Here is a 109,669-nt window from a genome sequence, read left to right on the forward strand (position 1 = left end):
TTCCGTTGCGTGCGGGTGCCTACTTGCTGCGGGGCTTGCGCAGGTGCGCCACCGGATCGGCGTCGAGGGAGACCGCCCTCTTGGCCTTCTTCGCCGCGCGCTGCTCCTTGATGGTCTTCGACGGCTTCTTGTGGGTCTCGGGCTGGTGAGGCTGCTTGTCAGGCATGTCAGAGCTCCTTTGATCGTCCCCCGATTCACACGACGATACGCCGGTAGGATGCTGGGCACCATGCCTCCTTCCAACGCACCTGCATCGTCCCCCTCGGCCGTGAGGATCGACTCCTGGCTCTGGGCCGTGCGCGCCTTCAAGACCCGCTCGGCCGCCACCGCCGCGTGCCGAGCCGGACACGTCCGGCTCAACGGCAACCCGGTCAAGGCCTCGCAGACGGTGGTCCCGGGAGACACGATCCGGCTCCGCCAGCCCGGATTCGAGCGCATCCTCGAGGTGCACGTGCTGATCGTCAAGCGCGTGGGCGCCGAGGCCGCGTCGAGGTGCTACACGGACCACACGCCCGAGCGGCCGCCCGCGCCGTTCCTCGGCCTGCCGCAGCGCGACCGCGGGGCGGGGCGGCCCACCAAGAAGGACCGGCGTGAGATGGAACGGCTGCGCGGGCAGCAGATGGAGTAGTCCTCTGAAGGTCTCCCCGGAAAGATCTGACAGGATCGGAGGATGACCTCCACTCCTCGAACGATCGCCGGGACCGGTGTGGGGCCCGTGGGCTTCGGCTGGATGAACCTGAGCCAGTCCTATGGCCCCCTGCCGTCCCGCGAGGACGCCGCCAAGCTCCTCCTGCACGCGCTCGACGCCGGCGTGACCCACTTCGACACCGCCACCATCTACGGGGCGACCGCCAACGAGACCCTCCTCGGCGAGACGCTCGCGGCACGCCGCGACGAGTTCTTCCTCGCCTCCAAGGGAGGGATGTCCTCGCAGGACGGGCGCCGCGTCATCGACGGTCGGCCCGAGACGCTCCGCGCGCACGTCGAGGCCTCCCTCGCCCGCCTGCGCACCGAGAAGATCGACCTCTACTACCTCCACCGCTGGGACCGCTCCGTGCCGATCGAGGAGTCCGTCGGGGCCCTCGGCGAGCTCGAGCGCGAGGGCAAGATCGGCGCCGTCGGCCTCTCCGAGATCGGTGCGGACACGCTGCGCCGCGCCCACGCCGAGCACCCCGTCGCCGCGCTGCAGAACGAGTACTCCCCGTGGACGCGCAACCCCGAACTGGGCACGCTGGAGGCGTGCCGCGAGCTGGGCATCGCGTTCGTCGCCTTCAGTCCCGTGGGCCGCGGCGCCTTCGGCGGGGTGCTGCGCGACCCCGCCGGGTTGCCGGACTGGGACCTGCGCCGGTCGATGCCGCGCTTCGCCGCCGAGCACTGGGCCGCGAACCTCTCCCTCCTGGACCGCTTCGCCGGGATCGCGCACGGCGCCGGCTGCTTGCCCGCGCAGCTCGCGATCGCCTGGGTCCTCTCCCGCGGCGAGCACGTCATCGCGCTGCCCGGCACGCGCAGCGCGGCCCACCTCGACGAGGACTTCGCGGCGGGGTCCCTCGGTCTCCCCGCCCAGGTGCTCGCCGCCGTGGACGAGCTGGTCAACGAGCGCACCGTCTCCGGCGGCCGGTACGCCCAGGCCGCGCAGGCCGACGTCGACACCGAGGAGTTCCAGACCGCCTGACCGGCCTCGGATCCGCTGGGCACCGCTGGGCGCCTGCAGGGGACTTCTCCCCTGCTGACGGACGACGGCGTTGCGTACGCTGGCGTTGTCGGCCCACCGGGCCGCGCGGAGGGGGATTGTCGTGGGACGGTTCGTGGGGGGCGCCGTGCGGGCGCTCGTGGCCGGGGGCTCTGCCCTGCTGCTCGCCGTCGGCTGGCTCGCGGTCGCCTCGGGGGCGCTGCTCGTGTCCGCGCCGGCGGCGCTGGCGGTCCCGCCCATCCAGGTGGTGGTCGAGGACACCGCGGGAGCCCTGTACCGCCCGCAGCTCGATCCGGCCCTCGCGAAGATCTCGTTCTATGAGCCCACCAAGGTCGTGGTCTTCACGCGCGCCGGCACGGCGGCGGACAACCTCAACGAGGAGGTCCTGCGCTACGCGAGGGCCAACCACCCCGAGTGGATCAGCGCCGACGGGCAGAAGTGGGCGGACGGGCTGTTCATCTTCGCCGTCGACACGACCGGGCGGCATGTCGGGACCTACTTCGGCGAGGACCGCAAGGTGAGCCTCGACGAGCAGAAGGCCATCCAGGACGACACCAAGGACCTCTTCCGTGCGGCCCAGTGGACGGACGGGACGATCGCCGGCGTGAAGTCGGCGGCGTCCCGGATCGGGCGCCCCTGGTACCTCTCCCCCGCGTTCCTGATCGGCGGCGGGATCGCCGGCGTCGTGGTGCTCGGCGGCGCGGGGACGTGGGCCGGCGTGCGGGCTCGGCGGCGGCGGAAGTTCGCGGAGGCGCTCGCCTCCGGGGACCGGTCCTACTCCTCGGTCACCCTCGCGCTCGAGGAGACCGAGCTCAACGCCTCGACCATCCCCGCCTCGTCATCCTACGGGGGCCTGGTCCTCGAGCGGTGGGAGGGCTTCCGGGCCAAGCACCGCGAGACCACCCGGCTCCGGGACCGCCTCACCCCCATGACGGCGCGGGAGCGCTCGAGGTCGGCCAGCCTGAAGGAGGCCCGCAGATACGAGGAGCTCGCCCAGACCCTCGACGGGCTCGACGATGCGATCGCGGACACCAACTCGATCCTGAACCGGGGCGCGAGCTGGCGCTCCGCGTGGCAGCGCCAGACCGGGGACCTCACCGGCCAGCTCGACGGGGTGGACGCCATGCTCGCGGCCACGACGACCGCTGGCACCCCCGAGAGCGCCAAGGCGCTCGAGTCCGGCGTCGCCCTCGCCCGGGACGAGCTCGAGCGGCTCGGCGGCGGTCTCGAGGACGGGTCCCTCACCCCGGAGGCGGCACTCGACGGCCTCAAGGCCCAGCGCGAGCGCATCGGCGAGCTCCTCGGGGCGCACGCGGAGGCCGTGGTCGACGCGCACGCCAAGAACCAGAAGGAGCGGGACCTCATGCACCGCAAGCTCGAGGCGTCCACGCGGTCCTGGCGCAGCACGCACCGGACCCAGGGCAGCATCCTCGACGTCGCCTACCCGCAGCTGCCCGTGGTCAGCATCATGAGCTTCAACACCGGCATCGCCGCGGGCTATTCGGCTGTGGACTCCGCCCGTTCGTCCTCCTCGAGCACCGGCTACGGCAGCAGCGGAGGGAGCTTCTCCGGTTCCGGCAGCTCGTCCGGCTTCTGACTCAGGCGCCCTGGAAGCGCAGGATCCGCTCGATGGCCGCCTCGACCGCCGGCTGGCCCGCCGCGAAGGAGAGGCGGACTGCGCGGGATCCGTGGACGGCATCGAAGTCGGTGCCCGGCACGAGTGCCACCCCCTCGGCCTCGAGCAGCGCCCGGGCGTACTCGCGGGAATCTCCGAACCGGGCGAGCTGGTCGCCGAGCTCGGCATAGAGGTAGAATGCGCCGTCGGCCGGTGCGGCCGGTCCCCACCCCAGGGCTGGCAGCGCGTCAAGCAGCGTCTGCCGGGTGCCGGCGTAGCCGGCGACCCACGCGTCGGCCTCGGCGTAGGACTCCAGGGAGAAGGCCTCGACCGCCGCGAGCTGGGACGGGGCCGGCGGGCACAGGGCAACGTTGCCGGCGAGGGCGTCCACCGCCCCGACCAGTTCCTGCGGCACGAGCATCCAGCCGAGCCGCCACCCCGTCATGCCCCAGTACTTCGAGAAGCTCGAGATCACGATCGCTTCCCGGTCCAGCTCCCACGCGCACACCCCGCGCGGGCTGTGCACATCGGAGGCCGTGCCCGCCCCGGGGTAGGTGATGCCGTGGTAGATCTCGTCGCTCACGAGCCGGACGCTGTTCGCCGAGCACCAGTCGCTCAGCGCGGTGAGCTCGTCTCGGTCCACCATGGTGCCCGTCGGGTTCGCGGGCGAGGCGAGCACGAGGCCGGCGAGGGGCCCGCGCTCGGAGGCGGCGGCGTCGAGCATTGCCGGGGTGGGCTGGAAGCGCGACTCGGGGCCGGCGTCGAGCTCGACCACCTCGCACCCGAGCGCGGCAAGGATGTTCCGGTACGCCGGGTAGCCGGGGCGGGCGAGCGCCACCCGGTCCCCGGCCTCGAAGGCAGCGAGGAACGAGAGCAGGAAGGCGCCCGAGGACCCCGTGGTGACGGCGACCTGGGCGGGGTCGACGGCGAGGCCGTACCACCGGCGGTAGTGGTCGGCGATTGCCGACCGGAGCTCCGCCGTGCCCAGTGCCGGGGTGTACGTCAGGGCCCGGCCCGATGCGTGGATCTGCGCGGCCTTGGCAGAGACCGCGGAGGGCGCGCCTCCGGAGGGCTCTCCCGCGCACAGGCTCACGACGTCGCGGCCCTGGGACCGCAGCGCGTCGACGCGGGCGAGGATGTCCATGACCGCGAACGGCGGCACCTGCGAGCGGGACGAGGCGGCGAAGCGGGAGCTCATGCGGTCCAGCTTGTCACACGTGCAGTGCCCGGGGGCCGGTGGCTCGGCGGAGGGGTCGGGGCCTCAGGCGAGGCTGAGGAACATCTTCTCGAGCTCGGCCACGTCGCCGCCGCGCTCAGGGTTGGCGAGGCACTGCTGCAGGTTCGTGGCGATGATGCTGAATCCGGCCTTGTCCACGGCGCTCGAGACGGCGGAGAGCTGCGTGACGATCGCCTTGCAGTCCTGGCCCTCCTCGAGCATGCGCACCACGGCGTTGAGCTGGCCCTGGGCCCGCTTGAGGCGGTTGATCGCAGCCCTCATGGACTCCGGCTCGACATTCATGGTGTTCCTCCTTCTGGTACGCCCTTCGCGACAGGCACCTTCAAGTGTACCCCTGTGGGTATCTGATTCATACCCCCTGCGGGTATCATTGGGCAGAGGGGGAATCGGGGCCGAGCCCGCGGAAGAGACGGCAGGCCGCGCCGCCCCGGCTGATGGTTTCCATAGTTACTGTTAGGTAAATTGGGGGTACCGCGAGGCGCCGAGCCATGGTGGGAGCCCCCCTTCCCACCATGGCCCGGGGCCCCCACGGTCCCTCCGCGCGGCGGGGCCCGGGGCCCCCACGGTCCCTCCGCGCGGCGCCCGTCAGCGCGCCACGACGATGCGCCCGCGGACCGAGCGGCCCTCCTGCAGCGCGTGCGCCTCGGCGGCGTCGTCGAGCCTCAGCGTGGCGGCGGTGCGGACTACCGGCCGCCCCCGGGCCAGGAGCCGGTTGACCGCACGCGCCGCGGCGGCGAGGTCGTCCACCGAGGCGTTGCTGATCGCGAAGCCGCGGACGCTGGCGTCGCGCGTGTAGAGCGCGCCCACCGGCAGCGGCGTCTGGGCCGCAAGCCCCGCCATGACCACGATGGTCCCCCCGGGCCGCAGGAGGGGCACCGCCGCGGGCAGGTCGTGGTGCCCGCTCGTGTCGAGCCAGACGTCGATCCCCTCCGGCGCGGCATCCCGGATCAGCGCGGGCAGCTCCGGATCCCGGTAGTCGAGGACCAGGGCCGCTCCGCACGAGGCCGCCCACCGGTGGTCCCTGGGTGCGGCGGTGGCGATGACGCGTGCCCCCGCGGCCGCCGCCAGCTGGACTGCTGCGCTGCCCACGGCTCCGCCCGCGCCGCCCACGAGCACCGTGTCCCCGGCGGTGAGCCGGGCCCGGCGGAACAGCCCGAGGTGCGCCGTGGCCGTCGGGTGGAGTGCCGCCGCGGCCTCTCCGGCATCGACGTCCGGGGGAAGGTGGTAGAGCCTCTCCGAGGCGACCACGGCGTACTCGGACCAGGCGCCCTGGCGGCCCGCGTGGCCGAGGCTGTTGGTCCACACCCGGTCGCCCAGGGCGAATCCTTGGGCGCCCGGGCCTGCTGCCGCGACGGTGCCCACGAGGTCCCGTCCGATCACGAACGGGAAGGCCAGCGGGGTCCGGTAGGCCCCCGACCGGACGAACGTGTCCACGTGGTTGACCGCGCTCGCCTGGAACTGCACGACGACGTCGGTGGGCCCGGGGCGGGGTGTGGGGAGCTCGCCGATCTCGATCCGGTCCGTGCCCCCCGTCTCGCGGATGAACGCGGCGCGCATCGTCGCGGGCAGATCCATGGCGTGTCCTTTCGACGCTGCCTCAGGGTAGCGTGGCGGCATGCAGGTTGCTCTCGTCACAGGCGCTTCGAGCGGGATCGGCGAAGCCACCGTGCGCGCCCTCCTCGGGGCGGGATACACGGTCTACGCCGCGGCCCGGCGCGTGGAGCGCATGGAGGACCTCGCGCACGACGGCGCGCGCCTCCTCGCGCTCGACGTCACCGAGGACGCCTCGCTCACCGACGCCGTCCGGAAGGTCCTCGGCGAGACGGGCCGCATCGATGTGCTCGTCAACAACGCCGGCTACGGCTCCTTCGGCGCCCTCGAGGAGGTCCCGCTCGAGGAGGCGCGGCGCCAGTTCGAGGTCAACGTGTTCGGCCTGGCCCGCCTGACCCAGCTCGTCCTGCCGGGCATGCGGGAACGTCGCTCGGGGACGATCGTGAACGTCTCCTCGATGGGCGGACAGTTCTACGAGCCGCTGGGCTCGTGGTACCACGCGACCAAGTTCGCCGTGGAGGGCCTCTCTGACTCGCTGCGGATCGAGCTGCGTCCCTTCGGTGTCCGCGTGGTGGTCATCCAGCCTGGCGCCATCCGGTCCGAGTGGAGCTCGATCGCGCGCAGCTCCCTCCTGGCGGTGTCGGGGAAAGGCCCCTACGCCAAGGGGGCACGGCGGGTGGCCGGGGTCATGAAGGCGGCGTACATGCCCGGAATGGCATCCCCTCCGGAGGTCGTGGCCGGTGCCATCCTCCAGGCCGTCGAGTCAGCGCGGCCCCACCCGCGCTACCGCGTCGGAGCCGGCGCCCGGCCGCTCCTGGCGCTCCGCAAGGTCCTGCCCGACCGGCTGTTCGACGGGTTGGTCCGCGCGATCTACCGGCACTGAGGCGCCCCCGGCGCACGGCGTCGCTTGTATTCGCTTTAACGCATGTTACGGAGCACGACATGGACGAGCTCGACGGACAGTACGCAGAGATCGAGGGACGCGGTCTGGTGACGTTCATCCGCTCCTACGAGGCCAGTGCCGGTCAGCTGTGGGCGGCCGTCGCCACCCCCGAGGGACTCGGCGCGTGGTTCCCCTCGCAGGTCGCAGTGGATGCCGGGGCCGGAACCGTGTCCTTCAGTGGCGACCCCCGAGCACAGCCGAGCACCGGGAGGATCCTCGACTGGGAGCCGCCGACCCGGTGGGCGTTCAGCTGGGGCGGGGACCTGCTGGAATTCGCCGTCGAGGGGACCGAGGCCACGGCTGAGCTCACCCTGCGGAACTGGCTCGCCGATTCGGCGGCTGCCGCGCGGAACGCCGCCGGCTGGCATCTCTGCCTCGGTGCACTGGAGAGGGCGCTCGGAGGGACTCCCGCCGCGGGACCGCCGGCCGGGTCCGGGACCCAGCTCGACTGGCAGACGCTCTACGACGGCTATGTCGCCGCAGGGCTCCCGAGCGGCGCGCCCATCCCGGGCCAGACCCCCTAGCTCCCCTCCCGTTTCGGGTACGCATCTCGTCACCCCTCAGCCGTTTCGGGTACGCATCTCGCGGCGGAATCGGCTCATCGGGTACGCCGGGGGGCGGCCCTTCCGCTACCCGCCGGAGCCCTGCGGCGGTGCCTGGTGGGGCCGCTTCTCCTTGCCCTTGGCCTTCCCCGGCTGCGGGGCGGGCACGGTCGCGGCGCCCGGGGACGTCAGGGCGGGGTCCGTGGCGGCGGGCCCCACGGACCCGCCGGGAGCAGGTGCAGCGGGTGAGGACGGAGCGGGCCGGACCGGCGCCGACGGCAGCATGGCCGCCCGGAGGGCCAACGGCACGACGACCAGGAGCACCGCGATGATCCCCACGACGACCGCGGCCCTCAACAGGGGCCGGCCCTGTGTACGCGTCCGCCCGCCAGGCCTCGCGGGTGCGGGCGTGGCCGGCCGGCTGAACGGCGCGACGCCTCGGGCCGTCGCGGGGGCATCCTGGCCAACGATCGGAGTCCGGGCGGTCGTGGGGCGCGTCTCCCCCGCGGGGAGGAGGCGTGTCGGCGACGAGGGGGCGGCGGGAAGGAGGACCTCGGTGGCCCCACCCTGCACCGGGCCGGGCCCGGCGGCAGGCAGCTCACCGCGGAGGATGCCCAGGACCTCGGCTGCGGTGGGGCGGTCTGGCGCTTCGCGGGCCGTCATGCGCGCCAGCAGGGTGGCCCACGGTTCGCCCAGCTCCTCGGGGATCTTGGGGGAGCGCAGAAGGCGGGCGACGGCGGCTTCCACGGCGCCGCCGGTGAATTCCATCGAGCCCTTGAGGCATTCGAGCAGCACCAGGCCGAGGGAGTAGATGTCCGAGGCCGGTCCGACCTTCTCGCCGCGCGCCTGCTCGGGACTGAGGTAGTTGGCAGTGCCGATCGTCGTGTTGGTGACCGTGAGCCGCGAGGCGTCCGTGAGCCGGGCGATGCCGAAGTCAGTCAGCTTCGCGGGCCGGCGCCGGCCCGGTCCCGGGTCGGGGACCAGGATGTTGGCAGGCTTGATGTCTCGGTGCACGATCCCCAGGGCGTGGACGCAGGCCAGCGCTCCGGCGAGGTCGAGACCGAGCTGCCGGACGTCGTCGTGCGTGAGCGGACCGGAGGCGAGCCGCTTCCGCAGGTCGGTGCCGTGCACGAACTCCATGACCAGATAGGCCACGTGGTGGGTGCCGTCGTCCTGGGCATCGGTGCCGGCGTCGTAGAGGCGGACGAGGCTGGGGTGGTTGAGGCGGGCGAGGACCTGCATCTCGCTCCGCCGGCGCTCCTCCCGGCGGGGATCGGAGGCGTGGGCGCGGAAGGTCTTCACGGCCACGTCGCGGCCCAGGACTTCGTCACGGGCCCGATGGACCGTGGCCATCGCACCGCTGCCGGCCAGCTCGAGGAGACGGTACCTGCCGCCGACGAGGACGGGGTCCGGCCCCGTGTCGCTCTCGGCCACGTTGTGCCCCTCCTCGCCCTGCCGCATCCGGTACATCAAGCCTAGTGGACTGGGCTGCTCGGGCGCTTCCTTCGCGGGGACGGCCGCGAGGGCGCCGACGTGGCATCGGCGCCCTCACCCCTCAGAAATATGAACATAAAGCCATGCTTCTACCGATACATGCCGCGACGGCAATGCCTAACCGTGAATCACCTGTGGCTGACCGAGGGCCTTCAGTCCTTCGGCACCGAATTCGAGGCCGTAGCCGGACTGCTTGGCCCCGCCGAAGGGTGCCATCGGGTGGACGGCGCCGTGGGCGTTGATCCAGACGCTGCCGGCCTCGAGCCGTTGGGCAACCTCGCGGGCGGCGTCGGGGTCGGCGGACCAGACGGAGGCGCCGAGGCCGACCTCGAGGGCGTTGGCCATCCGCACGGCCTCGTGGACCGTGGAGTACTTGATGATCGGCAGGGCGGGGCCGAACTGCTCCTGGGCCACGAGGGGGTTGTCGTTGTCGATGTCCGCGACGAGGGTGGTGGGGTAGAAGTGGCCGGGCCGGGTCTCGTCGGGGTCGCCGCCGAGGAGTATCCGCGCGCCGGAGTCCTTGGCGGCCTGGACCAGGTCCTTCACGATCGTGTACTGGGCCTGGTTCTGCAGGGGCCCGAGGACGTTCTGCTCGTCGAGACCGACGCCCATCGGCACGTTGCGGGCGTAGTCGGTGAGGGCGGTGCAGACCTGGTCGTAGATGTCCTCGTGGACGTAGAGGCGCTTGAGGGCGGCGCAGGTCTGGCCCGTGTTGATGAATGCGCCCCAGAAGAGGCCCTCGGCGATGGCCTGCGGGTCGGCGTCAGGCAGGACGATGCCGGCGTCGTTGCCGCCGAGTTCCAGGGTGAGCCGCTTCACGGTGTCAGCGCTGGAGCGGATGATGGCCTTGCCCGTGGCCGTGGAGCCGGTGAACATGACCTTGCCGATGGCGGGGTGCTCGGCCAGGGCGGAGCCGATCTCGCGGCCGCCGGCGACGACGGTGAGCAGGCCCTCGGGGACGGCTGCGTTGATCACCTTGACCAGGGCCAGGACGGACAGGGGGGTGTACTCGCTCGGCTTGACGATGACGGCGTTGCCCATGCGCAGTGCCGGGGCGACCTGCCAGACGGTGATCATCATGGGCCAGTTCCAGGGGCCGATGGCCCCGACGAGGCCGATCGGCCGGTACTGCAGCACGGCACGGGTGGTGCCGTCGTCGACGACGGTCTCGGGCTCGAGCGCCGTGGCGGCCGCCGCGCGGAGCCACGCCGCGCAGGCGCCGACTTCGAAGCGGGCGTTGGGGCCGTTGAGGGGCTTGCCCTGCTCGCGCGAGAGGATCCGGGCGAGCTCCTCGGCATGGGCCTCGACCGCCTCTGCCGCAGCGACCAGCGCGGCGGAGCGGGCCTGGTGCCCGGCCGCGGCCCAGGCCGGCTGCGCCGCCTTCGCGGCAGAGATGGCGGCCTCGAGGTCGGCCACGCCGTGCACGGGAGCGACGCCGACGAGCTCGCCCGTGGCCGGGTCGAACATCTCCGTCCCGGGCGCACCAGGTGCCGGAGCAATCGCTTCCAGCAGGGAATCCTTGGTCTGCAGGGTCTCCATCGAGTCCTCCTCATCGAGTGCTGTGTCCTTCCCAGAGTGCGTTCGGCTCCGGGGGCGCGGCTTGGCGTGGCGTGATCGCCGCTTGTCCATCGGTGCACGCTTGGGTGGACGGCTGCGCAGGGCCTCGTACCCGAAACGCCGAATGGGCGACAAGATACGTACCCGAACCGGGGAATCGGCGACGAGATGCGTACCCGAAACGGGGGAGGGGTAGCGTGGGCGCGTGTCCGAGTTCCGCCACCTGAGCGTCCCCATCGGCCTGTCCCCCCGCGCCGTGTCCGCGTTTGCGGGCGACCCCGCCAACCTCCCGCGCTGGGCGGCGGGACTGGCCGCGGGCATCCGCGAGGAGAACGGGCGCTGGCTCGCCGATTCGCCCCTGGGCGCGGTCGAGGTGCGGTTCGCCGGCGATACCTCGGCCGGCATCCTCGACCACGAGGTCCTGTTCCCGGACGGCACCACCGTGCTGAACCAGTTCCGGATCCTGGCCGACGGGCCGCACAGCCTCGCCGTCTTCCACCTCCGCCGCGAGGAGGGCGCGACCGACGAGGCGTTCGAGTCCGACGCCGCCGCAGTGCTGGCCGACCTCGACACCCTGCGCCGGCTGCTCGAGGACCGCGCGTGTGTTCCCCCCGGCCGCAGCGGGTAGCAGCGGGAGGACAGCACCCGACCACGGAAAGGGCCGACCGTGACCCAGCAGACCTCCCTCGTTGCCGTCGCGTGCGCCGACGCCGGCGCCGTCGACCTCCTCACCCTCGATGCGCAGACCGGGCAGCTCGAGCCGGCGCAGCGAATCGGTGGCCTCGACGGCGCCGCAGCCCTCGCCCTCGGGCCCGACGGCACGCTCTACGCCGGGTGCAACGGCGACCGGCCGCGCGCCGTCGTCCTCGACTCCGACGGCAGGACCGGCGAGGAGCGCCCCCTTCCCGCGTCGACCTGCTTCATCGCGGCAGCCCCGGACGGCCGCGGGCTGTTCAGCGCCTCGTACGGCGAGGGCCGCCTGGACCTCGTCCCCCTACCGGGAGCCGCGGACGACGCCGGCCGGGTCACCTACGCGACCGGGCGCAACACGCACTGCGCGGCCGTCAGCCCCGACGGGCGCTTCCTCTACGCGACATCCCTCGGCGACGACCGGGTGAGCTGGTTCCCGATGGACGCGGACGGCTCGGGCACGGGCACGCGCGAGCCCAGCGGGCATGTCGCGGCCGAGCCCGGGTCCGGTCCACGGTACCTGCGGCTCAACCGGGCCGGGGACCGGGCGTACGTGGTGCACGAGCTCTCCGGGGACGTCGCCGTGTACGCAAGGGAAGCCGGGAGCGGCCGGCTCGAGCTCCTCCAGCGGACCTCCGCCGTGGCCGGGCTGGGCCTGGGGCCGGGAGCCGTCCGCTCGGCGCAGACGCCGGACCCGGGGCCCGGCGTGGTCTGGGCCGCGGACCTGCGGATCACCCCGGACGAGCGCTTCCTCTACACGACCGAACGCTCAACCGGAACCCTGGCGTGCTTCGCGCTCCGGGACGGCCTGCTCGAGTTCGCGGGCCGCATCGAGACGGAGCAGCAGCCGGGCAGCGCCGCGATCGATCCGGGCGGCCGGTTCCTCCTCGTCGGGGGCGAGGCCTCGCACGCCGTGACGAGCTACCTGATCGCCGAGGACGGTTCGCTCTCGGCGGTCTCGAGGGCCCGCACGAGTGCCGGTCCTGTAGCCGTCGAATGCGGCCCGGCCGCCTGAGCCCTCGGGCCGCGCCGGCCGGCGGTCACCGTGGCGGCGAGGCCCTGGCCCATCCCCGAGGAGAAGGGCGAGGAGGGCAAACGCCGGCCCGCGTGGTGCGGTTCCTGGCGGCCTCAGCCCCCGAAGGCGAGCAGCGCAGCGAGGGCGAGCATGAGCGCCGCGACGCAGCCGTCCAGCACCCGCCAGGCCGCGGGCCGGGCGAAGAACCCGCTCAGCGCCCGGGCTCCGTACCCGATGAGCGGGAACCACAGCGCGCTCGCGGAGGCGGCCCCGGACCCGAACGCCCAGCGTCCCGCGCCCTGCGCATTGGCGAGCGAGCCGAGGAGCACGAGGGTGTCGAGGTAGACGTGCGGGTTGAGCCAGGTCAGCGCGAGGACCGTCGCGAGCGTGGCCCCGAGGCCCGCCGGGCCGGCCCCACGGGCGGCGTGGAGCGTGCCGGGATGGAGCGCGCGCCTGGCGGCGAAGAACCCGTACGCCGCGAGGAAGGCCGCCCCGATCCACCGGACCGCCTGCAGGAGGAGGGGCGCGCCCTGCACGGCAGCACCGATGCCGGCCACTCCGGCGAAAATCAGCACCGCATCGCTCAGGGCGCACAGCGCCACCACGGGGAGCACCCACTCGCGCTTGATCCCCTGCCGGAGCACGAACGCGTTCTGCGCGCCGATCACCACGATCAGGCCGAGGCTGGCGCCGAACCCGGCGAGGTAGGAGAGGAACACCCTTCGACGGTACGGGCGCATGATATGAAGATCAACTAACCATATCTACAGAGGCATTAGGATCTCTTCATGGACTTGGAGCAGCTGAGGGCCCTCGCCGCCGTGGTGGACCAGGAGACGTTCGAGGCCGCCGCCGACGAGCTGCGCATCACCCCCTCCGCCGTGAGCCAGCGGATCAAGGCCCTCGAGCGCTCGGTGGGCAGCGTGCTGGTACGCCGGCTCAAGCCCGTGGTGCCCACCCCGGCGGGGGAGCGGCTCCTGCGTTCGGCCCGCCAGCTGCTCCTGCTCGCCGACGAGGCGCTGCTCGCCCTCCGCTCGGAGCAGGCGCACGACGCCGCCCGGCCGGGTTCCGCCCGCGGAGTCACCGAGCTGCTGCGGGTCCCGATCGTGGCCAATGCCGACTCGATTGCCACCTGGCTGCCCCCGGCGATCCGCGAGGTGGCGCTGGGAGGCCGGATCGCCATCGAGCTGCTGCGCGACGACGAGCATGCGACGGCGGACCTCCTCCGCTCCGGCGACGCGGTCGGCGCCGTCACCGCGGATCCCCGGCCCGTCCAGGGCTGCAGCGTGCGCCCGCTCGGGACCATGGTGTACCGGGCGAAGGCCTCGGCGGACTTCGCCGCGCGGTGGTTCCCCCGCGGGGCCACGGCCCAGGCCCTCGCTGCGGCGCCCGTCATGCAGTACGACCGCAAGGACAGCCACCAGCTCGCGCTCCTGGCCAGGGTGGCGCCGGAGGCGACGCCGCCGCAGCACTTCATCCCCGACTCCGTGCAGTACGTCGAGGCCGTGCACGCCGGGCTCGGCTGGGGCATGGTGCCGGATCAGCAGGACCCGGGCGGCGACCTCGTGGAGCTGGCCCCGGACTGGCGGGAGGACCTCAGGCTCTACTGGCAGTCGTGGACGCTCGACTCGCCCGGCCTCGCAGAGGTCGGCGAGGCCGTGGTGCGCGCCGCCGCCGTGCTGCGGCGGTGAGGCGCGCCTCCGGCGGCTCAGTCGTTGAGCGGGATGCCGTGGGCGTCCACGCGGAAGTAGTCCGTGCGGGCGAGGATCAGGATGCCCTCGACGAAGCCCCAGATGCCGATCGCGAAGCTGAGGATGCCCAGCGAGAACAGCCCGAGGAAGAGGCAGCCGAGGAGCTGGATGAGGCCGATCGCCGTGTAGCCCAGGTAGAAGCGGTGGATGCCCAGGCCGCCGAGGAAGATGCCGAACAGGCCCGCCGCGACCCTCGACTTGGGCTGGCGCTGGACGACGACCTGGGGGTAGGGAGACGGGTAGGACTGGGGTGCGTAGCCCTGGCTGCCCTGCGGCGGTTGCGCCTGGGGGTACTGCTGGGGGTACTGCTGGGGTGCCGGCTGGCCCTGCAGGTGGGCATCGGGCCCCTGCGGTCCGTAGGGTGAGGGCCGATCGCCCTTGTTCTGGGCGTGGTCGGGGTGCTGCTCGCTCATGGCGGACCTCTCGTGCGTCAGGCTGTGGGACCGCGTCCGGCACCCCTCCCCCCAGAGAGCACGGACAGGCTTGCCATGGCGCGGCAGCACGATCGTGTCATTTGGACATGTCCAAAGCAAGCCGTCGCGGCACGCTAGAGCCGCCGTCCGAACCCCCGGACCGCGAGGGCGAGGAACACGACGGCGAACACCACGGTGATCGCCAGCTCGGTCCAGATCGAGAGCGTCCAGCCGAACAGCGCCACGTCGCTGGGGAAGCGGGCCAGCGCCGCGGCCGGCAGGTTCTGGGCCCCGAAGACGACCGAGCGCAGCGGCGCGACCGCGTACGTCAGCGGATTGAGCCGGGTGAGGATCTCCAGCCACAGCGGCAGCCCGGCGAGCGGGAACAGGGCGCCCGAGAGGAAGATCATGGGCAGCAGCACGAGCTGCATGACCATCTGGAAGCCCTCCATCCGGGTGATGCGGCTCGCCACGAAGACCCCGAACGCCGTGAGCGCGGCGGCCATGACGAACTCGATGGCGATCACCGCCGCGATGGTCAGGACCGTCAGGTCCACCCCGACGAGCGGCGCGAGCACGAGCATGATCGTGCCCTGCCCCGTGGCCACCGTCGCGCCGCCCGCCGTCTTGCCCAGCACGAGCGCCCAGCGCGGCACCGGCGCCACGAGCATCTCGCGCAGGAACCCGAACTCCCGGTCCCACACGATGGAGATCGCGCTGAAGATCGACGTCGACACGACGCTCATCGCCACGATCCCGGGGAACACGAACTTGCGGAAGTCCAGCCCTCCCGTGGTCCCGACGAGGCTGCCCATGCCGTACCCGAGGACAAAGAGGAACAGCAGCGGCTGGGCGAGGCCGGTGAAGATGCGCGACGGCGTGCGCACGTACCGCAGCAGCTCGCGCTGCCAGACCATGCCGATCGTGCCGAGGGAGACCGTGCTGGCGGAGACCCTGCCGCGGGCGCCCGCGCGGGTGGCGGACATGGCTACCTCCTGCTCCTCCACGCGGGCGGGAACGCCTGCTGCTGCTCGCCCTGGTCGCGGATCTGCCGGCCGGTGTAGTGCAGGAACATGTCGTCCAGGGAGGGCTCGTGGATCTGGGCCGAGAGGACGCCGCCGCCGAGCAGGGCGATCACCGCGGGCAGCTCCGTGGCGGCATGCGCCGCCTCGACCGCGAGCCGGCCGCCGTCCTGCGTGCAGCGGTAGCCGGACGCCTCGAGCGTGAGCCGCGCCGCGGCGTCGTCCGCCGTCTTCAGGAGGATGCTCTCCGCCCCCGCAGCCGCCTTGAGCTCCTCGGGGCTGCCGAGCGCGATGAGCCGGCCGTGGTCGATGATCCCGATCCGGTCGGCGACCTCCGCCTCGTCCATGTAGTGGGTCGTGAGGAACACTGTCACCCCCTCCTCGCGGCGCAGGGTGAGGATGTCCTCCCACATGACCGAACGGGTCTGCGGGTCGAGGCCGATCGTGGGCTCGTCGAGGAAGAGGACCGCGGGCGTGTGCAGCATGGCCCGCGCGATCTCGAGCCGCCGGGCCATGCCCCCGGAGAACGTCGCCACCAGATCCCTGCGGCGTGCCGAGAGGCCCACGAGCTCGAGGACATGGGCGATCCTCGCAGCCCGCTGTACCCGCGGGACTCCATAGAGGACAGCGTGGAAGCGGAGGTTCTCCTCGGCCGTGAGCTGCTTGTCCAGTGTCGTCTCCTGGAACACGAGGCCGATGTGGGCGCGGACCTCGTGCGGGTCCGCGACCACGTCGAATCCGGCCACGCTCGCCGTCCCCGAGGTGGGTGCGGCGAGGGTGCACAGGACGTTGATCGCGGTCGACTTCCCGGCGCCGTTCGGCCCGAGGAAGGCGAACACCTCGCCGGCCGCGACGTCGAAGCTCAGACGGTCGACGGCGGTGACCTCACCGAACGCCTTGATCAGGTCGCGGACGCGGATGGCTGGCGCTGCGTCCATACTGCGAGGCTACGCAGGCGCCCCCGGCGGCGTCAGGGCCGATGGGCCCGGGGCCGCTCTGCCGAGGCGGGCTGCGGCAGCCGCGCACCGGGCACCCCTGATGCCTCGGCGGCTGGGGTCCGCGCCCGGACGGCTGAACCGGCCAGGACGACCAGCGCCAGGACGACGATCATCCCGCAGTAGCCCATCGCGGTGGGGGTGAGCCCGATCCCCTGGGCGAGGGCGCCGGCGGCGACCGCCGGGACGCTGTTCGCCAGGTAGCTGACCACGTAGACCGCCGAGAGCAGGCCCGCGCGCTCGTGGGCGGCCGCCTGGGGCATCAGGATCCTCAGGACGGCGAGGAAGCCGGCACCGAAGCCGACGCCGGCGACCACGGTGGCGGCGAAGTACAGCCCGGTGGAGCCGAGCGCCAGGGCCGCCACCGTGCCGCCCATGCCCGCGATCAGGGCGGCCATGCCGAGACCGAGCACGGCGGACGGGCGGGCGGACCCCAGCAGCAGGGTGGCCACGCCGCCGGTGCCGGTCAGGGCGGCGACGACGAGCCCGGTGAGGAGCACGGCCTGGGGACCGGCCAGGGACCGGACGAGGCTCGGGCCCAGGGAGAGGATCAGTCCGCCCAGCGACCAGGTGGCCACGGCGGCGGGGAGCACCCACAGGGCGGTCCGGCGGGTGGCCCGGGGGAACCGCACCGTCGGCACGAGGGAGGCCAGCGCTCCCGGCTCCCGCGCGGTGGTCTCCGGGCCCAGCACGGTGGCCACGAGCTGCAGGGCCAGCACCGCGCCCAGGACCACGTAGACCAGCTGGACTGCGCCCGGGGCCGCTGCGACCAGCAGGCTCGAGCCGACCGCGCCGAGAGCCAGCCCCAGGCCCGGGCCGGCGCCGTTGAAAACCGTGCCCAGCCCCGGGCGCACCGCGTGCTCGAGATCGATCAGATAGGCACCCAAAGTGCCGACAGCCGCCCCGGTGGCCAGCCCCTGCAGCAGCCGCGCCAGGATCAGCGCCGCCGGGCCGTCCGCGCCGATGAACACCAGCATCGCCACGAGCTCCAGCGCCAGGGCGGCGAGGAGGACCGGGCGCCGGCCCAGGTGGTCCGAGAGCGAGCCCGCGACGAGGAGCGCGACGAGCAGGGCCAGCACGTAGGCGGCGAAGATGACCGTCAGCACCACGGGCGGGAAGGCCCACATCGCCTGGTAGAGGGGATAGAGGGGGCTGGGCGCACTGGAGGCGGCCATCAGGACCACGAGCACGGACGCCTGGACCCAGAACGCGGTGCGCTCGGAGAGGAGGGGACGGAGACGCCGACGCAGGGACGACATTCGGGCCTTTCGCAGAGACAGGAGAACGCGAAGATTTTGCGTTTGAGCGTAGCCCCCCTTCGCTAGAACGCAAAATATTCGCGTTATGCTGAGGGGTGCCCACCCCCGATCCCCGTCCAGGCGGCCGCGCCGCCCGTGTTCAGCAGGCCGTCCATGAGGCGGTGCGCGCCCTGCAGGCAGAGGAGGGCGGCGATGCCATCACCGTGCCCCGGATCGCAGCCAGGGCCGGCGTTGCGCCCTCGACGATCTACCGCCGGTGGGGAGACCTCGGCGGGCTGTTCGCCGACGTGGCCGTTGCCAGGCTCCGGCCCCAGGGCCCCCCGGACACGGGCTCGGTGCGCGGGGACCTCACGGCCTGGGCCGAGGAGTACATCGAGGAGGCCGCTTCCCCTACCGGACGGAAGTTCATGCGCGACATGGTCTCCGGCGGCACCGACGGTGCCAGCGCCCTCCGCGGGGGCGCCTACGCCCGGGAGCGGGTCGAGACCATGCTCGGGCGCGCGCGCCAGCGTGGCGAGACGGCCCCGGAACTCGAGGATGTCCTCGACGTGGTGCTCGCGCCGATCGTCTACCGCATCCTCTTCGAGCCGGGCGACCTGTCCCCGGAGCTCGCCCCCAGACTGGTCGGCCGCCTCTTCGGCTAGCCCACAAGCGGGCACTCCAGCATTCTTGGCCCCCGCAGGGCGGTCCGCGCCCCGGCGTGGTCCTATCCGGAGGCGACGGCGAAGAGCCCTACCACGCCCGCCAGGTAGAGGACCAGCACGATGAACGAGTCTGCCCCCATGCCAGCGATCCGCCGTTTCGGGCGGAAGATCAGGCTCATGACGTAGACGAGCGTGAGCAGGATGGCCAGGGCGGTGAGGTAGATGTCGGTGTTGTGGGCCTGGGGCAGCACCGGCTGGCCCGAGATGAGCACTGCGACGAGGAAGAGCACGGGCAGGAAGGCATTTCCGCCGAAGATGTCGCTGACGGCAAGTCTGTAGTCGCGCTGCTTGACGGACGCCAGGCCGGTGGAGATCTCGGGCAGGGAGGTGGCCACCGCCAGGATCGTGGCGCCGAACAGGACACCCGAGAGCCCGATGTGACCGGCGATCGCGTCGCCGCTCCGCTCGAGTGCGACGCCCGCGAGGAGCGTGGCCACGGCTGCCACGGTGAAGATGAGGGCGGCGCGGCCTGTGCTGACCTTGGCGCCCTTGCTGCCGTCCCCGGAGTCCTTGCTGTGCCCCTTCGGCTCGGCCTGGGACCCCGGGGCGTTGCCCTGCTCGTGCCACGGCAGGCCCTTCTGGCTGCGCTGGACGGCGAGGAGGCCGACGACCCAGACGGCCGTGATCAGGACGGCGGCGGGGGTCAGGCGGAAGGCCACCAGGCTCGAGGGCATCTGGCTGCCGGCGACGACGACTCCCAGGACCCCCACGACGGTGACGGCCTCGATGACGAGCGTCAGGGAGGACGCCCGGTACATAAGGGGTTCCCCTTTCCGCGTGCCGAAGGCATCCAGGACAACGAGGACCACGGTCTGGACCGCAATGCCACCGAGGATATTGCCGACGGCGACGCCCAGGTTGCCCGAGAGTGCCGCGCTGACCGTGATGGCGATCTCGGGCAGGTTGGTGGCGAGGGCGAGCAGGATCAGGCCGCCGAGTGCCGAGCCGAGGTGCAGCCGTGCGTCGAGGACGTCGGTCTGCTTCGAGAGCTGGATGCCCGCTACCCAGACCACCGCGGCTGCGGCGACGAAGAGCAGCAGGAGCGCCCAGACCGGCCATGATGACATCCGTGATCCTCCTCGCCTCTGAGGCCCTGGGGCAGGAGAGCCACCGGGCCGACGCCTGCCCTCCTTCCCGCTCATTGCGCGAGCCAAACAATTGCATAGACGCAATCGTTGCCCTAACATCACGGCTAAAGCGGACCGGCACCGCTGCGGCTGGACTCGCCTGGGAGACAGGCGGAGACGCCGCAGGCGCGTGAGGGCTCCTGCTTCCCCTGCCGCCACGATCTGATCGGCGTCATCCGACAAGGAGGTCCGGCATGAAGAGCACCCGTAATCCGCCCCGACAGGCCGCCGAGGGGTCCACTGACCTCGCGGCCGAGTACGTGGGGCTCGCCGATGCGCTGGCCAACCGGTTCAGGTGCCCGACCCATGACCAGGAGGATCTGCGCCAGGTGGCCCGGCTGGCTCTGGTGAAGGCTGCGAGGAGATACCGCGAGGACCTGGGCCACGGCTTCGTGCCCTACGCGGTGGTGAGCATCGAGGGGGAGATCAAGCACTACCTGCGGGACCAGAGCTGGATGGTCAGGCCGCCCCGTGCTGTCCTGGACCTGCGGCTCAGGATCCGCTCCGTCACGCCCCGGCTCCAGCAGCGGCTGGGCCGCGAGCCAACGACGCAGGAGGTGGCGGACGAGATGCACGTCTCCGTGGAGAGGATCATCGAGGCGAACGTCGCGGACTCCGCCAGGATGGCACCGTCAATCGAGGTACTCGATCGGGAGGAGGAGGGCGCCGAGGGGCCGCCCCTGAGGATCGCGGCCTGCGAGGACCCCGGATTCGCCCAGGTGGAAGCCGCCCAGACCGTGGCCGCCGCCCTCGCAGACGCCTCGCCCGAGGACCTCGAGCTCCTCCGCCTGCGCTTCGGCCTGGAGCTGACCCAGGCAGAGATCGCGCGCCGGCTGGGGACCAACCAGATGAATGTTTCGCGCTGCCTGAACCGGCTGTTCACGAGGCTGCGCCCGCGCGTGGGCGTCGACGCCTCGGAGTGGGGAGGCGCCTAGGCCGGCCGTCCGGGCCCGCCCGAGTGGCGGCCCACGAGCCGGACCCGCGGCTCAGCGGAGCGTCCGAGGCCGCCGAGGATGGCCAGCACGGTGGTGCAGGGCCAGCGCTCGAGGCAGTCCCCGCACCGCGATCCGACCTCTTCGCCCGCTGGGGCATGGATCTGAAGGAGCAGCTCGCAGGCCCCCAGCGAGTACGTGCCGTGGGACATCCCGCGCCTGCGGGCCTCGGGGATCATCTCGAGCATCGTCACGTGCAGCGACGAGGCCGTGTCGGGGAGGGGCATGCCTGTGAACATACCCGGCCGGCAGGACGGGGAAACCGAGAGCGCTCGAATCGGTTGCGGACAGGCGGCGGTGCCCGCCCCGCGCGTCGCGCAGGGCGGGCACGTCGGCCTGCCTGACCGGGACGGGTCAGTCCTCGGGATCGAGGACGAAGTCGTAGACCATCTCCTCGCCGTGGCCGTCCGCTGCCGGCCTGGGATCGAGGATGAGCTCGGGCTTGACCGCCGAGGCGATGTCGTCGTCGTTGTGCGCGTCGCCCGGGAAGTACAGCTGTGCCGTGATCTGCTGGTGCCCGGGCGCCGAGACCTTCACGTGGATGTGGGCGGGCCGCCACGCGTGCCAGCCGGCCGCGGCGATGAGCTTGCCGCATGCACCGTCGGTGGGGATCTGGTACGGCGCGGGACGCATGGTCTGGATCTCGAAGGTGCCGTCCTCGTCGGCCAGCACCGTTCCGCGCAGGTTCCACTCGGGCAGGCCCGGGGCGTACTGCGAGTAGAAGCCGGCACCGTCGGCGTGCCAGATCTCCACCTTGCCGGGCAGGCCCTTGCCGTCGAGGCCTCGGATCTGGCCCTTCCAGGTCAGCTCGGTGCCGGGCTCGTCGTCCCGGCGCGGCAGGCGGGCCGGCGTGGGCTCCTCGGGGGAGTTCGGGACGTAGTAGGGGCCCTCGATCGTGCCCTTGGAGCCCTTGCGGTCCTCGGTGGCGACCTCCTCGACCACGTGCTCGACCCACACGTCGAGGAAGAGCGGCCACTCGCCGTCCTCGCCCACGCCGATGAGCCACTCCTTGAGGGCGTTGTACTCGTCGTAGGTCACCTTGTGCTCGCGGATCGTGGCGTAGACGGCCTCGAGGACCTCGCGGGCCAGGAGCGAGACGCGCTCCTTCGGGACCTCCAGGCGGTTGCGCTTGCCGCTCTCCTTGAAGCGCTCGGTGGCCTTGCTGCCCGATTCGGCAGCCTTCGCGTCGAATTCGCTCAGGGTCTGGCTCATGGTCATCCTCCTCGATGATGTGCCTTGGAAAAGTGGTGATGTGCGGCACAGGGGCTCGCCTTGGCCTTCACGCTACGAGCCGCCATTGCGTCGACACAAATACCTAGTTCCATTGAATTGATATCCCCAACGTTTCAAAAGCACCCTTGGCCGACCCTAGGCAAAACCCCGGTGTGATCCACCCCACTCCTTGGAAGGATCGATCAAGCCCGCAACGAGGACGTCGTGGGCAGCCAGAAGGCAGAGGGAGGAAACCATGACGGAAGCTCTGGACCACGTCCGCGACCAGCTCTCCGACGCGCTCATCGAGGACGCATCGACCGGCACCTACCGCGCCAAGCGCAGCATCTTCACCGACGAGGAGCTGTTCGAGCTCGAGATGAAGTACATCTTCGAGGGCAACTGGGTCTACCTGGCCCACGAGAGCCAGATCCCCAACGTCGGGGACTACTTCACCACGTACATCGGCCGCCAGCCGGTCGTCATCTCGCGGGCCAAGGACGGCGAGCTGCATGCCCACATCAACGCGTGCAGCCACCGCGGGGCCATGCTGTGCCGCCGCAAGACGGACAACCGCACCACCTTCACGTGCCCCTTCCACGGGTGGACGTTCTCGAACAACGGCAAGCTGCTCAAGGTCAAGGACTCCAAGGGGGCCGGCTACCCGGAGCAGTTCAACACGGAGGGCTCGCACGACCTCACCAAGGTGGCCCGGTTCGAGAGCTACCGCGGATTCCTCTTCGGCAGCATCAACCCGGAGGTGAAGCCCCTCGCAGAGCATCTCGGCGAGGCCGCAAAGGTCATCGACCTCATCGTGGACCAGTCGCCGGAGGGCCTCGAAGTGCTGCGCGGCGCCTCGACCTACACCTATGACGGCAACTGGAAGGTCCAGGCCGAGAACGGCGCCGACGGCTACCACGTCTCCGCAACCCACTGGAACTACGCCGCGACCACCGCCCGCCGCGGCACCGGGGAATCGGCCAACGAGACCAAGGCCATGGATGCCGGCACGTGGGGCAAGCAGGGCGGCGGCTACTACTCGTTCGAGCACGGCCACCTCCTGCTGTGGATGTGGTGGGGCAACCCGCAGGACCGCCCGAACTTCGACAAGCGCGAGGAGTGGACCGAGCAGTTCGGGGCCGAGCGCGCGGAGTTCATGATCGGCGCCTCCCGGAACCTGTGCCTCTACCCCAACGTCTACCTCATGGACCAGTTCAGCTCGCAGATCCGGCACTTCCGCCCGATCTCCGTGGACAAGACCGAGGTGACCATCTACTGCATCGCCCCCAAGGGCGAGTCGGCCGAGGCCCGCGCGAACCGCATCCGCCAGTACGAGGACTTCTTCAACGCCACCGGCATGGCCACCCCGGACGACCTCGAGGAGTTCCGCTCCTGCCAGAAGACCTATCTCGCCACCGCCGCCCCGTGGAACGACATGAGCCGCGGCGCCGCCCACCAGATCACCGGGCCCGACGAGACGGCCAAGGGCCTGGGCCTGAACCCGATCTCGAGCGGCGTCAGGACCGAGGACGAGGGACTCTACCCGATCCAGCACGGCTACTGGCGCGAGCGCATGCGCGCCGCCGTCGACGCCGAGTCCAACTGACCCGCAGGCACCAGAAGGAGAACCCCATGACGCTGATGACCACGATTGTGCCCGGGACCATCGGGCTCGAGGACGTCCGCCAGTTCCTCTACCGCGAGGCCAGCTTCCTCGACGACCGCGAGTTCGACCGCTGGGTGGACTGCTACCACCCGGAGGCCGAATTCTGGATGCCCGCCTGGGCCGACGACGACACGCTCACCGAGGACCCGCAGCGCGAGATCTCGCTCATCTACTACCCCAACCGCGGCGGCCTCGAAGACCGCGTCTTCCGCATCAAGACCGAGCGCTCCGGCGCCACGAGCCTGCCCGACCCGCGCACCGGGCACAACATCACCAACGTCGAGATCCTGCGCCAGGAGGGCGACGTCGTCGACGTCCGCTTCAACTGGTTCACCCTCTACTACCGCTACAACACGGTGGACACCTACTTCGGAGTCTCGTTCTACACGATCGACTTCTCCGGCACCCAGCCGGTCATCACCAAGAAGAAGGTCGTCCTCAAGAACGACTACATCCACCACGTCGTGGACATCTACCACATCTGAGAAGGCCTTCAGGAGGACTCCATGACTGACACGAACCACTCCGTTGCCCTCGCCTTCGAGGACGGCGTCACCCGCTTCATCACGGTTGCATCCGGCCAGACGGTCGCCGATGCCTCCTACAGCGCCCGGATCAACATCCCCCTGGACTGCCGCGACGGCGCGTGCGGCACGTGCAAGGCCTTCTGCGAGAGCGGAAAGTACGACGGCGGCGACTACATCGAGGACGCGCTGAGCGACGACGAGGCCGAGGCAGGCTACTGCCTCCCGTGCCAGATGACCCCCGAGAGCGACCTCGTCCTGCGCATCTCCGGCACGGCCGAGATGGCCAAGAGCGGCATCGGCACGTTCCAGGCGACCATCGTCAAGCTCCACTGGTACGCCGACAACACCGCGGGCCTGACCCTCGCCGTCGAGGACCGCGAGAAGCTGGCCTACCTGCCCGGCCAGTACATGAATGTCCAGGTCCCGGGCACCGCCCAGGAGCGCAGCTACTCCTTCTCGAGCGGGCCCGACGCCGAGCAGCTCACCTTCCTGGTCCGCACCGCGCCGGACGGCGCGATGACCACCTACCTCAAGGAGCGGGCCGCCGAGGGCGACGCCCTGACGCTCGAGGGCCCCAAGGGCAGCTTCTTCCTCCGGGACGTCAAGCGCCCCGTGCTCATGCTCGCCGGCGGCACCGGGATCGCCCCCCAGCTGGCCATGCTCGAGAAGCTCTCCGTGGCGGCGTCCGCCTCGGCACCGAACAGCACCGTCCCCGCGTTCCCGATCCACCTCGCCTACGGCGCGACGTGGGACAAGGACCTCGTGGAGGTCGAGGCCCTCGAGCGCTACGCGGCGACGATCCCCGGCTTCACCTTCAGCACGATCGTGGCCGACGCCGAGTCGCAGCACCCGCGCAAGGGCTACGTCACCCAGCACCTGCTGCCCGAGCACCTCAACGACGGCGACGTGGACGTCTACCTGTGCGGGCCGCCGGCGATGGTCGACGCCGTGCGCCGCTACTTCGACGCCGAGGGCATCGAGCCGACGAACTTCTACTACGAGCGGTTCGCGGTCGGCGCGGCCGCCCCGGCCCTCGCGGGGGCGGGCGCGGCGTGAGCACTGCAGCGCGCGCAGCTACGGCAGCCGCCGCCGAGGCCCCCGCCCCGTCCATCCACGCCGGGCGGTTCGCCGGCAAGGCCGTGGTGGTCACTGGAGCGGCCCAGGGGATCGGCCGGGCCGTGGCCGAGAGGATCGCGGCCGAGGGTGGCGAGGTCACCCTCGTGGACCGCGCGGACCTCGTGCACGAGGTCGCGGAAGGCGTGCGCGGTGCCGTCAAGGGGGGCGGCACCGCGCACTCCGTCACCGCGGACCTCGAGACGTTCGACGGCGCGCTGGCGGCCGTCGAGGCCGCCGTCGCCGCGGCGGGGCGCATCGACGTCGTCATCAACAACGTGGGCGGGACGATCTGGGCCAAGCCCTACGAGCACTACACCCCCGAGGAGATCGAGAAGGAGGTGCGCCGCTCCCTGTTCCCCACGCTGTGGATGTGCCGGGCCGCCCTGCCGCACCTCATCGGCCAGGGCTCCGGGACCCTGGTCAACGTCTCCTCGGTGGCCACCCGCGGCGTCAACCGCGTCCCGTATGCCGCCGCCAAGGGCGGGGTCCGCGCCATCACCACCGCGCTCGCGCTCGAGGCGGCCCCGCACGGCGTGCGGGTCGTCGCGACCGCCCCGGGCGGGACCGAGGCGCCGCCCCGCGCCGTGCAGCGCGGACCGCTCCCCGCCTCCGAGCAGGAGAAGGAGTGGTACCAGCAGATCGTGGACCAGACGGTCGAGTCCTCGCTGATGAAGCGGTACGGCACGCTCGCCGAGCAGGCCGCAGCCATCTGCTTCCTCGCCTCGGACGAGGCCTCGTACATCACGGGCACCGTCCTGCCCGTGGCCGGGGGAGACCTGGGCTAGCCCGGCCGGACGCCGCCCCCGGCGCCCCCGCGGGGTCCGCGCTAGCCTCATAGGCATGCTGAATCCCCACGAGGACGTGGTTGCGCGCGACCGGGAGCTGACCGAGCTGGACAGCCTCCTGGCCGCCGGCCGCTGCGTGGTCATCGAGGGCCCGCCGGGCGTGGGCGCCACCGCGCTGGCCCGCGCGTCCGCCGCCCGCCGCACCGGGGCCACGCTCCTCCGGGCGTCCGCGACTCCCTGGGAGGAGTCGCTGGCGGGAGGCGTGCTCGCCCAGCTCGGCATCGCGCCCGGCCAGGACGGGCCGGGGCCGGCAGCCGAGCCGCCGCAGCACGCCGGCGGACAGCCCGAGTGGCTCCCCGCCGGCCGCGCGGCACTGGAACATCTCGGGGCCCTCGCGGCCCGGGGTCCCCTCCTCGTGCTGCTCGACGGCATCGAGCACGCCGACGCGCTCTCCCTCGAGGCCCTCGCCTTTGCGCTGCGGCGCGCCCCCGGTCCCCTCCCGGTCCTGGCCACGTGCACCGCCGCGGGCACCCGGCCGGACAGCGCGGCGGCGGTGTTCGCCGATGCGGTGGGCGCCCGCCGGCTGCGGCTGGGGCCCCTCACCCGCGAGGGCCTCCGCGAGCTCGCCGAGGCCCGGCTCGGCACAGGCCTCGCTCCCGCAGCACTCGAGGCCCTCTGGCGCGTGACCCGCGGGAACCCCGGCCTGGCTGTGACGTCCCTCGCGGAGGGAGTGGAGGAGCTCGGGGAGGCGGGATTCGCCGCGGAGGGGCCGCGCGGCGTCGTGCGGTCCCTCGCCACCCGGACCGCCGCCGCGCTCGCGGCCCTTCCACCCCCGGCCCGCGCCCTGGTCGAGGCGATGAGCGTCCTGGGCGGGGCGGTCGGCGCGGCCGAGGCCGCGAGGCTGAGCGGGCTGCCGGACGACGCCGCCCTCCTCGCCGCCGCCGACGCCGCCTGGGCCGCCGGACTCCTCACGGTCCGCCGGGAGGACGGTGCCCTGCGGCTCGAGGCGGCGGATCCGCTCGCCCTCGAGGCCGTCCACGACGCCCTCGGCCCGCAGCGGCGTGCCGGCCTCCACGCCCGCGCCGCGGAGGCCGCCGCCGGGACGGCCGAGCGGGTCCGCCACCTAGTGGCCGCCGCAGCCCTGCCCGACGCCGCCCTCGCGGCCACCGTGGACGGCCTCGCCGAGGCAGAGGCGGCCGACGGCGACTGGGGCGCCGCCGCGGATGCCCTCGTCGCGGCCGCGAGGCTCCACGTGGACCCCGCGCTGCGCGAGGACCGGCTCGTGCGGGCGGCGGAGGCGATGGTGGGCGCCGGCGACCTCGCCCGCGCCGCCCCCCTGGCCCGCCAGATCGAGTCGCTCCCGCAGAGTGCCGGACGCGACGCCGCGCTGGCCTACCATGCGATCCACACGGGCCAGGCGCGCCGGGCGGGCGTGCTGCTGGAGCGCGCCTGGGAGACCCGGCCGCCGACCGCCTCCGCCGACCTGTCCGCACGCATCGCCCAGTACCGGGTCCTCGACGCGCTCGGGAACTGGGACGGCCACGCCATGCTCGCGTGGACCGAAGCCGCGGTGCGGCTCGCCGGCCCGGACAGCTCAGCGGGCATCGAGGCCCGCGCCATGCTGGGGCTCGCCCTCGGGTCCCTGGGCCGCCGCGACGAGGCCCGCCGCGCCTACGATGAGCTCTCCGCCTCCCCGCACCTCGCCGCCCGCGACCAGCGCCTGCACCTGGGCAGGGGCTGGCTCGCCCTCGCCCTGGATGACCTCGACACCGCCCGGCTCGAGCTGCGCGCCGCGATCGCGCCCGCACCGCGGCCCGGATCCCTGCGCATCGGCCTCTGGGCCCATGCCTGGCTGGCCCGGGCCGAATTCGCCGTGGGCCGCTGGGACGATGCGCTCACGACGGCGCGCACCGGGCTCGCCCTCGATGGCCCCGTGGGGATGGACCTCGTCTCACCGCTCCTGCACCTTACCGTCGCCCAGATCAGCGCCCTGCGCGGGCAGCGCACAGTGGCGGCGCAGCAGAGCGCCCTCGCCCAGTGCGGCCCCGAGGCCTACCCCGTGATGCGGGCGGCCGCGGCCATGGCTGCCGCGGCCGTGGACGAGAGCGCCGGCGACTACGCCGGCGTGCTCCGCGCCTACGCGCCGATCGTCGCCGACCGCCCGCCGGGGCTCGACGAGCCCGGATTCTGGCCGTGGCAGGACGCGTATGCGAATGCCCTCGTCATGGTCGGCGACCTCGGGGCGGCGGATGCCTTCCTCACGCCGCTCGAGGAGGCCGCCCGGGCGGCGGGGCACCGGAGCACCACGGCGCGCCTCGCCTCCGTGCGCGGCCGCCTCCTCGGTGCCCGCGGCGAGGCCGACGACGCGGTCCGGGTCTTCGAGGCGGCGCTCGCGGCCCTCGAGGGCCTGACCTTCCCCTGGGGCGTCGCGCGGGTCCGCTTCGCCTACGGTCAGACGCTGCGGCGCGCCGGGCGGCGCCGGGACGCCACCGCCGTCCTCGCCGCCGCGAGGGACGCCTTCGCCGCGCTGGGCGCGAGCGTCTACGTGGCCCGGTGCGAGCGGGAGCTGCAGGCGGCCGGCACCGGAGCCTTCCGCACCCGCCCGGGGGCCGCCGGGACGTCCGAGGCCGCCGCGCCGGACCCGTACGCCCCCGCACCGGCGGCCTTCACGTCCCAGGAGGAAGCGGTGGCGCGCCTCGTGGCCGCCGGTCACAGCAACCGCGAGGCGGCGCGCGAGCTGTTCGTCTCGGTCAAGACCGTCCAGTACCACCTCACTCGGATCTACGCGAAGCTCGGGATCGGGTCCCGCTCGGAACTCGCGGCCCTGTACCGGCGGGAGCCGCACGCCGCTCCGGATCGATCAATATTCGGCCAGTCTCAATGAGCCGTGATTGGGTATTTCTCCTGACAGAACAGTCGTCCTAACCTGAGGGGGAGGGGCGGGCCGACGAGGCGCCCCGCGGCGCGACGAGGAGAGCAATGGAGACCAGGCACCTGCGGTACTTCGTCGCCGTCGCCGAGGAGCGCCACTTCGGGCGCGCGGCGCAGCGCCTGCACATGGCCCAGCCGCCCCTGTCCCAGCAGATCAGGCAGCTCGAGGAGCAGCTCGGCACCCAGCTGTTCGAACGGACCACGCGCAAGGTCGAGCTCACGGCCGCCGGCCAGCTCCTCCTCGACCGCGGCCGCCGCATCCTCCAGGACCTCGAGGAGCTCGAATCGGACGTCGCCGAGGTCGGCGCCGGCGCCGCCGGGGTCCTCAGGATCGGCCTCTCCGGCTCGGCGACCTACCGCCTCCTCCCGGCGCTCGTGGCGAAGGCCCGGACCCACCTGCCCCGCCTCAAGCTGACCGTGCGCGGCGAGATGCTCACCCCCCAGATGGCCCTGGACCTCGAGGAGGGAAGGCTCGACGTCGCGGTCCTCCGCCCGCCCGTCAGCTCGCCCGAGCTCGACCTCGCCCCCCTGGAGCAGGACCGGCTCGTCGCCGCGCTGCCCGCCGGCTCCCCGCTCGCCCAGCGCCCCGAGCTCGACTTGGCCGAGCTCGCCGAGGAGGCCTTCGTGGGCTACCCCTCCGACTCCGTGGTCACGAGGACCTTCCGGCAGGCCTGCCGGGACGAGGGCTTCACCCCGCGGGTCATGCAGGAGGCCGCCGAGACGTCCACCCTGCTCTCGCTCGTCGCCGCCGGCATGGGCATGGCCCTCGTGCCGATGGAATCGCCCGCCTTCGCGTTCGCCGGCATCGTGTTCCGCCCGGTGCGCAACGCCCCCAGCATCGACCTCGCGGTCGCATGGCGCGCGGGGGAGCAGTCGCCCCTCGTGCACCGGTTCCTCGAACTGTTCGACACCGTCCCGGCAGCCGGGCGGGGTCCGCGCGGACCCCGCCCACTCGCCGTCGTCCGCTCCCCACTGCAGAAGGAGGCCGCGCGTGAAGATTGAGCGCATCGAGGCCATCCCCTACTCGATCCCCTACACCCACCCGCTGCGGTTCGCGAGCGGGGAGGTGCACGCCGCCGAGCACGTCCTGATCCGCGTCCACACCGACGACGGACTCGTGGGCGTCGCCGACGCCCCGCCGCGCCCGTACACCTACGGCGAGACGCAGGCGTCCATCATCGCCGCGGTGCGGGACCTGTTCGCGCCGCAGCTCGTGGGCCTGGACCCCCTGGACCGGGAGAAGGCGCAGCGGATCCTGGCGCGGACCGTCAACAACGCCACCGCCAAGGGTGCCGTGGACATCGCCCTGTGGGACCTCGTGGGGAAGTCCCTCGGGGTCCCCGTGCACCGGCTCCTGGGCGGGTACGCGGACGGCATGCGCGTCTCCCACATGCTCGGCTTCCGGCCCGCCCCCGAGCTGCTCGAGGAGGCCCAGCGCTTCCGCGAGCACTACGGGGTCACCACCTTCAAGCTCAAGACCGGCCGCCGCCCCCTCGCCCTCGACGTCGACGCCGTGCGCGTGCTGCGGGAGGGACTCGGGGACGAGGTGGAGATCTACCTCGACGCCAACCGCGGGTGGACGGCGAACGAGGCGATGGAGGTGCTGCGCCGCACGGAGGGGATGGGCCTGAGCGCGCTCGAGGAGCCGTGCGACGCGGCCGAGGCGCTGGGCCGCCGGCGGCTCGTGCAGCATTCGGCCATCCCGATCGTGGGCGACGAGTCCGTCCCCACGCCCGGGGACGCCTCCCGGGAGCTGCTCTCCGGGGGCTGCACGGCGATCTGCATCAAGACCGCCCGCAGCGGGTTCACCCAGGCCACCGAGATCCTCGGCCTCTGCACGGGCCTCGGCGTCGACGTCACCATGGGCAACCAGATCGACACCCAGATCGGCTCGCTCGCCACCGTGGCCTTCGGTGCCGCCCACGAGGCGAGCCAGCGCCGCGCCGGTGAGCTCTCCAACTTCCTCGACATGGCCGACGACCTCCTCGCCGAGCCGCTCGAGATCCGCGACGGCTCCCTGCGGGCCCGCGAGGTGCCCGGCGTGGGCGCCGAGCTCGACGAGGCCAAGCTGGCCCGCTACCGCCAAGACGCCTAGGAGGCTCCTGGTGCTGTACCTGGTCCGCATGGACGTCCGCCTGCCCGCGGACATGCCGCCCGCCGAGGCGGAGGAGATCAAGGCCCGTGAGAAGGCCTACTCGCAGTCCCTCCAGCGCGAGGGGCGCTGGCCGCACCTCTGGCGCGTCGCGGGGGAGTACGCGAACTACTCCGTCTTCGACGTGGACAGCCACGATGAGCTGCACGGGCTCCTGACGAGCCTGCCGCTCTTCCCCTACATGGACATCGATGTGACGCCGCTGGCCCAGCACCCCTCCGCCATCGCCTGAAACCTGTGCCACCGCAAGCTTTGCGCACCCGCAAGGGCAGGGCCGATACTGGGACGATGGAGAAGATCGGGTTCCGCACTCGCCGCGATCAGGTGGACGCCGTGATGAGGGCCGCCGACGTCCTCCTTCGTGTCGCTGCGACCTCCGTGGTCGAGGTCGAGGACCTCGTGACCACGCCGCAGCTGCGCGTCCTCGTGTTCCTGGGCTTCCGCGGCCCGCAGAACCTCGGTGCCGTGGCGCGCGAGCTCGGCGTGCACGCCTCGAACGCGACGCGCACATGCGATCGGCTGGTCGTCGCGGGGTTCGTGAGCCGCCGGGACGATCCCGCCGACCGGCGGTTCCTCCAGCTGGACCTCACCCCCAAGGGGCGCGAGCTCGTGGAGACCGTGATCGAGCACCGCCGGCGCGCCATCGCGGACGTGATCGGCAACGTGCCCGCCGGCTCCCGGGAGGCCGTGGCCACCGCGATGGCCGCCTTCGCGGACGCCGGCGGCGGCCTCGGCACCGAGGACGGCAGGTTCACCCTCGGCCTCGGCGGCTGAGCAGGCCGCCCGCCGTCAGCGCGGACTGCCCTTCAGCGCAGCTCCCCCGCCGCGAACACCAGCGCGATCGCCGCGTTGACGGCTGCGGCGCGGCGGCGCCTCGGATCCGCGCCCGCCAGCGCCGCCATCGTGACGGCGTGGATCACGTCGACCGCGCCGCCGAGGCGGTGGAGCGTGCGTCCCCCGCGGGCCGTCACGAGCGCCTGGACCAGGTGCCGGGCCCCGAGGACGCGGATCACCGTGCGCGCGCGGTCATCCGGCCGGTGGCCCAGGAGCAGGCGCTCCACCGCCCCCGGGGCCACCAGCTCGACCGTCCCGTAGGCCGCCCGGACCGTCTCGAGGGGCCTCACCGGGACCTCCGCACCAGTGCGCCGACCGCCGCGGCCGCCCCGGCCAGGACCACCCCGGCCGCGGCCGCCACCGCCCCATGGTGCTGCGACGCGACGAGCTGGAAGCTGCGCGGGGAGGACTCGGCGTCGAACACGCCGTGCGCGCCGAAGTCGCGCTCGGAGTCGGCGGGCTCCCAGAGGTTCACCGGCTGGTCCGGGTCCCGCGGGTCCGAGGTCTGCTGGGCCTTGAAGCCGGTCTTGGCCAGATAGCGGTCCAGGATCCCCGGCGCCACGGCATTGGCGATGAGCGTGGCAGCGGTGCTTCCGCCCACCCAGTACTCCCGCCGCTCCGGATGCGCGGCCGCGTGGAACACTCCGCGGGCCGCGACCTCCGGCTGGTAGATGGGCGGCACCGGCTGGGCGTGGTTCGGCAGGCGCGAGAGCACCCACGAGAACTGGGGCGTGTTCACCGCCGGCATCTGGACCATGGTGGTATGGATGCCGCTGTGCTCGTGGAGCAGCTCGGTGCGGAGGGACTCGTTGAAGCCCTGGATGGCGTGCTTGGCGCCGCAGTAGGCCGTCTGGAGCGGGATGCCGCGGTAGGCCAGCGCCGAGCCGACCTGCACGATCGTCCCCCGGTTGCGGGGCCGCATCCGCTTCAGGGCGGACATCGTGCCGTAGACGAAGCCGAGGTAGCTGACCTCGGTGACGCGCTTGTACTCCTCCGGCTCGATCTCGTGGAACGGCGAGAAGACCGAGGTGAACGCGACGTTGACCCACACGTCGATCGGACCGAGCTCCTTCTCGACCCGCTCGGCGGCTGCGTCGAGGGCCTCGTGGTCCGCGACATCCACGCGGATCGGCAGGGCCGTCCCGCCGGCGGCCTCGACGTCTGCGGCGGCCGCGGCGAGGCCCGCGTCGCCGCGCGCGAGGAGGGCGACGGCGTCGCCCGCCTTCCCGAAGGCGATCGCCGACGCGCGGCCGATCCCTCCGCTCGCCCCGGTGACGACGACGATGCGGCGTGCTGTTCCCATCTGGACCTCTCCTTCGGTTCTGGCGGTTCTGTCGGTGCTGGCGTCTGTCCGCGCTGGCGCGGGCGTCCCGTCAGCTCGTGTGCGGTTCGATCCCCCAAGTGGCGGTGTGGGATTCCCCGGGCTCCAGGGTGAGGAGCCCCTCGCCGGAATTGAAGGCGTCCGGGGCGCAGGTCATGGGTTCGACGCCCAGGCCGGTGCGGCGCCGATCCTCCTGGGGCAGGCTGTCCCCGGTGAAGATCTCGAAGTAGGGGTAGGCCTCGTCAGCCCACAGGGCGATCGCGGGCGAGCCGTCGGGGTGGGCGAGCCGGACGCGCGCCCGGCCGTCGTCGTCGCGCGCGAGATCGGTGTAGGTCACGTCGATCTGCCGGGTGCCGAGGGGCTGCGGGCTGCGCAGGTCGTACTGGGTGCCCTCCACCGGCTCGTGCCCGGTGGGGATGCCCTCGGCGTCGACCGGGAGGTACACGCTGCCGGGTACCTGGGCGTGCGCCCCGTCGATGACGCGCGTGCCGACGGTGAGATAGGGGTGGGCGCCCGTGCCGAAGGGGCACGGCGTGCTGCTGCGGTTCACCGCGGTGGTGCGGACGGAGAGGCCCGAGGCGTCGAGCCGGTACTCGAGGCGGCACGAGAGGACCCAGGGCCATCCCTGGCAGGCGTGCTGGGTGTGGACGAGGCTCAGGTAGCTCTCCGACTGCTGCTCGACCTCCCAGTTCGCCCAGCGGGTCAGCCCGTGGATCGCGCCGCCCTTCGCGGGCTCGCTGAGGTCCAGCTGTTCGGTGCGGCCGTGCCAGTCGTAGCGCCCGTGGCGGATGCGGTTGGGCCACGGGATGAGGGACTGGCCGCGGGCGCCGGTGCACATCTCGTCCTCGTCGTAGCCGTCCAGGACGTCGTGGCCGTCCACCGTGTAGCGGCGCAGGGCGCCGCCGACCTCGGTGACCAGGGCGGTCTGCCCTGCGAACGCCAGGGTGAACTGTCGCCCCGAGGGCGGCACAGCCTCCTGGGCGGCGGGGGTGCCTTCTCCTGCGTCCATGCTGCCGCTCCCTTCCGTTCGGGATGCTCCCGTGATGGAGCACCGCTCGGTCCGTTCGCAACGGTTGCGTACCCGCAATGGTCCACGGCGAAACACCGTCGCGCCTTCCGAGGGCGCCTCGGGGTGAAAATTATTGCGTCAACGCAACGATTGCCCTAGCCTGCTGCCATGGTTGGCAGCGTCGAGGAGTTCCCGCCCCATGTCCTGCGCGAGTACGCGATGCTGGCCGACGGGGAGCGTGCGGCGCTGCTCGGGCCGCGTGGCGACATCGTCTGGATGTGCGCGCCGCAGTGGCACGATGATGCCGTCTTCTCCTCCATGATCGGCGGTTCCGGCAGCTTCGCCGTGACCCCCACCGACCCCCGGTTCGTCTGGGGCGGCCGCTACGAGGACGGGACCCTGATCTGGGTCAGCCGCTGGATCACGCCCGGCGGGATCGTCGAGTGCCGCGAGGCCCTCGCCTACCCCGGCGACCCGCACCGGGCCATCATCCTGCGCCGGATCAGGGCCGTGGAGGGGCCCGCCGAACTGCGCGTGGTGGTCGCTCCGCGGGCGGGCTTCGGCCGGCACCGGATGTCCCGGCTGCGCGAGGACTCCGAGGGGGTGTGGAGCGCCCGCACGGGTCCGCTGCAGATCCGGCTGACGGGCGCGGCCGGGGCGAAGGCGGTGGACGGCGGGCTCGAGTTCACGGTGCGGCTGGAGGAGGGGGGCCGGCACGACCTCGTCCTGGAGGTCTCCGACGCCGAACTCCCTGCCGAGCCGGTGCGCCCGGACGAGACGTGGAGCGCCACCGAGTACGGCTGGCACAAGGAGATTCCCCAGTTCGAGAACACCATCGCGTCCGACGACGCACGGCAGTCCTACGCGGTGCTCCGCGGCCTCACCGGGGCGGGGGGCGCGATGGTCGCCGCGGCCACCATGGGCCTGCCCGAGCGCGCAGAGCAGCGGCGGAACTACGACTACCGCTACGCGTGGATCCGGGACCAGTGCTTCACCGGGATCGCGGTCGCCTCGTGCAAGGAGTTCCCCCTCCTGGACGACGCCGTGGCCTTCGTCGCCGCGAGGCTCCAGGAGGACGGGGCGCAGATGCGCCCGGCCTACACGGTCGACGGCGGCCGCGTGCCGGACGAGCACGACGTCGGCCTTCCGGGCTACCCGGGCGGCTCCGGCAAGGCCGGGAACTGGGTCAACGACCAGTTCCAGCTCGACGCGTTCGGGGAGGCCCTCCTGCTGTTCGCCACCGCGGCCGACCACGACCGTCTCGACCTGGACCAGTGGAAGGCCGCGGAGATCGCGGTGGAGGCGATCGCGCAGCGGCACGACGAGCCCGATGCCGGGATCTGGGAGCTGGAGCCCGCGCGCTGGGCGCACTCCCGCCTGATCTGCGCCGCGGGCCTGCGGGCCATTGGCCGGCATGCCCCCGCCCGGCAGGGCTCCCGCTGGACCTCCCAGGCCGACGAGCTCATCGCGGACGTCACGAAGGACTGCCTCCACCCCAGCGGCCGCTGGCAGCGCGCCCCCCACGACGAGAGGGTCGACGCCGCACTCCTCCGGCCGGTGCTGCGCGGCGCGCTCGCCCCCCAGGACCCCCGGTCCGTCGCGACGCTGGCCGCCGTGCGGGAGGACCTGGCGCGCCACGGCTACGTCTACCGGTTCCGGCAGGACGAGCGGCCCCTCGACCAGTCCGAAGGCGCCTTCCTCCTGTGCGGGTTCGACCTCGCGATGGCGCTGCACCAGAGCGGTGACCCCATCAATGCCGCGCGGTTCTTCGAGCGCAACCGGGCCGCGTGCGGCACGTCGGGGCTGTTCACCGAGGAGTACGACGTCGAGCAGCGCCAGCTCCGCGGGAACTTCCCGCAGGCGTTCGTGCACGCCGCGATGCTCGAGGCCTCGCGCCGGCTCGCGGACGAGCCGCCGCCGTGGGGCGGCCTCAACACCTGAGGGCCGTTACGGCGTCGTGGTGGCCTGCCGCTGGAGGCCGCCGACGAAGAACATGATGAGGATCAGGAGCACTGCCGCCACCGGGCCGTCCCCCCAGCCCAGGCCCCCCACCTCCGGGCCCTTGCCGGTCCAGTCTGCGAAGGAGGCGCCGAGCGGACGCGTGAGGATGTAGGCGCTCCAGAACGCGGCGGTCTCGGGCAGGCCCACCGAACGCCGGCTGAGCAGCGGAACGGCGAACAGGGCCGCGAAGACGATGCCGGCAGCGAGGAACCCGAGCCCAGCCGTGTAGGCGAGGAGGTCTCCCGCCGCCGTCCCGAGGGCGAAGGTGGCGCAGACCGCGGCCCAGTAGAACAGCTCGGACCGGCCGGCGGTCACGCTGTGGATGGACAGCGTCCCCTCGGTGCGGTGCCAGAGCCAGAAGATCCCCGCCAGCACCACGGCGAATCCGGCGGTCGAGGCCGCATAGGGCACGGCGAGGACCACGTGGAGCACGTCCGCTGCCATGGTCCCGAAGACGGCGACCATGGCCACGGCCGCCCAGTACACCCATGGGACGTACCGGCGCATGCGCAGCTGCAGGGCCAGCGCGGCCGCGAAGAGGAGGAAGGCGCCGCCGACCGCGAGGTACGGGTCCACGGTGGTCACGAGGGCGTCGGAGGCCGACTCGCCCAAGGCGGTGGTCAGGAGCTTCACCGCCCAGAACGCGGCGGTGACCTCGGGGACCTTCCGGAGTGCGGAGGCCTGCTGCAGGCGGGGACTGGCCGCGGTCGGGCCGGATCCGGGACGTGTCATGGGATGAGGCTAGGGGCTCCGGTCTAAGCGATCTCTAAGAACTCCCCGTCCCGGTCGTGTCCGGCGGCAGCCTTCCGTAGGCTAGGCGCGGAACGCCCGCGGCAGCACCGCGGGACGTCCAGCAGACCGCAGCCGAGCGAAGGGGACCCTATGTCCTACACAGCAGCCGATGACCGCTATGACCGCATGGAGTACCGCTTCACCGGCAGGAGCGGGCTCAAGCTCCCGGCGCTCTCGCTGGGCCTGTGGCAGAACTTCGGCAACGACCGGCCCGAGGACACCCAGCGCGCCATCCTGCGCCGGGCGTTTGACCGGGGCGTGACCCACTTCGACCTCGCGAACAACTACGGGCCGCCGTACGGCCGCGCCGAGGAGAACATGGGCCGGTACCTCAAGGACGACTTCGCGCCGTACCGCGACGAGCTCGTCATCTCCACCAAGGCCGGGTGGGACATGTGGCCCGGCCCCTACGGACAGGGCGGCGGCTCCCGCAAGTACGTGCTCGCGAGCCTGGACCAGTCGCTCAAGCGGCTCGGCCTCGACTACGTGGACATCTTCTACAGCCACCGGTTCGACCCGGACACGCCGATCGAGGAGACCATGATGGCGCTCGACGCCGCGGTCCGCTCGGGCCGAGCCCTCTACGTGGGCATCTCCTCCTACTCGGCGGCGAAGACCCTGGAGGCCGCGCAGATCGCCCGCGACCTCGGCACCCCGCTGCTCATCCACCAGCCCTCGTACTCGATGCTCAACCGCTGGATCGAGGAGGACCTCCTCGACGAGCTGGCCACCCAGGGCATGGGCTGCATCGTCTTCACCGCCCTCGCCCAGGGCGTGCTCACCGACCGCTACCTCAACGGCATCCCCTCGGACTCCCGGGCCGCCCGCAAGGGCTCGACCATCCAGGAGGGACACCTCGACGAGGCCACCCTCGCCCACGTCCGCCGGCTCAACGACATCGCCGCCGCCCGCGGGCAGAAGCTCGCCCAGCTCGCCCTGCAGTGGGCACTGCGCGATCCCCGGGTGACCTCCGCCGTGATCGGGGCGTCCTCGGTCGAGCAGCTCGACACGAACCTCGACGCCCTCTCCGGGCCGCCCCTGACCGCCGAGGAGCTCAACGCGATCGACCGCGACGCCGTCGACGCCGGCGTGAACCTCTGGGCCAAGCAGACCGCCGAGTAGGGCCGCCGGCGCTCGAGGCGGAGCCGGTCGAGAACCGACCGGCTTTGGCCTCCGGCTCGCGGCGTGCCGGCCATATCTGACGGCGTGTCTGGACAGCGGCCGCCTGAAGTCGGTCGGATTCGCCCTGCCCCCGCATCGCAGGGACATGCCCCCGCATCGCAGGGACATGACCCCTCAACGCGGGGGAGGCCCGCCGGTGCTCATCGCCGGGCGCGGGTCTCCTCAGCGTGTGGCAGGCTCCTTGGGCGCCGGGGAGGCCGGGGCCCCGGGGGAGGGCGTCCGGGCCAGGCGGGAGGGCCACCAGATCGCGCGCCCCACGTCGTAGGCCACGGCCGGCACGAGCAGCGACCGCACCACCACGGTGTCCAGCAGCACCCCGAACGCGACGATGAAGGCGATCTGCACGAGGAACAGGATGGGGATGACCCCGAGGGCAGCGAACGTCGCCGCGAGCACGATCCCCGCGGACGTGATCACTCCGCCGGTCAGGGAGAGCCCGCGCAGGATCCCCGGCCGGGTCCCGTGCGCGAGCGACTCCTCCCGCACCCGGGTCATGAGGAAGATGTTGTAGTCCACGCCCAGGGCCACGAGGAACACGAACCCGAACAGCGGCACGGCGGCGTCCGCCCCGGGGAATCCGAACACGTGGTTGAACACGAGCGCCGAGACTCCGAGCGCGGCCGCGTAGGAGAGCACCACGGAGCCGATGAGGATCAGCGGTGCCACGAGCGAGCGCAGCAGCAGGATCAGCACGAGCAGGATCACGCCGAGCACGAGGGGGATGATCCTGCGCAGGTCGGCCTGCGCGGTGAGGTTCGTGTCGAGCGCGATGGCGGTCACGCCGCCCACGAGCGCCTGCGGGTCGACGGCGTCGAGCGAGGACCGCAGGTCGGTCACCGTCCGCTCGGCCTCGGCGGAGTCGGGCTGGCTCGCGAGCACGGCGTTGACCAGCACCCGCCCGTCGCGCACGACGGCGGCACTCGCCCCCGCGCCCGGCGCACCGGGCGCCGTGGCCCCGGCATAGACGGAGGCCGAGCTGATGCCCGGGGTGTCCTGGACCTCCTTGAGCACCTCGGCCGCCCGGTCCTGGGCGGCCACGACCACCACGGGGCTGCCGGAGCCGGCGTCGAAGTGGCGGGCGAGGGCCTGCTGGCCGGCCACGGAGTCGGTCGCGGTGAGCACGAGCTGGGTCTCCTCGACCCCGTTCGCCTTGAGCTGGGGCAGCCCGGCGGCCCCGAGGCACAGGAGCACGAGGGCCACGATCCACGTGGTGCGGGGTCGCCGGGCGATGAGCCCCCCGACGCGCCGCCACAGGCCGCGCACGCCCTCGAGCCCCTCGGGCGAGCCGGACGGGTCGCCCGCCGTGTCTCGGCCCGCTGCGCCGCGGCCCGCCGTGCGGCCGCCCGCCGTGCCCCGGGCGGCCGAGGCCCCGGCCCCCGCGGCGGGTGCGGCGTGCCGCGGAGCCGCGTGCCCGGCGTCGTACGCGGGACGCAGCGGCCAGAAGGCCGAGCGGCCCAGCAGCACCAGCAGCGCGGGCAGGAACGTGAGCGAGGACAGGAGCGAGAAGGCGATGCCCAGCGCGGCGATCGGCCCGAGGCTGCGGTTCGAGTTCAGGTCGGAGAAGAGCAGGCACAGCAGGGCCAGGATCACGGTGGCGCCGGAGGCGAGGATGGGCTCGAACGCGGCGCGCCAGGCCCGGCGCATGGCGTCCCAGCGCGATTCGACCGTGTGGAGGGCCTCGCGGTAGCGGGCCACGAGGAGCAGGGCGTAGTCCGTCGCCGCGCCGATCACGAGGATCGAGAGGATGCCCTGGCTCTGGCCGTTGAGCGTGATCCAGCCGGCCTTCGCGAACCAGTAGATCGCGAGGATCGCCCCGCACAGCGCCGCGATTGCGGAGAACAGCACCACGAAGGGCAGCACCACGGAGCGGTAGACGAGGGCGAGGATCACGAAGACGGCTCCGACGGCGACGAGCAGCAGGATGCCGTCGATCCCGCCGAAGGCCGAGACGAGGTCCGCGGTGAGCCCGGCGGGGCCCGTGACGTAGGCGCGAAGGCCGCCGGGCACCGTGCCGGCCACGTCCCGCAGGCCGGAGACTACCGCGCGGACCTGGTCTGCGTCCGCGACGGGGACGATGAACTCGGCCGCCCGGCCGTCCTTGGACGGGATGGGGCCGGTCACGCTCGAGGGCGCGCCACCGGTGGGCTGGGCCACCCCCTCGACGGACGCGAGCTTGGCCGCGAGGGGGGCGAGGGCGGCCAGGTCGTCCCGGGAGAGCTGGCTGTCCTTCTCCACGACCACGAGCGCCGGGATCGCGGTGGACGCCGTGAACTTCTCCTGCCAGGCCCGCACCTCCGTGGACTCGGCGCTCGCCGGGAGGAAGGTCGCCTGGTCGTTGCTCGAGACGGAGGAGAGCTTGCCGAAGGTCGGGCCGCCGAGCCCGCTGAGGGCGAACCAGGCGAGGACGAGGAGGGTGGGGAAGAGCCAGCGCAGGCCCCGCCGGAACGTCGTCATGGATGGTCCTCTCGGGGGGCCGCGGCGGCGGCGGGTGCGGTGGGGGCAGGGGCTGGAGCGGGGCCGCCGGCGGAGCGGTCGGCCTCGGCCGCCGCGGCGATCCGCGAGGCCATGCCGCGGAAGATCACCCCATGGAAGGGGAGCACGGAGAACCAGTACAGCCGCCCGGCGAGCCCGTGGGGGACGAACACGGCCCGCTGGGAGTAGGTGCTGCCGGTCCCTCGGGGCTCCACCGTCATCTCGAGCCACGCACGGCCCGGCACGCGCATCTCGGCGCGCAGCCGCAGGAGCCGGCCGGGCTCGAGGGCCTCGACGCGCCACCAGTCCAGGGCCTCGCCGAGCTGGAGCCGGTGCGGGTTGCGGCGCCCGCGGCGCAGGCCCACGCCGCCCACGGCCTTGTCGATCCAGCCGCGCACGGCCCACGCGAGGGGGAACGAGTACCAGCCGTTCTCGCCGCCGATCCCCTCGACCACCTCCCAGAGGCGCTCGGGCGGCGCGGTGGAGGCCTCGGTGCGCACGTCGGTGAAGACGGTGCCGCCGGACCAGCCCGGATCGCTGGGCAGCGGGTCGCTCGGGGCGTCCAGCGGCGAGGAGCTGGCCCAGGTGGTCTCGACCTCGCCCTTGGCGATCTTCCCGAGTGCGAGCTCCACCGCACGCTGGTAGGACGTGAGGCCGCCCTCGGGGCGGCGGACGTAGGCGTCGATGGTGTGCTCCCGGACCACGCAGTCGTTCTGCAGCGACTCGACGAGCGGGATCGCGAGGGCTCGCGGGATCGGGGTCACGAGGTTGACCCACTGGGCCGCGAGCCACGGTGTGAGCACCGGCAGGGCGAGGATCACGGGCGGCCGCAGGCCCGCGGCCTTCGCGTACCCCCGCATCATGTCCGCATAGGTGAGCACGTCCGGGCCGCCGATGTCGAAGGGCTGGTTCACGTCGGAGGGGAGGTCCGCGGCGGCCTCGAGGTAGTGCAGGGCGTCCCGGACGGCGATCGGCTGGACCCGGTTGAGCACCCAGCGCGGGGCCGGCATGACGGGCAGCACGTCTGTGAGGTGGCGGACCATCTCGAAGCTCGCCGAGCCGGAGCCGATCACGAGCCCGGCCTGCAGCACTGCGGTGGGCACCCCGGATTCCAGGAGGATCCGGCCCACCTCGGTGCGGGAGGCGAGGTGGCGGCTGAGCCGGGTGCCGGGGTTGAGGCCGCTGAGGTAGACGATCCGCCGCACCCCGGCCTCCCGGGCGGCCGTGCCCAGCGTCTCGGCGCACGCGCGCTCGCGGGCAGGGAAGTCCGCGTCGGCGTGGCTGCCCATCGAGTGCACGAGGTAGTAGGCGACCTCGGCCCCGGCGCACAGCTCGGCGGCCGCCCGGGGGTCGTCGAGGCTCCCGGTGACCACCTCGACGTCGTGCCCCCAGGGCACGTCGCGGAGCTTGGAGGCGTCCCGTGTCAGCACGCGGACGCGGTTGCCGGCGGCGAGCAGGCGGGGGACGAGGCGGCCCCCGATGTATCCGGTGGCGCCGGTGACGGCGATGACGCGGCTCATGCGGGGGGCTCCTTGGAACGGCGGGTGGGAGTGCGGCCGGGGCGCCCGGCCCTGAGGCGTGCGGCGATCGCCACGGCGAGCACGACGGCGGCCGCGACCGCCGCGGTGCCGCCCACCTCGGGCATCGCGAGGGGGCCGGTGAGCCGCCCCACGGCGATCCAGGCGAGGCCCCACGCGAAGGAGAGCAGGGGCGAGATCCGGCCGCGCAGGGCCAGGGCCACGCCGACGGCGACGGCCACGGCGAGGACGACGATGGCCACCGCCGCCGCGCTGGTCCCGCCGGGCAGGGCGGGCCGGGCCTCGCCGGGGGCGATGCCGAGCAGGGCGGCCACGAGGGCCGCGGCGTTGGCGACCGTGGCCACGCAGATCCACCCGAGGTACAGGCCGAAGGTGCCGTCGGAGACCGTGGCCTCTAGGAAGGAGCCCGCCGGGGTGCTGAGGTGGAGCACGAGCATGCGGCACAGCACGGCGAGGAGGGCGAGCATGACCGCGAGCGTGGTCGGCAGCGCGACGGAGGGCGAGCCGAGCTGGGCCGCCCAGAGCCACGCCGCGTTGAGCAGCATGGACGCGGCCGCCCAGGGGCGCAGGGCCCGCTGCCGCCCGCTGGCGAGGGCGGGGGGCAGGAACTGCCACACGGCGTAGGCCAGCAGGCCCAGGTAGATGAGGCTCCAGATCGAGAAGGCGGCGGCTGCCGGCGCCACGGGCGTGGCTGTCGCGGAGAGGTAGCCGCCGGCGGCGTCCTGGACGGTCGTGCCGCCGAACGCGCCGGAGCCCCAGGCCGCCAGGACGATCGCCGCGACGGCGGACGCGGCCGTGAGGGCTGCGGCGGCCACCGGACTGGGCCGGGCCCCGTGGGCGGTGTGTTCCTGCTGGTGCATCGCTCCCCCTTTACATCCGAACGATCCTAGACAATCATATTTGTAGTTAATCGAGACATCAAGAAGTCGAGAGGACGGGCTGGGAACGGCCCCCAGAGGAGGACCCATGCGATCCGCGACCACGACCCCCGGTCTCACGCTTCCCACCCCCAGGGCCCGCGCCGCCGAGGCCGCCGAGCCCCAGGAGCCTGGCCGCCGGCTCACCTGGGACGAGGTGGGGCCGGCCACCGAGCGGGTCCTCGAGACCTGGGTGGGCGCCTCCCGCGGCACCGCCGGCACCCCCGGGCTCGCCCTCCTGTGGGAGCGGATCGAGGAGTGCCTGCAGGGCGGCAAGCGGCTGCGGCCCCAGCTCGTCTTCCACGCCTACTCGGCCTTCGGCGGCACCGATCCCGAGGCCTGCGCGACCCTCGGGGCCGCCGTCGAGCTCCTCCACGGCGCGCTCGTGGTGCACGACGACGTGATCGACCGCGACTTCGTGCGCCGCGGCCGCACCAACCTGGCCGGGCAGTACCGCGAGGACGCGGCCGCGCGGGGCCTGCCCGACGCCGAGGCCCGCCACCTCGGCGCCTCCATCGCCGTGATCGCCGGCGACCTCCTCCTCGCCGGGGCCTTCCGCCTCGCGGACCGGGCCTGCCGCGACGAGGAGCTGGCCCCGCGGATCGCGGATGTGCTGCACTCCGCCGTGACGGACGCGGCGGCGGGGGAGCTCGACGACGTGCTCATGGCGCACGATGCCGGGCGCACCGTCGAGGACGTCCTCGCCATGGAGCAGCTCAAGACGGCCGCCTACTCCTTCGCGGCCCCGCTGCGCCTCGGTGCCATCCTCGCCGGCGCACCGGCCGACCGCGCCGAGGACGTGGCCCGGGTCGGCATGCTCGTGGGCACCGCGTACCAGGTCATCGACGACGTCCTCGGCACCTTCGGCGACGCCGGCCAGACCGGCAAGTCGGTCACCTCGGACCTGCGCGAGGGCAAGCTGACCGTCCTCACCGCCTACGCGAGCAGCCACCCCGACGTGGCCCGCCACCTGGCCCCCGGCACCGCCTCGCCCGGCGAGGAGGCCGACGTCGACCGCGTCCGGGCGGCCCTCGAGGCCAGCGGTGCCGAGTCCTACGCGCTGACCCTCGCCCACTCGATGGTCACCGACGCGCTCGAGGAGGCCCGCCGCGGGGACCTGCCCCCGGCGCTGCGGTCCGAGCTGACCCGGATCTGCAACCACGTCCTCCACCGGGAGCGCTGAGATGGGGCCCCTCGAGGCGTACACCGCCGCCGCCGTGGCCGGCGCCGCCGTGGTGATCCGCCGCTACTCGACCTCGTTCGGGCTCGCCTGCCGGCTCCTCGGCGCCGGGCAGCGGGAGGACATCGAGAACGTCTACGCCCTCGTGCGGATCGCCGACGAGGCCGTGGACGGGGCCGCCGCCGAAGCCGGGCTCACCGGCCCCCAGGTCCTGGCCCAGCTCGACCGGCTCGAGGAGGAGGCGACCCTGGCCCTCGAGCTCGGCTACAGCACCAACCCAGTGGTCCATGCGTTCGCCCAGACCGCGCGGCGCGCAGGGATCGGGGGCGACCTCGTGGCCCCCTTCTTCGCCTCGATGCGCCGCGACTGCGACCCGCACGCCCACTCCGCGGACTCCCTCGGCGCCTACATCTACGGCTCGGCCGAGGTGGTGGGCCTCATGTGCCTGCGCGTGTTCCTCGCCGGGCTGGCCGTGCTCCCCGCCGACCGGGCCGCGATGGAGCACTCGGCCCGCTGCCTCGGGGCGGCATTCCAGAAGGTCAACTTCCTGCGCGACCTCGGGCAGGACGGCGAGGAGCTCGGCCGCGCCTACTTCCCCGGCGTGGACCCGCGGCGCCTGACCGAGCAGCAGAAGCACGCCCTCGTGGCGGACCTGCGCGGCGACCTCGACGCCGCCCTCCCGGGGCTGCGCATGCTCCCGCCCGGCCCGCGGCGCGCCGTGGCCCTCGCCCACTCGCTCTTCTCCGAGCTCGCCGACCGCATCGACGCGTGCCCGGCCCCGGTGCTGTTCACCACCCGGGTCCGCGTCCCCGGGCACGTCAAGCTGCGCCTCGCCGCCGCCGCGGTGGCGGGGACGGGCCCCGCGTTCGCGCACGACGCCGGCGGCTCCCCGGCGGCGGCCGAGGGGAGGGCGGCGTGAACCGCCCCCAGCGCCAGCGCCCCGCGAGGATTCCGGGCCGGCCCCGGCAGCCCAGCACCGTGGTGGTGATCGGCGGCGGGATCTCCGGCCTCGCGACCGCGGGCCTGCTCGCCAGGGACGGCCACGCGGTCCAGCTCCTCGAGCAGCAGCCCGCCCTGGGCGGCCGCGCCGGCCGCTGGGAGGCGGACGGCTTCCTCTTCGACACAGGCCCCTCGTGGTACCTCATGCCCGAGGTGATCGACCACTGGTTCCGCCTCATGGGCTCCAGCGCCCCCGCCGAGCTGCGCCTGCACCGCCTCGACCCCGGCTACCGCGTGTTCTTCGAGGGCGAGCAGCGCCCGGTGGACGTGCCGGCCGGGCGGGAAGCGGCCGCCGCCCTGTTCGAGTCCCTGGATCCCGGCTCCGGGGGAGCCCTGACCCGGTACCTCGAGGAGGCCGAGGACGCCTACGCCGTGGCGCTGGCGCACTTCCTCTACGACGACTTCGCCTCCCTCCGCGGGCTCGCCCACAGCGAGGTCCTCCGGCGCCTCCCGCGCCTGGCGGCCCTCCTCGGCCAGACCCTGCACGGGCGCGTGGCCCGGCGGTTCACGGACCCTAGGGAGCGCCAGATCCTCGGCTACCCGGCCGTGTTCCTCGGCACCACCCCCTATCGGGCCCCCGCCCTCTACGAGCTCATGAGCCACCTCGACCTCACTCAGGGGGTCCTGTACCCCGAGGGAGGATTCGCGGCCCTCGTGGACGCGATGGAGCGGTTGGCCCGCGCCGCCGGCGTGCAGATTCGCACGGGCGCGCGGGCCGAGAGCATCGTCACCGGCCCGGCCCCCGGCGGGGCCCGGGTCGAGGGCGTGATCTGGAGCGACGCCGACGGGCGCCAGCACCGCGCCGGCGCCTCCGTGGTGGTCGGCGCCGCGGACCTGCACCACCTCGAGACGGAGCTCCTTCCACCGGCGCTGCGCAGCCAGCCCGAGTCCGCCTGGGCCCGGCGCGATCCGGGCCCGGGGGCTGTGCTCGCGTGCCTGGGCGTCCGCGGGGCGCTGCCCGAGCTGGCCCACCACAGCCTGTTCTTCTCGCGCGACTGGCAGGACGGCTTCGCCCGGATCGGCGAGGGCCGCGCCCCCGCCGCCACGACCTCCCTGTACGTCTCCCGCACCAGCGCCACCGACCCCGGCGTGTCCCCGGCCGGCGACGAGAGCCTGTTCGTCCTCGTGCCCACCGCCGCCGCCCCCGCATGGGGCCGCGGCGGCGTGGACGGGGCGGGCTCGCCGCAGGTCGAGGCGATCGCGGACGGCGCGGTCCGGCAGATTGCCGGCTGGGCCGGGATCCCGGACCTGGCCGAGAGGATCGCGGTGCGCCGCACCCTCGGCCCCGCGGACTTCGCCCAGGACGTCAACGCGTGGCGCGGTGGCGCCCTCGGGCTCGCCCACACCCTCGGGCAGAGCGCTTTCTTCCGGCCGCCCAACGCGAGCCGGCGCGTGGCCGGGCTGCTCTATGCCGGCGCCTCGGTCCGCCCCGGCATCGGCGTCCCGATGTGCCTCATCAGCGCCGAGCTCGTGCTCAAGCGCGTGCGCGGCGAGCGGCGGCCCGGCCCCGTGGGCCCGGCGCTCGTCCCGGTGCGCGGTCCCGTCGAGGCCGCCGCGGGCCCTGCCCCGGGCACCCTGCGCGACCTGCGCACCCTGCGCGACCGGGAGGAGGCCCCGTGGCCTACCTGATCGCCCTCCTCGTCTCGGCCGCCGGCGTGGCGACCCTGGATGCCCGCTTCCGGCTCGCCTTCTGGCGCGCCCCCCGCGCCGCCGCCCTCACGGTCGCGGCGGGCACCCTCTTCTTCCTCGCCTGGGACGCGGCCGGGATCGCGGCCGGCATCTTCCTCCACCCGGGCTCGCCGCTCATGACCGGGATCATGCTCGCTCCGCAGCTGCCCCTCGAGGAGCCCCTCTTCCTCGCATTCTTCTGCTACACGGCCCTCGCCCTGTACACCGGAGCCGAGCACGCCCTCGCCGCCCGCGCGGCCCGCCGGCCGGGGGTGCGCCCGTGAGCTACCTCGTGGTCGACCTCGCCTTCCTCGCCCTGGCCGCGGCGCTCGCCGCGCTGCTGCTCCGCCGCGCACGCCGCCGGCTGGGCAGCTGGGCGGCGATCCTCGCCGGCGGCGCGGTGCTGCTCGTGCTCACCGCCGCGTTCGACAACGTGCTCATCCTCCTCGGCCTGTACGCGTACGCCCCCTCGGCGCTCACGGGCCTGTTCCTCGGCGCCGCGCCGATCGAGGACTTCGCCTACCCGGTCGCCGGCGCCGTCCTCGTGCCCCTCCTATGGCGCGCCTTCACGGCCGGGCAGGCGATCCGCAGCGCCGGTGCGGACGAACGCCGCAGTCCGGAAGACCGCCGTCGTGCGCCGGGGGCGCACACCCTGAGAACCGAGGAGCGCCCATGACCGCCGCCTCCGCCGCCCCGGCGAGCCGGGCCCGCCACTCCCTCCCCGCGGCCCTGCTCGTCTCCTCCCGCCCGCTCTCGTGGGTCAACACCGCCTACCCGTTCGCGGCCGCGTACCTGCTCGCCGGCGGCGGGGTGGACTGGCGGCTCGTGGTCGGCACGCTGTTCTTCCTCGTGCCGTACAACCTCGCGATGTACGGCACGAACGACGTCTTCGACTACGCCTCGGACGTCCTCAACCCGCGCAAGGGCGGGGCCGAGGGCGCCGTGCTCCCGCCGCCGATGCACCGGGCGGCGCTCGTGGCCGCGTGGGGGGCGTGCGTGCCGTTCGTCCTGGCCCTGGTGGCGGGAGGGCCGCCGGCGAGCTGGGCGGTCCTCGCGGTCTCGCTGTTCGCCGTCGCCGCCTACAGCGTCCCCCGCCTGCGCTTCAAGGAGCGCCCCGTCCTGGACTCCATCACCTCCAGCACCCACTTCGTCTCCCCTGCCGTGTACGGCCTGGCCCTCGCCGGCGGCGGCGCCTCCCCGACCGCGGTGGCCGTCCTCGCGGCGTTCTTCCTCTGGGGCATGGCGAGCCACGCGTTCGGCGCCGTGCAGGACATCGGTCCGGATCGCGAGGCCGGCATCGGCTCGATCGCCACCCTGTTCGGCGCCCGCGCCACGGTGCGGCTCGCCGTCCTCGCCTACCTCGCCGCGGGCGTGCTGCTGCTCGCCCTCACCGCCTGGACGGAGGGCCTCGTGCGGCTCGCCCCCGTGCTCGCCCTCCCGTACGCCGCCAGCTCCGGCGCGTTCTGGTCCGTCACCGACGCGACGGCCGGGGCCACGCGGGCCGGCTGGCGCCGCTTCCTCTGGCTCAACTACCTCACCGGCTTCGCCGTCACCCTCCTCATCATCTCCGTCTGGATGCACGCATGACCTCCACCGACACCGCCCCCACCGCTGCCCTGGTCTGGTTCCGCGACGACCTGCGCGTCCGCGACAACCCGGCCCTGCGCGCGGCACTCGCCCACGGCCCCACCGTGGCCCTGTACGTCCTCGACGAGGAGTCGCCCGGGATCCGTCCGCTCGGCGGGGCCGCGCGGTGGTGGCTCCACCACGCCCTCGAGGACCTGCGCGGCTCGCTCGGGCGCCTCGGGGTGCCGCTCGTGCTGCGCCGGGGCACGGCGGCCGCCGTTGTGCCCGACGTCGCCGCGCAGGCCCGGGCCGGCTATGTGGCCTGGAACCGCCGCTACGGTGGCCCCGAGCGCCGCGCCGACACCGCGGTGAAGTCGATCCTGCGGCGCGCGGGGCGGGAGGCGGAGAGCTTCCAGGCCTCCCTCCTGCACGAGCCGTGGGACGTCCTGACCCAGCAGGGCACCGGCTACAAGGTCTTCACCCCGTTCTGGAAGGAGCTCTCCGGCCGGGACCACCGCCACCCGCTGCCCATCCCGCTCCCCCAGCGCGGGGCGCCCGAGCACCTCCCCGCCGGCGACGGCCTGGACGCGTGGGCGCTCCTGCCCCGGGACCCGGACTGGTCCGGGCCGCTCGCCGAGGCCTGGACCCCGGGGGAGGAGGCCGGGCTGGCCCTCCTGAAGGACTTCGTGGGGCCGGACACTGCGGACACGGCCGTGGCGCTGTACCCCGACGAACGGGACCTGCCCGACCGCGCCGGCACGAGCCGCCTCTCGCCGTACCTGCGCTGGGGCCACGTGAGCCCGTTCCAGGTCTGGCACGCCGTGGCCGACCGCCGCCGCGCCGCCCCCGAGGGCAGCGCCGTGTTCGCCTCCGAGCTCGGCTGGCGCGAGTTCGCCTGGCACACCCTCTACCACCACGCCGACCTCGCCTCGGAGAACCTCCGCCGCGAGTTCGACGCGTACCCCTGGTGGCTCCCGCACGCGGGGAAGGGCGGCGCGCACGACGCCGGGCGCGGCCGCGCGCACGGGGTCCCGCCCGCCGTCGTGCTCGGCGACCGGGAGGCGAACCGGCTGCTCGACGCGTGGCGGCGCGGGCGCACCGGATTCCCGATGGTCGACGCGGGCCAGCGCGAGCTGTGGGCCACCGGCTGGATGCACAACCGCGTCCGGATGGTCTCCGCGAGCCTGCTGGTGAAGAACCTCGGCATCCACTGGCGCCTCGGCGAGCGGTGGTTCTGGGACACCCTCGTGGACGCGGACCCGGCCTCCAACCCCTTCAACTGGCAGTGGGTCGCGGGCTCGGGCGCGGACGCCGCCCCGTTCTTCCGCATCTTCAACCCGCGCACCCAGCAGAAGAAGTTCGATCCGCACGGCGCCTACGCGAGGGCCTGGATCCCGGAGCTCGGCACCGACGAGTACCCCGACGAGTGCGTGGACCTGGGCGAGAGCCGGGCCGAGGCGCTCGAGGCCTACCGCTCGCTCAGCGAGTTGCAGGGCCGCGGCCAGGGACGGCGGCGGGCCTAGAATGTCCGCCGTGCATGATTCAGACCCGAGCGCGGGCCGCAAGCAGATGCGCGGGGCCCCGGGCTTCGAGCTCATGTTCCTGCTGCAGAAGTTCACCAACGAGGCCGACCGCTACGCAGAGACGGTGCGGCGCAAGCACGGGCTCGCGCGCAACGACGTCCACGCGCTCAACGCCGTCATGGAGGCCGAGCGGCATGGGGAGCGGGCGACCCCCGGTGCGCTGCGCGAGCGGCTCGTGCTCAGCTCCGCCGCCATGACCTCGGTGATCGACCGGCTCGAGGCCTCGGGCCATCTCGAGCGGCGCCACTCGAGCACCGACCGCCGGCAGGTCGAGGTGACGCCCACCCCGAGCGCCCGGGAGACGGGCCGGGAGATGTTCGACCCCATGGTCCGGCACATGCTCCCGGTCCTCGCCGAGTACACCCCCGCGCAGCTCCAGCTCGTGGAGGGCATGGTCGCGCGCCTCATTCAGGCCATCACGGACGCCCGCAACGAGGTGAACGCCCCGGGCTGAGGCCACCGCAACGTGTGAGGTCAGCCTCCCTCAGACGGTCCTTTGCGGGGCGGGCGCGGGAGGCAGGCTGGTCCTCTCCGTCTGGGAGTTCCCGGGGAGTTTCCCCTGCCCTGCGCGACAACCCCCGGCTCCGGTCCTAGGGTGAAGGGGTCCGCCCCGGTCGTACCGCGCGCAAGGAGCTGCCCATGCACCTCACACCCCGCGAGCAGGAGAAGCTGCAGATCGTGGTGGCGGCGGACCTCGCGCGCCGGCGGCAGGCCCGCGGGCTCAAGCTCAACTTCCCCGAAGCCGTCGCGATCATCACCTACGAGCTCATCGAGGGCGCCCGCGACGGCAGGACCGTCGCCGAGCTCATGAGCCACGGGACCACGATCCTCACCCGCGAGGACGTCATGGACGGCGTGCCCGAGATGGTCCACGACGTGCAGGTCGAGGCCACCTTCCCCGACGGCACCAAGCTCGTCACCGTGCACCATCCCATCCGATAGGAGCAGCCCATGATCCCCGGCGAATACGTCCTGGCCGACGGCCCCGTGGTGTGCAACGAGGGGCGCGAGACGGTCGAGCTCGAGGTGACCAACACCGGCGACCGGCCCATCCAGGTCGGCTCCCACTTCCACTTCTCCGAGGCCAACCCGGCCCTGGACTTCGACCGCGCGGCCGCGCGCGGCTTCCACCTCGACATCCCGGCCGGCACCGCCGTCCGGTTCGAGCCGGGGGACCGGAAGACGGTCCGCCTGGTGGCCATGGCGGGGGCGAGGGCCGTGTACGGCTTCTCCAACGCCGTCAACGGACCCTTGGACTGAACCGGACCCGGCGGCAGGAGGCCATCCATGAGCTTCGAGATGAGCCGGCGCCAGTACGCCGACCTCTACGGCCCCACGCGGGGCGACTGCGTGCGCCTGGCCGACACCGACCTCTTCCTCGAGATCGAGGATGACCTCACCGGCCACGGCGACGAGGCGGTCTTCGGCGGGGGGAAGGTGATCCGCGACGGGATGGGCCAGGACGGCAACACCGTGCGCTACGGCGCATCCGGGGACCTCGCGGTCGCCGACACCGTGATCACGAGCGTGATCATCGTGGACTACACCGGGATCTACAAGGCTGACCTCGGACTGCGCGACGGGCGCATCCTGGCGATCGGCAAGGCCGGCAACCCGAACATCATGGACGGCGTGACGATCGTGATCGGGCCCAGTACCGAGGTCGTCTCCGGGGAGGGCCGGATCGTCACGGCCGGCGGGATCGACACCCACATCCACTTCATCAGCCCCGACCAGTTCGCCACCGCCCTCAACTCCGGGATCACCACCTTCATCGGCGGCGGGACCGGTCCGGCCGAGGGCACCAAGGCGACCACGGTCACGCCGGGGCCGTGGAACCTCGCGAACATGCTCAAGGCGGTCGAGGACGTGCCGCTCAACGTGGGCTTCCTCGGCAAGGGCCACGCGAGCTCCGTCGAGCCGCTGGCCGAGCAGATCACGGCGGGGGCGATCGGGCTCAAGGTCCACGAGGACTGGGGGGCCACCGCCGCGGCCATCGACAACTCGCTCAAGGTGGCCGACCACTACGACGTCCAGGTCGCCATCCACACGGACACGCTCAACGAGGGCGGCTTCGTCGAGGACACCATCGCAGCGATCGCCGGCCGGGTGATCCACACGTACCACACCGAGGGCGCCGGCGGCGGGCACGCCCCCGACATCATCAAGATCGCCGGGCTGCCCAACGTGCTGCCGGCCTCCACCAACCCCACGCTGCCCTACACGCGCAACACCGAGGAAGAGCACCTCGACATGCTCATGGTCTGCCACCACCTCAACCCCGACATCCCCGAGGACGTGGCGTTCGCGGACTCGAGGATCCGGCCCGAGACCATCGCCGCGGAGGACGTCCTGCAGGACCTCGGAGTCTTCTCGATCACGAGCTCCGACTCGCAGGCGATGGGCCGCGTGGGCGAGGTCGTCATCCGGACCTGGCAGGTCGCGGACAAGATGAAGGCCCAGCGCGGCAAGCTCGAGGGGGACAGCGCCCGCGGGGACAACTTCCGCATCAAGCGGTACATCTCCAAGTACACGATCAACCCCGCCATCGCCCACGGTGTGGCCGAGTACATCGGCAGCATCGAGGTGGGCAAGCTCGCCGACCTCGTCCTGTGGGACCCCGCGTTCTTCGGCGTCAAGCCCTACGCGATCCTCAAGGGCGGCCAGATCGTCAGCTCGCTCATGGGCGACTCCAACGGGTCGATCCCCACGCCGCAGCCGCAGACCATGCGCGCCGCGTTCGGGGCGATGGGCACGGCCGTGCACGACTCCTCGATCACCTTCATGTCCCAGGCGGCCGTGGACGCCGGGGTCCCCGAGGCCCTCGGCCTGAAGAAGCGCGTCCGCCCGGTCCGCGGCATCCGCAACCTGCGCAAGGCGGACCTGAAGTTCAACGGGGAGACGCCGCAGATCGAGGTGGACCCCGAGACCTACGAGGTTCGAGTCGATGGCGAGCAGGCCACCTGCGACCCGGTGGACGTCCTGCCGATGGCCCAGCGCTACTTCCTCTTCTGAGGCTGACGGAGGGATGGTCTTCTCGATGATTGTTGAAGCCGTTGCAGGCAACGTCTCCGAGCTCACCGACGACGAGCTCAAGGGGCTGCACGTGGAGAAGGTCGTGCTGCCCAGCGCCGCCCTCGTCCGGCGCATCCAGCGGGTCACCACGGACCACGGCCGCGAGATCGGGCTGCGGCTCGCCGCGGCCCCGGGCCCCGAGGGCGACCTGCGCGACGGCGACATCCTCGTGCGGGACGAGCACGGCCTCGTGGTGGTCTCCGTCGAGGCCACCGACGTGCTCGTGATCGCCCCGCGGTCGATCCACGAGATGGGGGTGACGGCGCACGCCCTCGGCAACCGACACCTGCAGGCGCAGTTCTTCGACGCCGCCTCCGAGTACGGGGCGGAGGTCATGGTGGTCCAGTACGACCACACCGTGCAGGACTACCTCGACCACCACCGGGTCCCCTACGCCCGGGGCGACCGGGTGATGCCCGTGCCGTTCCGCCATGCCGGGCACACGCACTGACGGGCGCGCGGACGTGACGGACTGGCTCCTGCCGCTGCTGCAGCTGTGCGACTCGGCCCTGCCGACGGGGGCCTTCGCCCACAGCTTCGGGCTCGAGACCTACCTCGACCGCGGCGCCGTCCACGACGAGGCCAGCTTCCGGGCGTGGCTCGAGCAGTTCCTCGACCACCAGCTCGTGCCGGCCGACGGGCTCGCGGTGCGCCTCGCCGCCGAGGCGAGCGCCGGCGTCGGACGCGGTGCCGCGGACGACCTCGAGGACCTCGACGCCCTCCTGCACGCCCAGGCCCTCCCGCTCCAGCTCCGCACCGCGGGGGTGACCATGGGCCGGCGGCTGATCGAGATCGGCCGGAACGCGCTGCCGGGGCCGAGGCTCGAGCGGTACGGGCAGCTCGTGGACGCCGGGCGCTGCCGTGGGCACCAGGCCATCGCCTTCGCGCTCATCGGGGCGGACCACGGCGTGCCCGCGGACGACCTCGTCCGCGCGTACCTGTTCTCCACCGTGACCACCCTGACGCAGAACGCGGTCCGCGGCGTGCCCCTGGGGCAGAACGCGGGCCAGCGGGTCCTCGGCGCCCTGCGGCCCCGCGTGGACGCAGCGGCGGACCGGGTCCGGGGGCTCGACCGCAGGGACCTCGGCGCCGTGCCGCCGGGGCTCGAGATCGCCCAGATGCAGCACGAGACCCAGAGGGCCCGGCTCTTCATGAGCTGACGACGGAAGGACAGCAGCATGCACCCGGTGAAGATCGGAATCGGCGGCCCCGTGGGAGCCGGCAAGACCCAGCTCGTGGAGCGCCTGACCCGCGCGCTGAGCCACGAGATCTCCATGGCCGCCATCACGAACGACATCTACACGGTCGAGGACGCCAAGATCCTCGCGCGCACGAGCGTGCTCCCGCTCGACCGGATCGTGGGGCTCGAGACCGGCGGCTGCCCCCACACGGCGATCCGCGAGGACACCTCCATGAACCAGGCCGCCGTGGACCGGCTCATCGAGGCCCACTCTGACCTGCAGGTGATCTTCATCGAGTCCGGCGGGGACAACCTCTCGGCCACGTTCAGCCCCGAGCTCGTCGACTTCTCCATCTACATCATCGACGTGGCGCAGGGCGAGAAGATCCCGCGCAAGGCCGGCCAGGGCATGATCAAGTCGGACCTGTTCATCATCAACAAGACCGATCTCGCCCCCCACGTCGGCGCTGACCTGACGGTCATGGAGGCGGACTCGCGCGAATTCCGCGGCGAGAAGGCCTTCTGCTTCACCAACCTCAAGACGGACGAGGGGCTCGAGCATGTGATCCGCTGGCTCAAGCACGACGTCCTCATGATGGACCTCGTGTGAGCCTGACCGCCCGCGGCGAGCTCGACCTCGTGATCAGGCGCCGGGGGGAGCGGTCCGTCGCCGCGGCGCAGTACCACCGCGGTGCGCTGCGCGTGCTGCGCCCCATGTACCTGGACGGGACCGGGCAGGTGACCTACGTCGTCGTCAATCCCGGCGGGGCGTACCTGGACGGCGACCGCTACCGCCTGGACGTCACCGTCCAGGACGGCGCCCAGCTGCTGCTCACCACCCAGGCCGCGACCAAGGTGTACCGCACGCCGCGGGACCGGGCCGCCCAGGACCTGACGGTGCGGCTCGGGCCGGGGAGCCGGCTCGACTACCTCCCCGACCAGCTCATCGCCTACCGGGCCTCCCGCTACGAGCAGGAGACGCGGATCGAGATGGACCCGTCCGCGAGCCTCATCGTGGCGGAGGTCGTGACCCCGGGCTGGTCGCCCTCCGGGGCGCCGTTCGGCTACGAGAGGCTCCGCCTGCGCACCGAGGTCACCATGGGCGGCCGGCCCGTGGCCCTGGACAACCTCGTCCTCGAGCCCTCGGCGAGCCGGGGCGGGATGGCGGCCCTCGGGCTGCTCGAGGGCCGCTCCCACCTCGGATCGCTGCTCGTGGTGGACCCCCGCGCCGGCGAGGAGGCGGTGGGCCTGGCCAGGGCGCTCCTCGCCGAGCGCGCCGACGGCCTGCTCGGGGGCGTCTCGGCCCTGCCCGTGCCCGGGTTCGCTCTCCGCGTCCTCGGCCACTCCACGCAGGCCGTGGACGCGCTCATCCTCGCCGTGGTCAACGCGCTCCGCGCCGCATGGCACGGCCAGGGCGCCCTCGACCTGCGCAAGTACTGACCCGGCGGCCCGGCGGGGCAGGCGATACTGGGCAGATGCGCGAACTCGTGGTCCTCGGCACCGCCTCGCAGGTGCCCACGCGCGCCCGTAACCACAACGGCTACCTCCTGCTCTGGGACGGCGAGGGGATCCTCTTCGACCCGGGCGAGGGGACGCAGCGGCAGATGATCCACGCCGGCGTGGCCGCGACGAAGGTGACGCGCATCTGCCTCACACATGTCCACGGGGACCACTGCTACGGGCTGCCCGGCGTGCTCTCGCGCCTGGCGCTCGACCGCGTGGAGCACCCCGTGCACCTGCACTACCCAGCCTCCGGCGAGGAGGTGGTCCGGGCCCTCGTCGCCGTCTCGACCCCCGGGATCGACCTGCGCCTCGTGCCCCACGGCGCGGCCGGGGAGATCGCCCCCGGGCTCGCGGTCGAGCCGCTCAGGCACCGCATCGGCACCTTCGGCTACCGGCTCGCGGAGCCGGACGGGCGCACGATCGTGCGGGAGCGGCTCGCGGCCGCCGGCATCCGCGGCCCGGACGTGGCGCGGCTGCAGCGCGAGGGGCGCCTCGGCGGCGTGCGGATCGAGGACGTGAGCGTCCCGCGCCGCGGGCAGCGGTTCGCGTTCGTCATGGATACCGCCCCGTGCGAGGGTGCCGAGGCGCTGGCCGACGCCGCCGACCTCCTCGTCGCCGAGTGCACCTTCAGCGACGACGACGCCGCGCTCGCCGAGCAGTACCTCCACCTCACCGCCGGGCAGGCGGGCGCGCTCGCCGGATCCGCCGGGGCCCGGAACCTCGTGCTGACGCACTTCTCGTCCCGGTATCCCGAGGTGGGCGGGCTGGAAGGCCAGGCGCGGCGGAGGGCGGGGAACGCCGTCGTGCGCGCCGCCGCGGACCTGGACAGGTTCGGCTTCCCGCGGCGGCGCGGGGCCTGGATGGGGGAGGGGGACCGCGATGGCAACGGGTAGCGGCGAGGCGGAGGAGCTCACGGTGGGCCAGCTCGCGGCGCGCAGCGGGCTCTCCGTCTCCGCGCTGCACTTCTACGAGCGGCAGGGGCTCATCCACAGCCGCCGCACCTCCGGGAACCAGCGGCGCTACCCGCGCTCGATCCTGCGGCGCGTGGCGGTCATCAAAGCCGCCCACCGTGCCGGCATTCCGCTGGCCACGGTCGCGGACGCGTTCGAGCTGCTCCCGCTCGACGGCGTGCCCACCCAGCAGGACTGGGGCCGGCTGTCGAGGGCGTGGCGCGACGAGATCGACGAGCGGATCGCGCGCCTCGAGCACCTGCGGGACCGGCTCGACGGGTGCATCGCGTGCGGCTGCCTCTCGCTCTCGACCTGCAGCCTCGTGAACCCGGAGGACAGGCTCGGCACGTCCGGGGCTTCGGCACTCGAGCCGTAGGGGTGACAATGGTCACGTTCGATTGACCTCAACGATTGTTGAGGTCCTAGCGTCGTAGGAGGTCCCGAGGTGCTCGGGCGCCCCGACGAAAGACCAGGCATGACTGTGACCCCGACCTTCCTCAGCGTCTCCGGCGCCGACTCCGCCCTCTTCCGGGACGCCTTCCGCTCTCATCCGGCGGGGGTGGCCGTGGTGACGGCCGCGAGCCCCGAGGGGCCGGTGGGGCTCACGGCCTCCTCCGTCGCCTCGGTGGCGGTCGATCCGCCCTCGCTGGCCTTCTCCGTCTCCGGCGGCCGCTCGGCCGTGCACATCGCGGAGGCGGACACGGTCCTGGTCCACCTCGTCGACGCCGGGCAGGTCGGCCTGGTCCGCACGTTCGCCACTCCTGGCTCGCCCCGGTTCACGGACGCCATGGACTGGGAGGAACTGCCCACCGGCGAGCCCTGGCTCCGGGCCGCGCCCTGGGCGCTGCGCTGCGCCATCACGCACCGGGTGCCGGTGGGCCGCTCCGTGCTGCTGGCCGCGACCGTGCTCGAGGTGCTCGCCCAGGGGCGCCCGGGCGCGCCGCTCGTGTACCACGACCGCGCGTTCCATGCGCTGGGGGCGCATTCGCGGGTGGACTGATTCTCGGCTGGTGCGAGGGCCTCGCCGGAGGTGAGCGAGTAGGCGTCGACTTCCCCGACGGCCACCGCCTCGAGCTCGGGCGTCAGACGATGGTTCTGTCCTCGTCCGATCCTTAGGAACGCCTGTGTACCCGTTTTTGAATGGAAACGATCGATATCTTTAGCCGCTCGGAAGCTGTGCTTCATGTAGTCCACGTGCGGATTCGCCCCTGATCGCTTCGTTGTGGATCGGCTAGCTTACTGCCGTCCACAACGGAGGCGGCGGGAGACATGATGCAGGTGGCGAGGGTGTTGGATCCGGCGAGTGATGCGGTGTCGTTCACCCTGCTCGACGAGGACGGCGTCGTGGCGCCGGCTGAACGCTATCTGCGATATCTGGCGGAGACGGAGAGGTCCCCGAACACGATCAAGGCGCACGCCCACGATCTGAAGGACTGGTTCTCGTTCCTGATCGAACGCGGCTGCGACTGGCAGTCGGTGCGGCTGGAGGACGTCGGCGCTTTCATCCGTTGGCTGAGGCGGCCGCCGGGAACACGGGACCGCTCGGTATCCGTGCTGCCCGTGGTCGGAGCCCACTGCAGTGAGGCGACCGTGAACCGCAAACTTTCCACGGTCTCGGTCTTCTACCAGCACGCGGCACGCCACGGTCTGGAGCTGGGAGACCTGGTGACGTGCTGGGAACCGGGGGCACGCCGGGGCGGCTGGAAGCCGTTCCTCCACCACATCAGCAAGGCCTCCCCGGGACCGCGGCGCAGGGTGAAGCTCCCTGCGACGTCCAGGATCCCCCGGGTCTTGGAGCCGGCCGAGGTACAGGAAATTCTGGACTCATGCGCGCACCTGCGGGACCGCCTGCTGTTTGCACTGCTCTACGACTCCGGAATCCGGATCGGGGAAGCCCTGGGCTTGCGGCACGAGGACCTCGCTGCAGCCGAGCGGGAGGTCACCGTCCGCCGGCGGGTGAACACCAACGGTGCGCGCTCCAAGTCGCCGCATCCGCGCACGGTTCCCGTCAGCTCCGGACTGATCCGTCTGTATGCGGACTACCTGTCCGAGGAGTACGGGGACCTGGACTCCGACTACGTCTTCGTCAACCTGTGGGGCCGCCCGCACGGGCGGGCGATGACGTACGCGGCAGCGCACGATCTGGTCCGCAGGCTCCGCAGGGACACCGGCGTCGACTTCGACCCGCACTGGTTCCGGCACACCTATGCCACCCGGATGCTGCGCGACAAGGTCCCCCTGGAGGTGGTGTCAAAGCTGCTCGGCCACGCCAGCGTGACTACCACCATCACCACCTATGGGCACCTGACCGTCGATGACGCCCGCCGCGCCATGGCTGATGCAGGCTGGTTCGCCGGCACGGAGGTGACGCTGTGAGCGGCCTGCATCCCCTTCCCGCAGCCGACGGGCCCTTCCCCGCGGATCCGGCGCCCCTCGGCGCCGTCCCGGGGCGGCGGCGCAGACACCCGTCGGCGCGGTCCCGGACGGATGCCGTGGACCCGTGGGAGGCGGAATTCCCCAGGGATGTCTGGGACGCCCGCAAGCTCGGCATCACCGCCCGGGGCCGCAGCAGGATCCGCTTCGACAGCATCACCCGCCCATGGCTGAAGGACCTGGCCAAGCGCTGGGCCCGGTGGCGGCTCTCCACTGGGCTGACCGTTGAATCCGCGGCGCTGGGGACCGCGGCAATCGACTCGTTCAACGCGTTCCTCGACAGCACCCGGGCTCCCGTCAAAGGCACCGCCGACATCGACCGCGCCCTGATCGAACAGTTCCTGGCCTACCTGCACGCCCGCAGCGCCGGGCCGGTATCGCACCGCACGCGGGTAGGGCAGTTCAACCTGTTCCTGCTGACCATGCGCCGGCACGGCTGGGTCACTGACCTGCCGAACACCGCACTGATCTACACGGAGGACTACCCGAAGGAGACCGTCCGGGCGCCGCGGGCGCTGAGCGAGCACGTCATGGCCCAGCTGGAGGCCCCGGAGAACCTGGACAAATGGCCCAACCCCCACCACCGGCTGATCACCCTCATCTTGATGCGCTGCGGACTGCGGATCAGCGACGCCGTTGCCCTGGCCCACGACTGCATCGTCCGCGACAGGGACGGAGCGCCCTACCTGCGCTATCTGAACCACAAGATGAAACGCGAAGCGCTCGTTCCGATCGACGAGGAGCTCGAGCGGGCCATCGCAGACCACCTTGCCCACCTCAGGCAGGGCACCGGCACCAGTCCGCGGATGCTGTTCCCCAGCCAGGGTCCCAACGCCGAGGGCACCGGACACATCAGCACGGCCACTTACCGCACGAGCCTGCGCCGCTGGGCGTCCCGGTGCCGGATCACCGACGAGAACGGGAATCCCGCCACGGTCAGCCCCCACCGGTTCCGCCACACCCTGGGCACGAGACTGATCAACCTCGATGTCCCGCAGGAGGTCGTGCGCCGCATCCTCGACCACGACTCGCACCAGATGACCGCCCACTACGCCCGGCTCAGCGACACCTCGATCCGCCGGCACTGGGAGGCTGCGCGCAAGGTCAACGCTTCCGGGGCCGAGGTCACCCTCGACCCCGACGGCCCGCTGGCGGACGCGGCCTGGTCCAAACAGCGCCTCGGCCGCGTAACCCAGGCCCTGTCGAACGGGTACTGCGGACTGCCCGTGCAGAAGACATGCCCACATGCCAACGCGTGTCTGACCTGCCCGATGTTCGTCACCACGGCCGAGTTCCTGCCCCAGCACCGGGAGCACCGCACCCAGGTCGTGCAGATCATCTCCGCCGCCGAAGCCCGCGGGCAGCAACGGCTGGTCGAGATGAACACCCGCGTCCTGGGCAACCTCGACCGGATCATCGGCGCCCTCAGCGGGAACAGCACCCCGGCCCCTGGGCCCGACGAAGGACGGCCATGAGAGCCGATAACAGCCGCCACATCCTGCAGGCCGCCAGGCAACGCCACGAACTCACCCGCTCCAAAGCCATCGCAGCGCTGCGCGGCCTCGAAAACCGCGGAGCAGCAGTGACATTCGAATCCGTCGCGGCAGCGGCAGGGGTCTCCCGGTCATGGCTCTACACACAGTCCGACCTGCGCGAGGACATCATCCGGCTGCGTGAAGGCCGCCGGCCGGACCGGCCGCGGAGCAGCCGTCGGGACGGCGCCAGCGACGGTTCCCTCCGCGCCCGCCTGGCCGCGGCCCAGGACCGGATCCGCACGCTCACCGAGGAGAACGCACGACTGCAGCACCAGCTCGCCCTCGCCCTTGGACACCAGCGCCGGAAAGACCAAAGCTCCCGTCCCGGAACCCTGGAAAGATAGCGCACCGTCTTCGAGGCACCGTCAGTGGGCCACCCAGCAGAGAGGCAGAAACAACACGCCCAAGCCTCGACACAACGTCTCGGATCAGTCTCGATTACCCACCGGCCGCCGCTGACAGAAGGACCCCCGATCCTCCCTCTCAGACACCGTCCACATCGGAAACCCCGCGCAAATACGGGCCTTCCATCCGACCGACTAAAGATATCGATCGTTTCTGAGACAACCGGGGGAGGCCCCACGCTTCCACGGATCTTCGCCCGAGCGTTTGTAACGCTTGCCGTGTACGCGCCATTGTTCTGGTTCCCGTGTTCCTGTTACGGCGCCACCGGGCCGACCGTGTACCAACACCTCTCCAAGCAGCCCGGGCGCTATAACAGCCTTGTCTCGGCGTCGATAGGACCATGGCCCCCCACCTAGGACTTCACCAAAGCTTCCGCGCCGGGCTGCCACCAGAGCTCGGAGGCTGCGGCATTGGCAGGTTCGGCGACCGGGCTCGGTTGGACCCTGACGTTGGCCGCCGTCGGAAGCGTTTGGCCGGGTCGGCCATGCTGATGGCTGCATGGCCGAGAGGGCTGGGACTAGCCGGTTCGGTTGACCTCGACCAGCAGGCTGCAGCCGATCCCCACTGCGTCGCTCCTTGTGGCCTGTGATGCTCCGCGTACTACTTGGTGGTGGGAAGGCACGTCGGCAAGGGAAGGTCCCGGAGCAAGGAGGAGAGATGTTCGTCAGAGTCAGTACCTACAGGCCCGGTTCCGGCAGCACGGGCGCGCCCACGGAGGAGACCGTCGAGCGCGTTCTGGTTCTTCCAGGCTGCCACGGTCTCTACTATCTCCTCGGCGAGGGCAAGTCCCTGTCCCTGACCATGTGGGAGGACAAGGCTGCGCTCGATGGGAGCCGAGAGGCGACGAATTCGATCCGTTCGGAGACGACAGCTGAGCAGCACATGGAGGTGCTCGCGGTAGAGGAGTACGAGGTGCTCACGAACGCCCTGAAACCCTAGGCTCCACGGGCCCGGGGAGCCCGGGGATGCCGTCGACCAGTCCCTGCCGGAGGAGGTACTGGAGGTGGGCTGCGGTCTCGCTGAGCGCGAGGCGGAACTGGAGCCCGTGCAGTGACTCGAAGCCTCGGGACCAGGAGATCTCGCGTGCGACGGAATACACGCGGGGGTTCCGCTGGGCCGAGGCGGCTTCCAGAACTTGAACGGAGCGCTCCTCAGCAGCGGTGCGGAGCTCCCGTGCACGGACCCCGAGGTCTCGGAACCGGTATTCGTGGGCTGGGAGAACCTCGAAGGGCGCGCGCCGCTCGACGAGCGCGAGGGATTCGAGGTAGCTGGCCAGTGGGTTTGGGTCTCCGCGCAGTTCGAGGGAGACGTTGGGTGTGATGCGGGGGAGCAAGTGGTCGCCGCTGAAGAACATGGCGCCGACAGCCATTTCGAGGCAGATGTGCCCCGGGGTGTGCCCGGGCGTCTCCAAAGCGCGCACACGTCCTTGGGCGAAGGGAACGGGATCACCCGTGGCCATCCGGAAGTCGGCGTCTGCGAGGCCTCGCAGGTGCTCGAGGCCCTCGACGGACATGGCTCCCTCGGGGACCCGGTCCTCGGGCACACCCCATAGGCGCATGCGGTCCCGGTCCAGGTCGACCTCGGCGCCGGCATCGTCGAAGGCGGAAAGGTGCCGCCGTTCGGCCGTCCCGAGGCCGACAGGTGCTCCTGAAACGCGTGCCAGCCGGCGGGCCATGCCGAGGTGGTCCGTGTGGAAGTGAGTCGCCACGATGCACGTCACCTCCGCCGGCCCGAGTCCTGCGGCGGCGAGCCCGGCCAAGAGCTGCTCCCAGCCTTCGTCGCTGTCGAATCCGGGGTCGATGACGAGACACTCGTCGCCCTCGGCCAGGATGTAGCTGAGGGTGTACCGCATCGGGTTGCCGGGGAATACGACCGGCACGGACCACAGCCCCGAGCCGAGGTCCTCCACGGGGGGAAACCGCTTCTCTAGCCATGCCTGACGCTGGGCTGTGCCGGTGACCTCCACGCCGGAGGCCTGAGCTCCCATCAGCGCTGCTGGGGGTCGAAGAGCCGGAACACCTGTGTGGCGCCGCCGTCGATCATCAGGTCGGCGCCGTTGATGCTGCGGGCGTCGTCACTGAGGAGGAACGCGATGAGCGCACCGATCTCTTCGGGCTCGACGATCCGTCCGGTCGGCACCTTGTTCTTCACCTGGTCGCGGACCTGTTGGATGACCATTTGGGTGTCGACCACCCCGGGGCAGACCGAGTTGACGGTGATTCCGGTGCCCCAGAAGTCCATGAGGAGGGACCGGGTGAGGTTGGAGAGCCCGGCCTTGGAGGCGGCATAGCTCGGGTATGGGTATCCGGTGGTCCCTGCGATGGAGGAGATGTTGACGATGCGGCCGAAGTCCGCGTCGAGCATGTCCTGGGCGAACTCGCGGATCACCGCGAACGGGCCGACGAGGTTGATGCCGAGGACCTTCGCGAAGGACCCGGGGTCGTGGTCCATGAGCATCTTCCGGTCGAGTACCCCGGCGGCGTTGACGATCGCCTGTACGGGGCCGACCTCTTCGAGGACGTCACGGCGGAGCTGCTTGACGTCCTCGGGCTTCGTTACGTCCGCTGCGAACGCGAACGCCTTCCCGCCCTCGGACCGGACAGCTTCGGCGGCGGCCTCGCTGCGCTCGGCGTCGAGGTCGACGCAGACGAGGGTATGGCCGGCCTGGGCAAGGCGGCGGTTGATGCCGCGGCACATGCCGCCGCCGGCACCGGTGATCAGGGTGTTCAGACTGCGCAACGTGGGGTGTCCTTCCGTGGCTGGTCGCTGTGGGGGTTGTCGGGATGGTGCCGATAGTCGGTGTAGCCGGCCGCTCCGCCGGAGTAGAGGCCTTCCTTGCGGAGGGGCTGGAGCTCTGCCCCGGCGAGGAACCGGTAGGGCAGGTCCGGGTTGGCGATGAACAGCCGGCCGAAGCCCACCAGGTGTGCGGTGCCCGCTTCGATGCGCGCAGCGGCCGATTCCGCCGTATGGCCGCCGGTGACGATCACGGGCCCGTTGAAGAGCCCGGCCAGTTCGCCCGAGGGCACGCCGTCGCCGCCGTCCTCCGCGTCGACTGAGCCGGCGATCCCGGGCTCTACCAGGTGCAGGTACGCGAGGCCGCGTGCCGAGGCGAGCCGGACGGCCGCCGAGTAGATCGCCCGCTTGTCGGGGTCGTGCATGTCCATCCAGGACGAGGACGGCGAGAGCCGCAGCCCCACCCGCGAGAGCGGAATGACCTCGGCGAGGGCGTCGAGGACCTCCGCCAGGAACCGCGTCCGGTTGGTCACGGTGCCGCCGTACTGGTCGGTGCGCTGGTTCGAGCTCGAGTTGAGGAACTGGTCGAAGAGGTAGCCGTTGGCGCCGTGGAGCTCGATCCCGTCGAACCCCGCCTCGAGGGCGTTGGCCGCCGCGGCAGCGAACTGGCCCACGATCTGGCGGATGCCCTCAGCGCTGAGTTCTCTGGGCACCTCGAAAGGGATGCGCCCGTTAGGGGAGCGGTAGAGGGAGCCGCGGATCGGGATAGCAGAGGGCGCCCAGCCGGCCTGCCCGTCCGGCTGCACCGACGAGTGGGCCTGCCGCCCGACGTGCCACAGCTGGGCGTAGACGAGCGCGCCGCGGCGCTTCGCCGCGGCGACCACCGGCCTCCAGCCCTCGACCTGCTCCTGGCTGTACAGTCCGGGGACCCGGGCATACGAGGCCCCCTGGGGCGAGACAACGGTGCCTTCGGAGAGGATGAGTCCCGCGCCGGAGCGTTGGGCGTAGTAGGTCTCCATGAGGGGGGTGGGCACGCCGTTCCCGGTGGCTCGGCTGCGGGTCAGCGGGGCGAGGACGATCCTGTTCGGGGCAAGCTGGCCGCCGACGGTGATCGGCTCGAAGAGCCGCTGTACGTCCATCAGTAGGACCTCGGCAGCCCGAGCATCTTCTCGCCGAGGTAGTTCCGGATCATCTCGTCGGTGAGGGGCGCGAACGTGTAGAGGCGCGCGTCTCGGAAGTACCGCTGCATGGGCAGCTCGCGGGCGTACCCCCAGCCGCCCATGAGGCGCATGCCCGCGTCCGTGGTGAACGTGCCGGCCTCCGAGGCCGCGAGCTTGGCCAGGGCCGAGTCGACGTCCACACTGGGGTCCCCTGCGTCGGCCGCCCTCACTGCACGGTCGAGCAACAGCGAGGCGGATTCGATCTTCAGGCGTGCGTCCACGAGGGAGTGCTGCAGGGCCTGGAACGCGCCGACCGGCCGGCCGAAGGCCTCTCGGCACTTGGCCCAGTCGAGGGCCGTTGCGAAGGCGCCGCGTGCGATCCCGAGGGCCACGGCCGCCGCGTTGAGCCGCTCTCCGTTGAGGGTGCCCAGAACTTGGCGGAAACCCCGGTCGGGCTCGCCGAGGACGTTGGCCGCCGGGACGCGGACATCGTCGAGGGAGAGGTCGGTCTGGGCGAGGCTGCGGATGCCCATGGTGTCGATCTCGCGGGTCTGGATGCCCGGTGTTGAGCGCGGCACGATGAAGGTCGTGATGCCGCCGATGGCCGAGGCCCCGATCTCCGTGGTGCGCGCGAGCAGGAGCAGGTAGCCGCAGTCCATGGCGCCGCCGATCCACCGCTTCTGCCCGGAGATGGAGTACGAGCCGTCGGGCAGGCGGGTGGCGGTGGTCTTCATGGCCCGTGCGACGTCCGTGCCGCCGTCGGGCTCGCTGAGGGCGAAGGACGCGTGGACATCGCCGGCGAGCAGGGGTGCGAGGAAGGCCTCCTGCTGTTCGGTGGTGCCGTGCGCGGAGAGGAGCTGGATAGCCATGTACTGGACGACGAAGGCCACGGCCATCGAGGTCGGGCCGGCGGCGAGCTCCTCGAGCACCGCCCTCTGGTGGCCGTGGTCGAGCCTGCCTGTGGCGTCGAGGGCGCCTGCGAGCAGTCCCGCGCGGGCGAGTGCGCGGAACAGCTCGGCGTCGAACTTCTCGGCCTCGTCGAATTCGCGGACGCGCTCGGCGGGGGCGTGCTCGGCGAGGACGGAGCGCACAAGCTCCCGCCGGTCGCCCGGGCCAGCGTCGTGGTCGGGCGTGGTCGTGGGGGAGGGGGTGATGGTCATGGTCTACCGCCTTACGAGGAAGCTGCTGGTGAAGGTCATGACGGTGCTGCCGTCCTGCTTCACGACGGTGTAGTCGAGCGTCCACAGCCCGACCTCGGGCTTCTTGGTCTCCCGGGCCACGCGGACTGTTGCCTCGACGTGGATGGTATCGCCGATGAAGACCGGCTGGACGGCGCGGACCTCGTCGAGGCCGAGCCACGCGGCCACGTTGGAGAAGTAGCCGGTCTGGGTCAGGAGTCCGAGGCCGACTGAGAGCGTGAGGGGGCCGTGCCCGATCCGCCGTCCGAACGGGGTCTTGGACGCGTACTCCTCGTCGAGGTGCAGCGAGACCCAGTCGCCGGTGAGCCCGGCCCACTGGACGAGATGGGCCTCGGTCACGGTTATCCCGGGGCTGTGGACGCGGTCGCCCTCCACGAGCGCGCCCCACCTGTGGTCCGGCCTGCCCTTGGGTTTGTCCGTGTGGACAGCGGCAAGGTCGTCTTCGTATGCCTGCATGTCGCTCCTCGAGTCTGGAGTGAAGGCGTGGTGCCCTCACCTCCAAGACTAGACTAGCGAGCGCTTGTTCGTATACTGGAGGGGTCAACATTTTCCAGTGCTTCACCGGGGAGGCCCATATGAGCACGTCCACGATTTCCTCCGATGCCGGCCTGGACGCCGCGGAACCGGCGAAGACGGTCCACGACCTGCTGGCGGAGAAGACCGAGCAGGCGAAGCTGGGCGGTTCGGAGAAGAACCGCCGCAAGATCGTCGAGTCCGGCAAGCTGCTCGTCCGCGAGCGGCTGGCCCTGCTGTTCGACGGCAACGAGTACATCGAGGACGGGCTGCTGGCCCGCTTCGAGGACGGGCTGCCCGGTGACGCCGTGGTCATCGCGTTCGGCCGTGTCGACGGGCGCGAGGTGTGCGTCGTCGCCAACGACTTCAGCGTCAAGGCCGGAACGTGGGGCAACCGCACGTTCGAGAAGATCACCGCCGCGCAGGACAAGGCCGTTGCCGCGGGCATCCCGCTGGTCTACCTCTTCGACTCCGCTGGCGCGCGCATCGACGAGCAGTTCGAGAGCTTCGCGGGCCGCCACGCCTGGGGGAACATCTTCTACAACCAGGTCCAGATCTCCGGCCGTGTGCCGCAGGTCTGCGCCCTGTTCGGCCCCTCGCCCGCCGGGTCGGCGTACGTGCCGGCGCTGTGCGACCTGACCATCATGGTCCGCGGCCACGCCACCGCGTACCTCGGCTCCCCGCGCCTGGCCGAGATGGTCACGGGGGAGAAGGTCACGCTCGAGGAGATGGGCGGGGCCGAGATGCACTGCACCGTCTCCGGCCTGGGCGACGTGCTCGCCGAGGATGACGCCGAGGCCATCGCCGCCATCCGCGTCTGGCTCTCCTTCCTGCCCTCCAACTGGGAGCAGCCGGCGCCCATCGCCCCTGCTGCCGACCCGCGCCCGGGCCGGACACTCGAGGAGATCGTCCCGCTGCGCGAGGCCGAGGTCTTCGACATGGAGGAGTTCGTCGAGTCCCTTGTCGACGAGGGCACCTGGTTCCCCTACAAGGAGCTCTTCGCCCCCGAGATGCTCACCGGCTTCGCCCGCATCGGCGGCCGCCCCGTCGGGCTCGTGGGCAACCAGCCCCGGCACATGGGCGGCTCGATCTTCCCCGACTCCTCCGACAAGGCCGCGCGCTTCATCTGGATCTGCAACGCCTACAACATCCCGATCATCTTCCTCGTCGACATCGCCGGCTACATGATCGGCTCCGCAGTGGAGCGCCAGGGCATCATCCGCCACGGCGCCAAGATGATCTTCGCCGTCTCGGAGTGCCGCGTCCCGCGCATCACCGTGCTCGTCCGGAAGGCCTACGGCGGCGGCTACCTCGCCATGTCCGGCGCGCCCATGAACCCCGATGCCGTGATCGCCCTCCCCACCGCGCGGCCGGCGCTGATGGGCCCGGACGCGGCGGTCAACGGCATCTACTACAACCAGATCCACGAGATCGAGGACCCCGAGGAGCGCAAGGCCTTCATCGCGCAGAAGCACGCCGAGTACGCCGAGGGCATCGACGTGTTCAAGATCGCCAACGCCAATGCCGTCGAGGCCGTCGTCCCGGCCAACGGGCTGCGCTCCGACCTCATGCACCGCCTGGACCTCTACGGGCGACGCAAGGCCGTCCCCGTCGAGCGCCGCCAGGCCGTCACCCCCGTCTGACCCGCCACATCAAGGAGAACCGCATGATCAAGGTCGTCGCAGTGCTCAACGCCAAGCCCGGGATCACCCGGGAGGAGTTCCTCTACAAGTGGAACGTCGAGCACCCGGTCCTGGTGAGGAAGCTTCCCGGGCTGCGCCGGTACCGGCAGAACCAGGCCATCGCCCACCGCAGGGAGTGGCCGTTCAACGGCATGGCCGAGCTGTGGTTCGACAGCATCGCCGACGTCAAGGCAGCCTACGCCGGCCAGGAGGCCAAGGACATCTTCGCCCACGAGGAGCAGTTCCTCGAGCGGATGCAGTGGTTCCTCGCCGACGAGGTCGAGATCGACATCTCGAGCCCGGGCTGAGGGTGCGGTGACGGTCGACACCGCGCCCAAGGCCATGGCCGGGATCCGGGACGCGGCCGTCCGGCTCTTCTTCGAGCAGGGCTACGAGGCCACCACCCTGAGGCAGATCGCCAGCGCCGCCGGGCTCAAGGTGGGAAGCCTCTACTACCACATCACCGGCAAGGAGGCCCTGCTGGCGGACCTCATGGTGCAGGTGCTCGACGACCTGATGGCGGGGGTGCGCTCGGCAGCGGAGGCGGAGTCCACCCCGGCGGGCCGGCTCCGGTCCGCGGTCGGCGCCCACATCCGCTTCCACGCCGAGCGGGCGCACGAGGTCTTCGTCGGCAACACCGAGCTCCGGTCGCTGTCCGGGGAGGCCAGGGCCCTCGTCGTGGCCAAGCGCGAGGCGTACGAGGAGTTCTTCGGACAGCTCATCGACGACGCCGCGGCCTCGGGCGGGGCGGACCTCATCGACCCCCGCGTGCACCTCTACAGCCTCATGGCCCAGGCCGCACACGTCGCCGGCTGGTACCGGAGCCAGGGGCGCATGGACCTCGACTCCCTCGGACGAGCCTACAGCGAGCTCGCACTCCGCGGCCTCGGCGTCCCGTCCGAGCCGCCCCGTTGAACAACCCCCATTTCTAACGTACGCTTGTTCGTAAAGAGGGCCCCGGGCCCGTCCGGCAGGCATCATCTGTTGCAGAGAGGCACACGATGCGAACGATTGGAGACTGGATCCGGCTCAACAGCCGCCGGAATCCGGCCAGAGAGGCCTTCGTCGGTGTCGACGGCCGGGTGACCTTCGGCGAGGCCGCCGAGCGGGCCTGGCAGCTCGGGCGCGGTCTGCGGGCCGCCGGCCTCGCCGCCGGCGGCGGAGTGGGGGTCCTGGCCGGGAACAGCGTGTTCAATGCCGAGGCCTTCCTCGGCATCGCGGCCGGCGGCGGGGTCTACATCGCCTACAACTGGCGCTGGGCGCCCGCCGAGCTGGCCAACGGCATCCTGGAGACCGAGGCCAAGGTGATCCTCGCCGAGGAAGCGCACCTGCCCCTGCTCGAGCAGGCACTCGAGATCCTCGCCGCCACCCAGGACGAACTCCCGACTGTGTACCGGCAGGACGCAGAGGTCAACGCCCTGCGGATGGGCACCGGCCAGCTCGAGGACGTCGCCGACCCCGAGTCGCCGCTGTGCGTCATCTACACCGGCGGCAGCACGGGCACCCCCAAGGGCGTCGTCCTGTCCCACCGCGCGGCACTGGCCAACGCCCTCAACGAGATGTACGACTGCGGCGTCGGCAGCCGGCCCGAGGAGCGGGGGCTCATCGTCACCCCGCTGTTCCACTCCGCCGCGCTCCTGTGCTGGCTCGTGCCCCACTTCGTGGCGGGCGCGACCAGCGTCATCGCCCCGAAGTTCAGCGACGAGACCCTCGTGGACCTGGTGGGCCGCGAGTCGATCACCAACACCTTCATGATCCCGAACATGATGCGCCGCCTCATGGACCAGGGGGTGCTCACCGACCCCACGATCCGGGCGAACCTCAAGGCGCTGCACACCGGAGCCGGCCTCCTGCGCATGCCCGACAAGCAGCTCTTCACCGAGATGCTGCCCGAGACCGAGCTCTACTTCCGGTACGGCCTGACCGAGGCCGGCCCCATGGTCACCCGGCTCAAGCCGGCCGACATGCTCGATCCGGCCGTCGACGGCTCGATCGGCACGGAGTACCTCCTCGTCGAGGCGCAGCTCCAGGACAGCGACGGGCTGGAGGTCGCCGCTGGCGAGCTCGGCGAGATCTGCGTCCGCGGCCCGGGGCTCATGAGCGGCTACTACGGCCGCCCGGACGCGACGGCCGAGGCGATGCGCGGCGGGTGGCTCCACACGGGCGACCTCGCTGTCCGGGACGAGCGCGGCTACTACTACTTCCGCGACCGCCTCAAGGAGATGATCAAGACCGGGGGAGAGAACGTCTACTCGGCGGAGATCGAGCAGGTCCTCCACCTCCACCCGGCGGTCCTCGAGGCCGTGGTCATGGGCGTGCCGGACCCGAAGTGGGACGAGGAGGTCCGGGCCGTCGTCGTGCTCCGCAGCGGCGAGACGGCCGAGGCCGCACAGCTCTCCAGCTTCGTCCGCGAGCACCTGGCCGGCTACAAGGTCCCCAAGCAGATGATCTTCCTGACCCCCGACGAGCTGCCCCGCACCGCTGCGGGCAAGCTCCAGAAGGCCGCACTCAAGACCCAGCTCGGGTGGGACGGCTCATGAAACTCGCAACGATCCGGATCGGCGGCGGCACCCGCGCCGCCGCACTCGACGACGACCGCCTGGTCCCCCTCGCCTTCCCCGACGTCCACGCCTGGCTCGAGGCAGGGTCGCCGGACTGGAGCGCGCACGTCGACGGCGCGCCGGTTCCCCTCGGCGCCGCCGACTTCGCCCCGGTCGTACCCCGGCCGGGGAAGGTCATCTGCGTCGGCCTCAACTACCGCGACCACATCCTCGAGATGGGCCGGCCCATCCCCGAGTTCCCCACGCTCTTCGCCAAGTTCGCCGACTCGCTCATCGGCGCGAACGACAACCTGGTGCTGCCCCCGCGGTCCGACAGGGTCGACTGGGAAGGCGAACTGGCCGTCGTCGTGGGCCGCACCGTGGCCCACGCCGACGAAGAGGCGGCGAGGTCTGCGATCGCCGGGTTCGCCGTCGCCAACGACGTCTCGGCGCGGGACTTCCAGCGGCGGACCAACGAGTGGCTGCAGGGCAAGACGTTCGACTCGACCACCCCGCTGGGCCCCTACCTCGTGACCGCCGACGAGACCGGCACCGAGCCGGACCTCGCGATCACCTGCAGCGTCGACGGCACCGTCAAGCAGCACTCCCGCACCGGCGAGCTGGTGTTCAAGCCCGTCGCGCTGGTGCAGTACATCTCCGCCATCACCACGCTGCGGCCGGGCGACGTGATCCTCACCGGCACCCCCGGCGGCGTCGGCGACGGGCGCGACCCCAAGGAATACCTCCGCCCCGGCTCGGTTCTCTCCACAGCCGTCGACACGCTGGGCGAGGCCCGCAACCGGTGCCTCGAGCACCCGGTAGCAGCCCCGCCGGCAGCCGGATCCACCCAGACAAGGACGCTCCATGTTCACTAAGATCCTCATCGCCAACCGCGGCGAAATCGCTGTCCGCGTCATCCGCAGCGCCCAGTCCCTCGGCATCGCCGCCGTCGCCGTCCATTCGGAGGCGGACGCGAGGTCGATGCACGTGCGCGTCGCGGACGAGGCCGTGGACCTGGGCGCCGGCCCGGCGAGCGAGAACTACCTCAACGTCGGCAAGATCATCGAGGCGGCCAAGGCCACCGGTGCCCAGGCCATCCACCCCGGGTACGGCTTCCTCTCTGAGAACGCCGCCTTCGCCCAGGCCGTCGCCGATGCGGGCCTGACGTTCATCGGACCCAGCGCCTCCGCGATCTCCACGATGGGCGAGAAGGTCGCCGCCCGCGCCGTCGCGGTCGCGGCCCAGGTCCCGCTCGCTCCCGGCTCGGACGGCGCCATCTCCGGCGCCGACGACGTCGTGGCCTTCGGTGCCCAGCACGGCTACCCCATCCTCGTGAAGGCCTCCGCTGGCGGGGGCGGGCGCGGCATGCGCCTCGTCCACACTGAGGCCGAGGCTGACGACGCGGTCGCCGCCGCCGCCCGCGAGGCCACCGCGGCCTTCGGCAACGGCGAGGTCTACCTCGAGCGCTACCTCACCAACGCCCGCCACGTCGAGGTCCAGGTCTTCGCCGACTCCCATGGCAACACCGTCTACGTGGGCGACCGCGACTGCTCGGTCCAGCGCCGCCACCAGAAGCTCATCGAGGAGTCGCCCGCCCCCGGCCTGTCCGAGGAGATGAGGCGGGCAATGGGTTCTTCGGCCGTCCGGCTCGCCGAGCATGTCGGCTATGTGGGGGCAGGCACGGTCGAGTTCCTGGTCGAAGGGGAGGCGTTCTACTTCCTCGAGATGAACACCAGGATCCAGGTCGAGCACCCCGTCACCGAGATGGTCCACGGCGTCGACCTCGTCGCCGAGCAGATCAAGGTCGCCGCCGGCGAGCCGCTCGGGATCCTGGACCGGCTCGCACCAGCGGGGGCGGCCGTCGAGGCCCGCATCAATGCGGAGGACGTCGCCGACGGGCTCTTCCTCCCCGCCCCGGGCCCCCTCGAGAAGGTCGAGGCGCCGGCGGGGGAGGGCCTGCGCTTCGACGCCGGCTATGCCTCCGGCGACGAGGTGCTCCCGTACTACGACAGCCTCATCGGCAAGCTCGTCGCCTACGGCGCCACGCGCCAGGAGGCCCTCGACCGACTGGCAGCGGGCCTGCGCGAGCTGGACATCGTCGGGGTCCCGACGACCGCCCCGGCTGCGCTGGCGATCGTACAGCACGAGGACTTCCGTCAGGTGCGCTTCTCCACCCGCTGGCTCGAAGAGGGCATCGATCTCGCCGAAGAGCTCGAGAAGCTCGATGACGCCCCGTCGCGGCAGGAGGTCGAGGTGGGCGGCCGCTTCTACACGATCCCCGTCTTCCCCGACCTCGGCCGCCCCGGCCAGCTCCTCGCCCCGGCGGCTGCCGCGGCCGGGTCCGAGGCGCCGGCTGCATCCGGGCAGCGCAGCGGCCGCAGCGCCAAGGCCCGCAAGGCCAAGGCCTCCGACGGCAGCGTCAAGGCCCCCATGCAGGGCACGATCGTCAAGGTCAACGTCGCCGAGGGCCAGAAGGTCGACGCTGGCGAGATCCTCTTCGTGCTCGAGGCCATGAAGATGGAGAACCCGATCGCAGCGCCGGCGGCGGGGATCGTCGGGGCCGTGAACGCCGCGGTGGGGGATGCCCTCGCCGCCGGCACCCTGCTGACCCAGCTGATCCTCGAGGAGGCGGCAGCATGAAGCCCTACCGTTCCCTCCTGTTCGTCCCGGGCCACAAGCGGTCCTGGATCGACAAGGCCCTCGCCTCGGACGCGGACGCCGTCATCATCGACCTAGAGGACTCCGTCCCCGAGGAGGACAAGGCTCTCGCCAGGGCCAACGCCCGGGAGGCGCTCGAGGCGCTCTCCGGCGACAAGGGCGTGCTCGTCCGCCCCAACGCGCTGGACACCGTGCACTTCGGCGCCGACGTCCTGGAGGCGACCCACGCCAACGTCGCCGGATTCCTCCTGCCCAAGCTGTTCACCAGGGACGACGTCGTCCGCTTCGACGCGCTCGTCACCGCCGCGGAGCTCGCCCACGGTGTCCCGCGCGGCACGGTCGAGCTCATCCCGTCCCTCGAGACGGCCGCCTCGATCCAGAACGTCGAGGCAATCCTCTCCGGCCCCCGCGTCGGCGGGGTCATGGCCGCGGCCGCCAAGGACGCCGACGTCTCCCGGGAAGTGGGATTCACCTGGACCGCCGGCGGTCAGGAGACCCTCTACCTGCGCAGCCGCGTGGTCCTCGCGGCCCGGGCCGCCGGGCTGCGCAGCATCGTCCTCGGCCTGTGGCAGGAGGTGCGCAACCTCGACGGGCTGCGCCAGTTCGCCTCCTCCAACCACGGGCTCGGCTACACCGGCCAGGTCATCATCCACCCGACCCACGCGCCCGTGGCCAACGAGGAGTATGGGCTCTCGGCCTTCATGCGCGACTACTACGAAGGGCTCATCGCCGCCTTCGACCAGGGCAAGCGCGAGGGCCACGGGGCCGTGTCCTACCGCGGCGAACACATCGACCTCGCCCACGCCAACCACGCCCGGCAGGCCCTCGCCTTCGCCGGTGCCGTCTGACCGCCCACCAGGACCGAAGGAGCTACCCATGGCAGGCATGTACTACGAGGACTTCGAGGTGGGCACCGTGATCCGCCACGAGGTCACCCGCACCGTCACCGAGGCGGACAACCTCCTCATCACCACGCTCACGATGAACGTCCAGCCGCTGCACCTCGACGCCGAGTTCTCGGCCAAGAGCATGTACGGCCGCCAGATCGTCAACAGCATCTTCACCCTCGGGCTCGTGACGGGCATCCCCGTCCAGGACACGACCCTGGGCACCACCCTCGGCAACCTCGGCTTCCGCGACATCGAGTTCCCCAAGCCCGTCTTCATCGGAGACACGCTCCGCGTCGAAACCGAGGCCCTCGACAAGCGCATCTCCAAGTCCCGTCCCGAGACCGGCATCGTCGGGATCGAGCACCGCGGCTACAACCAGCGCGACGAACTGGTGTGCGTGGTCCGACGGACCGCCCTCATGAAGCGCAGCGAGGAAGCCCCGGCGGGACTCCAGGGCGCCACCGCGTAGGGCCCGCACCATCCCAGGAGCCGGCGTGCAAGCCCCTGAAGGCGTGCCGCCGGCTCGCATTGACCCATGGAGGCCCGATGACCCACGAGAGACCCCACGACGGGCCGGCTGAGGCCGGCACGGGAGCAGACCTCCTCGGCTTCGAGGACTACCAGCTGATCACCCGCCTCAAGGCGGCGTACTTCTTCTCGCTCGACACCAAGGACTGGGGACGGCTGAGGGAGCTCTTCTCTGACGACGCGCACTTCGAGGGGTTCCCCTTCGCCTCCGGCGGCCCCGATGCCTTCGTCGACGGCGTCTCGGCGTGGCTGGGCCGGATGCGCTCCGTCCACCACGGCATGATGCCCGACCTCCGACGCCTGGACCGGGACAGGGCGCGCGGGCGCTGGACCATGGCCGACTACCTCACCTGGGGCGACCCAGGCTTCGTCTACAAGGGCTTCCCGATCCCCGGCATGTACGGCATCCGCGGCTACGGGTACTACGACGAGGAGTACGTGCGAGATCCCGGCGACGGACGCTGGCGGATCTCCTTCATGCGGCTGACCCGGCTCTGGATCGACCCCCTGCGGGGTGATCGCGTCGAGGCGCCGGCCTACGATGTGCCCGGGGTGCGCACGGATTGGCTAGGTGGCGAACGAACGCTCGGGAGCTAGCATGGATGCACAGGCGACAGGAGGAGCGATGCCGACTATGGAACGCAAGACAGCGGTGGCCATCCGCGAGGAGGCGGCCCGCCTGTTCTTCGAGCGCGGCTACAACGCCACCTCCCTGCGCGACGTCGCCGCGGCGGTGGGGCTCAAGGTTGGAAGCCTCTACAACCACATCGACAGCAAGGAAGACCTCCTGCTGCAGATCATGGGGGGGATCATCGACGACCTCCTCGAGCATGCCCGGCAGGCCCTGGCAGAAGCCACCGGGGATGCGGTGGACCGGCTCCAGGCGGTCCTGGGCGCCCATCTGCGCTTCCATGCCGAGCGGGCCCAGACCGTCTTCATCGGCAACACCGAGCTCCGCTCCCTCTCCCCGGACGCCCACCAGAAGATCGTGGACAAGCGGCAGGAGTACGAGACCTTCCTGCGGGGACTCGTCGAGGACGCCGGCAGGGCGGGCCTCGCCAACCTCATCGACACCCGGATCCACGTGTACAGCTTCGTCGCCCAGGCGACGCACATCGCCAGCTGGTACCAGCCGGGCCGGCGCAAGTCGCTCGAGGAGATCGTCCGCGACTACACCAAGCTGGCCCTGCGGGAGCTGGGAGTCGCCGACGCGGATCAGAGGGTGGACCGGCAGTACGCAGAGGGCATCCACGCGGACTCGGGCAGCGTCGCCGTCTGATCCTGCCCAAGGGGACCTCATTACGGCGAGAAGGGGTGGGGCCGGCGAGATCGCCGGCCCCACCCCTTCTCCCGGCCCCCGCGGGAATCAGGAGCGGTAGTCGATCTCGAGGTCCGCGATCTCCTGGTCCTCGAGGTTGACCACGATGTTGTCCGGGGTCCTGGTGGTCATCCAGACGAGCTCCTCGGTCCTGCTCGCGTTGCCCTCGATGTGCGGCATGAATGGCGGGACGAAGACGAAGTCGCCCTCCTCGAGGTAGACGATCTGGCTGTAGCCCTCGCCGTAGCGGATGAACCCGCGGCCCTTGAGCACGTAGCCGCCGGTCTGGGCCTCCCCATGGTGGTGGGCGCCTGAGACCTCTCCCGGCCCCGTGTGGACCTTGCCGAACCAGAGGCGGTCGGCGGCGCTGTTCTCCTTGCTCACCCCCGAGATGCGCCGGGCATTGAGCGTCTGGCCCGGCGCCGGCTGGAGGTCCGCGGCACGGTGCACGCGGAAGATGTCCGTGTTCTTCATGATGTCGAAGGCAACGTCGGTCATGGGGAAGGTCCTTTCAGGTGGCATCGCCGGCACCGTCCGCCGAGGTCCAACGGCGGTGGAAGGCTGATTCCAGTGTCCGAGCCACCGAGAGCACTGTCAAGCGAACGCTTGTTCGTAAAGGCACTTTTGGCTATGTGTGACATCTCAAACCCTATGAAGGCGGAGAAGCTCTTGTCTGAGACGAGGATCACAGTTACATTAATGGACGAGCGCTTGTTCGTTTTCTGCGAATCGCAGCTGCTTCAGCTCCAAGCCGTCCGCATCGAGGGGGACGGTTCATTCGAGTCCGAGGAGTGAATTGCCTCCCATGTCTGAACTGACCAACCAGACCGCGCGCTCTGCCGCGCCGTCGCCCGTCGCAGTACCGATCGAGGGCCGCGGAGCCCGTCGCGCCCTCGCCAGCGGGACCTTCGGGACCGCGCTCGAGTGGTTCGACTTCGCCGTCTACGGCACCCTGTCGGCCACCCTCTTCCCGGCTCTTTTCTTCCCGAGCTTCGACGCGAACAGCGCTGTCCTGGCCTCGTTCGCGACCTTCGGGGCCGGCATGGCGGCCCGCCCGCTGGGCGGCATCGTCTTCGGAGCCCTCGGTGACCGGATCGGGCGGCGCAACGTCCTCATGTTCACCCTGGTGCTCATGGGCCTGTCGTCGGTGCTCATCGGCCTTCTGCCCACGTATTCGGTGGCTGGCCTCGCTGCCCCCACCCTGCTCGTCGCGCTCCGCTTCCTCCAGGGCTTCGCCCTCGGAGGAGAGTCGACCGGGGCCCAGATCCTCGTCGTCGAGCACGCGCCCGACGAGCGGCGCGGTTTGTTCGGCGGCATCCTCGCAACCGGGTCGCCCGTGGCCCAGACGCTTGCCTCCGTCGTGCTCACCGGGCTCGCGACCTTCCTCTCGAAGGAGCAGTTCGCCGCCTGGGGCTGGAGGCTTCCGTTCCTCATGGGCATCCTGCTGCTCGCTGTCGGCATCTTCATCCGCCGGCGCATCGAAGAGTCGGACGCGTTCAAAGAGAGCCAGCGGCTGGCCGCTGAGTCGGACCTCCCGCAGGAGCGGGCCCTCGCCGTTCTACGCCGACGCCCCGGAACCGTCATCAAGCTCGTCCTCGCATGGGCCGCACCCGCAGGCCTCTTCTGGATCTGCGTCACCTACGCGGTCAACTACATGACCAAGGAGCTGCACTATGACAACTCCATCGCGTTCAGCCTCATGGTCATCGCGAACCTGGTCTCCATCCCGGCAGCAATTTTCGGCGGCCGGGTGAGCGACCGCATCGGCCGCAAGAAGGCCTTCTTCCTTGGTCTTGCCCTCCAGGGCGTCGCCGCCGCCACCATGTTCCCCATCATGAACACCATGAACTACCCGGCCAGCGTGGCCGTCGTCGCCCTCTCCCTGTGCGGCATCCAGATCATGGCGGGCACCCAGGCGGCCTTCTTCTCCGAGTCCCTCCCGACCTCCATGCGCTACACCGGATCAGCGCTCGGCATGACCTTCGCAGGCCTCATCTTCGGCGCCCCTATCCCGTTCATCGCGGCCTGGATCTTCCAGAACACCCACAACGGCACGCTCGCCCTCACGCTCATGGGCGTCGGTCTGGTACTCATCTCTGCGATCGCGACCGCGCTGCTCCCCGAGCGCTTCAAGCGCGGACTGCACGAGCTTTCCTGAAACACCCTTTTCAGGTTGGGCGGCCCCGCGACGCGGGGCCGCCCAACCTATCTCCCGCACAGCGGGTGAGGAGCAAGCGACGACATGATCCGGCCACGCCATCAGTCCCGAGCAGTGGCGGGAAACGGCCCGAGTCAGTTCGTTTCCATGCCGAGATACCGGTATACGGTGGCCCGGCCGACGCCGATGACCCGCCCGATATCGGCCGGCCTGAGGTCCTTAGATGAGGAGACTACTAGGATGGCCTTGTCCCGGTGTTCGTCGAGGATGATCGCGGCGAGCTGTTGGGCGTCCTGGCCGGAGGAGACAACTCGGTAGTCGGTGGGCAGGGCGGGGTGGGCGGGCACGGTGCGTCTCTCGAACGCGTAGACGGACTTGTTTCGCGAGCCACGTTTGCGGCGGTCCGGTCCACCCATGATCTGCCCCTCCTCCGCATCAGGCCGCGTCGTAGGCCGGGTAGCTCGAGGCGGAGAAGCCGTCCAGGAGGTACTCGGTCGCCCACGCCTTGGCCTCGGTGTCCCCGACGGTCGGATTGCCGAGGCCGAGCGTTGCCATGGGGCCAAACTACCGTTCGACTGGGCCTGTGCTCGCAGCGGCACACGGCGGCCACGGCGACGAGCCCACGACGAGCCAGTGTCTGGGGCGCGGACGGCTCCGTCGGGCCACCGGCCTATGCCATCACGACCGCGAGCAGCGGCAGCACGGGCTCGTCGTCGGCAGCCCCACCTGGGGATCCTCCATATGGCGCTGGATGCGCGCGTGGTTGCACGTGTGTGATGGCCCGTACGATCAGCTCGTCGCTGCATGACGAAGGGATGACCTGGAGTTTCTGAGCAAGCCTCGCCGGCGGCTAAGCAAGATCGTGGTCGTCTCAACAAAGGAACCTTTGAGGGGACACCTTCTGGGCCGGCCCTCGCGGCGGTGGACTACTTCGCGAGCAGGATCGAGACGATCGTGGCCGCCGCGAGGGCCACGAGAGCGAGGGTCGCGGTGCGAAGGAGGATGGCGGGCGGGGCCGCATCTCGGTTCTTGAGGATGTGGCTGCGGTAGAGGACGCAGGCCGCGAGGGCGGCCGTTGCGGCTGCGGCGACTGCAGAGGCGATGCCGAGGCTCAGGGCGTTCCCCTCGAGCCTGTCGGCGTGGCGTGCCAGAGAGCGGATCCAGGAGCGCCAGATGAGCAGGTCCGAGACGAGCAGCGCGAGCAGTGTGCGCCCCCATGCCAGAGAAGTGCGCTCGGGTTGGAGACCGGGATCCCGTGCCTGGCCTGGGCCCTGCTGCCCGGCAGTCACCGTGAGAAGAGGATCAGGGCAGCGAAGACCAGGGCTGCAAGTGACACGACGACCGTCATGGCCACCAGTAGCCAGGCATGTGGGAGCTCGCGCTTGTTGCGCATGGCCCGTTCTTGGAGGGACCAGCGCCGGTAGGCCTCGAACGCTAGAAGGGCTCCGATCGCGGCGAGTACCAGGCAGAGGGCGATGCGGATGGGGGCCGGGGCAATGTCCGGTGTGAGCTGGTCGATGGCAATCGATCCGGCGAGGATCGCCATGGAGGTGCGTATCCAGGCGAGGAAGGTGCGCTCGTTGGCCATGGAGAACCTGTAGTCCGGCATCTCTCCTTCCCGTCGCCACTGGGGTTCCTTGAGCTTCACGGGATTCTCCAATGATGGCGGGGGCGGATGCGACGCCTCAGCCTATTCGCCCGAAGCGCTTCGATGCGCGGTGGGCTTCCCTAGGGCGGCCATCGCGACGCGGCAGGGCCCCGCGGCCTGAGGTCGCGAGGCCCTGCCTCGGTCGTGGCCCGATCAGGCTGCCGGGTCGAGGCCCAGGCGGCGGCGGTCGCGCTGCTGGTTGATGAAGATCAGGGAGAGGACGCCGAGGGCCAGCAGGAGTCCACCGGCGAGGGCGAAGGAGGCAGCGTAGCCGGCGGCCTGCGTCGCGGCACCGCCGATGAGGAACCCGGAGACGGCTGGGGCGAAGACGCCGCCGGTGGTGAAGACCGCGTTCGCGATGGACAGGTTGGCCCCGCGCTGGGCCACCGAGGTCAGCTCTGCGACCACGAGGTAGCTGAGGGCGAAGAGGGCCGGTGCGGTGCCGAAGCCGAAGACCATGAGGGCGACGGCGACCACGGGGTTCGGCACGAGGGAGGCTGCGAGGAGGGCGGCCCCTCCGAAGACTGCCCCGCCGCCCAGGACCCAGGCACGGGACTTGCGGGTGGGGATTCCGCGGAGGTGGAGCCGCTGGGTGAGGGCGCTCAGGCCTACGGTGGCGATGGCGCCCCAGGCGGCAGGGAGGGCGATGAGGGTGCCGGCCTGCTGGCCTGTGAGCCCGAGGACGGTCTGGAAGTAGGCCGGTCCCCAGGACATGGCGAGGGTGAAGGTCCAGTAGCCGAAGAATGAGGTGAGGACGGCGAAGATCCAGCTCGGGGACAGGATGGTGCGCAGGTAGGGGACTCGGGACTCGGAGGCGCTGGCGGATGGGTCCGCGGAGCCCCGGTGGCCGTCGAGCTTCAGCTCGGCCGCGCGGCCGGTATATGGGCCTTCTTTGCCGACCAGGAGCCAGTAGATGGCGAATGCGAGGCCGACGACGGCGAGCACGGCGAACGCTGCGCGCCAGCCGTATGCGCCGATGACCCAGGCGAGCACGGGGGCGAAGGCGACGATGCCGAGGGTGACGCCGGAGGATGCGAGGGCGGCGGGGGTGGCGCCCTTCTTCGCGGGGAACCACTTGTAGACGCCGTGCATCATTACGGGGGCGAGCGGTCCCTCGCCGGCGCCGAGCAGCAGCCGGCTGACCCAGAGTGCGGGCAGCGTGGAGAAGACGAGGATTGGGGCCTGCGCCAGGGACCACAGAATGCAGATCACGAGCAGGATCCAGCGGCTCTGGATCCGGTTCGCGAGGGGGGCGGCGACCAGCTGTGCCACTCCGAAGGTGAAGAACATCGCACTGCTGACGAGGCCGAACATCGCGGGGGTGATGTGGAGGTCCTTCATGATCGGCACGGCGGCGAGGCCGAGGACGGCTTTGTCCGCCCAGCTGAGCATCATGAGGAATAGGAGCGAGACGGTGACGAGCCAGCCGTAGCGGCGGCGCTTCTCATAGGACCACGAGGCGGGGTCCTTGGACGGAACGGGCAGTGCCTGGGGCGAGGTGGGGTCGGCGAGCTGTGTCATGGGGTCTACTCCTTCGTAGAACCGGCCGACGCCGAGGCGGAGACCTTGAGGGGGATTGAGGTGAAGAAGTGGAGGGTGTTGTGCAGCTCCGGCACGGGGTCGCCGTCGAGCTCGAGGGTGGCGGCCCGCGCCACGAGTGCCTTAAGGACCAGTTCGATCTCGAGGCGGGCGATGGGCTGGCCGATGCACTGGTGCAGGCCCATGCCGAATGCGACGTGTCCGGTCGCGTTGCGGTCCAAGTCGAAGTCCGAGGCCGTGTCGCCCCAGTGCCGCGGGTCCCGGTTGGCGGCGCCGAGGAAGAGCAGGAGCTTCGCGTCGGCCGGGATGCGGACTCCGGCGAGCTCGGATTCGACGGTGGTGGTGCGGTGGAACATCTGGAAGGGCGACTCGAGGCGCAGCGCTTCATCGACGGCGAACTTGACCAGGTGCGGCTCGCGCCGGAGGCGGGCCCACTGCTCTGGCTTCCGGGCCAGGCACAGGAGGGTGTTCCCGATCCCTGCCACGGTCGTGTCGACGCCGGCGGAGAGCAGGGCGCGCACGAGCAGGGAGGCCTCCTGATCGGTGATGTTGCCGAGGTCTGCCTGCTCCCAGATCTTCTCACCGAAGCCGCCGGGCATGAGGCTTCCGCGGGCGCAGGCCCACTCGACCCAGGCTGCCACTGACTCGGCTCCGACGAACGCGCGTTCGTAGATCTCGTTGTGGGGGCCGAAGGCGTTGAAGGCCATGCTGCCGTAGGGCAGGAGGTTCTCACGGCCGGAGTCGGGGATGCCGACCGCGTCGGGGAAGACGCGCAGTGGGTAGACCTGCGCGAGGTCGGTCACGGCATCGAAGGTTCCCCGCGCCGCGAGGGAGTCGGCGAGGGCCTCTGCGGGCGGGGTGAAGCCGGCTGCCAGGTCCCGGATGGAGCCGGGGTGGATGACCTTGGAGAGGCCGCGCCGCATGGCGGTGTGGGTGGGCGGGTCCGATTCGAGAATGCCCGCGGGGCGCCACTCGGCCTGCTTGCGGATGTCCTTCGGACCGACCCCGCCTGAGGAGCAGTAGGTCTCGAAGTCCATGAGGACCTCGTGGACGGGTTCGAAGTGGGTGACGGCGTAGACGCCGTACTTCTCGAGGTAGACCACGGGCCCGGTCTCGCGGAGGGCCTCGTGGAGGGCGTAGCGGCCCACGAGGTTCTCGGGGGCGAAGGGGTCCAGGTCGAGGACCGGCGCCTCGTGGCGGGTCAGAAGCGACATCGTGTTCTCCGTGGGTCTCAGAGGTCGAGGGTGAGGCGGCTGCAGCCGGCGGCGGCGCGGGAGACGCAGACCATCATGGTGGCGCTGCGGGCCCGGTCTTCGGGGGTGAGGATGGCGTCGCGGTGGTCCACCTCGCCCGCGAGCACGGTGATCTCGCAGGTGCCGCAGACCCCCTGGCGGCAGGAGGAGAGGACGCGGACGCCGGCCTCCTCTACGGCGTCGAGGAGGGTACGGTCGGCACCGACCTCGACGATGCGCCCGCTCCGGCTCAGCTCGACCTGGAAGGGGCCCGCGGATCCGCTGGATCCGGGGGCGGCGGCGAACCGCTCGAGGTGGAGGGCACCGGCTGGCCAGCCGAGGCAGTAGTCCTCGATGGCGTCGAGGAGCCGCTGCGGTCCGCATGCGTACACGGCTGTGAGGGCCCGGGGAACGCCGAGGAGCGCCTCGAGGTCGAGCCGGCCGGACTCCTCGGACGGGAAGAGCAGCACGCGCTCGGGACCGTAGGCATCGAGGAGGTCCTGCGCGAAGGCCATGGTGGCAAGGCTCCGGCCCCCGTACGCCAGGCGCCACTCTTTGCCGGCCTGCTCGGCTGCCTCGATCATCGCCAGCATCGGGGTGATCCCGATGCCTCCGGCGATGAAGAGGTACTTGCGGGAGGGGGCGAGCGAGAAGTTGTTGCGGGGACCGCCCACCACAACCCGTGTCCCGACCGTCAGCTCGTCGTGGACGTAGGCCGAACCGCCGCGGGACTCGGGCTCGCGCAGGACGGCGATCTCCAGGCTGGCCCGGTTGGCAGGGGAGGAGCAGATCGAGTACTGGCGGGTCAGGCCGGGCAGGTACAGGTCGATGTGCGCGCCGGCCTCCCACGCGGGGAACAGTCCGCCGCCCGCAGGGCGGAGCATGAGGTGGGCAACGCCGTCGGCTGCGTCGCGGCGCTCGGCGACGAACGCGTCCAAGGTCGCAGAGAGGGGCAGGAGGTGCTCCACGTCTGCCTCCACCTGTGCCGTCATCGGGGGATCCTTTCGCTGATGCGCTGAGGGTGACCTCCGTCACCGCGCCTTCTCCACAGACCATAGATCCGCACCGTGGGCAGGATCACGCTCTCTTTACCACTGGGTGAAAAGGCCGCGCGCAGCCTTCGGATCTGCGTCCTCAGCCGGTGGCGCCGAGGGTCCTCCCGATGGCCTTGGCGGCGACCTGGAGGGCCGGCAGGGTGCGCTGGACGGGCGGCGGGGCGGCGCCGATGCCGACGGCGCCGAGGGCCGCGATGACGCGGTCGCCGGCGCCGAGGACGGGCACGGCGAGGCCGGAGGTGCCGAGGGCGTGCTCCTCGACGGTAGTGGCGTAGCCCTGGTCGCGGACCTTGACGATCTCGCGCTGGAGCCTTGCAGGGTCGGTGATGCTGTGCCGTGTCTCCTGCTTCAGATCGGCGAAGGCGCGCTCCAGGACGGATGCCGGCGCGTAGGCGAGGAGGACCTTTCCGCCGGCGCTGGTGTGGAGGGGCAGCCGTTCGCCGACCCGTGCGACGGGCTGCCCGACGGAGGTGCCGGCGATGCGCTCCAGGAGCAGCGCGCGGGCGTCTTCGAGGACGAAGAGGTTGACCACGTGCCGGGTCGCGAAGAGCACGTCGTGCATGTAGGGCGCTGCGACCTCGCGCAGGCCCTTCTGAACGGGGGCGAGGATGCCCAGCGTCCACAGGCGGTAGCCGATCTGGTACCGGCCGTCGGTTGTCCTGGCCAGCGCCCCCCAGTCGGTGAGCTCACCGAGGAGACGGTGGCAGGTGGCCACGGGCGTGCCGGACCGCCGCGCGATCTCGGACAGGCCGAGGACCGGGTGCTCCTGGTCGAACGCGCCCAGGACGTTCAGCGCGCGTGAGGTCACGGACTTCCCTGCGTCCTTCGAATGCCCTGCCACTGCCCACCTCGCCCACGGGTACCCGGCAGGGTCGCCGGGCGCCTCCTTCACGATAGCCCCCGGATATCCCGCCGTACGGGAGCGGCGGTCAGCTCCTGGCCGGGATGCGCCCCGGGAGGAAGTGCTGGCCCGGCCGGGCGACGGTGATGGGGCCGGGGAACTCCTCGGCTACGCCTGCGGCCCATTCCTCGTCGGTGGCCACGCCCGCAAGGTGGGATAGGACCACGTGCCCCACCCCGGCTGCCCTGGCGATGCGTCCGACCCCTGTGGGGGTGGTGTGGGAGACCTGCTGGTGGTTGAGGAACTCGGGCGAGAAGTCCCGGGCTGCGAAGTAGGCGAGGTTGACGGCCTCGTGGATGAGCAGGTCAGCGCCGGCGGCGAGGGTTGCGACGTTCCCGCACTCGGCCGTGTCGCCCGAGATGACGACTGAGCCGTAGGCGGTGTCGAACCGGAACGCGAAGGCCGGGAAGACTGGCGGGTGTTCGACCAGGATCGCGCTGACGCGCACGTTCTCGTCGGCGTATACCTCGAAGGGCTCCATGGCCGGGGTGCGCCCGGCTCCTGCTCCGGCGCCGCTGGGCAGTTCGATGTCCACGGGGCGGACGATCCGGCGCAGGTCCGGGCGTCCCTCGTCGGTGATGCGGATGGCGATGTCGTAGTCGAAGGCGGCCAGGAGGTGGGAGACCATCGCGCTGGTCTGCGGCCCGGGCCCGTACACGGGCACGTCCCCCGTGAAGCCGTCTACCGGGGCACCCCAGTTCCACAGCAGGTATGCCGGCAGTTCTCCGACGTGGTCGGAGTGGAGGTGGGTGATGAAGGCGGCCCGGAGGTCCTTCCCGCGCAGCCCTGCCGCGTTGGCCTGGCGTGTGCAGCCGAGGCCGAAGTCGACGAGGTAGTGGGTGCCATCGACCACGACGGCGGTGGCGATGCCTGGTGCTCCGCTGCGGATCGCGGGGCCGGCCGCGGTGCCCAGGGTGATGACCTCGAGGCCGGCGGAGTCAGGGGTGGCGGGATGCATGTGGTGTCCTTCTGTCAGCGGGCCGTGCTGGCTGCCGGGGCGGGGCTGGGAGCGGGAAGATGGTGCCGGGCGTTGACGGTGCGCAGCTCGAGGTAGGGCTCGAGCCCGAAGGTGCCGCGCTCGCGCCCGACGCCGGAGGCCTTCCAGCCTCCGAACGGGGCGTCCAGCTCGACCTGCGTGTGCTGGTTGACCCACACCGTGCCGGCCTCTATCCGGCCGGCGAGCTCATCGGCGCGGTCCAGGTCAGGGGTCCACAGGGAGGCGCCGAGGCCGAACTCCTGGCCGTTGAGGCGGTCGAGGAGGGCGTCGACGTCTGTGTAGGCGACGACGGGGAGGGCTGCACCGAACTGCTCAGTGGATACCAGCGTGGTGTCGAACGCGGCCCCGGCCACGACGGTCGGTTCGAGGAAGTGCCCCGGGAGGGATGTCCCGCGCCCGCCGCCTGCTGCGAGCGTCGCACCGCCCTCGAGCGCTTCCCGGACCAGTCCTTGGACGAGCTCGAGCTGGGACCGGTTGTGCATGGGGCCCATGGTGGTGCCCTCGGCGACTCCGTGCCCGACGACAAGGGTGGCCGCCTCGGCGGCAATCGCCTCGACGAACTCGGACTCGCGCTCGGCGGGCACGAACACCCGCTTGACTGCCATGCAGACCTGGCCGGCGTTGCGGAACGCCGAGCCGACGATCCCGGCCGCGGTGAAGGCGGCGTCGGCGTCGGGCAGGATGATCGCCGGGTCGTTGCCGCCCAGCTCGAGCGTGACCCGCTTGACCGTGGGTGCGGCCTGTGCGGCGATCGCGGAACCCACCTCGGTCGAGCCGGTGAAGGAGATCTTGCGCACCTTCGGGTGCTCGCTCAGGGCACGGTTGACCGCGCGCCGGCCCGTGAGCCACTGCACCACCCCGTCCGGGACGAACTCCGCGACGGCGTCGACGAGCGCGATGGTCGACAGCGGCGTCGTCGGGGACGGCTTGGCGATGACCGTGCAGCCTGCCGCGAGGGCAGGAGCGAGCTTGACGCTCAGCAGGGAGATCGGGAAGTTCCACGGAGTGATGGCGGCAACGACGCCCACTGGCCGGCGCTGGACGGTGAGCCTGCGGCCGGCGCGATCGGGTAGCGCCTCCTGCTCGTCCCACTCCAGCGACGCGTAGTACTCGAAGACGTCCGCGGCGACGAGGACCTCGCCGACCGCCTCGCGGAGGACCTTGCCCTGTTCGAGCGAGAGGGTGCGGCCGATTTCAGGCGCCTTCGCCCGAAGGGACTGGGCAGCCCCGCGGAGCGCTGCCCTGCGGGAGTCGCGGTCGGCAGCCCAGCCCCGGCCCGCGGCAACGGCGCTCCGGACGGCGTAGTCGACGTCTGTTTCCCGGTGCAGGGGGGCGGTCCCCACCGGCTCGAGGGTGGCGGGGTCGAACACCTCGTAGGTCGTTATCATGCTGTGTCCCTTTCGGCAGGCCGCTGCGGGAGCGCCCGGTCTCGGATCTGGTCCCAGCGTCGCCCGGCACGCCATAGGCGGACAATGCGAGCTCTCCACCCAGTGGAAAGCCTGCGTTGCCCGTCACATCCTCAGGGCCAAGAGTGATTGGAGACGCAACAGCACCTCGTACCAGTAGGAGGACCCATGGAGCCCAACCTCACCGGACGGACCCTTGTCGTGACAGGGGCAGCCTCCGGGATCGGTGCGGCGACCGCAGCAGCCCTCATCCGGCTCGGCGCCCGGGTGATCGGGGTCGACCGCAACGTGCCCGAAGGCGCCCACGACTTCGTCCGCGCGGACCTCTCCACATCGGAAGGCGCAGGCGCCGCGGCTGCGCAGGTCCTGGCCCTCGCCCCGAGGATCGACGGGATCGCCAACATCGCAGGGGTGCCGGGCACAGCGCCGTGGAGGACGGTCCTCGGCGTGAACGTCTTCGGCCTGCGCGCCTTCACCGAGGCCCTGCTTCCCTCAATCGCAGAAGGCGGGTCTGTCACCCACCTCGCCTCCAACGTCGCAGACGGCTGGGCGGCGCGCACGGCCCAGATCCACGCGTTCCTCGGCCACGAGGACGACGGCGAAGCCCTCGCCTCCGTCGAGGAAGACACTGAGGTCACCGGCAACTCCTACCGCTTCTCGAAGGAATGCGTGCGGGTTCTCACCCAGACCCAGGCTGCTGCCTCTCTCGGCCGCGTGCGGGTGAACTCGGTAAGCCCGGGCCCCGTGAGCACCCCAATCCTCGAGGACTTCAAACGCGACCACGGCACATCCAAGGTCGAGGGCGCCATCAGCCTCACCGGCGGCGCCGCCACTCCAGAGGCTATCGCCGACGTCGTCGTCTTCCTCGCCTCGGAGTCGGCACGCTGGGTCAACGGCAGCGATATCCGCGTGGACGGAGGACTCGCTGCCCACCGGTTCACGGAGGCAACCCCCCAGCCGGCCTGACAGCTTCGGGCAGAGATCTGAGGGGGCGCCGCGCCCGTCCTCCCAGCAGACGCTGCCGCCGTCAGAAGGAGAACTGCCTCGCCCTCAACGGAATCGCAGCGCCAAACGATGCGGCTCCGGAACCGCTGCGGCACTCGCGTCTCGTCAATGGAACGGCTATTGAGAGGCTGGCGTCTACTCGGAGATCGGTCTTTGGTCGACAGCGCTGCGGCCGGGACGCCTCGAGCGGTAGGGGAATGCCGTGATGTGCCCGGGCTGTGGGGCCCAGGGACAGGGGCAGTGTGACCGGTGGTGAGGGAGCGCGGTGGTGCCGCGCTCCCTGTCTGTGTTCGAGCTAGGCCGGACCGTTGAGGGCTGGAGGGTATCCCGGTGTGGGAATTGCCTCGTAGCCCAAGTTGAGGACCTTCCATTCGCCGTGGGACAGGCTCATCACCATAGGGACCACTTCGGAAGATCCGCCCGGCTTCCATGGGCCGCCGGCTGGGGGCTCCCTGTGAACGTACAGCAGCTCGATGTCCAGGCCGAGCGCCCGGGGGGTGGCCCCGATGCCTGCGGAGTCGACGTCGAGAGGGAATGCCTTCTGGAAGTCCCGGACGACGTCCCGGCTGAAATCGCTCCAGAGCCTGTGGCCACGGCCGGGGGACACCGCTAGCGCCGCGATGACGTCCTCGGGGCGGCAGCCGCCCGAGTGAAGGCTCTCGTCATTCGCCTGCACCCACCACTGCGCCCAGCACAGGCGAAGGGTGGGATCCATGAACAGCCAGGCAGAGGCCAGATCTCCGGCATAGAAAGCCTGGAGGAACTCCCATGCCCGGTGGACGACGCGCGCCTGTGCCAGCGCCTCCTCCCGGTCAAAGTCAGGCAAGTCATCAGATCCGGCGGACATGCTGACCATTATTGCGAGCTGAGCCCACCTGTCACCCGCAGCTCGTCAAGCCGCCGATCAGGACAGCGGGCCGCAGCCCTTCTCCATTGGAGCCCGGAGCGCTAACAGCCTCGGCCGGGGCCGGGGCTTACGGTTCTCTTTCGAACGGGGCCGTCGTGGTGGCCGGTGATCCTCCTCCAGCTGATCCGGTATGTGCTCTCCGATGGTGCGCACGCGGTGGAGCGGGAGATCAGGCCCCGGAAACGCCGAGGGAGGCGGCGGCCTGCATCTGGGCGGGTGCGTGCAGGCCGGGCAGCAGGGCAGGGTGGTAGATGCCGGCGCGGAGGTCGCGGAGGGGGCCCTTGAAGCCGGCGACGTGGAGGAGGAAGGCGATGGGGGAGCGGCAGTGGCGCAGACAGCAGTCCTTCAGCGGAGTCAGCTGGTAGACCCCGGCGGCTGCCGGCTACACCGGAGAACGGACGGTGACCGACGGGCCCGACTTGGAACTGATCGAGGCCATCGCTGAGGCGGGACCAGACTGCCCGGTCATCGCCGAAGGACGGACTCACACCCCCGCGCAGGCACGGTTCGCACTCGATGCCGGCGCGTTCGCCGTCGTCGTCGGAACCGCAATCACGCATCCCGCCACCATCACTTCCTGGTTCCGAAAAGCGCGATGAGGATCTACGCGACCCGCTTCGCACGGAACGGATCACCGAGAGCCGTGAATTGGCTGGAGGCCCGGGCAGTAGTTCCCGGGCCTCCGACTGAGGTCAATCAGAACACGAAGGCCCACGCGAACATGGCGACGATGTAGATCAGGCCGACGACCACCATGTCGATCACGGTGTAGCCCATGATGTCTTTGAGCTTGAGCTTCGACAGTGCGAGGGCAGGCAGGATCCAGAACGGCTGAACGAGGTCGTTCCACGCGTTGCCGAGCATGACCGACATCGAGGTCTCCGGGAGGGAGGCGCCGAGCTGGTGCGCGGCGTCGATCATGAACGGGCCCTGGATGACCCAGTGGCCGCCGCCTGAGGGCGCGAAGAAGTTGATGAAGAACGAGGAGACGAGGCCCCAGAACGGCAGGGTCTCAGCGGTGGAGATGCCCACGAACCAGTGGGAGATCGTCTCGACGAGGCCGGAGCCGCCCATGATCGCCATGATTCCGGCGTAGAAGGGGAACTGGAGGATGATGCCGGAGACCGTCTTGATGCCCTCGTTCAGCTTGGTGACGTAGGCGATCGGTGTGCCCAGCAGGATGATGCCGAGGAACAGGATGATGAAGTTGATCAGGTTCAGGTCCACGCTGGTGCCGCTGACCATGGCAGCGACGACGTAGACGATGCCCACGAAGCCGATGACCATGGACAGGATGCGAGAGTTGTTCAGGCGCGCGGCGAAGGTCTTCTCCTCCACGACCGGCTTGGCCTCTACCGGGTTCTCCGCGGCGGCAGTCTGCGAGATGCCCCGCACGGGCTGGCCGGGCTTGGGGTGCATGGAGGCGTTGAGGAACGGCAGCACCACGAGCAGAACCAGGGTGGTAATCACCATTGGCGGCGAGAAGATGGTCTCCCCGAGGCTGATGACGCCCATGGACTTCTGCAGCGGGTGACCGGGTGTCGCGATGGTGAGTGGGATGGTGGCCGACAGGCCGAGCCCGTAGAACGTGAAGCCGGAGTATGCGGAGGCGATGATGAGGGGGTAGTGGACTCCCTGGACGCGGGTCGCGAGCTTGCGGGCCACCACGCCGCCGATGATCAGTCCGAACCCCCAGTTGAGGTAGGAGCCGATCCCGCCGACCAGGGTTGCCGTGATGACCGCGGCCTTCGGGGAGCTGATGCCCACGACGATCCGGTCGAGCAGCCTGTCGACGATGGGGGAGTTGGCCAGAACGTAGCCGGCTGCCAAGATCACGGCCATCTGCGTGGTGAAGGCAAGCAGGCTCCAGAAGCCCTTGCCCCAGTCCAGGATCGAGGTGATGGGGTTCGCGTGCTGGACCAGGACAGCGAGGATGAAGGTCAGCAGTGTCAGCGCGATCGCGAAGACAAAGGGATCGGGCAGGTACCTGTCCATGAGCTTCGTGAAGAAGCCTGTGGTCTTCTGCAGCAGACTCGCCTTGGGCGGCTGCACCGTTGCAGTCTTGTTCATTGTTCTTCCTCCGGGGTGTGTGTTGCGAGTCGGCTGAGGAGCTGCCTGTCGCGCCACGCGACCCGGTCCTCCCAGTGCGACAGGGGAAGGACGGCGCGGCGCTGCCGCGTGACCTCGGCGACGAGGTCCTCCGTCCATGGATCGTGCTGCCCGCGTTCGGCGCCCATGCGCTCGTATGCGGGGCCCATTTTGGCCGCGTGGGAGGCGATGCCTCCTCGCGTGTTGAGGTCCGCGGTCTCGAACGGGCCCATGAAGGCCCACCGGCGTCCGAGTCCGTCGCGCACGACGGTGTCCACGTCCTCGACGCTGGCGACGCCGTCCCTCACGAGGGCATACGCCTCGCGCAGCACGGCGCCCTGGAGCCGGTTGAAGACGAACCCCTCGACCTCGCGGCGGACCGTCACCGGCGAAAGGCCGGCGTCGGAGTAGATGCCTCGGGCGGCCTCGAGGAGGTGCGGCCGGGTTGCGGCGGAGGGCACGAGCTCGATCACCGGAATGAGGTGGGGCGGATTGCCGGGGTGGGCCACGAGGGCACGCTCGGCACACGGAAGGCCTTCGGTGCTGCGCGAGATGGGAATCGCGGACGACGACGAGGCCAGCACGGTGCGCGCGTCGGTCAGCTCGCCGAGCTGGGCGAAGAGCGCGTGCTTCGTCTCGGCGCGCTCGGGCACGCACTCCTGAACGAGGTCCGCCCCGGCAACGGCACGGGCGATGTCGTCGTGGACCGTGACGCGGGCGGCGACCGCCTCGGGCGGTTCCGCCAGCTGGCCATGCTCGGCGAGTGCGGCCAGCTTGGCACGGAGCTCGCGCGGTACGGCTACGCAGCGTTCCGCCTCGGGATCGACGATCTGGACGCGGGCCTTCGCGCGGGCGAACACAAGAGCGAAGGCGACACCGATCGAGCCTCCCCCGACGACCGCGATCCGAGGTCCGGATTCAGACATCTGCGCGCCCCACGGTCATTCCGCCGCAGACATAGAGCGTCTGCCCCGTGACGAAGCCGGAGCGCTCGTCGAGCAGGTAGCTCACCGCGTGCGCCACGTCCTCGGGGGTCCCCATCCGCTGCACCGGCACGGATTCGATGATCGCCCGGGTGCGCGGGGAGTCCGCCGGGTTGGCCTTGTTGAAGAGTTCGGTGGCGATCGGCCCGGGGCCCACGGCGTTGGCGGTGATGCCCTTGCGTCCGAGCTCAAGCGCCCACACTCGGGTCAGACCCAGCAGCCCGGCCTTGGTGGCGGCATAGGCGCTGCGCAGTTCCTTGCCGAGGGCGGCGCGCGAGGACATCGAGACGATGCGGCCGAAGCCGGCCTGCTCCATGCATGGCAGGAGCGCCTGCGTGCACTGCAGGGCGCTGCGGAGGTTGAGCGCCACAGCGGCGTCGAATTCCGCCAGGCTCTGCTCCTCGGTGGGATGGGGGAAGACGGCGCCGACGTTGTTGACGAGCCGGGTGATGGGGCCGGCTGCCAGGGCCTGCTCGAGTGCGGCCGCGGTGGACTCCGGGTCCGAGAGGTCGCAGTGGATCGCCTCGTCTCCCTCGCGGTCGAGGATGACGGGCTCGTAGCCGTCGGCCCGGCTGCGTTCGGCGATGGCCGCGCCTATGCCGTGGGCTCCGCCGGTGATGAGGATCCGCTGTGCCGTGGTCGGCATGGAGTGTGCTTCTTTCTGTCGAGGGACCTCTGGGTCGAGGAGGCTCTAGACGGTGGCGATGGGGTTGAGTGGGGAGCCTGAGGCGCCGGGCAGGTTCAGCGGCGGCGCGGTCAGCAGGAAGGCGCTGCGTCCGGCGCGGCGGAGGTGGGCGGCGAGTTCGGTGAGGTGCCATAGCTCGCCGAGCTGCACGCCAAGCTTGAACAGGCAATGCTCATGGAGGGGCAGGATCGACGCTGGCGCCGGCGCCGGTGTGGCAGGGTAGCGCTCCACGGCGTAGTTGTCCGCGGCGATCGCCGCGATGCCGGATTCCGTGATCCAGTCGAGGAGCTGCTGGTCACGCCCGTCCAAGGTGGCACCGTAGTGGTGCAGCACCGCGGGGTCGGGCGTGCCCCCCATGGCGAGGATCTTCGCCGCATATCCGGTGTGGACAGTGACGATGTCTCCGGGGCGGACGTCGATGCCGTCTTGCTCGAGGACGTGATTCCACATGTCGAATCCGACGAGGACGGGTTCGGTGCCGAAGTGGTGTGCCAGGTCCACCATGACGGCGCGGCCCTGCACCGGGTGGGCTGCGAGGGCGCCGATGCCCAAGGGCCCGAGGTCGGTGCTCGTCACCAGCGGCCTCGCGTCGAGCCCGCACTCGGACGCGCTGTCCGGGCCGATGACGTCGACGCCGGCGCGGTAGCCGTTGTAGTACACGGCTTCGGCGACCCCGTCGCCGTCCGCATCGAAGAGCGCGCCGACGTGGACGAAGGCATCCCATTGGGTCGAGTACTGCGTGTGGAGGACCACCAGATCGTCGTTCATGACGTCTGAGGAGCCAGGCACGAGGGAGTCGAGGCGACAGTTGACGTTCGGCTGCCCCGAGCGCAGATTCGGCCGATGGACTGGAGGGAGGCGGTTTGGGTTCAGGGCGTTGCCGCCGGGGAGGGTCAGCGGCAGTCCGAGGGCGAATGCCAGACCGTCCTTGACCTCTGCCAGCCCCTCCGCGAGCTTTGCCGGGGTCAACAGGTTCATCCGGCCGAGCGCATCGTCTGGACCGTACTCCCCCCAGGTGGACCCCTCAGGACGGCGGCGCCAGCGTGGGCGGGTGCTAGCCAATTGCTCCTCCTTGGTCCTGGTGGTGGCGGTGCTCACCGCGGGCTATGGCGCCCGACACATCGCTCCATAGTTGCCTTCCGGTTCATCTCAAGTCCAATATGAAACGAGCATTAGCCCATTAGAAAAATGCATGAAAGGAGTCGGATGGACATCAAGGTCCTCAACGCCTTCGTCGTCCTCGCCGAGGAGATGCACTTCACCCGAGCCGCTGAGCGCTTGGGCGTGGCCCAGCCCGTCATGAGCCAGTGGATCCGCAGGCTCGAAGACGAGCTCGGAGCTGTCCTCGTGGAACGCACTACCAGGGCCCTGCACCTGACCCCGGCGGGAACGGCCGCGCTCCCCCACGCTCGCAGCACCGTCCAGGCCGCCATGCTCGTCGAGCGGGCGGCACAGTCTGACGGAACTGCACCGGTCGGGATGGTCACCCTGGGCTATGCCGGAGCCTCCTCGCGGCCATGGCTGCCGCGTCTGGCGCGCGCCGTTCGGGCAGAGGCGCCCGGGGTCGAGCTCCGGCTCCGCTCCATGGTGTACGCCGGCGCCGCCCCGTCCCTCGTGGCCTCCGGCGACCTCGACATCGCCTTCAGCAGAAGGCCCTTGAGGCATCCCGGACTCGCCGAGCATGTCTTCGAGTACGAACGCCTGCTCCTCGCGCTGCCCTCCGACCACCACTTGGCGAACCGTCAAGAAGTCGCGCTCGAAGACGTCCGCGATGATCCATGGGTAATGTTCCCGGCGACACGGGGCTCGAGCGTGAGGGATGTGGGGTTCCGGCTCGCCGAACAGGCCGGCTTCACCCCGCGCATCGGCCAGGAGGCCCCCGACTCCTACACCATCCTCGGCCTGGTCGCCGCCGGTGTAGGGGTCACTCTCACCATCTCCTCGGTCGCCCACATAGACACCCCGGGCCTCAGGCTGGTCCCCCTGTCAGGACCGCCCCGCTGGCTCGCCGCCACCGTGGTCTCTCCGCGGCGCCCGACCCGGGCCGTCCACGCCGTCCTGGACATCATTCAGAGGGAGCTTCCTACTCCCGGCCGGCCGGACGGCCTCGTGCTGGAGTAGGAGGCACCTTCCCTGCGGTGCATAAGATGGCCCGGACGGGGCCCGCCCGTCCCCCGGTGATTCGTGCCGGACACTGCCCGAAAGGTCTCCTGATGCTCTACCTCGCCCGCATGGATGTCACCTTCCCCGAAACAATGGGGCCCGAGGAGATGGCCGACTACCAGGCCCGGGAGAAGGAGTACTCCGGCAGCCTCCAGCGCGATGGCAGAATGCAGGCAATCTGGCGGGTCGTCGGAGAATATGCCAACTACTCGGTCTTCGACGTCGTCGACCACGACGAGCTCCACTCCCTGCTCAGCGGCTTCCCTATGTACCGCTACATGAAGATCAAGGTCACTCCCCTCGCGAAGCACCCGAATTCCATCAGCTGACCCCCGCCGGGGCCGGCACTTCCTTGAGGGCGGGCCGTGAGCCCCGGCGCCGCGCGGCGCCGGGGTCTGCAGCTCCCCGCCACCGCCCCGGGATGGTGGCCCCCCTACCCGAACGTGAACGAGTAGAGCTCGACGCCGGGGCTCGCCTCGACCTGGAGGGTGCCGGAGCGCTGCTGGTCCCCGTCGAGGAGGACGTAGGAGCGCGGGGTTCCGTCCACCTGGACGGTGCGCTCGCCGTCGGGGCCCGTGACCGTGAGCTTCCCCGTGCCGCCCACCACGGCCTGGACCTGACGGGCACGGAAGTTGAGCCGCACCGAAGGCGTGGCGGAAGGCGGCCCGGCAGCGGCAGCCGAGGCCCCGGCGTCGTGAGCGGAGCCCGCGGTGATCCGCTGCGAGTCCAGCGTCCACGCCCCGGAGAGCGCGAACGAGTCCGGGCGTTGCTTGGCGGGGAAGGAGAAGGTGCCGGGGCCGGCCCGGTAGGCGCCGGAGCCCGCGTAGGCGGTCTGCTTGGCCACCCCCAGGAAGGTCTCGGGCGTGGTCCCGGAGGCGACGGCGGTGCCGGCCGACTCGACAGGCTTGGGCAGCGCGATCCCGGGGTGCGCGTCGGAGAGCAGCTGCCGCACGAGGGCCTCGGTGGTCTGGTAGCCGCCCTCGCCCTGCTGGATGTGCCGGACCGTGCCGTTGGCGTCGATGAGGTACTGGGCCGGCCAGAAGCGGTTCCGGTACGCGGTCCAGGTCGCGTAGGAGTTGTCCATCGCCACGGGGTAGTCGATGCCGTGCTCCTTCACCCCGGCCTCGACGTTGCGCTGCTCGCGCTCGAACGCGTACTCGGGAGTGTGGATGCCGATGACCTCGAGCCCGGCGGCCCTGTAGGCGTCGTTGAGCTGGACGATGTGCGGCAGGGAGCGCTGGCAGTTGATGCACGAGTAGGCCCAGAAGTCGATGAGCACCACCTTGCCGCGCAGGCTCTTCAGGTCCAGGGGCGGCGAGCCGATCCAGGCGGTCTCGCCCCGCAGGGCGGGGGCCGGGCCGCAGTCCTGCAGGGACGTGGCGCCCTGGGTGCAGTTGGACAGGGCGCGGTTCTCGTCGGTGACGAGGCCGCCGAGGTCCAGGGGCGTCCCCGCCGAGGGGCGCAGCTGGTCCTGGAGGGACGCGGTGTAGTCGGGGATGAGGCGCTGGAGGGTGGCGGGGAGGTCGAGGGCGAGGCCGGCGGCGAGGGCGATCATGAGCACCCCGGCGGTGAGCCGGATGCCGCGCTGGCGCCGCCGGAAGGCCTTGAGCCGCTCCGCGAGGCCGCGGCCGGCGAGGGCGAAGAAGAGCAGCGGCACCGAGACCCCCACCGCGAACGCGAGGGTGAGCGCCACCGTCTCCGGCCCGATGCGCCCGGTGGCCCCCGAGACGGTGATGGCCGCGAGCACCGGCCCCGCGCACGGGACGAACACCGCCCCGAGCGCGAGCCCCAGCCCGAAACCGCCGCGGCGGGCGTCGACGCGGCGCTGCGGGATCCACGAGAACGGCTTCTCGAGCCACTCCTCGAGGCGCGGGACCATGAGCCCGAGCCCCACCGCCGCGAGCACCCCGATGCCGGCCCAGCGCAGCACGTCCTGCGGCAGCCCGAGCGCCGAGAGCGCGAGCGAGCCCAGCAGCGTGACGAGGCTGAAGCTCAGCACGAGCCCGCCGATCACCTGGAACGGCCGCCAGCGGGACGCCCGCCGCACCCCTCCTCCGAGGTCGCCCCCTGCGGCGCCGAGGTCACCCCGTGGGGCGCCGAGGTCGCCCCGTGCGCCTGCCGGGACCGCGACGGACGACGGCGACACCCGCCGCGCGCTGTCGAGGCCGCCGGAGAAGAAGATCACTGGCAGGACCGGGAGGATGCAGGGCGAGATGCCCGTGATGAGACCGCCGAGGAAGCCAATGAGTATGTTCTCGCCCATGCCTCCTGTTCGGGGCGGGGGCCGGGGGCGGATTGGGGGCCAGAGCCGGAGCCCTACGCGCTGACCCCTTGGTCGGCGCTGCCCTTACCCCAGCGGGGCCTCGGCGAGGACAACGCAGTCCAGGGCCGGCCGGGCGGCGCCGGGCACCGGGCGGGGCCGGGTCTCGGCGGAGGCGACCACGAGCCCGGCGTCGCGCAGCCAGTGCGCGACCTGCTCGGGGCTCTGGAGCACAGCCGGATCCTGAGGGCCTCCGGTGCCGAGTTCGGGGTTGGTGGCGTCGTGGCTGACGAGCAGGAGCCGCCCGCCGGGGCGGAGGCCCGAGGCAGCAGAGGACAGGGCGGCCCTGAGGTCCTCGGCTGGCAGCTGGAGGTACGCCACGATGACCAGGTCGAGGCTTCCGGGTACCGGGGCGTAGCGCGTGGCGTCCTCGGCATGCCAGCGGATGCGCTCGGTCAGGCCGAGCGCATCCGCCGAACGTCGACCGCGGTCCAGCCCCACCGGTGAGAAGTCCACGGCGTCCACGTGCCAGCCTCGGTTGGCCAGCCACAGGGCGTGCCGCCCCTCACCGGCCCCGAGATCGAGGGCATGGCCGGGTGGCAGACCGTTCAGCTCCTGGGCCACCCACGAATTGGGCTGGGCTCCCCAGACGGGAGTGTCGCCGCCGTAGCGCTTGTCCCACTCGGCCGGTCCTGCGGCCGCTCTGCGCCTGCTCTCCTCCATGCCTGCCCTCCCTCCTCGTCGCCCCTTGGGGGCGGCTCGATGGCCATGATACCCGCACGGGTATGTCAGGCCTTCCCGGGGAGGATGAGGTTCCAGTACATGAACGGAAGGGCGTAGCGCTTGAGCAGCCACATGTCCCAGCGCTCGTGAGTCGTGTCGATCAGCGGGATGCTCGGCGTCGGCTCCAAGCTGTAGTCGAACTCTGCGAGCAGCATCCTGTTGCGGGCCGTGGTGAGCGGGCACGATCCGTAGCCGCTGTACTGGGCCTCGGCAGCCCTGCCTTCCATCACGGCCAGGAGGTTGCGCACCAGCACGGGGGCCTGCTTGCGGATCGCGGCTCCCGTCTTGGAGTTCGGCGTGGAGCCGGCGTCGCCCAAGGCGAACACCTCGGGGTAGCGGGTGTGCTGCAGGGTGTGCTTGTCCACCTCGACGTACCCGGCCGGATTGTTGGGGTCGGCGAGCTCTGTTGCCTTGAGCCAGTCGGGGGCCGACTGCGGAGGGACGGTGTGCAGCATGTCGTAGTGCAGCGTTTCCTGGGTGCCGGCGGCGTGGTCGGTGATCACGACCTCTTGGGCGTCGGGGTGCACGGCGGTCATCTCGCTGTTCGTGCGGACCTCGATGCCGTACTTCTCCACGACCCGCTCGAGCTCGTCGGCGAAGACCTTGACGCCGAACATCCCCGGCGTCGGCAGCACCATGACGATGCGGATGTCGTCCAGCACCCCCTGCTCGCGCCAGTAGTCGGCGGCGAGGTAGGCGATCTTCTGCGGCGCGCCGGCGCACTTGATCGGCCCGGAGGGCATGGTGAACACGGCTGTGCCCGAGCGCATCCCCCGGATGAGGTCCCAGGTCTTGGGGGCGAGGTCGTAGCGGAAATTGCTGGAGGCGGCAGGCGACTCGATCGCCTCCGCCATGCCGGGGACCTTGTTCCAGTCCAGCTGGATGCCGGGCGAGACGACGAGGTAGTCGTAGCCGATGCGCGTCCCGCCGCTTGTCGTGACGACTCTCCCCTCCGGGTCGATGTGGTTCGCCGCGTCCCGGATCCAGGCCACACCCTTCGGCATCACCGAGGCCTGGTCCCGCACCGATTCCTCCTGGGGGGCGAGCCCTCCGCCGACCAGGGTCCATAGGGGCTGGTAGTAGTGCCTGTCGCTCGGCTCGAGCACGCCGATGTCGGTCTGGCCGGCACGGCGGAGCCTTGCCGCCACGCTCAGCCCAGCGTTGCCGCCGCCGATGATCAGAATCTTGTGGTGGATGCCCATCGCCGTGCTGCCTTTCCTGAGGGTCCCTGGGACACTCTCCCTTCCGAGGCCCTCCAGATCGGAGGACTGGGAGAGACCCATGTCACCCACGATACCCCTAGGGGTATCGACGGGCAAGGGTCAGCACCGCCGAGCGGTGGCTGCGGTGGAAGGCCTCCTCGCCGAGCCAGGCCTCCGCCCGCCCTGGGGCGGCCGGCGGGGCGGAGGCCGCTGCCCGCGCCACGATCGCGCCGATCGGCTCGTCGAAGCCCACGGTGATCCCGTCCTCCTCGTCCCCGAGGGGCTCGAGCGCCGCGTACTGGCTCTCCACGAGCGAGGCCGGCATGTAGTGCCCTTCCCGGGCCTCGACGCGGGCGCGGACCACCTCGGCGGCCCCGGCCAGGTGCAGGAACCTCACGGGGCCCGCGTGCTCGCGCAGGGAGTCCCGGTAGGCCCGGCGCAGGGCGGAGCAGCTCATCACCGCTCCGCCCCTGCGCTCGGCCAGCCACGCCCCGACCGCGGCCAGCCACGGTGAGCGGTCGGCGTCGTCCAAGGCGATCCCGGACTGCATCTTCGCCACGTTCGCCGCGGGGTGCAGATCGTCCGCGTCGCCGAACGGGACGCCGAGGTGTGCCGCCAGGGCCTGGCCTGCCGTGGTCTTGCCGGCGCCCGAGACGCCCATCACGACCCACAGGCCCGGTTCGGGGGAGAGCTCCATGTCAGGCCTTGAGCTCGGCGGCCTCGGGCGCCCCTTCCCGGTCCACGTAGCCGTAGAGCTCGGGCAGGATGAACTTGGCGGAGAGGAGGCCGATCAGCGAGAGGACGGACACCGCGACCGTGGCTCCGACCTTGCCCCAGGAGGCGGTCATGATCGGGAAGACGAACGCGCCGAAGAACGAGGCCGCCTTCACGAACACGTAGCCGAACCCCGAGGCGGTGGCCCGGAAGCGCGCCGGCGCGACCATGGACACGACCGTCATGCCGTTCGACGCGGCCCAGTAGTGGCCCCACATGAGCACGCACGCGCCCAGGACGATCAGCCACTGGATGTTCGCCCCCAGCGCGGCGGCACCGATCAGGAGGCCGACGAAGGCGAGGCCGAAGCCCCACATCGAGACGCCGCGGTGGCCGATCTTGGTGATCATGATCGGGGCCACGAGCCCCGAGATCGTGGCCAGGACGTAGATGCCGGCCGTGACGAAGTTCGTCCCCGTGATGTTGGCCGCGGCGCCCCCGCCCACCACGCCCACGCCGGCGCTGACGAGGATGACGGGAAGGTAGAAGCCGAACGCCGTGAACTCCGCGCCCTGGCAGGCGTTCGAGATCCAGCCGAAGATCGTGGCCCGGCGCCGGGTCCTGTCGGCCCACGTGACCCGCAGGAAGTCCCCGACCTTGGGTCGCTCGATCTCGACGTCCTCGTTCGGGAGCATGTCCAGCGGCTCGTCGAAGAGGCGCAGCGAGACTTCCTTGGCCTTGGTGAACTTGCCCCGCTGGATGAGCGAGAGCGGGGTCTCGGGCAGGTCGAGCCGGGCCAGCAGCAGGATGAACGCGGGGATTGCGCCGATCGCGAGGGCCACGCGCCACAGCACCGCGTGGTCCATGCCGGTCATGTACATGACGGTGATGACCACGATCGAGAAGACCTCGCCGAGGCCGAACATGAACTGCCACCGGCTGCCCATGACCTCGCGGGAGCCCTTCGACATCGACTCCATGATGTAGGCGTAGCCGTTGGAGATGTCGGACCCGAGCGGGATGCCGATGAGGATGCGCAGGATGATCAGGTCCCACACGTTCTGCGAGAACCCCTGCGCGATCGCGAGCACGATGAACAGCACCATCGTGAGCACGAACACCCGCTTGCGCCCCAGCCTGTCTGCGACGTAGCCGCCTAGCAGGGCGCCCACGAGCGCGCCGCCCTGCACGCCGGCGGTGACGAGGCCGAGCTGCGCGACCGTGGGGTGGTACTCCGCGCTGATGAAGACGAGCACGAAGGAGATCGCGTAGAGGTCCCACGCCTCGATGAGGATCGTGGCGATCATCATCCAGCCGCCGCGGCGGCTGGAGGAGGTGCCGTTCTTGTTGAGCAGGACGTCGGTTGCCTGGTCGGACAACCGCCTGATTGTCGTTTGGTCCATCATGGTCTCCCTCGCTGGGAGTCCCGGTGCGCGGCACTGGCCAGCGCGGCCGCATGAGCTGACGCCATAGTCACTCCCGATGGTTCTTACATCTGTTCTTTGCCATTGAGGCAAGGTTTAGATCATATCTAAAGAGGTGATCTGTGCAACAGCTATGATGTGGGAGTCCCCAACGGAGGGAACGCGACGTGGAAGGAGCGCCATGGCACAGGCAGGTTCGCCGCGTCGGGCGGGACCCTCCGAGCCGGGCGGGCTCCACACCAAGCTCGTGGAGAGCCTCGGATCGGCGATCGCCGAGGGGGCCCTCGCCGAGGGCAGCGTGATCCAGATCGAGGAGCTCGAGGAACGCTACGCCGTCTCCCGCTCGGTGGTCCGCGAGGCGCTCCGCGTCCTGGCCGCCATGGGCCTCGTAGCCATACGCCGGCGGCTGGGCATCCAGATCCTCCCCGCCAGCGAGTGGAACGTCTTCGCCCCCCGGGTGATCCAGTGGCGCCTGGCCTCTGCGGGCCGCTTCGCCCAGCTCCGGTCGCTCACGGAGCTGCGCGGCGCCGTCGAGCCCGAGGCCGCCCGCCTGGCCGCGACCCGCGCGAGCGAGGGCGAGACCGCGCAGCTCCTCGAGCTCGCGGGGGAGCTGTGGGCCGCGGGCCAGAGCGAGGATGCCGAGCGCTTCCTGCGGGTGGACACCGAGTTCCACCGCTTCATCCTCGCCGCCTCGGGCAACGAGATGTTCGCGGCGCTGCACCCCAGCGTTGCCGAGGTCCTGGCCGGGCGCACCCACTTCGGCCTCATGCCCTCCCGCCCCCATCCGGACGCGCTCCAGCTCCACATGGCCGTGGCCGCCGCGGTCCAGCGCTCCGACCCCGACGCCGCCTACGCCGCCATGCGCGCCATCATGACACGCACCATGGCCGAGCTCAGCGAGCTCCACGCGCCGGACGGCGGCGCAGCTCCCGGCGGCGCGCCGTCCCACCGCGACGCGCCGGCGTGAGGACCGTCGACGTCGCGCTCACGGGCTACGGCCGGATAGGCCGCGAGGTCGCAGGCCTGCTCCAGGCCCGCGCCGCGGCCTACCGTGCGCGCCACGGCGTCCACGTGCGGATCACCGGGGTCTGCGGTTCGGCTGCGGGCCTCGTCGATGCCGCGGGCCTCGCACCCGAACGGCTCGCCGACCGCGGCGGCTTCGTGGCCGGCCTCACCGGCGAGGCCTTCCTGGACGCCGTCCGCCCCGACGTGCTGATCGAGGCCGGGCCCAGCGACTACGGCACCGGCGGGCCGGCCCTGGGCTACCTCCGCTGGGCCCTCGGGCGCGGCCTGGACGCCATCGCGGTGTCCAAGGGCGCGCTCGTCGTCGACCTCCGCGGGCTCCTGCGCCTGGCCGCCGAGCACGGCGGAAGCCTGCGCTTCAGCGGCGCGGCCGCCTCGGCCCTGCCCACCGTGGACCTCCTCGCGCACAGCCTCGCCGGCGCCACGCTCCAGGGCTTCGAAGCGGTCCTGACCGGCACCACCACTTTTGTCCTCGACCAGATGGCCACCGCCGGCCTCGGGCTGGCGGAGGCGGTGGTCCTCGCCCAGGCCCGGGGCATCGCCGAGCCGGACCCCAGCTTCGACGTCGACGGCTGGGACACGGCCGCCAAGCTGGTCATCATCGCCAACGCGGTCCTCGACGCGGGCCTGCGCCTCGAGGACCTCCCGCGGGAGGGGATCGCGGCCGTGACTCCCGATGACATCGCCCGGTGGACGTCCGAGGGCCTGGCGCCGCGGCTCGTCGGCTTCGCCGAGCACGACGGCGGCGGGCTCCGGGCCGGCGTCGGGCTCCGCCTCTACGGGGGGAGCCACCCGTTCGCCCAGCTGCGCGGGAGCATGAAGGGCCTCCGCGCGGTGACCGAGGAGATGGGCACCCTGACGGTGACCGGCGGCGCCTCGGACCCCCGCGCCACCGCAGCCGCCGCGCTCAAGGACCTCGAGCACCTCCTGGCCGCGCGCCATGTGCCCCAGCAGTAACATCCGGGCCGCTGGAAGGGACAGGACCTTTTCCCCTCCAGCGGCCCGAGCAATGCTTCCACTCTTGTAGCAGAGCCGCAGCAACTGAGGCGAGGGGACAACTCAGACCGGTAGGGCGCACTGTGAGGAGGCCCGACATGGTCACGTTATCGACGCTTTTCCGTGCCGCAAAACTGTTCCTGGTACCGCGCGGAAGCTACTCCGGGACCCGCAGGACTCCCGTGCCGGGGCCGGAGGGCGGGCTCCTGACCGAGCCGCCCCGGCGCAGACCGTTCACGGAGGAGGCCGAGATCTCCGGCCTGAGCGTGGACGGCCCGGTCGCCGAGATCACCGTCGCGGGCAGCCCGGGCGGTGCTGACAGGGTCGCGGCCGTCCTGCTGGCCCTCGCCGAGGCCGGAACGGGCGTGGACATGTTCTCCGAGAGCGGCCCGATGCCCGGGGACGGCATGCGGGACATCATGTTCACCTCTCCCGTGCGCGACCGGCCCCGGGCCATGGAGGCCCTGCGCCGCCGGAGGACGTCCATCGGGTTCAGCGGGCTGCGCTACCGGGACGACGCCGCCAAGCTCTCGCTGAAGGGGAACGGGCTGCGGTCCGCCTCGACCATCGTGCCCGACTTCGTCGCCATCCTCTCGGCCGCCGGCATCCCGACCGGCCCGATCTCGGTCTCGGACTTCTGCCTGGCGGTCGTGATACCGGCCGCCAGGGTCACCGAGGCGATCGACGCACTCGACGCGGGGCTCCACCTCGGCCGCCGGACGGCCTGAACGCACCGTCCCCCCACGATCACAGTCCGCCTTTCCGCCGCCATGAGAGAAACGAGGCGCTGTCCATGACTGTCACCCCAGATTCGGACACCTTCCGCGGGCCTCGGGTCGCCGGGCCGCTGCCCGGGCCGGTCTCGGCGCGGATGCTGGCGCGCCAGGACGACGTCGAGTCGGCCGCGCGCACCTACCCCCGCCACCTCCCGATCGCCCTCGAGGAGGCCTCCGGGTCCTTTGTCCGGGACGTCGACGGGAACGTCTTCATCGACTTCCTCGCCGGTGCGGGCGTGCTCTCGCTCGGCCACAACCACCCGGAGCTCGCGGACGCCGTGACGGACCAGCTGGCACGCCTGACGCACGGGCTGGACTTCCCCACACCGCTCAAGGAGGAGTTCACGCAGGCTGCCCTGTCCACGCTCCCCGAATCCCTGCGCGACTCCATGAGGGTGCACTTCTGCGGCCCGACGGGCGCCAACGCGGTCGAGGCCGCCATCAAGCTGTGCAAGACGGCCACCGGGCGCGGGGACATCGTCTCGTTCCAGGGCGGCTTCCACGGCAGCACCGCCGGCGCCATGGCCGTGACCGGCCTCCTCGAGCAGAAGGAACCAGTCAGCAACCAGATGCCGGGCGTCCACTTCTTCCCCTACAGCTACTGCAGCCGCTGCCCGCTCGGACTGACGCCCGAGACCTGCGACACGAACTGCGCCGTCTACCTCGACCGCTCGCTCCACGACAGCAATGGGGGAGTGCCCCGACCCGCGGCCGTGATCCTCGAGCTGGTCCAGGGCGAGGGGGGCGTGGTCCCGGCCACCCCCGAGTTCGCGCGCCGCGTGGGACGCGTGGCCCATGAGCTCGGGGTGCCCCTCATCGTCGACGAGGTGCAGGCAGGCTACGGCCGCACCGGGACCTGGTTCGCGTTCGAGCAGTACGACCTCGAGCCGGACGTCATCGTGGCCTCGAAGGCCCTGAGCGGGATCGGGCTGCCCGTGGCCATCATCTTCTACAGGAAGTCCCTCGACGTGTGGGCGCCCGGCGCGCACACGGGGACCTTCCGCGGAAACCAGCTGGCCTTCGCCGCCGGAACCGCCGCGGTGCGGATCATGCGCCGGGACAACATCCTCGGCAACGTCCGCGCCCGCGGAGAGCAGATCGCCGCGCTGCTGGAACCGCTCACGGCCAGCCCCTGGGTCCGCGACGTCCGCGGGCGCGGGCTGATGTGGGGCATCGAGATGGCGGACCCCGTCTCCGGGGAGCCCGCCGGCGACCTCGCCCGCCGCATCCAGCTCACCGCCCTCCAGCACGGGCTGATCCTCGAATGCGGCGGCCGGCAGGACTGCGTGGTCCGCCTCCTGCCGCCGCTGAACGTCACGCAGGAGGTCGTCGCCACCGCCTGCGCGATCCTCCGCGACGCGGTCAACGAGGAAGTCGCGGCCCAGCCGGGCGCGTAGGAGGCCACCATGCCCAAGCACCTCGCGATCCGGGAGGCACCAGGCCGCGCCGGCTCAGGAGACAGCCGCCCGAGCGGGAACGTCCTCCTCGCCGCCTCGGGCGACGACGGGATCCGGTGGCGCCCGGGCGAGCGGCTCGAGACCCTCTTCGAGGAGGCCTGCGACCGCCTCCGGGACGCGGGGCACGGCGACAGGCTGGCGGTCGACGCCGGAGGGCCCACCCTCACCTACGACGAGCTCGACGCCTGGACCAACCGGCTCGCCCGCCGCCTCCGCGCCCGCGGCGTGCGGGCGGGGGACAGGCTGGCGCTGCTGTTCGACCAGCCCGTGTTCACCTATGCGGCGATGCTGGCCGTGCTCAAGGCGCACGCCGCGTACGTGCCGCTGGACGTCGCGTTCCCGCCGGAGCGGATCTCCTACATCATGGACGACGCCGGCGTGACCACCCTGCTCTCGCAGTCCCACCTTCGCGACGTGGTGCCGGAGGGGACGGCCCGGGCCGTGTACCTCGACGAGGAGGAGGCGACGATCGGCTCCGAGTCGCCGCGGCGCCTCAGCGGCGACGAGCGCGGCCCGGAGCAGGACCAGCTGGCGTACATCATCTACACCTCCGGCTCGACGGGCAGGCCCAAGGGGGTCGCGGTCGAGCACGCCAGCATCTGCAACTTTGTCCGCGTGGCCGCGGGCGTCTACGGGATCCGGGCGGACGACCGGGTCTACCAGGGCATGACCACGGCCTTCGACTTCTCCGTCGAGGAGATCTGGGTGCCCTGGATGAGCGGCGCCACGCTCGTGCCCAAGGACGGCAGCACTAGCCTCGTGGGGATCGAGCTGGCCGAGTTCCTGCAGCGCCGCACGGTCACGGCCCTGTGCTGCGTGCCCACCCTCCTGTCCACCATCGAGGACGACGTCCCGGGCCTGCGGTTCCTGCTCGTGTCCGGAGAGGCGTGCCCGCCGGACCTCGTGGAGCGCTGGCACCGGCCCGAGCGCAGGTTCCTCAACGTCTACGGGCCCACCGAGGCCACTGTCACCGCCACCTGGTCCGTGGTGGATCCGCACCGCGCGCCGACTCTGGGGACGCCTCTTCCGACCTATGCGGCCGTGATCCTCGACGTCGAGAGCAACAGCACCGTGGGAGCCGGCGAGCTAGGTGAGATCGGGCTTGCGGGGATCGGCCTCGCCCGCGGCTACGTCAACCGCCCGGACCTGACCCAGAAGGCCTTCATTCCGGACTTCCTGGACCTCCCCGACAATCCGAGCCACCGGATCTACCGCACCGGTGATCTGGGTCGCATCAACGCCGACGGCGAGATCGAGTACCACGGCCGGATCGACTCCCAGGTCAAGGTCCACGGCTACCGGATCGAGCTCGCCGAGGTCGAATCCGTCATCCTCCAGGTCCCCGGAGTCGCCCAGGCCGTTGTCGTCACCCACGAGCCGAGCCCCGGGGTCGTCGAGCTGGCGGCGTACTACAGCAGGCGGCGCGACGGCGCCAGTGTGGAACGCGTCGTCGTGCGCGACCACCTCCGGCGGACCCTGCCCGCGTACATGCGGCCGGCCTTCCTGCAGGAGCTGGACGCCTTCCCGCTGCTGCCCAGCGACAAGGTGGACCGCCGGCGGCTGCCCCCGCCCGGCCGGCGGGACGATGCCGCCGCGCATGTGCCCGCGCCGCCGGCCACGGACCGGGAGGCGAAGCTCGCCCGCGGGCTCGCCGAGGCCCTCGGGGAGCCGACGGTCTCAGTCGAGGCCGACTTCTTCGCCGACCTCGGCGCGAGCTCGATCACCATGGCGCGCTTCTGCGCGATCGTCCGGAAGGATCCCGGGCTCGTGCCGGTGTCGATGAAGGACATCTACCTCCACCCGACGATCCGGTCGCTCGCGGCCGCCACGCCGTCCGTCCCAGCCTCCGCCGCGGCCCCGGCAGCCGCTGCAGCGGTTGCCCCCGGGACGCCGACGACGCCGGAGCGCGCCACGACGTTCCAGTACGTGCTCTGCGGGACCCTCCAGGCGCTGACCTATGTCCTCGGGGCCTTCTTGGCCGGCTTCGCGATGGCCACGGGCTTCCAGTACATGGGTGCCGCTGCTGACCCTCTGGACGAGTGGCTGCGCGCAACGCTGTTCGGGTCGGTGGTCTACGCCAGCCTGTGCCTGCTGCCTGTGGCGGTGAAATGGCTGGTCATCGGCCGGTGGCGGGCCACCGAGTTCCCCGTCTGGTCGATGCGCTACTTCCGGTTCTGGCTGGTCCGCGCGGTCATCCGCACCAGCCCGATGCGGCTGCTCGCGGGCTCGCCCCTGTACGTTCTGTACCTTCGGGCGCTCGGAGCCCGGATTGGCCGCGGCGCTACCGTCTTCACCACCGAGGTCCCGGTGTGCACTGACCTCCTGGGGGTCGGGGCCGGGACGGTGGTCCGCAAGGACGCGAGCCTCAGCTGCTACCGCGCACTCGATGGGATGATCCAGACGGGCGCGGTCACGGTCGGGGAGGGCGCGGTGATCGGCGAGGCGACCGTCCTGGACGTCGGCGCCCGCGTCGGGGACCACGCCCAGCTCGGCCACGCCTCTGCGCTCTACGCCGGGCAGGCCATCCCCGACCACCAGTCGTGGCATGGGTCCCCGGCCCAGCCGTGTGCGGTTGACTACAGCGGTGCGCCGCCCGCCTCCTGCGGCACGCCCCGGAGATTCTTCTACGGCGTCTGGAACCTCCTGGCCACCCTGCTACTGGTGATCCCGTTCGGGGCGAGCGCCTTCGCGGGGCTGGTCCCCCTGGTCGTCGCCGCCGCCGGAGTCGACACCGGGGATGCGGCGTACTACCTGCGCCTCGCCGGCATCGCGGCTACCGTCCTCGGCGCACTCATCGTTGTCCTCCTCCTGGGCCTCACGGTGATTCCGCGGGCACTCAACCTGCTGCTCAGGCCGGGAAAGGTGTACCCGCTGTACGGGTTCCACTATGGGCTCCACCGCACCATCGCGCGCCTCACCAATCTGAAATTCCTGATCCAGCTGACCGGCGACAGCTCGCTCATTCCGCACTACCTGCGGCTCATCGGCTACAGGATGCCCGAGCTGGTGCAGACCGGCTCGAATTTCGGAATGGAGGTCAAGCACGAGAGCCCCTTTGCCTGCACCGTGGGGAGCGGCACCATGGTCGCGGACGGGCTGTCTATCATGAGCGCGCAGTTCTCCAGCAGCTCCTTCCAGATCACTCCGGTGTCCATCGGCAGGCGGAACTTCCTGGGGAACGGCATCCTGTACCCGCCGGATGCCAGGACGGGGAATAACTGCCTCGTCGCCACCAAGGCCATGGTCCCGCTCGACGGGCTCGTCCGGGAGGACGTCGGCCTCCTCGGCTCGCCGAGCTTCGAGATCCCGCGGAGCGTCCAGACTGACGCGGTGTTCGATGAGCTCAAGAGCGGCCCGGCCTTCAGGGCCGCGCTGAGGGCGAAGAACCGGCACAATGGCGTGACCATCCTGCTCTTCCTGCTGGCGCGGGAAGGCTTCACCTTCGCGACCCTGCTGATCGGCACCTTCGCCCTGACCATCGACCCCGGCCAGGCGGTCCTCACGGCGACCGGGGCCGTCCTGGCCCTGTTCCTCTTCACCACGTGCTATTACACCGTCATGGAATGCGCCGCGCGCGGCTTCCATCGACTGGTGCCGAAGTTCTGCTCGATCTACCAGCGCCCGTTCTGGCGGCACGAACGCTTCTGGAAGCTCAGCAACGATCCCTACGCGGCGCTGCTGAACGGCACTCCGTTCAAGGGCTTCCTCTGGAGGATGCGCGGCCTGAACGTGGGCCGCCGCCTGTTCGACGACGGCGCCGGCATCCCTGAGAAGACCACCGTGACCATCGGCGACGACTGCATGCTCAACGCGAGGTGCGTCATCCAGTGCCATTCGATGGAAGACGGGGCCTTCAAGCTCGCGGAGACGGTGATTGGCGCCGGCTGCACGCTCGGTGTCAAGGCGTTCGTGCACTA

108 protein-coding genes and 2 pseudogenes (1 of these 110 cut by a window edge) are annotated in these 109,669 nt (G+C 71.5%); 63 read left to right on the forward strand and 47 right to left on the reverse strand.

Annotation, left to right across the window (positions count from 1 at the left end):
- Positions 1 to 19: 19 nt before the first annotated feature.
- The gene (locus tag ACYVKZ_RS13865) at positions 20 to 166 is read right to left on the reverse strand and encodes a hypothetical protein (RefSeq protein WP_307007161.1); all 147 of its coding nucleotides are present in this window, start codon (positions 164 to 166) and stop codon (positions 20 to 22) included.
- A 63-nt stretch (positions 167 to 229) separates the two neighbouring features.
- Between ACYVKZ_RS13865 and ACYVKZ_RS13870 the strand changes: the two genes are divergently transcribed.
- The 3 genes from ACYVKZ_RS13870 (at position 230) to ACYVKZ_RS13880 (ending at position 3,287) form a co-directional block, all read left to right on the forward strand.
- Complete coding sequence (locus tag ACYVKZ_RS13870; RefSeq protein ID WP_460992827.1) at positions 230 to 628, forward strand: RNA-binding S4 domain-containing protein; 399 nt, start codon at positions 230 to 232, stop codon at positions 626 to 628.
- Between the two features lie 42 nt (positions 629 to 670).
- Complete coding sequence (locus ACYVKZ_RS13875) at positions 671 to 1,672, forward strand: aldo/keto reductase (protein ID WP_460992828.1); 1,002 nt, start codon at positions 671 to 673, stop codon at positions 1,670 to 1,672.
- Between the two features lie 121 nt (positions 1,673 to 1,793).
- The gene (locus ACYVKZ_RS13880) at positions 1,794 to 3,287 is read left to right on the forward strand and encodes a DUF5129 domain-containing protein (protein ID WP_460992829.1); all 1,494 of its coding nucleotides are present in this window, start codon (positions 1,794 to 1,796) and stop codon (positions 3,285 to 3,287) included.
- Position 3,288: 1 nt separating this feature from the next.
- On the opposite strand, the gene ACYVKZ_RS13885 is transcribed toward ACYVKZ_RS13880, so the two are convergent.
- The 3 genes from ACYVKZ_RS13885 to ACYVKZ_RS13895 form a co-directional block, all read right to left on the reverse strand.
- A complete protein-coding gene (locus tag ACYVKZ_RS13885; protein WP_460992830.1) occupies positions 3,289 to 4,503 on the reverse strand; it encodes an aminotransferase class I/II-fold pyridoxal phosphate-dependent enzyme in 1,215 nt (404 codons plus the stop codon).
- A 63-nt stretch (positions 4,504 to 4,566) separates the two neighbouring features.
- Positions 4,567 to 4,824 carry a metal-sensitive transcriptional regulator gene (locus tag ACYVKZ_RS13890; RefSeq protein WP_307007166.1) on the reverse strand — a complete coding sequence of 86 codons (258 nt, stop codon included), beginning with the start codon at positions 4,822 to 4,824 and terminating at the stop codon, positions 4,567 to 4,569.
- Between the two features lie 303 nt (positions 4,825 to 5,127).
- On the reverse strand, positions 5,128 to 6,117 hold the full coding sequence (locus ACYVKZ_RS13895; RefSeq protein WP_460992831.1) for an NADPH:quinone reductase: 990 nt from the start codon (positions 6,115 to 6,117) through the stop codon (positions 5,128 to 5,130).
- 40 nt (positions 6,118 to 6,157) lie between these two features.
- Here ACYVKZ_RS13895 and ACYVKZ_RS13900 point away from each other — a divergent pair, with 40 nt between their 5' ends.
- Both ACYVKZ_RS13900 and ACYVKZ_RS13905 read left to right on the forward strand, forming a co-directional pair.
- Positions 6,158 to 6,976 (forward strand): oxidoreductase, encoded by an 819-nt coding sequence (locus ACYVKZ_RS13900; protein ID WP_460992832.1) that lies wholly within the window; start codon positions 6,158 to 6,160, stop codon positions 6,974 to 6,976.
- Positions 6,977 to 7,035: 59 nt separating this feature from the next.
- Positions 7,036 to 7,560, forward strand: coding sequence for an SRPBCC domain-containing protein (locus ACYVKZ_RS13905; protein ID WP_460992833.1), 525 nt, complete (start codon positions 7,036 to 7,038; stop codon positions 7,558 to 7,560).
- 105 nt (positions 7,561 to 7,665) lie between these two features.
- Here ACYVKZ_RS13905 and ACYVKZ_RS13910 read toward each other — a convergent pair whose 3' ends face one another.
- Positions 7,666 to 9,048: a serine/threonine-protein kinase gene (locus ACYVKZ_RS13910; RefSeq protein WP_460992834.1), complete on the reverse strand. Its 1,383-nt coding sequence runs from the start codon at positions 9,046 to 9,048 to the stop codon at positions 7,666 to 7,668.
- A 141-nt stretch (positions 9,049 to 9,189) separates the two neighbouring features.
- A complete protein-coding gene (locus ACYVKZ_RS13915) occupies positions 9,190 to 10,602 on the reverse strand; it encodes an aldehyde dehydrogenase family protein (protein WP_460993182.1) in 1,413 nt (470 codons plus the stop codon).
- 232 nt (positions 10,603 to 10,834) lie between these two features.
- Here ACYVKZ_RS13915 and ACYVKZ_RS13920 point away from each other — a divergent pair, with 232 nt between their 5' ends.
- Both ACYVKZ_RS13920 and ACYVKZ_RS13925 read left to right on the forward strand, forming a co-directional pair.
- Complete coding sequence (locus ACYVKZ_RS13920; RefSeq protein ID WP_460992835.1) at positions 10,835 to 11,257, forward strand: SRPBCC family protein; 423 nt, start codon at positions 10,835 to 10,837, stop codon at positions 11,255 to 11,257.
- A gap of 39 nt (positions 11,258 to 11,296) precedes the next feature.
- Positions 11,297 to 12,334 (forward strand): lactonase family protein, encoded by a 1,038-nt coding sequence (locus ACYVKZ_RS13925; protein ID WP_460992836.1) that lies wholly within the window; start codon positions 11,297 to 11,299, stop codon positions 12,332 to 12,334.
- Positions 12,335 to 12,447: 113 nt separating this feature from the next.
- Here ACYVKZ_RS13925 and ACYVKZ_RS13930 read toward each other — a convergent pair whose 3' ends face one another.
- Complete coding sequence (locus ACYVKZ_RS13930) at positions 12,448 to 13,074, reverse strand: LysE/ArgO family amino acid transporter (RefSeq protein WP_460992837.1); 627 nt, start codon at positions 13,072 to 13,074, stop codon at positions 12,448 to 12,450.
- 48 nt (positions 13,075 to 13,122) lie between these two features.
- On the opposite strand from ACYVKZ_RS13930, the gene ACYVKZ_RS13935 reads away from it, so the two are divergent.
- A complete protein-coding gene (locus ACYVKZ_RS13935) occupies positions 13,123 to 14,025 on the forward strand; it encodes an ArgP/LysG family DNA-binding transcriptional regulator (RefSeq protein ID WP_460992838.1) in 903 nt (300 codons plus the stop codon).
- 17 nt (positions 14,026 to 14,042) lie between these two features.
- On the opposite strand, the gene ACYVKZ_RS13940 is transcribed toward ACYVKZ_RS13935, so the two are convergent.
- The 4 genes from ACYVKZ_RS13940 to ACYVKZ_RS13955 all read right to left on the reverse strand — a co-directional run bounded on the left by ACYVKZ_RS13940 (position 14,043) and on the right by ACYVKZ_RS13955 (position 17,774).
- On the reverse strand, positions 14,043 to 14,498 hold the full coding sequence (locus tag ACYVKZ_RS13940; protein WP_460992839.1) for a TM2 domain-containing protein: 456 nt from the start codon (positions 14,496 to 14,498) through the stop codon (positions 14,043 to 14,045).
- A gap of 134 nt (positions 14,499 to 14,632) precedes the next feature.
- Positions 14,633 to 15,484 carry an ABC transporter permease gene (locus tag ACYVKZ_RS13945; RefSeq protein ID WP_460992840.1) on the reverse strand — a complete coding sequence of 284 codons (852 nt, stop codon included), beginning with the start codon at positions 15,482 to 15,484 and terminating at the stop codon, positions 14,633 to 14,635.
- A gap of 2 nt (positions 15,485 to 15,486) precedes the next feature.
- Positions 15,487 to 16,458, reverse strand: a complete 972-nt coding sequence (locus tag ACYVKZ_RS13950) for an ABC transporter ATP-binding protein (protein WP_460992841.1) — start codon at positions 16,456 to 16,458, stop codon at positions 15,487 to 15,489.
- A gap of 32 nt (positions 16,459 to 16,490) precedes the next feature.
- Complete coding sequence (locus ACYVKZ_RS13955; RefSeq protein ID WP_460992842.1) at positions 16,491 to 17,774, reverse strand: MFS transporter; 1,284 nt, start codon at positions 17,772 to 17,774, stop codon at positions 16,491 to 16,493.
- 95 nt (positions 17,775 to 17,869) lie between these two features.
- Between ACYVKZ_RS13955 and ACYVKZ_RS13960 the strand changes: the two genes are divergently transcribed.
- Entirely contained in the window at positions 17,870 to 18,418 is a 549-nt protein-coding gene (locus ACYVKZ_RS13960) for a TetR/AcrR family transcriptional regulator (RefSeq protein ID WP_460992843.1), read from the forward strand.
- A gap of 62 nt (positions 18,419 to 18,480) precedes the next feature.
- Here the strand turns inward: ACYVKZ_RS13960 and ACYVKZ_RS13965 are convergent, their stop codons facing one another.
- Positions 18,481 to 19,545 (reverse strand): sodium:calcium antiporter, encoded by a 1,065-nt coding sequence (locus ACYVKZ_RS13965; protein WP_460992844.1) that lies wholly within the window; start codon positions 19,543 to 19,545, stop codon positions 18,481 to 18,483.
- A 254-nt stretch (positions 19,546 to 19,799) separates the two neighbouring features.
- Here ACYVKZ_RS13965 and ACYVKZ_RS13970 point away from each other — a divergent pair, with 254 nt between their 5' ends.
- Positions 19,800 to 20,540 (forward strand): sigma-70 family RNA polymerase sigma factor, encoded by a 741-nt coding sequence (locus ACYVKZ_RS13970; protein WP_460992845.1) that lies wholly within the window; start codon positions 19,800 to 19,802, stop codon positions 20,538 to 20,540.
- Here ACYVKZ_RS13970 and ACYVKZ_RS13975 read toward each other — a convergent pair.
- On the reverse strand, positions 20,537 to 20,824 hold the full coding sequence (locus ACYVKZ_RS13975; protein ID WP_460992846.1) for a hypothetical protein: 288 nt from the start codon (positions 20,822 to 20,824) through the stop codon (positions 20,537 to 20,539). The two genes, ACYVKZ_RS13970 and ACYVKZ_RS13975, sit on opposite strands and share 4 nt — an antisense overlap.
- A 127-nt stretch (positions 20,825 to 20,951) precedes the next feature.
- On the reverse strand, positions 20,952 to 21,809 hold the full coding sequence (gene catA / locus ACYVKZ_RS13980; protein WP_460992847.1) for a catechol 1,2-dioxygenase: 858 nt from the start codon (positions 21,807 to 21,809) through the stop codon (positions 20,952 to 20,954).
- A 256-nt stretch (positions 21,810 to 22,065) separates the two neighbouring features.
- On the opposite strand from catA, the gene benA reads away from it, so the two are divergent.
- The 9 genes from benA (at position 22,066) to ACYVKZ_RS14025 (ending at position 31,760) form a co-directional block, all read left to right on the forward strand.
- Entirely contained in the window at positions 22,066 to 23,415 is a 1,350-nt protein-coding gene (gene benA / locus ACYVKZ_RS13985; RefSeq protein ID WP_460992848.1) for a benzoate 1,2-dioxygenase large subunit, read from the forward strand.
- Positions 23,416 to 23,441: 26 nt separating this feature from the next.
- Positions 23,442 to 23,960, forward strand: a complete 519-nt coding sequence (gene benB / locus ACYVKZ_RS13990; RefSeq protein ID WP_307007185.1) for a benzoate 1,2-dioxygenase small subunit — start codon at positions 23,442 to 23,444, stop codon at positions 23,958 to 23,960.
- 21 nt (positions 23,961 to 23,981) lie between these two features.
- Entirely contained in the window at positions 23,982 to 25,058 is a 1,077-nt protein-coding gene (gene benC / locus ACYVKZ_RS13995; protein WP_460992850.1) for a benzoate 1,2-dioxygenase electron transfer component BenC, read from the forward strand.
- Positions 25,055 to 25,903 (forward strand): 1,6-dihydroxycyclohexa-2,4-diene-1-carboxylate dehydrogenase, encoded by an 849-nt coding sequence (locus ACYVKZ_RS14000; protein WP_460992851.1) that lies wholly within the window; start codon positions 25,055 to 25,057, stop codon positions 25,901 to 25,903. Before benC ends, ACYVKZ_RS14000 begins: the two co-directional genes overlap by 4 nt.
- Before the next feature lie 55 nt (positions 25,904 to 25,958).
- Positions 25,959 to 28,787 carry a helix-turn-helix transcriptional regulator gene (locus ACYVKZ_RS14005; RefSeq protein ID WP_460992852.1) on the forward strand — a complete coding sequence of 943 codons (2,829 nt, stop codon included), beginning with the start codon at positions 25,959 to 25,961 and terminating at the stop codon, positions 28,785 to 28,787.
- A gap of 95 nt (positions 28,788 to 28,882) precedes the next feature.
- Positions 28,883 to 29,836, forward strand: a complete 954-nt coding sequence (locus ACYVKZ_RS14010; RefSeq protein WP_460992853.1) for a LysR substrate-binding domain-containing protein — start codon at positions 28,883 to 28,885, stop codon at positions 29,834 to 29,836.
- A complete protein-coding gene (locus ACYVKZ_RS14015; RefSeq protein ID WP_460992854.1) occupies positions 29,826 to 30,929 on the forward strand; it encodes a mandelate racemase/muconate lactonizing enzyme family protein in 1,104 nt (367 codons plus the stop codon). The genes ACYVKZ_RS14010 and ACYVKZ_RS14015 overlap by 11 nt, the downstream gene beginning before the upstream one ends.
- A 10-nt stretch (positions 30,930 to 30,939) precedes the next feature.
- Positions 30,940 to 31,218, forward strand: a complete 279-nt coding sequence (gene catC / locus ACYVKZ_RS14020; RefSeq protein ID WP_460992855.1) for a muconolactone Delta-isomerase — start codon at positions 30,940 to 30,942, stop codon at positions 31,216 to 31,218.
- A gap of 56 nt (positions 31,219 to 31,274) precedes the next feature.
- On the forward strand, positions 31,275 to 31,760 hold the full coding sequence (locus ACYVKZ_RS14025; RefSeq protein ID WP_460992856.1) for a MarR family transcriptional regulator: 486 nt from the start codon (positions 31,275 to 31,277) through the stop codon (positions 31,758 to 31,760).
- Positions 31,761 to 31,792: 32 nt separating this feature from the next.
- Here the strand turns inward: ACYVKZ_RS14025 and ACYVKZ_RS14030 are convergent, their stop codons facing one another.
- The 3 genes from ACYVKZ_RS14030 to ACYVKZ_RS14040 form a co-directional block, all read right to left on the reverse strand.
- Positions 31,793 to 32,110: a hypothetical protein gene (locus ACYVKZ_RS14030; protein WP_460992857.1), complete on the reverse strand. Its 318-nt coding sequence runs from the start codon at positions 32,108 to 32,110 to the stop codon at positions 31,793 to 31,795.
- Positions 32,107 to 33,123 (reverse strand): SDR family oxidoreductase, encoded by a 1,017-nt coding sequence (locus tag ACYVKZ_RS14035; protein ID WP_460992858.1) that lies wholly within the window; start codon positions 33,121 to 33,123, stop codon positions 32,107 to 32,109. The genes ACYVKZ_RS14030 and ACYVKZ_RS14035 overlap by 4 nt, the downstream gene beginning before the upstream one ends.
- 70 nt (positions 33,124 to 33,193) lie before the next feature.
- On the reverse strand, positions 33,194 to 34,150 hold the full coding sequence (locus ACYVKZ_RS14040; RefSeq protein ID WP_460992859.1) for an aldose 1-epimerase family protein: 957 nt from the start codon (positions 34,148 to 34,150) through the stop codon (positions 33,194 to 33,196).
- Positions 34,151 to 34,318: 168 nt separating this feature from the next.
- Between ACYVKZ_RS14040 and ACYVKZ_RS14045 the strand changes: the two genes are divergently transcribed.
- The gene (locus ACYVKZ_RS14045) at positions 34,319 to 36,091 is read left to right on the forward strand and encodes a glycoside hydrolase family 15 protein (RefSeq protein WP_460992860.1); all 1,773 of its coding nucleotides are present in this window, start codon (positions 34,319 to 34,321) and stop codon (positions 36,089 to 36,091) included.
- A gap of 6 nt (positions 36,092 to 36,097) precedes the next feature.
- Here ACYVKZ_RS14045 and ACYVKZ_RS14050 read toward each other — a convergent pair whose 3' ends face one another.
- Positions 36,098 to 36,883 carry a COG4705 family protein gene (locus ACYVKZ_RS14050; RefSeq protein WP_460992861.1) on the reverse strand — a complete coding sequence of 262 codons (786 nt, stop codon included), beginning with the start codon at positions 36,881 to 36,883 and terminating at the stop codon, positions 36,098 to 36,100.
- Positions 36,884 to 37,033: 150 nt separating this feature from the next.
- Between ACYVKZ_RS14050 and mgrA the strand changes: the two genes are divergently transcribed.
- Entirely contained in the window at positions 37,034 to 38,065 is a 1,032-nt protein-coding gene (mgrA, locus tag ACYVKZ_RS14055) for an L-glyceraldehyde 3-phosphate reductase (RefSeq protein WP_460992862.1), read from the forward strand.
- A 222-nt stretch (positions 38,066 to 38,287) separates the two neighbouring features.
- Here the strand turns inward: mgrA and ACYVKZ_RS14060 are convergent, their stop codons facing one another.
- From ACYVKZ_RS14060 to ACYVKZ_RS14070, 3 genes are read right to left on the reverse strand one after another with little or no spacing between them, the layout of a single operon-like run.
- Complete coding sequence (locus tag ACYVKZ_RS14060; protein WP_460992863.1) at positions 38,288 to 40,579, reverse strand: MMPL family transporter; 2,292 nt, start codon at positions 40,577 to 40,579, stop codon at positions 38,288 to 38,290.
- Complete coding sequence (locus tag ACYVKZ_RS14065; RefSeq protein ID WP_460992864.1) at positions 40,576 to 42,117, reverse strand: SDR family oxidoreductase; 1,542 nt, start codon at positions 42,115 to 42,117, stop codon at positions 40,576 to 40,578. The genes ACYVKZ_RS14060 and ACYVKZ_RS14065 overlap by 4 nt, the downstream gene beginning before the upstream one ends.
- Positions 42,114 to 42,995 carry a tryptophan-rich sensory protein gene (locus ACYVKZ_RS14070; RefSeq protein WP_460992865.1) on the reverse strand — a complete coding sequence of 294 codons (882 nt, stop codon included), beginning with the start codon at positions 42,993 to 42,995 and terminating at the stop codon, positions 42,114 to 42,116. The genes ACYVKZ_RS14065 and ACYVKZ_RS14070 overlap by 4 nt, the downstream gene beginning before the upstream one ends.
- A 106-nt stretch (positions 42,996 to 43,101) precedes the next feature.
- Here ACYVKZ_RS14070 and ACYVKZ_RS14075 point away from each other — a divergent pair, with 106 nt between their 5' ends.
- The 22 genes from ACYVKZ_RS14075 (at position 43,102) to ACYVKZ_RS14180 (ending at position 62,068) form a co-directional block, all read left to right on the forward strand.
- A complete protein-coding gene (locus ACYVKZ_RS14075; RefSeq protein WP_460992866.1) occupies positions 43,102 to 44,235 on the forward strand; it encodes a polyprenyl synthetase family protein in 1,134 nt (377 codons plus the stop codon).
- Between the two features lies 1 nt (position 44,236).
- Positions 44,237 to 45,151 carry a phytoene/squalene synthase family protein gene (locus ACYVKZ_RS14080; protein ID WP_460992867.1) on the forward strand — a complete coding sequence of 305 codons (915 nt, stop codon included), beginning with the start codon at positions 44,237 to 44,239 and terminating at the stop codon, positions 45,149 to 45,151.
- Positions 45,148 to 46,860, forward strand: coding sequence for a phytoene desaturase family protein (gene crtI / locus ACYVKZ_RS14085; RefSeq protein ID WP_460992868.1), 1,713 nt, complete (start codon positions 45,148 to 45,150; stop codon positions 46,858 to 46,860). The genes ACYVKZ_RS14080 and crtI overlap by 4 nt, the downstream gene beginning before the upstream one ends.
- Complete coding sequence (locus ACYVKZ_RS14090) at positions 46,848 to 47,183, forward strand: lycopene cyclase domain-containing protein (protein ID WP_460992869.1); 336 nt, start codon at positions 46,848 to 46,850, stop codon at positions 47,181 to 47,183. Before crtI ends, ACYVKZ_RS14090 begins: the two co-directional genes overlap by 13 nt.
- The gene (locus ACYVKZ_RS14095) at positions 47,180 to 47,575 is read left to right on the forward strand and encodes a lycopene cyclase domain-containing protein (protein ID WP_460992870.1); all 396 of its coding nucleotides are present in this window, start codon (positions 47,180 to 47,182) and stop codon (positions 47,573 to 47,575) included. Before ACYVKZ_RS14090 ends, ACYVKZ_RS14095 begins: the two co-directional genes overlap by 4 nt.
- The gene (locus ACYVKZ_RS14100; RefSeq protein ID WP_460992871.1) at positions 47,572 to 48,486 is read left to right on the forward strand and encodes a prenyltransferase; all 915 of its coding nucleotides are present in this window, start codon (positions 47,572 to 47,574) and stop codon (positions 48,484 to 48,486) included. Before ACYVKZ_RS14095 ends, ACYVKZ_RS14100 begins: the two co-directional genes overlap by 4 nt.
- Positions 48,483 to 49,988, forward strand: coding sequence for a cryptochrome/photolyase family protein (locus ACYVKZ_RS14105; protein WP_460992872.1), 1,506 nt, complete (start codon positions 48,483 to 48,485; stop codon positions 49,986 to 49,988). The genes ACYVKZ_RS14100 and ACYVKZ_RS14105 overlap by 4 nt, the downstream gene beginning before the upstream one ends.
- Positions 49,989 to 49,998: 10 nt before the next feature.
- Positions 49,999 to 50,502 carry a MarR family winged helix-turn-helix transcriptional regulator gene (locus tag ACYVKZ_RS14110; RefSeq protein WP_460992873.1) on the forward strand — a complete coding sequence of 168 codons (504 nt, stop codon included), beginning with the start codon at positions 49,999 to 50,001 and terminating at the stop codon, positions 50,500 to 50,502.
- Positions 50,503 to 50,687: 185 nt separating this feature from the next.
- The gene (locus tag ACYVKZ_RS14115) at positions 50,688 to 50,990 is read left to right on the forward strand and encodes an urease subunit gamma (protein WP_307007215.1); all 303 of its coding nucleotides are present in this window, start codon (positions 50,688 to 50,690) and stop codon (positions 50,988 to 50,990) included.
- 9 nt (positions 50,991 to 50,999) lie between these two features.
- A complete protein-coding gene (locus ACYVKZ_RS14120) occupies positions 51,000 to 51,308 on the forward strand; it encodes an urease subunit beta (protein WP_460992874.1) in 309 nt (102 codons plus the stop codon).
- Between the two features lie 27 nt (positions 51,309 to 51,335).
- Entirely contained in the window at positions 51,336 to 53,063 is a 1,728-nt protein-coding gene (gene ureC, locus ACYVKZ_RS14125; RefSeq protein ID WP_460992875.1) for an urease subunit alpha, read from the forward strand.
- 25 nt (positions 53,064 to 53,088) lie between these two features.
- Complete coding sequence (ureE, locus tag ACYVKZ_RS14130; protein ID WP_460992876.1) at positions 53,089 to 53,574, forward strand: urease accessory protein UreE; 486 nt, start codon at positions 53,089 to 53,091, stop codon at positions 53,572 to 53,574.
- Positions 53,555 to 54,283, forward strand: coding sequence for an urease accessory protein UreF (locus ACYVKZ_RS14135; RefSeq protein ID WP_460992877.1), 729 nt, complete (start codon positions 53,555 to 53,557; stop codon positions 54,281 to 54,283). Before ureE ends, ACYVKZ_RS14135 begins: the two co-directional genes overlap by 20 nt.
- 18 nt (positions 54,284 to 54,301) lie before the next feature.
- Positions 54,302 to 54,913 carry an urease accessory protein UreG gene (gene ureG / locus ACYVKZ_RS14140; RefSeq protein ID WP_460992878.1) on the forward strand — a complete coding sequence of 204 codons (612 nt, stop codon included), beginning with the start codon at positions 54,302 to 54,304 and terminating at the stop codon, positions 54,911 to 54,913.
- Positions 54,910 to 55,743 (forward strand): urease accessory protein UreD, encoded by an 834-nt coding sequence (locus ACYVKZ_RS14145; protein ID WP_460992879.1) that lies wholly within the window; start codon positions 54,910 to 54,912, stop codon positions 55,741 to 55,743. Before ureG ends, ACYVKZ_RS14145 begins: the two co-directional genes overlap by 4 nt.
- Positions 55,744 to 55,778: 35 nt before the next feature.
- Positions 55,779 to 56,699 (forward strand): ribonuclease Z, encoded by a 921-nt coding sequence (locus ACYVKZ_RS14150; RefSeq protein WP_460992880.1) that lies wholly within the window; start codon positions 55,779 to 55,781, stop codon positions 56,697 to 56,699.
- Positions 56,686 to 57,132 carry a redox-sensitive transcriptional activator SoxR gene (gene soxR, locus ACYVKZ_RS14155; RefSeq protein WP_460992881.1) on the forward strand — a complete coding sequence of 149 codons (447 nt, stop codon included), beginning with the start codon at positions 56,686 to 56,688 and terminating at the stop codon, positions 57,130 to 57,132. Before ACYVKZ_RS14150 ends, soxR begins: the two co-directional genes overlap by 14 nt.
- A 99-nt stretch (positions 57,133 to 57,231) precedes the next feature.
- Positions 57,232 to 57,756, forward strand: a complete 525-nt coding sequence (locus ACYVKZ_RS14160; protein WP_460992882.1) for a flavin reductase family protein — start codon at positions 57,232 to 57,234, stop codon at positions 57,754 to 57,756.
- A gap of 269 nt (positions 57,757 to 58,025) precedes the next feature.
- Positions 58,026 to 59,132 (forward strand): site-specific integrase, encoded by a 1,107-nt coding sequence (locus ACYVKZ_RS14165; protein WP_310078400.1) that lies wholly within the window; start codon positions 58,026 to 58,028, stop codon positions 59,130 to 59,132.
- A complete protein-coding gene (locus ACYVKZ_RS14170) occupies positions 59,129 to 60,664 on the forward strand; it encodes a tyrosine-type recombinase/integrase (RefSeq protein WP_310078402.1) in 1,536 nt (511 codons plus the stop codon). The genes ACYVKZ_RS14165 and ACYVKZ_RS14170 overlap by 4 nt, the downstream gene beginning before the upstream one ends.
- Positions 60,661 to 61,068, forward strand: coding sequence for a DUF6262 family protein (locus ACYVKZ_RS14175; protein WP_460992883.1), 408 nt, complete (start codon positions 60,661 to 60,663; stop codon positions 61,066 to 61,068). Before ACYVKZ_RS14170 ends, ACYVKZ_RS14175 begins: the two co-directional genes overlap by 4 nt.
- A gap of 718 nt (positions 61,069 to 61,786) precedes the next feature.
- The gene (locus ACYVKZ_RS14180; protein ID WP_460992884.1) at positions 61,787 to 62,068 is read left to right on the forward strand and encodes a hypothetical protein; all 282 of its coding nucleotides are present in this window, start codon (positions 61,787 to 61,789) and stop codon (positions 62,066 to 62,068) included.
- On the opposite strand, the gene ACYVKZ_RS14185 is transcribed toward ACYVKZ_RS14180, so the two are convergent.
- From ACYVKZ_RS14185 to ACYVKZ_RS14205, 5 genes are read right to left on the reverse strand one after another with little or no spacing between them, the layout of a single operon-like run.
- Positions 62,046 to 63,116 carry an MBL fold metallo-hydrolase gene (locus ACYVKZ_RS14185; protein ID WP_460992885.1) on the reverse strand — a complete coding sequence of 357 codons (1,071 nt, stop codon included), beginning with the start codon at positions 63,114 to 63,116 and terminating at the stop codon, positions 62,046 to 62,048. The two genes, ACYVKZ_RS14180 and ACYVKZ_RS14185, sit on opposite strands and share 23 nt — an antisense overlap.
- A complete protein-coding gene (locus ACYVKZ_RS14190; RefSeq protein WP_460992886.1) occupies positions 63,116 to 63,868 on the reverse strand; it encodes an SDR family NAD(P)-dependent oxidoreductase in 753 nt (250 codons plus the stop codon). Before ACYVKZ_RS14190 ends, ACYVKZ_RS14185 begins: the two co-directional genes overlap by 1 nt.
- A complete protein-coding gene (locus tag ACYVKZ_RS14195; RefSeq protein ID WP_460992887.1) occupies positions 63,856 to 65,001 on the reverse strand; it encodes an alkene reductase in 1,146 nt (381 codons plus the stop codon). The genes ACYVKZ_RS14190 and ACYVKZ_RS14195 overlap by 13 nt, the downstream gene beginning before the upstream one ends.
- A complete protein-coding gene (locus ACYVKZ_RS14200; RefSeq protein WP_460992888.1) occupies positions 65,001 to 66,182 on the reverse strand; it encodes an acyl-CoA dehydrogenase family protein in 1,182 nt (393 codons plus the stop codon). The genes ACYVKZ_RS14195 and ACYVKZ_RS14200 overlap by 1 nt, the downstream gene beginning before the upstream one ends.
- Before the next feature lie 3 nt (positions 66,183 to 66,185).
- A complete protein-coding gene (locus ACYVKZ_RS14205; protein WP_460992889.1) occupies positions 66,186 to 66,677 on the reverse strand; it encodes a MaoC/PaaZ C-terminal domain-containing protein in 492 nt (163 codons plus the stop codon).
- A 119-nt stretch (positions 66,678 to 66,796) separates the two neighbouring features.
- On the opposite strand from ACYVKZ_RS14205, the gene ACYVKZ_RS14210 reads away from it, so the two are divergent.
- The 10 genes from ACYVKZ_RS14210 to ACYVKZ_RS14255 all read left to right on the forward strand — a co-directional run bounded on the left by ACYVKZ_RS14210 (position 66,797) and on the right by ACYVKZ_RS14255 (position 76,311).
- Positions 66,797 to 68,377: an acyl-CoA carboxylase subunit beta gene (locus ACYVKZ_RS14210; protein WP_460992890.1), complete on the forward strand. Its 1,581-nt coding sequence runs from the start codon at positions 66,797 to 66,799 to the stop codon at positions 68,375 to 68,377.
- Positions 68,378 to 68,400: 23 nt separating this feature from the next.
- Positions 68,401 to 68,724 (forward strand): EthD family reductase, encoded by a 324-nt coding sequence (locus ACYVKZ_RS14215; protein WP_460992891.1) that lies wholly within the window; start codon positions 68,401 to 68,403, stop codon positions 68,722 to 68,724.
- Positions 68,725 to 68,731: 7 nt separating this feature from the next.
- A complete protein-coding gene (locus ACYVKZ_RS14220) occupies positions 68,732 to 69,331 on the forward strand; it encodes a TetR/AcrR family transcriptional regulator (protein ID WP_460992892.1) in 600 nt (199 codons plus the stop codon).
- Between the two features lie 86 nt (positions 69,332 to 69,417).
- Complete coding sequence (locus tag ACYVKZ_RS14225) at positions 69,418 to 70,956, forward strand: class I adenylate-forming enzyme family protein (RefSeq protein WP_460992893.1); 1,539 nt, start codon at positions 69,418 to 69,420, stop codon at positions 70,954 to 70,956.
- Positions 70,953 to 71,831, forward strand: a complete 879-nt coding sequence (locus tag ACYVKZ_RS14230; protein WP_460992894.1) for a fumarylacetoacetate hydrolase family protein — start codon at positions 70,953 to 70,955, stop codon at positions 71,829 to 71,831. The genes ACYVKZ_RS14225 and ACYVKZ_RS14230 overlap by 4 nt, the downstream gene beginning before the upstream one ends.
- Positions 71,821 to 73,596, forward strand: coding sequence for an acetyl/propionyl/methylcrotonyl-CoA carboxylase subunit alpha (locus tag ACYVKZ_RS14235; RefSeq protein ID WP_460992895.1), 1,776 nt, complete (start codon positions 71,821 to 71,823; stop codon positions 73,594 to 73,596). The genes ACYVKZ_RS14230 and ACYVKZ_RS14235 overlap by 11 nt, the downstream gene beginning before the upstream one ends.
- Positions 73,593 to 74,462: an HpcH/HpaI aldolase/citrate lyase family protein gene (locus ACYVKZ_RS14240; RefSeq protein ID WP_460992896.1), complete on the forward strand. Its 870-nt coding sequence runs from the start codon at positions 73,593 to 73,595 to the stop codon at positions 74,460 to 74,462. The genes ACYVKZ_RS14235 and ACYVKZ_RS14240 overlap by 4 nt, the downstream gene beginning before the upstream one ends.
- A 28-nt stretch (positions 74,463 to 74,490) precedes the next feature.
- Positions 74,491 to 74,973: a MaoC family dehydratase gene (locus ACYVKZ_RS14245; protein WP_460992897.1), complete on the forward strand. Its 483-nt coding sequence runs from the start codon at positions 74,491 to 74,493 to the stop codon at positions 74,971 to 74,973.
- Between the two features lie 77 nt (positions 74,974 to 75,050).
- Entirely contained in the window at positions 75,051 to 75,629 is a 579-nt protein-coding gene (locus tag ACYVKZ_RS14250; protein WP_460992898.1) for a nuclear transport factor 2 family protein, read from the forward strand.
- Positions 75,630 to 75,666: 37 nt separating this feature from the next.
- Positions 75,667 to 76,311: a TetR/AcrR family transcriptional regulator gene (locus ACYVKZ_RS14255; protein WP_460992899.1), complete on the forward strand. Its 645-nt coding sequence runs from the start codon at positions 75,667 to 75,669 to the stop codon at positions 76,309 to 76,311.
- 87 nt (positions 76,312 to 76,398) lie between these two features.
- Here ACYVKZ_RS14255 and ACYVKZ_RS14260 read toward each other — a convergent pair whose 3' ends face one another.
- Positions 76,399 to 76,848, reverse strand: coding sequence for a cupin domain-containing protein (locus tag ACYVKZ_RS14260; protein ID WP_460992900.1), 450 nt, complete (start codon positions 76,846 to 76,848; stop codon positions 76,399 to 76,401).
- Positions 76,849 to 77,155: 307 nt separating this feature from the next.
- On the opposite strand from ACYVKZ_RS14260, the gene ACYVKZ_RS14265 reads away from it, so the two are divergent.
- On the forward strand, positions 77,156 to 78,508 hold the full coding sequence (locus ACYVKZ_RS14265; protein WP_460992901.1) for an MFS transporter: 1,353 nt from the start codon (positions 77,156 to 77,158) through the stop codon (positions 78,506 to 78,508).
- Positions 78,509 to 78,642: 134 nt separating this feature from the next.
- On the opposite strand, the gene ACYVKZ_RS14270 is transcribed toward ACYVKZ_RS14265, so the two are convergent.
- The 9 genes from ACYVKZ_RS14270 to ACYVKZ_RS14310 all read right to left on the reverse strand — a co-directional run bounded on the left by ACYVKZ_RS14270 (position 78,643) and on the right by ACYVKZ_RS14310 (position 87,268).
- Positions 78,643 to 78,924 carry a hypothetical protein gene (locus ACYVKZ_RS14270; protein WP_460992902.1) on the reverse strand — a complete coding sequence of 94 codons (282 nt, stop codon included), beginning with the start codon at positions 78,922 to 78,924 and terminating at the stop codon, positions 78,643 to 78,645.
- Positions 78,925 to 79,434: 510 nt separating this feature from the next.
- A complete protein-coding gene (locus ACYVKZ_RS14275) occupies positions 79,435 to 79,797 on the reverse strand; it encodes a DUF202 domain-containing protein (RefSeq protein WP_460992903.1) in 363 nt (120 codons plus the stop codon).
- The gene (locus tag ACYVKZ_RS14280) at positions 79,794 to 80,117 is read right to left on the reverse strand and encodes a YidH family protein (RefSeq protein WP_460992904.1); all 324 of its coding nucleotides are present in this window, start codon (positions 80,115 to 80,117) and stop codon (positions 79,794 to 79,796) included. The genes ACYVKZ_RS14275 and ACYVKZ_RS14280 overlap by 4 nt, the downstream gene beginning before the upstream one ends.
- A gap of 192 nt (positions 80,118 to 80,309) precedes the next feature.
- Positions 80,310 to 81,677: an MFS transporter gene (locus ACYVKZ_RS14285; RefSeq protein ID WP_460992905.1), complete on the reverse strand. Its 1,368-nt coding sequence runs from the start codon at positions 81,675 to 81,677 to the stop codon at positions 80,310 to 80,312.
- A gap of 5 nt (positions 81,678 to 81,682) precedes the next feature.
- Complete coding sequence (locus tag ACYVKZ_RS14290) at positions 81,683 to 82,909, reverse strand: cytochrome P450 (RefSeq protein WP_460992906.1); 1,227 nt, start codon at positions 82,907 to 82,909, stop codon at positions 81,683 to 81,685.
- Between the two features lie 17 nt (positions 82,910 to 82,926).
- Entirely contained in the window at positions 82,927 to 83,919 is a 993-nt protein-coding gene (locus ACYVKZ_RS14295; protein ID WP_460992907.1) for a PDR/VanB family oxidoreductase, read from the reverse strand.
- Positions 83,920 to 84,061: 142 nt separating this feature from the next.
- A complete protein-coding gene (locus tag ACYVKZ_RS14300) occupies positions 84,062 to 84,790 on the reverse strand; it encodes an IclR family transcriptional regulator (RefSeq protein ID WP_460992908.1) in 729 nt (242 codons plus the stop codon).
- Between the two features lie 121 nt (positions 84,791 to 84,911).
- The gene (locus tag ACYVKZ_RS14305) at positions 84,912 to 85,841 is read right to left on the reverse strand and encodes an MBL fold metallo-hydrolase (protein ID WP_460992909.1); all 930 of its coding nucleotides are present in this window, start codon (positions 85,839 to 85,841) and stop codon (positions 84,912 to 84,914) included.
- A gap of 14 nt (positions 85,842 to 85,855) precedes the next feature.
- On the reverse strand, positions 85,856 to 87,268 hold the full coding sequence (locus tag ACYVKZ_RS14310) for an aldehyde dehydrogenase family protein (RefSeq protein ID WP_460992910.1): 1,413 nt from the start codon (positions 87,266 to 87,268) through the stop codon (positions 85,856 to 85,858).
- 186 nt (positions 87,269 to 87,454) lie between these two features.
- Between ACYVKZ_RS14310 and ACYVKZ_RS14315 the strand changes: the two genes are divergently transcribed.
- Complete coding sequence (locus ACYVKZ_RS14315) at positions 87,455 to 88,252, forward strand: coniferyl-alcohol dehydrogenase (RefSeq protein WP_460992911.1); 798 nt, start codon at positions 87,455 to 87,457, stop codon at positions 88,250 to 88,252.
- A 334-nt stretch (positions 88,253 to 88,586) separates the two neighbouring features.
- Here ACYVKZ_RS14315 and ACYVKZ_RS14320 read toward each other — a convergent pair whose 3' ends face one another.
- Both ACYVKZ_RS14320 and ACYVKZ_RS14325 read right to left on the reverse strand, forming a co-directional pair.
- On the reverse strand, positions 88,587 to 89,138 hold the full coding sequence (locus ACYVKZ_RS14320; RefSeq protein WP_460992912.1) for a hypothetical protein: 552 nt from the start codon (positions 89,136 to 89,138) through the stop codon (positions 88,587 to 88,589).
- A 229-nt stretch (positions 89,139 to 89,367) separates the two neighbouring features.
- Positions 89,368 to 89,562: pseudogene (locus ACYVKZ_RS14325) on the reverse strand (hypothetical protein); the annotation flags it as partial.
- A gap of 13 nt (positions 89,563 to 89,575) precedes the next feature.
- Here ACYVKZ_RS14325 and ACYVKZ_RS14330 point away from each other — a divergent pair.
- Positions 89,576 to 89,797: pseudogene (locus tag ACYVKZ_RS14330) on the forward strand (N-acetylmannosamine-6-phosphate 2-epimerase); the annotation flags it as partial.
- Positions 89,798 to 89,894: 97 nt separating this feature from the next.
- On the opposite strand, the gene ACYVKZ_RS14335 reads toward ACYVKZ_RS14330, so the two are convergent.
- From ACYVKZ_RS14335 to ACYVKZ_RS14350, 4 genes are read right to left on the reverse strand one after another with little or no spacing between them, the layout of a single operon-like run.
- A complete protein-coding gene (locus ACYVKZ_RS14335) occupies positions 89,895 to 91,268 on the reverse strand; it encodes a short-chain fatty acid transporter (protein WP_460992913.1) in 1,374 nt (457 codons plus the stop codon).
- Positions 91,265 to 92,212, reverse strand: a complete 948-nt coding sequence (locus ACYVKZ_RS14340; RefSeq protein WP_460992914.1) for a 3-hydroxyacyl-CoA dehydrogenase — start codon at positions 92,210 to 92,212, stop codon at positions 91,265 to 91,267. The genes ACYVKZ_RS14335 and ACYVKZ_RS14340 overlap by 4 nt, the downstream gene beginning before the upstream one ends.
- A complete protein-coding gene (locus ACYVKZ_RS14345; protein ID WP_460992915.1) occupies positions 92,205 to 92,915 on the reverse strand; it encodes an SDR family NAD(P)-dependent oxidoreductase in 711 nt (236 codons plus the stop codon). Before ACYVKZ_RS14345 ends, ACYVKZ_RS14340 begins: the two co-directional genes overlap by 8 nt.
- Positions 92,916 to 92,960: 45 nt before the next feature.
- The gene (locus ACYVKZ_RS14350) at positions 92,961 to 93,932 is read right to left on the reverse strand and encodes a cyclase family protein (protein ID WP_460992916.1); all 972 of its coding nucleotides are present in this window, start codon (positions 93,930 to 93,932) and stop codon (positions 92,961 to 92,963) included.
- 228 nt (positions 93,933 to 94,160) lie between these two features.
- Here ACYVKZ_RS14350 and ACYVKZ_RS14355 point away from each other — a divergent pair, with 228 nt between their 5' ends.
- Both ACYVKZ_RS14355 and catC (ACYVKZ_RS14360) read left to right on the forward strand, forming a co-directional pair.
- Positions 94,161 to 95,075: a LysR family transcriptional regulator gene (locus tag ACYVKZ_RS14355; RefSeq protein WP_460992917.1), complete on the forward strand. Its 915-nt coding sequence runs from the start codon at positions 94,161 to 94,163 to the stop codon at positions 95,073 to 95,075.
- 92 nt (positions 95,076 to 95,167) lie between these two features.
- On the forward strand, positions 95,168 to 95,446 hold the full coding sequence (gene catC, locus ACYVKZ_RS14360) for a muconolactone Delta-isomerase (RefSeq protein WP_460992918.1): 279 nt from the start codon (positions 95,168 to 95,170) through the stop codon (positions 95,444 to 95,446).
- Positions 95,447 to 95,550: 104 nt separating this feature from the next.
- Here catC (ACYVKZ_RS14360) and ACYVKZ_RS14365 read toward each other — a convergent pair whose 3' ends face one another.
- The 5 genes from ACYVKZ_RS14365 to ACYVKZ_RS14385 all read right to left on the reverse strand — a co-directional run bounded on the left by ACYVKZ_RS14365 (position 95,551) and on the right by ACYVKZ_RS14385 (position 101,455).
- Positions 95,551 to 97,380, reverse strand: coding sequence for a redoxin domain-containing protein (locus ACYVKZ_RS14365; protein WP_460992919.1), 1,830 nt, complete (start codon positions 97,378 to 97,380; stop codon positions 95,551 to 95,553).
- 84 nt (positions 97,381 to 97,464) lie between these two features.
- Complete coding sequence (locus ACYVKZ_RS14370; protein WP_460992920.1) at positions 97,465 to 98,100, reverse strand: class I SAM-dependent methyltransferase; 636 nt, start codon at positions 98,098 to 98,100, stop codon at positions 97,465 to 97,467.
- Between the two features lie 65 nt (positions 98,101 to 98,165).
- Positions 98,166 to 99,362 carry an NAD(P)/FAD-dependent oxidoreductase gene (locus ACYVKZ_RS14375; protein ID WP_460993183.1) on the reverse strand — a complete coding sequence of 399 codons (1,197 nt, stop codon included), beginning with the start codon at positions 99,360 to 99,362 and terminating at the stop codon, positions 98,166 to 98,168.
- Positions 99,363 to 99,459: 97 nt separating this feature from the next.
- Positions 99,460 to 100,059, reverse strand: coding sequence for a gluconokinase (locus ACYVKZ_RS14380; protein ID WP_460992921.1), 600 nt, complete (start codon positions 100,057 to 100,059; stop codon positions 99,460 to 99,462).
- Between the two features lies 1 nt (position 100,060).
- Positions 100,061 to 101,455, reverse strand: coding sequence for an MFS transporter (locus tag ACYVKZ_RS14385; protein WP_460992922.1), 1,395 nt, complete (start codon positions 101,453 to 101,455; stop codon positions 100,061 to 100,063).
- Positions 101,456 to 101,681: 226 nt separating this feature from the next.
- Between ACYVKZ_RS14385 and ACYVKZ_RS14390 the strand changes: the two genes are divergently transcribed.
- The 5 genes from ACYVKZ_RS14390 to ACYVKZ_RS14410 all read left to right on the forward strand — a co-directional run.
- A complete protein-coding gene (locus ACYVKZ_RS14390; protein ID WP_460992923.1) occupies positions 101,682 to 102,467 on the forward strand; it encodes a FadR/GntR family transcriptional regulator in 786 nt (261 codons plus the stop codon).
- Positions 102,464 to 103,480 carry a homoserine dehydrogenase gene (locus ACYVKZ_RS14395; RefSeq protein WP_460992924.1) on the forward strand — a complete coding sequence of 339 codons (1,017 nt, stop codon included), beginning with the start codon at positions 102,464 to 102,466 and terminating at the stop codon, positions 103,478 to 103,480. Before ACYVKZ_RS14390 ends, ACYVKZ_RS14395 begins: the two co-directional genes overlap by 4 nt.
- Before the next feature lie 221 nt (positions 103,481 to 103,701).
- Entirely contained in the window at positions 103,702 to 104,247 is a 546-nt protein-coding gene (locus tag ACYVKZ_RS14400) for an aspartate kinase family protein (protein WP_460992925.1), read from the forward strand.
- Positions 104,248 to 104,312: 65 nt separating this feature from the next.
- Entirely contained in the window at positions 104,313 to 105,692 is a 1,380-nt protein-coding gene (locus ACYVKZ_RS14405; protein ID WP_460992926.1) for an aspartate aminotransferase family protein, read from the forward strand.
- A 9-nt stretch (positions 105,693 to 105,701) separates the two neighbouring features.
- A protein-coding gene (locus ACYVKZ_RS14410) for a Pls/PosA family non-ribosomal peptide synthetase (RefSeq protein WP_460992927.1) crosses the window boundary here: on the forward strand, positions 105,702 to 109,669 show its 5' portion. Its footprint extends 166 nt past the window's final position; only the first 3,968 of its 4,134 coding nucleotides appear in the window; its start codon is at positions 105,702 to 105,704; the stop codon falls past the right edge of the window.

The organism is Sinomonas soli, assembly GCF_054782415.1.

What these genes read in the sequence shown, in the direction of transcription:
- ACYVKZ_RS14350 (WP_460992916.1), bottom strand. Translation starts at nt 93,932, where the DNA reads ATGAACCTGTTGACCCCGGCAAAGCTCGCGGAGGGGCTGGCAGAGGTC.
- ACYVKZ_RS13970 (WP_460992845.1), top strand. Translation starts at nt 19,800, where the DNA reads ATGAAGAGCACCCGTAATCCGCCCCGACAGGCCGCCGAGGGGTCCACT.
- benA (WP_460992848.1), top strand. Translation starts at nt 22,066, where the DNA reads ATGACGGAAGCTCTGGACCACGTCCGCGACCAGCTCTCCGACGCGCTC.
- ACYVKZ_RS14165 (WP_310078400.1), top strand. Translation starts at nt 58,026, where the DNA reads ATGATGCAGGTGGCGAGGGTGTTGGATCCGGCGAGTGATGCGGTGTCG.
- ACYVKZ_RS14105 (WP_460992872.1), top strand. Translation starts at nt 48,483, where the DNA reads ATGACCTCCACCGACACCGCCCCCACCGCTGCCCTGGTCTGGTTCCGC.
- ACYVKZ_RS14065 (WP_460992864.1), bottom strand. Translation starts at nt 42,117, where the DNA reads ATGAGCCGCGTCATCGCCGTCACCGGCGCCACCGGATACATCGGGGGC.
- ACYVKZ_RS14050 (WP_460992861.1), bottom strand. Translation starts at nt 36,883, where the DNA reads ATGACACGTCCCGGATCCGGCCCGACCGCGGCCAGTCCCCGCCTGCAG.
- ACYVKZ_RS14250 (WP_460992898.1), top strand. Translation starts at nt 75,051, where the DNA reads ATGACCCACGAGAGACCCCACGACGGGCCGGCTGAGGCCGGCACGGGA.
- benC (WP_460992850.1), top strand. Translation starts at nt 23,982, where the DNA reads ATGACTGACACGAACCACTCCGTTGCCCTCGCCTTCGAGGACGGCGTC.
- ACYVKZ_RS13890 (WP_307007166.1), bottom strand. Translation starts at nt 4,824, where the DNA reads ATGAATGTCGAGCCGGAGTCCATGAGGGCTGCGATCAACCGCCTCAAG.
- ACYVKZ_RS13965 (WP_460992844.1), bottom strand. Translation starts at nt 19,545, where the DNA reads ATGTCATCATGGCCGGTCTGGGCGCTCCTGCTGCTCTTCGTCGCCGCA.
- ACYVKZ_RS14025 (WP_460992856.1), top strand. Translation starts at nt 31,275, where the DNA reads ATGGAGAAGATCGGGTTCCGCACTCGCCGCGATCAGGTGGACGCCGTG.
- ACYVKZ_RS14370 (WP_460992920.1), bottom strand. Translation starts at nt 98,100, where the DNA reads ATGGAGGAGAGCAGGCGCAGAGCGGCCGCAGGACCGGCCGAGTGGGAC.
- ACYVKZ_RS13940 (WP_460992839.1), bottom strand. Translation starts at nt 14,498, where the DNA reads ATGAGCGAGCAGCACCCCGACCACGCCCAGAACAAGGGCGATCGGCCC.
- ACYVKZ_RS14280 (WP_460992904.1), bottom strand. Translation starts at nt 80,117, where the DNA reads ATGCCGGACTACAGGTTCTCCATGGCCAACGAGCGCACCTTCCTCGCC.
- ACYVKZ_RS14010 (WP_460992853.1), top strand. Translation starts at nt 28,883, where the DNA reads ATGGAGACCAGGCACCTGCGGTACTTCGTCGCCGTCGCCGAGGAGCGC.
- ACYVKZ_RS14175 (WP_460992883.1), top strand. Translation starts at nt 60,661, where the DNA reads ATGAGAGCCGATAACAGCCGCCACATCCTGCAGGCCGCCAGGCAACGC.
- ACYVKZ_RS14265 (WP_460992901.1), top strand. Translation starts at nt 77,156, where the DNA reads ATGTCTGAACTGACCAACCAGACCGCGCGCTCTGCCGCGCCGTCGCCC.
- ACYVKZ_RS14285 (WP_460992905.1), bottom strand. Translation starts at nt 81,677, where the DNA reads ATGACACAGCTCGCCGACCCCACCTCGCCCCAGGCACTGCCCGTTCCG.
- ACYVKZ_RS14225 (WP_460992893.1), top strand. Translation starts at nt 69,418, where the DNA reads ATGCGAACGATTGGAGACTGGATCCGGCTCAACAGCCGCCGGAATCCG.
- ACYVKZ_RS14245 (WP_460992897.1), top strand. Translation starts at nt 74,491, where the DNA reads ATGGCAGGCATGTACTACGAGGACTTCGAGGTGGGCACCGTGATCCGC.
- ACYVKZ_RS14230 (WP_460992894.1), top strand. Translation starts at nt 70,953, where the DNA reads ATGAAACTCGCAACGATCCGGATCGGCGGCGGCACCCGCGCCGCCGCA.
- ACYVKZ_RS13865 (WP_307007161.1), bottom strand. Translation starts at nt 166, where the DNA reads ATGCCTGACAAGCAGCCTCACCAGCCCGAGACCCACAAGAAGCCGTCG.
- ACYVKZ_RS13930 (WP_460992837.1), bottom strand. Translation starts at nt 13,074, where the DNA reads ATGCGCCCGTACCGTCGAAGGGTGTTCCTCTCCTACCTCGCCGGGTTC.
- benB (WP_307007185.1), top strand. Translation starts at nt 23,442, where the DNA reads ATGACGCTGATGACCACGATTGTGCCCGGGACCATCGGGCTCGAGGAC.
- ACYVKZ_RS14290 (WP_460992906.1), bottom strand. Translation starts at nt 82,909, where the DNA reads ATGTCGCTTCTGACCCGCCACGAGGCGCCGGTCCTCGACCTGGACCCC.
- ACYVKZ_RS14135 (WP_460992877.1), top strand. Translation starts at nt 53,555, where the DNA reads ATGCCGGGCACACGCACTGACGGGCGCGCGGACGTGACGGACTGGCTC.
- ACYVKZ_RS14270 (WP_460992902.1), bottom strand. Translation starts at nt 78,924, where the DNA reads ATGGGTGGACCGGACCGCCGCAAACGTGGCTCGCGAAACAAGTCCGTC.
- ACYVKZ_RS14035 (WP_460992858.1), bottom strand. Translation starts at nt 33,123, where the DNA reads ATGGGAACAGCACGCCGCATCGTCGTCGTCACCGGGGCGAGCGGAGGG.
- ACYVKZ_RS13910 (WP_460992834.1), bottom strand. Translation starts at nt 9,048, where the DNA reads ATGTACCGGATGCGGCAGGGCGAGGAGGGGCACAACGTGGCCGAGAGC.
- ACYVKZ_RS14240 (WP_460992896.1), top strand. Translation starts at nt 73,593, where the DNA reads ATGAAGCCCTACCGTTCCCTCCTGTTCGTCCCGGGCCACAAGCGGTCC.
- catA (WP_460992847.1), bottom strand. Translation starts at nt 21,809, where the DNA reads ATGAGCCAGACCCTGAGCGAATTCGACGCGAAGGCTGCCGAATCGGGC.
- ACYVKZ_RS14210 (WP_460992890.1), top strand. Translation starts at nt 66,797, where the DNA reads ATGAGCACGTCCACGATTTCCTCCGATGCCGGCCTGGACGCCGCGGAA.
- ACYVKZ_RS14005 (WP_460992852.1), top strand. Translation starts at nt 25,959, where the DNA reads ATGCTGAATCCCCACGAGGACGTGGTTGCGCGCGACCGGGAGCTGACC.
- ACYVKZ_RS14380 (WP_460992921.1), bottom strand. Translation starts at nt 100,059, where the DNA reads ATGGAGCTCTCCCCCGAACCGGGCCTGTGGGTCGTGATGGGCGTCTCG.
- ACYVKZ_RS13950 (WP_460992841.1), bottom strand. Translation starts at nt 16,458, where the DNA reads ATGGACGCAGCGCCAGCCATCCGCGTCCGCGACCTGATCAAGGCGTTC.
- ACYVKZ_RS14345 (WP_460992915.1), bottom strand. Translation starts at nt 92,915, where the DNA reads ATGCCGACCACGGCACAGCGGATCCTCATCACCGGCGGAGCCCACGGC.
- ACYVKZ_RS14320 (WP_460992912.1), bottom strand. Translation starts at nt 89,138, where the DNA reads ATGTCCGCCGGATCTGATGACTTGCCTGACTTTGACCGGGAGGAGGCG.
- ACYVKZ_RS14180 (WP_460992884.1), top strand. Translation starts at nt 61,787, where the DNA reads ATGTTCGTCAGAGTCAGTACCTACAGGCCCGGTTCCGGCAGCACGGGC.
- ACYVKZ_RS14045 (WP_460992860.1), top strand. Translation starts at nt 34,319, where the DNA reads ATGGTTGGCAGCGTCGAGGAGTTCCCGCCCCATGTCCTGCGCGAGTAC.
- ACYVKZ_RS14120 (WP_460992874.1), top strand. Translation starts at nt 51,000, where the DNA reads ATGATCCCCGGCGAATACGTCCTGGCCGACGGCCCCGTGGTGTGCAAC.
- ACYVKZ_RS13895 (WP_460992831.1), bottom strand. Translation starts at nt 6,117, where the DNA reads ATGGATCTGCCCGCGACGATGCGCGCCGCGTTCATCCGCGAGACGGGG.
- soxR (WP_460992881.1), top strand. Translation starts at nt 56,686, where the DNA reads ATGGCAACGGGTAGCGGCGAGGCGGAGGAGCTCACGGTGGGCCAGCTC.
- ureC (WP_460992875.1), top strand. Translation starts at nt 51,336, where the DNA reads ATGAGCTTCGAGATGAGCCGGCGCCAGTACGCCGACCTCTACGGCCCC.
- ACYVKZ_RS14205 (WP_460992889.1), bottom strand. Translation starts at nt 66,677, where the DNA reads ATGCAGGCATACGAAGACGACCTTGCCGCTGTCCACACGGACAAACCC.
- ACYVKZ_RS14100 (WP_460992871.1), top strand. Translation starts at nt 47,572, where the DNA reads ATGACCGCCGCCTCCGCCGCCCCGGCGAGCCGGGCCCGCCACTCCCTC.
- ACYVKZ_RS14060 (WP_460992863.1), bottom strand. Translation starts at nt 40,579, where the DNA reads ATGACGACGTTCCGGCGGGGCCTGCGCTGGCTCTTCCCCACCCTCCTC.
- ACYVKZ_RS14355 (WP_460992917.1), top strand. Translation starts at nt 94,161, where the DNA reads ATGGACATCAAGGTCCTCAACGCCTTCGTCGTCCTCGCCGAGGAGATG.
- ACYVKZ_RS14215 (WP_460992891.1), top strand. Translation starts at nt 68,401, where the DNA reads ATGATCAAGGTCGTCGCAGTGCTCAACGCCAAGCCCGGGATCACCCGG.
- ACYVKZ_RS14405 (WP_460992926.1), top strand. Translation starts at nt 104,313, where the DNA reads ATGACTGTCACCCCAGATTCGGACACCTTCCGCGGGCCTCGGGTCGCC.
- catC (WP_460992918.1), top strand. Translation starts at nt 95,168, where the DNA reads ATGCTCTACCTCGCCCGCATGGATGTCACCTTCCCCGAAACAATGGGG.
- ACYVKZ_RS14375 (WP_460993183.1), bottom strand. Translation starts at nt 99,362, where the DNA reads ATGGGCATCCACCACAAGATTCTGATCATCGGCGGCGGCAACGCTGGG.
- ACYVKZ_RS14040 (WP_460992859.1), bottom strand. Translation starts at nt 34,150, where the DNA reads ATGGACGCAGGAGAAGGCACCCCCGCCGCCCAGGAGGCTGTGCCGCCC.
- ACYVKZ_RS14315 (WP_460992911.1), top strand. Translation starts at nt 87,455, where the DNA reads ATGGAGCCCAACCTCACCGGACGGACCCTTGTCGTGACAGGGGCAGCC.
- ACYVKZ_RS14235 (WP_460992895.1), top strand. Translation starts at nt 71,821, where the DNA reads ATGTTCACTAAGATCCTCATCGCCAACCGCGGCGAAATCGCTGTCCGC.
- ACYVKZ_RS14310 (WP_460992910.1), bottom strand. Translation starts at nt 87,268, where the DNA reads ATGATAACGACCTACGAGGTGTTCGACCCCGCCACCCTCGAGCCGGTG.
- ACYVKZ_RS14295 (WP_460992907.1), bottom strand. Translation starts at nt 83,919, where the DNA reads ATGACGGCACAGGTGGAGGCAGACGTGGAGCACCTCCTGCCCCTCTCT.
- ACYVKZ_RS14075 (WP_460992866.1), top strand. Translation starts at nt 43,102, where the DNA reads ATGCGATCCGCGACCACGACCCCCGGTCTCACGCTTCCCACCCCCAGG.
- ureE (WP_460992876.1), top strand. Translation starts at nt 53,089, where the DNA reads ATGATTGTTGAAGCCGTTGCAGGCAACGTCTCCGAGCTCACCGACGAC.
- ureG (WP_460992878.1), top strand. Translation starts at nt 54,302, where the DNA reads ATGCACCCGGTGAAGATCGGAATCGGCGGCCCCGTGGGAGCCGGCAAG.
- mgrA (WP_460992862.1), top strand. Translation starts at nt 37,034, where the DNA reads ATGTCCTACACAGCAGCCGATGACCGCTATGACCGCATGGAGTACCGC.
- ACYVKZ_RS14200 (WP_460992888.1), bottom strand. Translation starts at nt 66,182, where the DNA reads ATGACCATCACCCCCTCCCCCACGACCACGCCCGACCACGACGCTGGC.
- ACYVKZ_RS13900 (WP_460992832.1), top strand. Translation starts at nt 6,158, where the DNA reads ATGCAGGTTGCTCTCGTCACAGGCGCTTCGAGCGGGATCGGCGAAGCC.
- ACYVKZ_RS14390 (WP_460992923.1), top strand. Translation starts at nt 101,682, where the DNA reads ATGGCACAGGCAGGTTCGCCGCGTCGGGCGGGACCCTCCGAGCCGGGC.
- ACYVKZ_RS14160 (WP_460992882.1), top strand. Translation starts at nt 57,232, where the DNA reads ATGACTGTGACCCCGACCTTCCTCAGCGTCTCCGGCGCCGACTCCGCC.
- ACYVKZ_RS14080 (WP_460992867.1), top strand. Translation starts at nt 44,237, where the DNA reads ATGGGGCCCCTCGAGGCGTACACCGCCGCCGCCGTGGCCGGCGCCGCC.
- ACYVKZ_RS13945 (WP_460992840.1), bottom strand. Translation starts at nt 15,484, where the DNA reads ATGTCCGCCACCCGCGCGGGCGCCCGCGGCAGGGTCTCCGCCAGCACG.
- ACYVKZ_RS14255 (WP_460992899.1), top strand. Translation starts at nt 75,667, where the DNA reads ATGGAACGCAAGACAGCGGTGGCCATCCGCGAGGAGGCGGCCCGCCTG.
- ACYVKZ_RS14335 (WP_460992913.1), bottom strand. Translation starts at nt 91,268, where the DNA reads ATGAACAAGACTGCAACGGTGCAGCCGCCCAAGGCGAGTCTGCTGCAG.
- ACYVKZ_RS14260 (WP_460992900.1), bottom strand. Translation starts at nt 76,848, where the DNA reads ATGACCGACGTTGCCTTCGACATCATGAAGAACACGGACATCTTCCGC.
- ACYVKZ_RS14150 (WP_460992880.1), top strand. Translation starts at nt 55,779, where the DNA reads ATGCGCGAACTCGTGGTCCTCGGCACCGCCTCGCAGGTGCCCACGCGC.
- ACYVKZ_RS13955 (WP_460992842.1), bottom strand. Translation starts at nt 17,774, where the DNA reads ATGTCGTCCCTGCGTCGGCGTCTCCGTCCCCTCCTCTCCGAGCGCACC.
- ACYVKZ_RS13885 (WP_460992830.1), bottom strand. Translation starts at nt 4,503, where the DNA reads ATGAGCTCCCGCTTCGCCGCCTCGTCCCGCTCGCAGGTGCCGCCGTTC.
- ACYVKZ_RS14305 (WP_460992909.1), bottom strand. Translation starts at nt 85,841, where the DNA reads ATGCATCCCGCCACCCCTGACTCCGCCGGCCTCGAGGTCATCACCCTG.
- ACYVKZ_RS14185 (WP_460992885.1), bottom strand. Translation starts at nt 63,116, where the DNA reads ATGGGAGCTCAGGCCTCCGGCGTGGAGGTCACCGGCACAGCCCAGCGT.
- ACYVKZ_RS13975 (WP_460992846.1), bottom strand. Translation starts at nt 20,824, where the DNA reads ATGCCCCTCCCCGACACGGCCTCGTCGCTGCACGTGACGATGCTCGAG.
- ACYVKZ_RS14195 (WP_460992887.1), bottom strand. Translation starts at nt 65,001, where the DNA reads ATGGACGTACAGCGGCTCTTCGAGCCGATCACCGTCGGCGGCCAGCTT.
- ACYVKZ_RS14340 (WP_460992914.1), bottom strand. Translation starts at nt 92,212, where the DNA reads ATGTCTGAATCCGGACCTCGGATCGCGGTCGTCGGGGGAGGCTCGATC.
- ACYVKZ_RS13875 (WP_460992828.1), top strand. Translation starts at nt 671, where the DNA reads ATGACCTCCACTCCTCGAACGATCGCCGGGACCGGTGTGGGGCCCGTG.
- ACYVKZ_RS14115 (WP_307007215.1), top strand. Translation starts at nt 50,688, where the DNA reads ATGCACCTCACACCCCGCGAGCAGGAGAAGCTGCAGATCGTGGTGGCG.
- ACYVKZ_RS13905 (WP_460992833.1), top strand. Translation starts at nt 7,036, where the DNA reads ATGGACGAGCTCGACGGACAGTACGCAGAGATCGAGGGACGCGGTCTG.
- ACYVKZ_RS14365 (WP_460992919.1), bottom strand. Translation starts at nt 97,380, where the DNA reads ATGGGCGAGAACATACTCATTGGCTTCCTCGGCGGTCTCATCACGGGC.
- ACYVKZ_RS14070 (WP_460992865.1), bottom strand. Translation starts at nt 42,995, where the DNA reads ATGCACCAGCAGGAACACACCGCCCACGGGGCCCGGCCCAGTCCGGTG.
- ACYVKZ_RS13870 (WP_460992827.1), top strand. Translation starts at nt 230, where the DNA reads ATGCCTCCTTCCAACGCACCTGCATCGTCCCCCTCGGCCGTGAGGATC.
- ACYVKZ_RS13935 (WP_460992838.1), top strand. Translation starts at nt 13,123, where the DNA reads ATGGACTTGGAGCAGCTGAGGGCCCTCGCCGCCGTGGTGGACCAGGAG.